The organism is Nocardia sp. NPDC004068 (assembly GCF_042874315.1).
GTDB lineage: Bacteria > Actinomycetota > Actinomycetes > Mycobacteriales > Mycobacteriaceae > Nocardia.
Map to the genome: position 1 here is coordinate 464346 of NZ_JBIAMW010000004.1, position 113333 is coordinate 577678.

A 113333-nucleotide genomic window follows, 5' to 3' on the forward strand; every position below is an offset into this window, starting at 1 on the left:
CTTGGGCGAGCGACTTATTTCTGGCACGACACCGGCCCGACTTGTCTCGTGCCCCAGTGTGGACTGTGACGCGACACGGATCGGGCCGCCCGACAATGTGGTGCTCGCTGACGCTACCGGGACACGCGGCGGCCCTCGGTGGTCGCGCACCGCACGAGGTGCGCGCCGGCCCGGGACATCGCCGGGAAATCCTCGAGATCCGGCCCATCGGCCGGGTACACCGTCATGCGCTGGGTGTCCTCATCGATTCCGGCTCGTCGGAACTCCGTGTCGAACATGCTGCGCTCCTTGATGGTTGCGGTTCCGCCGGGTTCGGCGGAGCGATGCTCGTACTCCTCCTCGCATACCCCAGTGATCAGGCAGCAAACGGAACCCTCGATTAGTCCCTCCGACCCCGGGTAGAGCCACCGCAGGCCGATTTCGGAAGGAGTGGACATGGGTTTTCCCGAACAACAGCAGGAGGTGCCCGGCGTCCAGGGCGAGATGACCCCGGTACCCGACTGCGGTGAGCAGAGCTATCGGGGCGCGGGCAAACTCACGGGCAAGGCCGCGGTGATCACCGGCGCCGACAGCGGTATCGGCCGCGCCGTCGCCATCGCCTACGCCCGCGAGGGCGCCGACGTGCTCATCGCCTACCTGAACGAGCACGAGGACGCGAAACAGGTTGCGGCCCTTGTGGAACAGGCCGGACGCAAGGCCGTCCTGATGGCCGGGGACCTGGCCGACCCCGCGCACTGCCGCGCCGTCGTCGACCGCGCCGTCGAGGAGTTCGGCCGCATCGACATCCTGGTCAACAACGCCGCCTACCAGATGACCCACGAAACGCTGGACGAGATCAGCGACGACGAATGGGACTACACCTTCGATCTCAATATCGGCGCGATGTTCCGCCTGGTGAAGGCCGCCGTCCCGCATATGCGCCCCGGCGCCGCCATCATCGGCAGCTCCTCGGTCAACTCCGATATGCCCCGCCCCAACCTGGCCCCCTACGCCGCCACCAAGGCCGCCATCGCCAACTTCTGCGCCAGCCTCGCGCAACTCTTGGGCGACAAGGGAATCCGAGTCAACAGCGTGGCCCCGGGTCCCATCTGGACCCCCCTCATCCCGTCCACCATGCCCCCGGAGAAGGTGTCGTCCTTCGGCGACAACACGCCCCTCGGGCGAGCGGGGCAGCCTGCCGAACTGGCCCCGGTGTACGTGCTGCTCGCCTCCGATGAGGGGAGCTACATCTCGGGCGCGAGAGTGGCTGTGACGGGCGGGAATCCGATTCTGTAGCGACGTCCTCGGCTCCGGCGCTGGGCGCCGGAGCCGAGGAACAGGGGGAGGGGGGCCTCCGCGGAGCCGAGGAACAGGGGGAGGGGGGCCTCCGCGCCCCCGCCCCCATGTCCCTGGCCCGGCGCGCCAGCGCCGGGCCAGGGCCCCCGATTCACCTCAAGAGAACCGAGCCCAAACCCGGTGCTCCCCAAGCGCACTCAGCAGATCGTTGGCCGTGAGCTCCAGATCCTCGCCCACGAACACCCCGGGCCGATCGGGTCCGTAGCCGTGGCGCTTGAGCACCTCTTCCCCGGCCCCCGCGGCGGCCAGCGGCTTGCCGTGGCGGAACATCTCCGCTACCAGCAGGTCGACGCGTGAGTCCGCGGCGGTGCTGAGGAAGATGGCCCCGTCGAATTCGACCGAGCGCATCGTCGCGAAGCTGCGGTCGATGGGGATGCCGCTCTGGTGGTCGAGGCTGCCCGCGTGGGGCGCGACGACCATCGGGCTGATCTTGGCGCGTTGCAGGAGGCCGACCAGGTTCTCCAGCAGGGAGTGATCGACCTCGTCGTCGGTGATGACGGCGACCTTGCGGCCGTCGGGGGGGAACTCGCCGCGCAGCTGGGACAGGGCGGGGCTGGGCGGCAACTCGATCGTGGAGAACTCCGGCTGCGGGACCGGCAGGCCGAGCTGGGTGGCGACATAACCGGCCAGATCCGTGTCGACCTCGGCCAGCATCTGCACGCCGCGCTGCCGGATCGTCTCGTCGGCGCACTTGCCCAGCTCGAAGGAGAAGGCGTCGGCCAGATGCTGCTGCTCGATCGCCGTCAGGCTGCGATAGAACTGCCGGGGCTGAGAGTAGTGGTCGCGGAACGAGATCGGGGCGTCCGTCGCCGCCGTCGTACGCACCTTGACCGCGGGCGGCGTGATCGGCGTCGGCGATTCGACATAGGCCCGATCGGCGAACATCGCCGTGTACGGGCAGCCGCCGCCGACCGAGTTCGGCTTGTACACATTGTTGCCCGGATGCACACCGGTCTGGTGGTACCCGTCGCGGAAGTTGTCGTTGATGGGGCTGTGCGGCCGATTGATCGGCAACTGCGTGAAGTTCGGCCCGCCCAGCCGGGTGAGCTGGGTGTCCAGGTAGGAGAACAACCGCCCCTGCAACAACGGATCGTCGCTCGGCTCGATGCCGGGCACGAAATGATCCGGGCAGAAGGCGATCTGCTCGGTCTCGGCGAAGAAGTTCACCGGATTCGCGTTGAGCTGCAACGTCCCGATGATCTGCACGGGCGCGAGCTCCTCGGGCACGATCTTGGTCGGATCGAGCAGATCGATGCCCTCGAAGGTCTGCTCCGGCGTGTCCGGGAAGACCTGCACCCCGAGATCCCACTCCGGGAACGCGCCCGCCTCGATCGCGTCGGCCAGATCGCGGCGATGGAAGTCCGGATCGAATCCGCCCGTCAGCTGCGTCTCCTCCCACAACAGGGAGTGCACGCCGAGGCGCGGCTTCCAGTGGAACTTCACCAGCGTGGTCGCGCCCTCGTCGTTGACCAGCCGGAAGGTGTGGATGCCGAAGCCCTCCATCATCCGGTACGAGCGCGGCAGCGCCCGGTCCGACATCGCCCAGAACGTGTGCATCGTCGCCTCGCGATGCAGCGTCACGAAGTCCCAGAACGTGTCGTGCGCCGACTGCGCCTGCGGGATCTCGCGATCCGGATGCGGCTTGCCCGCGTGGATGACGTCGGGGAACTTGATGGCCTCCTGGATGAAGAAGACCGGGATGTTGTTGCCGACGAGGTCGTAGACGCCCTCCTCGGTGTAGAACTTCGTCGCGAAACCACGAGTGTCGCGCACGGTGTCGGCCGACCCACGCGAACCCAGCACCGTCGAGAACCGCACGAACACCGGCGTCTCGGCATCGGCCTGGAGGAACTTGGCCCGGGTCAGCTTCGACGCCGCCCCGTTGGACCGGAACACGCCGTGCGCGCCGGTGCCGCGCGCGTGCACGACCCGTTCGGGAATGCGCTCGTGGTCGAAGTGGGTGATCTTCTCCCGGAAATGGAAGTCCTGCACCAGCAGCGGCCCGCGCGGGCCGGCCTTGAGGGCGTGATCGGTATCGCCCATGACCACGCCCTGCGAGGTGGTCAACGCCTCGCCGCGCGGTCCACGCGCGCCGGGCTCGGCGGTCACGAGTTCGCCGGTGGGACTGCGGTATTCGGGCTCGCGCTGATCGAGCGCGGGGCCCGGGGGCGGCACCGGCGAACCGGACTCGTCCGGCTTCGGCGGGCGCTGGGGCACCTCGGGCACTGGGGTGGTGTCGCTCATGGGTTTCCTCCGCACTTCTCGTCGGCTTCACGCAGGGGCTCGCGGGCGGGCTACCCGGCCGCGGCCGACCCAATCACGGGCGTGCGGTCGTCGACCGCACGCCCGGGCACCTCGAACTACGGATTCGCGACCACGCTCAGGCTGCGATCGAACGCCCGCGCGGTCGGCACGCTGCGCGCGCCCGCGGTCGAAAGACGCGGCGGCCGAGCGCAATCCATGGCCGCGTAGTACGCCGCCTCGTACCCCGCGCCGAGCTGATCCACCGAGAAGTGCTCGACCACGCGGCGGCGGCAGGCGATCGGATCCAGCTTGGCGGCCTCGGCCATGGCCGCGGGCAGCTCGGCCGGATCGTCACAGATGAAGCCCGTGACGCCGTCCTCGACGACCTCCGACACCGCGCCGCCGCGCAACGCCACCACGGGGGTGCCGCAGGCCATCGCCTCGATCATCACGATGCCGAACGGCTCCTCCCACCGGATGGGGAACAGCAGGCAGCGCGCCTGGGACAGCAGCAGCCGCTTGGCGACCGCGTCGGCCTCGCCGAAGACGACGTCCTTCGGGCCGAGCAGCGGCTGCACCGCGCGCCTGAAATACGATTTCTCCGCAGGCTCATTCATTTTGGCGGCCAACACGAGTGGCAAATCTGCGGCATGCGCCGCCTCCAATGCCAGATCGGGTCCCTTGTAGGGAGCGTAGCGGCCGAGGAAGAGTGCGAAATCCTGCTTTTCCTTCTGGAACGGCCATTCGCTCGGAAGCACCGCATTGTAAACGCGCCCAACCCAATTCAGGGCGGGCGCCAACGCACGCTGCCGATCGCTGATCGCCACGAGTTGGGACGAATCGTCGAGCGCGCGGTAATACGACTGCTCCTCGCCGTCGACGGGTCCGTGCACGGTGACCACGGTCGGGATGCCGAGCGCGTGGTACACGGGGGAGTTCAGCGGACCGGCGAAGGTGTGGTCGTGCACGACGTCGATGCGCTCGGTGGCCGCCAGCTCGGTGACGATCTTGCGTACCTTGAGAGCATTGAGTACCTCGGGGAACGGCTCGCCGAGCCGCTCGGCCAGGATCTTGTCCCAGACCCGGATGAATCGGGTTGCCGCGGTTCCGGATCGGCCCGCGCCGAGCAACGTGACTCGATGCCCGCGGGCGACCAGTGCGTCGACCAGTTGCGCCACCACGGCTTCCACGCCGCCGTATCCGGCGGGTGGAACCTCGAAATATGGTGGGGCCACCATGACGATATTCAGCGGCGCACCGGAATCCTGAATGTTGTAAATCAGGGAATCGGAACCGGACGGGGTACTGCTCATGGTACTGCCTCCTCAACGGTGTGAAGCTGCTACCAAGACAGGGCCTTCTTACGCGACACTCGCCCGCAGGATGTGATACCCAGCACAACTTCGGCTAACCCTCACACCATTGAATTCGGACATCCCCGACACCGATTCGGTAAATGGCTCAGCCCAGGCGTCGCACCGCGAGGACATTGTCGAGCAGTGTCGCGGGCCGCCCGTCCGGATCGGTCGTCGCCCGCTCGCGCGCCTCGCGGATCTCGGACCGCCACGCGGCCGCGTCCAGGTCCAGCGCCGCGTACACCTCGTCCGGGGTCGAGAAGCGCGTGTGCTCGTGCGCGTGCTTGGACCACGGCGGCGCCGCCCCGTGATCGACGACGAGCAGCAGCCCGCCGGGCACGAGCGTGTGCGCGGCCTTGCGCAGGATCTCGGCGCGCGGGAACTCCACCGGCGACTGGAAGAACTGCGCCGACACCAGGTCGAACTCCCCGTCGGGGAAGCTCGTCTCGAGATCGTGCCGCTCGGCCCGGATGCGCTCGGCCACTCCGTGTTCCGCGGCCGCCTTCCGTAGCCGGCCCAGCGCGACGTCGGTGATGTCGACCGCGGTGACCGCCCAGCCGCGCTCGGCCAGCCAGATCGCGTCGCCGCCCTCGCCGCAGCCGAGGTCCAAGGCCCGGCCCGGCGGCAGCTCGCCGACGATGGTGGTGAGCCAGGTGTTGGGCCGTCCGCTCCACACCTGGTCCCGCTCGTTGTACAGGTTGTCCCAGAACCGCTGGTCGCTCATGTCACCACCCTGAGCGATCGAAGGTCGGATCGACAACTTTCGTTGCCGAATCGGCAAAAGACTACGACGCCGGGTCGGCCCGCCGGGCGCGGGCGCGGCGCTTGCCCTCGTGCATGGCCTGCACCCGGGCGACCGGGATCGTATGCCCCTCCTCGACCAGATCGGCCGGAAGCGCTTGCGGCGCGGGCATTTCCGTGGCCCACGGATCGGCCTCGCCCAGCGCGGCGACGGCGGTGCGGACGGTGAACTCGCGCGGGGTGATCCGCTCCAGATCGTCCCAGGCCAGCGGGAACGACACCGTCGCGCCGGGCCGCACGCGCGGACTGTAGGCGGCCACCACGGTCGCGCCGCCCGCGCGGGTGGAGTCGAGGAAGACCTTGCCGCCCCGGTCCTCGCGAATGAACGCGGTCGTGGCGAGATCGGGATCGAGCCGTTCGGCGCGCGCGGCGACCGCCCGGGTGGCGGCGGCCGCGTCCTCGATCGAGGTGCCCGCGCGCACCGGGACGAAGACGTGCACGCCCTTGGAGCCGCTGGTCTTCACCGCGCCCGCGAGTCCGTCATCGGCCAGCGCGCGGCGGATGAGCTGCGCGGCCAGCACGGCCTGCCGGAACGGTTGTCCCTCGGGCGGATCGAGGTCGAGGACCAGATGCGTCGGCCCCTTGCTGTGATCGCCGAGCAGCAGGGTCGGGTGGTATTCGATGGCCCGCTGATTCCCGAACCACAGCAGCGTGCGCAGGTCGTCGCAGACCGCGTAGGTGACCTCGCGCCGCGAACTCTCCGCCCAGATCGTCATGCGCGGCACCCACTCCGGGGTGTATTTGGGCAGGTTCTTCTGCATGAACGGCTCCTGCCCCGGCCGCACCCGGACCACCGACAGCGGTCGCTCGCGCAGCTGCCGGACCAGCCGGTCGCCGACCGCCTCGAGGTAATCGATGAGATCGCGCTTGGTCGCGTCGGCGCCGTCGAACAGCGGCTTGTCCAGATTGGTCAGGTTCACTCCGGCGCGGACCTCGTCGCTGCTGCTCATGGCCTCACCCTGCCCGTCGCCGCTCGGCCGGTCAACCGTCCGACCGGCAGCGCGCTCACCGCGGCCGCGACGGCCACATTGGCGGCCAGCGCGATCAGCCCACCGTTGATGCCGTACAACGGATCCCGGCCCGCGGCGTGCAGTCCCAGCACGACCCCGGTCCCGACGACCAGCCCGGCCACCACGCCCGGCGCGGTCAGCCGCCGCCAGTACAGCCCGAGCAGCACCGCGGGCAGCAGCTGCGCCACCCCCTCGTAGGACAGCACCGACAGATTCACCAGCGCCTCCGGATAACTCACCGCCCCCAGCAACGCGATCGCGCCGACCACCAGGCACACCAGCTGCGAACGCCCGCGCTGCCGGGCGGCGCCGCTCGATCCGCCGCCGAGAATCGTTCGGCCCCACAGGGTTCCGATGGCGATGAGGAACACACTCATGGGCACGATCGCCGACAGCGCCCCCGCGATCCCGATCACCGCCACCAGCGGGGCGGGCAGCGAATCGGTCACCAGCTGATACAGCGCCAGATCGGAGTTGCTCAGCGCCGGGAAGACGAACAGCGCGGCCGCGCCGATCAGGATGGGCACCACCAGCAGCAGCTGGTACCACGGCAACAGGAACGAATTGCGCCGCAGCGCGGTCGGATTCGACGCGGAGAGATATCCGGCCACCGTGGTCGGGAAGATGCAGATCGTGACGACGTTCAGCAGAATCGTCGACACGTACCACGCCGCCCCGAAGGTTCCGCCGCCCGCGCCGGGGAAGGTCAACCATCGCGGCCGTTCCGTCACGAGACGATTCAACAGCGCCCCCGGACCGTCGAAGTAGTGCCAGGGCACCCACACCGCGAGGAACACCACCGACGCCACCGCGAGTCCGTCCTTGAGCACGCTCACCCACGCCGAGCCCCGCAGACCCGACGCCAGGATGAACGTCTCGGCCACGACGAACGACACCACCGCCGCGACCCGCAGATCGATCGCGCCGTAACTCATGGCGTGCACCACCACGCCCATGCCCTGAATCTGCAACTGCACGTACGGAACAAGGAACGCCGTGCACAACACCGCGACCACCACCCCGAGTGCCCGCGAACCGAACCGGTGCTCGGCGATGTCGGCGATCGACACCAGTCCGTGCCGGGCGCAGTAGGTCCACAGCAGCGGCGCCACGAAGTAGGCGACCACCAGGCCGGTGCTCAGATACGCGATCAGATAGAAGATCGGCACCCCGTACCGATACGACCACCCGGCCGCGCCGAGGAAGGAGAAGCTGGTGTAGGACTCGCCCGCCATGAGCAGCAGCACGAACAGCGTGCCCAGCCCGCGGCCCGAGATCGACCACTCCGTCAGCGATTTGGCGCGTCCCCGCCCGGACCACACGCCGATGGCGACCGTGGCGGCCATGGCGAGCGCGAACAGCGAGACGGCCACCGCCGCCCGCCCGCTCACGCGCGGTCCTCGGGCGCGTCGTCGACGGGCACGAATTCCGGTGCGCCGCTTCGGTAGGCGGGATCGAAGCGCGCCACGAAGGCGATCAGCGGCCCGGTCAGCGCGGTGACGACGAGCAGGTAGAACACCAGGAACGGGATGCCGAACACGCGCGGCTCGATGCGGTCGGCGACCACCGGCGCGAGGCAGTAGGCCAGGCCGGGCAGCACCAGCAACCACAGCACGGGGCCGCGTCGGCGCAACGGAATCGCCGGTGCGCGAAGGTCGTCCGGCCCTGCGGGATCGGCCATGGATGTCCCTTCATGATCGCGTCGCTTCTTCTGGTCACCTTCGCCGATCCGGGCCCGCACCGCCAGCCGGTAGGGGTGTGTCGGGGGCTGGTTGTCCCTTTGGTCCGGATTGCTGACAAGGAACCGACGGGTCGGCTTCGCGTAGGGTTGCCTGACCGTAACCGGCTGTTCAGGAAGCTGTGAGCTACGGCACAGATGTCCGATTCATCCTTTTTGTGAATGGAGACGACTTTTCGACGTGCCGATTTCCGATTCGCCCGAAATGTCTTTTACTCGCCCGAAAGTAGCCCGAATGGATGGAGTGCCCGATAGCTACACAATACCTGTCGCGCTTCCGTATGCACATTTCAAGATCATGTAAACGAAGATCAAAAGTCTTGGCACGGAATGGCATCCGCATGTGTAAGCTGACGATCAATCACGAACCCACTACGAGGTGGGGTGACGGGCGAGGACGGTGTCGTAGTGGACGTCGACAGACTCCGAATGCGCCGAGTCGCGGTAATCGCGACCGCGCTCGGTGTACTGGCTCTGATGATTACCGGCGCATTGGATCGGGTGCTGCTGGGCGTATTCATCTGTGCCGGACTCGGTTTGGGCTGGCTCAACGCGCGGCTCACCTGGAAGTCCATCACCAATGTCATTCGGTCGGAAACGGCGAGCAAACAGGCCCTGATGGCCTCGACCGCCGTGCGCCTGCTCGGCCTGACCGTGATCGCCATCGTGGTGGCCCTGCTGACGCGGCCCAACGGGATCGGAATCTTCTTCGGGCTGGCCCTCTTCCAGGTCGTCGTGGTCCTCCACACCGTGGTCCCCGAATGGAAAGGGCTGCGCCAGACATCATGAACACCGCGTTCCTGCTCGCCGAGGAGGCCGAGCCGAAGATCAAGGTCGGCCACCACGCGGTGGCTCACCTGTGGGGCATGACCTTCAACGTCGACACCATCGTGTCCACGGTCGTCGCGGCGGTGATCGTCATCGCGCTGGCCGTATTCGTCCGGATCAAGATCACCTCCGGCGTGCCCAACGGGGTACAGCTGTTCTTCGAGACGGTGACGATCCAGATGCGCGATCAGGTCGAGGCGGCCATCGGGCTGCGGGTGGCGCCGTTCGCGCTGCCGCTGGCGGTCACGCTGTTCACCTTCATCCTGCTGTCGAACTGGCTGTCGGTGCTGCCGATGCAGTACGGCGACGGCGAGCTGATCGCCCCGCCCGCCTCCGACGTCAACTTCGTCTACGCCCTGGCGCTGTTCGTGTTCCTGTTCTATCAGGGCGCGGGCATCGCGCGGCGCGGTCCGCTGACCCATGCCAAGCAGTTGTTGAAGGGCCACACCGGCTGGGGTCCGATGGTGTTCATCAACATCATCGAGGAAATCGCCAAGCCGTTGTCGTTGTCGCTGCGATTGTTCGGCAATATGTTCGCCGGTGGCGTCATGATCTCGGTGATCGCGTTGTTCCCGTTCTGGATCAGCTGGGGTCCCAACGCCATCTGGAAGTTGTTCGACCTTTTCGTCGGCGCGATCCAGGCGTTCATCTTCTCGCTTCTGACCGTGCTCTACTTCAGTCAATCCATGTCGCTGGAGCACGAAAACCACTGACCGACTCTTCATTCGAAGAGAAAACGTTCGAGAACAGGAATGAAACATGGCAGATCCAGCGATTGTCCAGGGCGCACTGATCGGCGGCGGCCTCATCATGGCCGGCGGCGCGATCGGCGCGGGCATCGGTGACGGCATCGCGGGTTCGGCGTTGATCAACGGCGTCACCCGCCAGCCCGAGGCGGAGGGCCGCCTGCGCGGCAACTTCTTCCTGACCGTGGGTCTGGTCGAGGCCGCGTACTTCATCAACCTGGCGTTCATGGCGCTGTTCGTGTTCGCGACACCAGGAGCGTAGAGCTCATGGCCCAGCGAACGGATGTCATGGCCGAGGGGAACTTCCTCATCCCCAACGGCACCTTCTTCGCCGAGTTGTTGATCTTCCTGATCGTGCTCGGGGTCATCTGGTTCTTCGTCGTTCCGCCGATCCGCAAGGTGCTGGCCGAACGGGAGGCGCGGGTCGAGGCGACCACGGCGAACAACAAGGAAGCGAAGGAGACGTTCGCCGAGGCCGAAGCCCGCTATCAATCGGGACTCGAGAAGGCCCGCGCCGAAGCCGCCGAGATTCGCAATCAGGCGCGCGCCGAGGGCCGGGCCATTCTCGAACAACTCCGGTCCGAGGCCCAGGAGGAGGCCGACCGGATCGTCGCCGAATCCGCCGCGCAGCTGCGGGCGGAGGCCGACCAGGTGTCGGCGGAGTTGCGGCAAGAGGTCGAACCGCTGGCCGAATCGCTGGCGCAGCGCGTTTCCGGTGTCAACGGCCAGCGCGCCGGAAGCAGCGCCGGGCGGCAGAGGGGACAAGCGTCGTCATGAATCACACCGTCGGCATCGTCGCCGCGGGGCCGTACCAGATCACCTTCGACTGGCCGGTCTTCTTCAGTCAGCTGTTCGCGTTCGCGGTGATCGTCTTCGCGATCTGGAAATGGGTTGTGCCCATTGTGAAACGGCTGATGGTCCGCAACCAGGAGGCCATCCGCAAGCAGCTCGAGGAGAGCGACCAGGCGACCCAGCGACTGACCGACGCCAAGGCGGCCTACGACAACGCCATGGCCGAGGCGCAGAGCGAACTCGAGCGGATGCGGGTGGACGCCCGCGCGGACGCCGAACACATCATCGCGCAGATGCGCGAGGCCGCGGCCACCGAGGTCGAGCGCGTCCGCAAGCAGGGCCGCGACCAGATCCTGCAACTGCGCCGCCAGCTCATCCGCGATCTGCAGACCGACCTCACCGCGGCCATGCTGGACCGCACCGAGGAGAAGGTCCGCGTCAAGATCGACAACCCCGAGGCCCGGTCCGAGAGCATCGAGCGTTTCCTCGAGGAGCTCGAGATTTTGGCCAACGGCGAACACGCCGTCCGTCGCCAGCCGCAGTCCCGCTGGAACTGATTCGTTGTGCACGGCTCGGGCCGTGAGCACCGCGAGGCGAATACCCTCGAAGTATGACCCGAGCCGCGCTGAATCTCACCGACCAGCTCGACGCCATGCGTGCCGATCTCGGCGAGCTCTACCGCGATCTGCACGCCCATCCCGAACTCGCCTTCGCCGAACATCGCACGTCGGCCGAAATCGTCCGTCGCGCAACGGCTCTCGGCTACGAGGTGACCGCCGACGTCGGCCGCACGGGCGTCGTCGCCCGGCTCGCCAACGGCCCCGGCCCGACCGTGCTGCTGCGCGCCGATATGGACGCCCTGCCCGTCCGGGAGCAGACCGGCCTGCCCTACGCCTCCACCGCCACCGACCCCGAGACCGGCGGCCCGGTCATGCACGCGTGCGGTCACGACATGCACGTGACCTGTCTGCTCGGCGCGCTGCGCGTGTTGGCGGGCGCGCGGCAGTCCTGGTCGGGCACGATCGTCGCCGTCTTCCAGCCCGCCGAGGAGAACGGCAGGGGCGCCGAGGCCATGATCGCCGACGGCCTGTTCACCCGCTTCGGCAAGCCCGACGTGGTCCTGGCCCAACACGTCGGCCCGTTCCCGTACGGCATGGTGGCCCTGCACCCCGGCCCCGCCCTGGCCGCCACCGACGCCCTGCGAATCACGTTGCACGGCAAGGGCGGTCACGGCTCCCGCCCCGAAACCGCGGTCGACCCGGTGGTGATGGCCGCGGCGACGGTCCTGCGCCTGCAAACCATCGTCTCCCGCGAGATCAGCGGCACCGACACCGCCGTCGTCACCGTCGGCGCCGTCCACGCGGGCACCGCCCACAACATCATCCCCGACCGAGCCGAACTCCAACTCAACATCCGCACCTTCACCCCCACCGTCCGCACCCGCGTCCTCGCCGCCGTAGACCGCATCGTCCGCGCCGAATCCGCCGCCTCGGCCGCCCCCCGCGACCCCGACATCGCCCCCATCGACACCTTCCCCGTCCTGGTCAACGACGAATCCGCCGTCGACCGCACCGCCACCGCCCTCCGCGCGGCCCTCGGCCACGACAAGGTCGTAGACCCCGGCCCCCTCACCGGCAGCGAAGACTGCGGCCTCCTCGCCACCGAATCCCAATCCCCCCTCTGCTATTGGTTCTTCGGCGGGGTGGACCCCCAACACTTCCTGAACGCCCTCTCCGCGGGCACGGTAGAACAGGACATCCCGTCCAACCACTCTCCCCATTTCGCGCCGGAGCCGGAACCGACGATCGATACGGGGGTACGGGCAATGGTGACGGCGGCGTTGGAGTGGCTGGATTGAGCCCGCGGCCCGATCCGCTCAGCCGTAGTTCTTCACCGTAGCGAGCAGTCGATCCATGTGCCGGTAGAGGTCGACGACATTGCCGATGTCGTGCCGTTCGCCGTCCTTGCCGTTCTCGAATGTGGTGATGAATTTGATGCTCTTGCCGTTGAGGTGAAGGCGCACAATCGGTTTGCGGTTGTTGTCGTCGAGCAGGACCGCGAAGTACGCCTTCGCGTCGCGATAGCACACGCGCGCCGGATCGATCTCCTTGGCGAGGATCGCGCGCACGATATTGAAGCCGTCGAGTTCCTCCTCGGTGGTGACGACTCCGTCGTCGGTGACCGGCTTCGGCTCGAGTGCGCGTGCCGGGTCGGCCGCCGGGGCCTCGGAGGGAGCGGCGATGACCGCGCCGGTGTTGTCGCCCAGCGCGGTGTTCAGCCGGTCACTGACCTGATCCGCGATGAACTGCGCCGCGGCCTTGGACACCAGCGGCCGGAACTGGTCCACGATCCGCTGGGTCGCCTTGCCCTCGTAGACGCGGCTGACGAAGTATCGGATCCAATCCTCGGACGGGGTCTTGATCTCCTGGGTCAGCAGCCGCTTGATCTGCCCGATGTACTTCAGCTCCTCCGCCGCGCTGACGATCGAGTCGAGATCGAACGACTCCTTGGACAGCTTGGCCACCTCGGGTACGAGAACGTTGTCCATATCGAGGATGTCGAACACCAGGAACGGTTTCGAGTCCATGATGTTGGGCCGGTCACCGTCGGTAAAGACTTGGTACTCAAGGCCATTGGTGAGGATCGCGATCCGAGCCGACGTGACCGCGAAGTACCGGAAGAGCTGCGAGGCGTGATTGATATTGAGCGGCTCGCCGATCTTCTTGCACTCGATCAGAATCTGGATCGCGCCGTCCCGCAGGATCGCGTAGTCGATCTTCTCGCCCTTCTTGGTGCCCACATCCGAGACGAATTCGGGCACCACCTCGGCCGGATCGAAGACGTCGTAGCCGAGAACCTGGGCGATGAACGGCATGACGAGTGCGTTCTTGGTCGCCTCTTCGGTGCTGACCGCGGATTGCGCGGACCGGAGCTTCGCGGCGATGGTGTTGATGCGGTCGAGAGTGTTGGCCATGGTTTTCTTTCTCGGGTAATCGGTGAAAAGTGTTATGCGAGAGGTAATTTCGGGACACGGAGCGCCAGATCGTCCCATTCGGACGCGGAATGCCCTGTCGCCGAACGCGTATCGATGATCACGTCTACGGCCGCCCATCCGGCGCGAATCAGCGCGGGCAACTGGAGATGCCGGATCGTCGCCGGATGCAGCACGCCGCGTCGACTGCGCACGGCGAGCAATCGTGCCGTCGTCTTCCCTGCCGCGGACGCGGCGACCAGCGCGTGCGCCGCCAACAACAGCTCGTTCTGTTTGCGTTGCCAGGGAAGTGTCAGGAGGGCGAAAGTGTTTGACTCCCTGATGCTTTCGGCGCAGACATGCGTTCGAACGACGAGTTCGGTGACGACGGTCGAGAAGGTGGGAGCGACCGTCGCGCTGCGCAAATTCCACCCCTCACCCGCCCGCATGCCGGAGTAGGCGTGCAGGGCGAACTGCCGCGCCGTCTCGTTGCCGCTCTCGTAGAGCAGCGACATTCCCGGGATCGGAAGGCTCATCGGCGTGAGGAAATCCGCGGCGAGGTGCCGCATGAGCCGCAGCCCCGCGTCCGGCCAGTCCTCCACCTGCTCGAATCGATTGTCGACCCGCTCATCGATCCGTCGACCGTTCTCGTAGCGCACGCCCTGGAACTGACCGTCCATGATCTGCCGCAGGGTGGTGAAGGTCCTAAGCAGATCGTGCCCACCGGATTTGACGCGGTGCGCGCGACCGCCGAATCCCGGACCCATGTAGTCGATGGGCAGGCGCTTACCGGCTCGCTCCCAGCCGCGCACGCGCTCTGTTTCCGTGAGACGCCGCAGGCGAGTGCCGGTGCTCCGGTCGACGGCCGTGTCGAACCAGACGCAGAGCGCGCCGATGAGGCCCGCGACCCCCACGGCCGCGAAATCCCCGGTCGTCCACGACCGCCGGTGACGTTCACGCCAGGCGTGGAGTTCGTCGCGTTGTTCGTCGGTCAGGGCGGCGTCGAGATCCACTTCCGTCCAACCGAATCGGTCGCGAAGTTGGTCGTTGAACGCGGTGATCTCCGGGTAGGTCAGGGGCCGTTCCGCGACGGGCAACTGCTGAGGTCGAGGCTCGTCCGACAGGGCGTCGTCCATTGCCTCGTCGATCGCGGCCAGACAGCGCGCGAGAGAGTCGAGGTTCCGCTCGAAGTCGTCGGTCATTCGACGGCCATGGCGGGTATGCGATCCAGCACGACGTTCACCGCCGCGCGTTCGTGACGAACGGTCTCCAATTCCGAACGCAAACTGTTCAATTCGTCGTCGCTTCGCATGAGGTCGGACCGTAGCTGTGCCACTCGCGCCCGGAGCGCGTTGTTCTCCTCCCGCAACGTCCGATTGTGCTCCTCGAGTCCGACAATGCGTGCGGACAACAGATTCGCCTTCTTGGCGAGTTCGTCGGCGGCGGTGTGCAGACTCGACACGACGCGGCGCATCTTCTGGTCCCGGTCCTCGGATTGCAGGAGGACCGCGCGGGCGAGCAGATCGATCTTCACCGCGTCCATGGCGATATTCCCGCTGCCGAGGCGGCTGTATCGGAAACCGGCTCCCGCGGCCCCCGCCGCCGTCAGCCCGCCGACTCCGGTCACGAGCATGGTGCCGCCAGCGATTCCGAAACCGCCCGCGGCGAGTGAACCCCCGCCGAGCATGGCGAGCCCCGCGGAGGTGGCCGCCGCCCCGCTGAGCCCGAGTGTGCCGCCGATGGCCGCACCCACCGCCGGGGCGGCCATTCCCCCGGTGAGGACTCCCGCCCCCAGGCCCACCGCGGTCACCGCGGCGACCCGACCCCATCGAATGGATCTGCGCCGCAATTGTTTCAGGACGATATCGAATTCCCGTTCCAGCATGGCGAGATCCGCCGCGTCCGCGCCACCGAGATCTCGCGTGGCCGCGGCGAGTTCGTCTTTTCGAATCTTCGCCACCCACTTGGCGCCGTCCGGCCAGGGATCGAACACCATGAGTTCGATCAGTACCGTCACCGCACGGGCACGGTCGTCCACGAAAGCGGCACGGCGCGCGGCCGATTCGATGATGCCGTCGGCATCCGACGACACGTCTCCTGTCGGTCCCGCCATTTCCGCGAGGAATCGCCCCGTGGCGGAGACGAACTGCTCGAAGAACGGTGCCTTCGCCGCGACCGATTTCGCATTGCCGTCCGCGTCGATATCCCGCCGCATCATCCGCACCTGCAAACAACGCAAGGCCGCGATATCGAGCGGAGACGATTCCGCTGGCTCGTCGATCACTGGTCCCCTTCCGATGGCAACGCCGAGACGGAAGGACAGCCGAGATCCCCACGACCCCAAAAAACTGCATACCAACACATTCCGCTCGGCAGCGGGCTGCCTCGGCCACCCACCCGCCGAAGTCATCAGCACCCATATCGGGTTGCGCGGGGAAAAGTTACGGGGCGCTCGGGACCGGAGTTCAGGGCATCGGCGGACAACGGCTTGTCCTAACCGCCTCCGACCGGCCGTCTGGCGAGGTGTGCTCGCTCGGGAAGGGGGAGCTTACGGCAGCACGACCAGTTTCCCTCGGGTATGTCCGGACCGGCTGGCGTCCAAGGCTTTTCCGACCTCCGGGAGGATGAACGTCCTGCTCACCTCCACCCGCAGCGCGCCTCGCTTCGCCAGGTCCGCCAATTCGGTGAGTTTGGCGCCGTTCGGCCGGACCCAAATGTAATGGCCGCCTTCCTTTTCCACCGTATCGTCGGTGGTGGAGGTGTGGCGGCCTCCCTCTGCGAGGATCGCGCGGGTGACGTCCAGTTGGCCGCCTACGAAGTCCGCTACCGTGGTGACCCCATCCGGAGTCAACTCCCGAATCCGCTCGACCTCACCCTCCCCATACGCCACCGGCTCCGCGCCCAACTCACGCAGGAAGTCGTGATTGCGTTCGGAGGCTGTGCCGATCACCCGGGCGCCTCGGTCGCGCCCGATCTGGACCGCCAGGCTGCCCACCCCGCCGGAGGCGCCGTAGACGACGAGGGTGTCGCCGGGGGCGACGTTCATGCGGTCGAGGCAGCGTTGTGCCGTCATTCCGGCCAGGGGTAGGCCGCCTGCCTGGGCCCAGTCGAGTTCGGCCGGTTTGCGGGCGACGTGGTCGGCGGCGACGGCCACGAATTCGGCGAAGGTGCCCGCGTGGACGACGTCCTTGCGGGCGTAGGCCATGACCTCGTCGCCGACCGTGAATTCGGGGGTGTCCGGGCCGAGGGCGACGACCTCGCCCGCGACGTCCCAGCCGGGGATGACCGGGAAGACGGCCTTCAGCATCGGTTCCAGGTAGCCGGCCATGACCTTCCAGTCGACCGGGTTGACGCCCGCGGCCCGGACCCGGATCAGTACCTCGCCCGGACCCAACTTGGGGTCGGCGACCTCGGTCACGCGCAGGGGCGCGTTGTCGGTGGCGAAGGAGTCGTAGGTGGCGGCGCGCATCGGATCAGCCTCCTCGGTCGGGTTCCGGTCGAGGAGGCGATTCCCGATTCACCGGCTTCCATTCACCAGCGATACGCCTGGTACACGAACTGCCGCAGGCGGCTGAACATCGGCAGCACCCGGGACGGGAAGATCTGCGGGACGACGATCGCGCTGACCCCGGTCGACGGGTCGACCAGGAAGTTCGCGCTGCCCGCCGACAGCCACGAATACTCCCCGGCCCGGGTGAGCACATGACTCTGCCCGGGCGACTTCATCACCAGGAAACCGAGCCCGAATCCGGCCGCGGGCATGGCGTCGGTGATGGCCGGAACGCCGAGCAGACTCGGGAACGACCCCAGCACCGCGTCGCCGGGCAGATGATTCGTCCGCATGGACTCGACGGTCATCGGCGAGATCAGCTGATCCGACCCGATCCGCCCGTCGTTGGCGAGCAGCCCGAGGAACTTCGTGTAGTCCTCCGCGGTCGTGTACAGCCCGCCGCCGCCGGACAACAGGATCGGATCCTCGGTCGGGTAGGCGCTCATCGGCGCGACCAGCTCGATGCCGTCCGGGCCGGGCGTGTACATGGCGGCGTAGCGGTCCTTCGCGCTCGCGGGCACGTGAAAGGCCGTGTCCCGCAACCCCAATGGCTCGAACAACGTCTCGCGCAGGAATTCGCCGAACGACTTGCCCGACACCACCTCGATCACCCGGCCGAGCACATCCGTACTCAACCCGTAGTTCCACCCCGTCCCGGGCTGGAACCGCAACGGCAACTCGGCCCAGTGATCCACCGCCTCGGCCAGCCCCACGCCCTCCGGCGACCCCCACCCGTAACCGGCCTCGATGTAGAGGTGGTCGACGGGATGGGTGTGATGGAATCCGTACCCCAGCCCGGAGGTGTGGGTCAGCAGATGCCAGATCCGCACCGGCTCCACCAGCCCCTCGGTCACCGGATCGACCACCCAGCCGTCCCGGTAGACGCGCGAGCGCGCGAACGACGGAATGTATTCCGCCACCGGATCATTGAGCCCGACGAGCCCCTGCTCGACGAGCGTCATGAACGCGACCGAGGTGATCGGCTTGGACAGCGAGAACGATTTGAAGATGCTGTCGGTCCGCATCGGCCGCCCCTCGGCGACATTCGCCAGCCCGCCGCTCGAGGTGTACTCGATCTCGCCGTGCCGGGCCACGATCGCGGTCCAGCCGGGGATCCTGCTCGTCGACACCAGCCGCCCGAAGTAATTATCCAGCGCGGCAAGACTTTTCACATCCAGATGCATGGTCATTCCTTCTCGCTCACCCGAGCTGCCGGACGTCGCGGCGGGACAGTTTGCCGCCCAGGATGTAGGGGAGTGCGTCGAGATATCGCACCTCGCGCGGAACCTTGTGCGGCGCCAGCGCTTTCGCGGCCGCGGCGAGCAGCCGACGTTCCAGTTCCAGCTCCGACACCGCGTCGTCGGCACGCACCACGTAGGCGCGCAGCCGCCGCTCGCCGTCGGGCCCGCCGACCGTGCACACCGCCGCCTCCCGCACGGCGGGCGACTCCAGCAGCACCGACTCCACCTCGGCCGGGTACACGTCGCGCCCGGCCACGGTCTCGACATCGTCCGCGCGCCCGAACAATTGGAGGTACCCGTCGTCGTCGAGCCGCGCGATATCGCCGGTGGCGTACCACTGCCCGGCGAGCCGCACCGGCGGCACCGACGCGTCCTTCGCGCCGAGCGAGATCGTGGGTCCGAGCACCTCGAGGCTGCCGATCTCCCCGGCGTCGATCGGTTGCCCGGACTGCCGATCGACCACCCGCACGGCGTAGGGGCCGATCACCCGCCCGACCTTCTGCGGCCGGTAGTCGGCCCCGGCGTTCACCGCGACCGCGTGCCCGATCTCCGTGGTGCCGAAGATGCCGGTCAGACTCGATCCGAGCAGGGCGAGCAGGTTGTTCTCCACCGCGGTGTTGAGCACCTCGCCCGCGGTCACCGCGATCCGCAGCCGTTTGAGCGCGTCGGCCCCCGGCTCGCGCAGCAGGGTCGCGAAGTAGCTCGGAATCGCGTAGAACACGTCCACCGAATGCCGTTCGATCAGCCGCAGGGCCTCGGCGGGCACCAGCCGGGAGTCGGTCCCGTTGAGGACGGTCGACGCGCCGCGCAGCAGCGGGAAGAAGACCGCGTTGCCGAGCCCGTAGGCGAGGTAGGTGCCCGACGCCGACAGGCAGACCTCGCCCCGGGCGATGCCCAGCGCGTTGCCGACGCCGTTGTCGAAGTGCCGGATGTCGCCGTGCGTGTGCGTCACCAGTTTCGCGGGACCCGTTGTGCCGGAGGTGAATACGGAGAATGCGGGAGTGTCGTCGGTGACCGCGGCGATCTCGGTGTCGGCCCGTTCCCCGGCCAGCTGCTCCGGCCACAGCGCGACGCAGCCGTCCGGCACCTCGAATTCGCGGTGGCGCACCACCACCGACGCGCCGGAGCGCAGCGTGCCGTCGGCCAGTTGCTCGGTCGTCGCGTTCCCGTTGAGCGGCACCGCGATCGCGCCGATCCGCAGGGTCGCGAGGAACACCGTGACCAGATCGATGGTCTCGGGCAGGATCAGGCACACCCGGTCACCCGCACCGATCCCGTACCCGCGCAGTGCGTGGGCGGCGCGGGCCGTCCGTTCGAACAGGTCCGCGTAGCTGTGGTCCCGCTCGGCGGTCCGATAGGCCGGGCTCGAAAGCCAGCCTCCCGCAACGGCTCTGGTCTCTATCTCGGCAACGAAATTGGAACTGGCAGACACGATGACACCTTCTCGTTCACTATCTCGGTGACTTCCCGCCGTGCAGGAACAGCGCGGCGAGCAGGCCGACCAGCCCGGCGACGAGCGGCAGGAACATGCTCTGCGCCATGGCGGTCGCGAAATCGGTTCGCAATCCGGGGATTTCGGAGGGCAGGACGGCCGGGCCGGAGGTGGCGGTCCGGGCCGCGGATTCGGACAGGTGATGGGCGAGATTCGTCTGGACCAGCGCGCTCATGGCGGCCGCGCCGAGCACCGCGCCGGTCTGGCGCAGCGTGTTGAACACCCCGGAGGCCGCGCCCATCAGATCCGGCGACAGCTCACGCATGGAGTAGGTGGCCAGCGGGGCGAGCACGAACGCGCCGCCGAGACCGAACACGCCGAAGCCCAACGAGACGAACAGGATCGAGCGATCCGCGTGCAGCGCGTACTGGAGGATCGCGGTGCCGATCGCGGCCACCAGGAAACCCGACACCGCGACGTAGCGCGGGACCGCCCGGCCCACGATGCGCGACACCAGCGGGGCCAGCACCACCATGATCGCCGCCATGGTCACCGTCGTGAACGCCGTCTCCATGGTGTTCAGCCCCGCGACCCGCTGCAGGTAGTACATGATCGGGATGACCTGGGAGTTCATCACCACCGCCATGGCCGCGATGCCCAGCACGCCGAGGGAGAAGTTCAGGCTCCGGAACAGCCGCAGCGGAATCAGCGGCTCGATCCGAATCCTGTTCTGCCAGAACACGAACGCGCCCAGCGCCGCGAGTCCGGCGACGAGCATCGCCCACACCCGGCCGTCCCAGTGCAGGCTCTCGCCCTGCTGGAGGGCGAAGATGAGCAGGAACACCCCGGCCCCGCTGAGCACGACGCCCAGCACGTCGAAGCGGCGGCTGTGCGTCTCCAGCTCCGGGATGAACCGGAAAGCCATTGCGAGACCGATGATTCCGACCGGCACGTTGATCAGGAAGATCCAGTGCCAGCTCACCGTGCTCACCAGCAGCCCGCCCAGCAGCGGCCCGGCGACCGTCGCGATCCCCGACACCGCGCCCCACGCGGCCATCGCCGAATGCCGCCGATCCGCGGTGAACACCCGGTTGATCACCGCGAGGGTCTGCGGCGTGATCAGCGCCGCGCCCACGCCCTGCACGACCCGCGCCGCGATCAGCACGCCGACCGTGGTCGACAGGCCGCAGGCGACGCTGGCCAGGGTGAACACCACCATGCCCGCGACGTACACGGTCTTGGCCCCGATCCGGTCGCCCAGCCGCGCCGCGAACAGCAGCGGCACCGAGTACGCGAGGAGATACGCGCTGGTCACCCAGATGACCGCGTTGATCGAGGTGTGCAGTTGGGTCTGGATCGCGGGCTGGACGACGACCATGATCGTCGTATCCACCTGGATCATGAAGAATCCGACGCAGACCGTCCACAGCGCGGCCCACGGTCGCGAATTCACCGTCTCGACGGCATCCGGTGGTATTCGCCTCTCGTCCACCAGCCGCGATTGATTGCCGACCACCTCGAACCCCTCCTTGGAATGCCATTCATGGGAATGCACCGAGTGACGCCGTCCGGACAGCGAAAGAAATGCGCGCGAGATACCGACAGAACCGGCCCGTGCGACACCTGCTATGCTAATCGAACAGTTTGATGACTGTCAAACTATTGGAGGTGTCCGAACATGCCGAATGTGTCGAACGTATTGCCCGAACCGGCGCTCGACGAGCTGGAAATGGTCCAGATCCTCGCGGCGCTGGCCGATCCCGCCCGGCTGACCCTGGCGAAGTACCTCTACGCCACGAGCCAGCCGGTCGAGTGCGGGGTAGCGGGCAAAACGGTCGATCTGCGCCCGGCGACGCTGTCACATCATTGGCGCATCCTCCGGGAGGCGGGGCTCACCCGGACCTTCGTCGAGGGCCGCTGCCGCCTCCTCGAACTGCGCCGCGCCGACCTGGACCGTCGGTTCCCCGGCCTGCTCGACGCGGTCCTGGGCCAGTGAACGGTTCCCGTACGGACCAGGAGCCTGCGCGGTCATATCGTCAGGGTCAGGGCCGCGGTGGCGTAGGCCGTGATGACCTGGCAGGTCTGGCCCGGGTTCAGGCGGGGATCGCAGCTGGACCGGTAGCGGCCGGTGAGCAGGTGTTCCTCGGTCACGTTCAGGCCGATGCACTCGGTCACCGCGGCGGGGGAGGTCTCGAGGTGCAGTCCGCCCGGCGCGATGCCGAGCGTGGTCAGCGTCTCCACGAATCCGACGACCTCGCCGACCGCGTCGTCGACCCGGCGCGTCTTCACCCCGGCGGCGGTGGCGAAGGTGTTGCCGTGCATGGGATCGCACACCCACGCCACCGGATGCCCGCCGTCGCGCACCGCCTCGGCCAATTCCGGAAGCCGTTCCCGGACATGCGCGTTGCCGAGCCGGAAAATGAGCGTCAGCCGCCCGGGTGTGCGATGCGGATCGAGCAATTCGCACAATTTCCGGAGGTCGTCGCCCGGCATCGACGGACCCACTTTCAACCCGATCGGATTGTCGACCGCCGCGAGCATGGCGATATGACTGGAATCGAGCCCTCTGGTCCGTTCCCCGACCCACGGGAAATGGGTGGAGGTGAGCGTTTGCGTGCCGTCGGCATTTCCGCGGATCTGCGGCACCTCGTAATCCAGCACGAGGGCCTCGTGGCTGGACCACGGACCGTAGCCGTCGCCGGCGCGGCGGGCCGCGAGATGACGGTGCGCGGCGCGGCTGAAGTCGTGCACGCGCAGCATCCGGGTGGGTTCGTGCGCGCGTTCGGCGTGCGACGGTCCGTGCCCGTTCACGAGATCGCCTCGGTACGAAGGCAATTCGCTGCCGCCGACCCGCTCGGTGGGACTGCTGCGCGGCTTGGCGAACTGTCCGGCGAACCGGCCGATCCGCACCACCGGGCGGTCGGTGAGATCGCTGAAGTTCGCGCTCATCCGGGTGAGGAAGTCGGTCTTCGCCGCGAAATCGGCGTCGCTGGATTCGGCCAGCATCTCGGCGCAGTCGCCGACCTGCAGGATCTGCGCCCGCCCGGCCGCCACCTCGGCGAGCCGATCGTGCAGCGCGCGGACCTCCTCGGCCGCGACCAGTGGCGCGGCCCGATCCAGATACGCACGCACCGGGGCGATATCGGCGTGATCGGCCCAGTCGGGCTGTTGCAGCGCGATACCGTCGAGGCCCCACATCGAGCCGGGAATCGCCGCGCTCACGACGGCGATCCCTCGTCGAGCGGGATGAGCGCCTCGATCTCCACCAGCAGGTCGTCGCGGCAGACGTCGACATTGAGGTAGCGGGCGGTGGCCGCGCCGCCGACGGCGTCGGTCACGATGTCCCGCACGACCTCCAGATCCGCGGCGTGCTTGACGTACACCTTGAGCTGGCGCAGATCGGACAGGCTGTGTCCGCTCAGCCCGTAGTCGGCCAGATTCTCTTGTCCCACAAGGTATTCGATGTTCTCGAGCACGGTGCGGGTCTGCTTGCGGATGTCGCCGGGGTGGACGGTCGCGTGCCCGAGGATGCTCGCGGTGCCGGAGACGAACAGCTGCCGCGGCGTCGTCTCGTCCGCGTCGCGCAGGACCGTGGCGCGGGCGAAATTCGGTGACTTGGGCCCGTATTCGCGCGGGTACTCGTAGGCGGGCAGCTGCCGTCCGTTCTCGATGTGCCGGGGCCGCTGCGTGCGCGCGGCGAGCAGCGCGATCGAGATGCCGCGGCCGCGGGTGCCGATTCCCGTTGCGGCGGGGATCTTTCCGAGGCCGTCCTGGTACAGCTTGAACGCCTCGGCACGTCCGGCCACGAAGTCGCGGTAGATCTCCATCCCGGCCGCGTTGGCGTCGACGATGCCGCCGACGAAGTTCCAGACGCGAAAGATGCTGGGGTAGTTGAGGTTCGCGATGAGTTTGAACGCCGAACGATAGGCGCGGTTGGTGGCCTCGGCGTATTCGTCGAGTTCCGGGATTTGCACGGCGGCGAACAGGTACTCGTCGGTGTGGGCGTAGACGAGGTCCTCGTAGCGCCCGGCGGTGACGGGAGCGTCGACCGCCCAGGTCTCGGTGAACTCGTCGAAGCCCGGCGAGCTCATCGGTATGCGCAGCACGGGTGTGCCGCCCTCGGATATGTCCAGCGCCGAGGTCGTGCCGAATTCGATCCGAGCGAGTGTGAAAGCATCATTCGATACCCGATCGACAGGGTCGAATGTGGACCAAAGTCGTGCGGTGGGTGCCACCGACATCGAACCCTCCCCGTATATCAATAAGTGGTTCCTCGCGTCGACGAATGGATTATTCGACGCAAATCGAACTGTACCGGAGCTGGACGGGCGTGCAACCGCTGCGGAAATTGTGGGGCGGGTCACAGCGGGGTTTTCCCGCGCTTTCCGGGGAAAGTCGGCTACCGTCCGGGTCGAGCGGATAGGCGAACATCATCGCAGGTAGACATGGTTCCTCTCGGATGTGGTCTCGGTCGAACGCCTGCCCGTGATAGTTACTTCCACCCTTGTGATTACGCTGAATATAACTTCCAGCAGCCTCCCGTAACTACTCGCCCGAGTGGTTCGAGATCGCCTCCCGGACGGCCTCCCGTGGAACTACCCGATCGAGTAGTGGGCATTTCCCGCGCTCTTGGTCTAATTTCGGAAAAAGGCCGTTCGGTCGATCGTGGAATAGATCCGTGCAATCGAGGAGGCTCCCGTGAACGAAGCAGTCGCCACCACCGATATCCGCGACGAGGAGATTCTGGACTTCCATCGCGGCGGGAAACTCGTGGTCGCCCCGACCGCGCCGCTGCTCGATTCCCGGACCCTCTCGGTCTCCTACACCCCCGGCGTCGCCCGCGTCAGCACCGCGATCGCCGACCGGCCCGAACTGGTCGACGAGTACACCTGGGCGGGCCGCCTGATCGCCGTGGTCACCGACGGCACCGCGGTGCTCGGGCTCGGCGATGTGGGCCCGCGCGCGGCGCTTCCGGTCATGGAGGGGAAGGCCGGGATCTTCCGCGCGTTCGCCGAACTCAACGCGGTGCCGATCGTCCTGGACACCACCGATGTCGACGAGATCGTGCACCTGCTGACGCGGCTGCGGCCGTCGTTCGGGGCCGTCAGCCTCGAAGACGTCTCGGCGCCACGGTGTTTCGAGCTGGAACGCCGCCTGATCGACACCCTCGGCTGCCCGGTCATGCACGACGACCAGCACGGCACCGCCATCGTGACGCTCGCCGGGCTGCGCGGCGCGGCCACCCTGCTGAACGCCGACCTGACGCGGATGCGGGTGGTGATCGCGGGCGCGGGCGCGGCCGGGGTGGCGTGCGCGCGGCTGCTGCTGGCGGCCGGGGTCGGCGACATCACCCTCGTCGACTCCCGCGGCATCATCCACTCCGAGCGGACGGATCTGAACCCGGTCAAGGCGGAACTGGCCCGCCACACCAACATTCGCGGACTGCGCGGCGGCATCGCCCAGGCGCTGCCCGGCGCGAACGTCCTGATCGGCGTGTCCTCCTCGCGGGTCCCGGAGGAACTGGTCGCCAGCATGGCGGCCGACGCGGTGATCTTCGCGCTGTCCAATCCGGAACCCGAGATCGACCCCGCGATCGCCGGCCGGCACGCGGCGATCGTCGGCACCGGCCGCAGCGACCATCCGAACCAGATCAACAACATCCTCGCCTCCCCGGGCATCTTCCGCGGCGCCCTCGACGCCGGTGCGACCCACATCACCGAGGCCATGAAACTGGCCGCCACCGAGGCCATCGCGGCCATCGCGGCCGAGGACCTCGCACCGGATCGGGTGGTGCCGAGCGCGCTGGATCCCCGGGTCACCCCGGCGGTAGCGGCGGCGGTCGCGGCGGCCGCGCGGGGTTAGGTCGCGCGCCGGTACAGGTGGTGTACGAGTTCGATACGGGACGAGACCCCGAGCTTGCGGAAGATCGCGCGCAGGTGATAGTTCACCGTGTGCGGGGAGACGTAGATCCGTTTGGCCACTTGCCGATTCGTCAGTCCGGCGCCGACGAGTTCGGCGATCGCGCGCTCGGTGTCGGTGAGCAGATGCCAGCCGGAGTCCGCGTCCGGCGCGAGCGCGGCGGGCTCGGGCCGGGGCGGCGCCGACGTCGAATCCAGTTCGGCCAGATGACGTTCCGCGCAGGCACGGGCCCACGGATCGATGTGCCCGGCGATGGCCGCGCCGAGCGCCACGGGGTCCCGGTCGAGCAGGCCGCGCGCGTGCTGGGCCGCGACCGCCGGTTGCGGGTACTCGGGATTGTCCGCGGCGAGCCGTTCGGCCGCGGCCACCGCCCGCTCCGCGAGCCCGTCGTCCCCGGTGAGCTGCGCCAAGCGCACGAAGAACGCCGCCGCGCCGGGCTCCTGCACCAGCAGCGCGGGGGTGCTCTCCAGCCCGCGGGCCGCGTCGGTGAGGAATTCGGCCGCGGCGCCCGCGCCCGACCGGGCGTGGATCACCAGCAGCTCCACCCAGTCGTACTGCGGGGATCGGAAAAGTGTTCGGCCCGTGGCCAATTCGGCTCGACAACGGCGAACGTGCCCGGCCGCCGCGTCGGCGTCGCCGGATCGCAAGGCCACCAGCGCCGACACCGTATGGGTCAGCGGAACCAGCAGGGGAGTGCCCAGTTCGGTGGCGATGTCGAGGGCGACGCGGGCCTCGTCGCGGGCCTCGGCGAGGCGGCCCGCCTGCACGAGCATGCGCGAGCGGACGGTGGCGACCGCCGACAGATGCGCGCCGAGCTGCAACCGGTCGATGTGCTCGGCCGCCTCCGCGATCAGCGCCTCGGTCTCGTCGAACCGGCGCAGTTCCCCGAGTTTGGTGGCCAGCGCCAATTTGGGCCAGGCATAGGGCAGATCGGGATCGACGCCGCGCGCCGCGGCCCGGCCCCAGCGCAGCCCCTCGCGCAGTTCACCGTGCGCCCACCGCTCGTTGGACAGTACGGTGGCGGCGACGACGGCGTGCGGATCCTTGCCGACCAGGCCGCGTCGCCCGAGCACGGCCTGCGCGCGGGTGCGGGCCCGGTCCGGATCGAGCATGTACTGGCCGAACAGCAGCGCGGCCCCGGAGACGGCGGCCGTGTGCGCGCTCGGGGGTTCGGCGGCGGTGAGCACCCGTTCGGCCTCGCGCACGCCCTCGGCCGCCCGGCCGGCCATCACCAGCACATCGCTGAGCAGACAACGCAATTCGACGACCAGGTCCTCCGGCAGCGACCGTTCCAGGGTCGAGCGGGCGAGGGTGATCGCGGCGTCCAGCCGTCCGGCGGCCACCAGATTGCGCACGGCCGCCACGGCGTGGGCGTTGCGATCGAGTTCGGCGCGCCCGGTCCGGGGTACGGGCGTCCTGCGGTCGGCGTGCCGGGGGGAGCGCTCGCGAATGCGGCGGGCGTCGTCGAGCAGGGTCACCCGCGCCGCGACGGGCAGCAGCCGCTCGAGCGCGCGCGGCACGATCTCGTTGGGGAAGGCCAGCCGGTCGTCGTCGGAGACGAGCAGTTCCGCGGCGAGCGCCTCGGTGAGCGCGGGCAGCACGCCGACGGTGGTCTCGTCGAGCAGTTCCAGGGCTTCGGCGAGTTCGAAGGAGGGGCCGAGCACCGCGCCCGCGCGCAACAGCTGACGGCATTTCTCGGAATGCTCACGCAGCCACGCCCGCACGGTCGCGAGGACCCGCTCCGGCAAGGCGGCCGAGCGCAAAGCCACACGGCCACCGCGTATTTCGAGGTGTCCCTCCGCGCGCAGCCCCGCCGCGAGATCCACGATCAGGCGGGGATTGCCGTTGGCGGCGGCGAGGTACGCCGACAGCTCGTCCTCGGGCGTCGCCCCGAGCACATCGGCGGCGACCAGCGCGGCCGCCGCGTCGTCGAGCGGCCGCAGCGGTACGCGGATGATCCGGTCGTAGGCGTCGGCCCGTACCACGGGGCCGTAGCCGCTGGTGGGCGGCGGGTGGACCTCCAACACCGCCGACAGCGCGACATACCCGCCCGCCGTCTCGGCGGCCCACGCCGTCGAACCCAGCAGCAGCGCCGCGGAATCCACATCGTCGGTGCCCAGCACGATCGGCCGCGCCGGATTCGCCCGCGCGAGCGCCAGCCCCTCGTGCAGCAACCGGCTCTTACCCATTCCGCGTGCCCCGTCGATCACGAGCACCCGCCCGAAATCCCCACTGGCCTCGGCCAGGAATTCGCGTATCTTCTCGATCTCCGCCGCGCGGCCGTGCAGCCGATCGGGCCCACGGCGAGCCCCCCAGTCCTCCAACGCTGCCCCCTTCGTGCGGTCCGGCAGGCTCGTTTCCGTCTCCTGGCCCACAGCACTCGGGAACCAGGAAGAGTGGCGAGCCACGATGCCTGCCCGGTAGTCCGCCGTAGCGGACATTTCGCCCCGGGCGGACTCTATCATCGGACGGGTGGGTCGGCCAGTCGAATGCCTTTGTGCCAGTGGCCATTCGGTGACACGGCGCCCGGGAGAGTAGGGGCGGACAATTGTTCGATATCCATCGAAGTATCGTGTATGATCGTGATGTCATCAGCACTCGTGACGGTGCGGGTAGCCGAGGGTCTCGTCGCCGGGCGAGCCGACGGAGGCGTTGTCTCCTTCCTCGGAATACCCTATGCCGCAGCCCCTTTCGGCCCCCGCCGCTTCCAGCCGCCCCAGCCCCCATCCGCCTGGGACGGCACCCGCGAAGCCTTCGCCTACGGCCCCGCCGCCCCCCAGCCCGCGACGTTGCCCTTCGTCGGCGCGGCGGCACCCCGGGCCGTCACCTGGGGCACGGACTGCTTGACCCTGAACATCCGAACGCCCGACATCGGCGCGGTGGGCCTACCGGTGATGGTCTACGTGCACGGCGGCGGGTACGTCTGCGGGACGAGCGCGGACCCACGCACCGACGGAACGGCCTTCGCCCGCGACGGTGTGGTGTTCGTGAGCCTGAACTACCGGCTGGGCGTGGACGGTTTCCTGCCGCTGCCCGGGGTACCGACGAATCTCGGTCTGCGCGACCAGCTTTTCGCGTTGCGGTGGGTGCGGGAGAACATCGCCGGGTTCGGTGGGGATCCGGACAATGTCACGGTGTTCGGGAATTCGGCGGGGGCGGGAGTTTGGGGGCTTATGCGGGATCTTCCGCGGCGGCGGGATTGTTTCGCCGGATGATTCTCCAGAGCGGCCCGTTCGGGCTGGTGTCGGATGCTGACTTGGCGGCGTCGTTGATCTCGGGGATCACGCGCGAGCTGGGCGATGAGCCCGCGCGTCTTCCGTTGAGGGAGCTGTGCACTCGCCACCTGGCATTGAACGAGAGCTTCCGGGATACCGATCGCTGGGGGCCGACGAGTTATTTCTTCACGCCCTATATGCCTACGGTCGACGGGGACATCGTGCCGACGGCCGAAGCCCGGGGACGCATCCCTTCGTCGATCGACGTCCTGCTCGGAACCACTCGCGAAGAATCCCGGCTGTTCCTCCTCCCCAACAATGTCCTCGCCGAAGCCGGCCCCGAACAAGTCCGCCTGGCCGGGGAGGCTTACTCCCTTCCCCTCCCCGATGCCCTCCCGCCCGCCGACCAACTGGCGACGATCATCACCGACGGCCTTTTCCGCCGACCCGCCGTCGACTTGGCTCGCGCTCACTCCGATGCCGGTGGACGAACTTTCTCCTACGACTTCGCTTGGCGGGCAGACGATTTGGTGGGCGCGACTCACACGCTGGAGTTGCCGTTCCTGTTCGATCGGCTGGGGGCGGAGGACGCGCGGGGGCTGGTGGGGGCGAATCCGCCGCGGGAGTTGTCGCGGGTTATGCGGAAGGCGTGGATCGATTTCGCGACGACGGGGGATCCGGGGTGGGGGCGGTATGAGGGTGGGGAGCGGTCGACGATGGTGTTCGATTCGGACTACTGAACGAATCGTACCCCTGGATGGTGCGAGCATCCGGATGGCATGATCATCCGAGAAGGCGAGTGGCCGAGGCGGGTCGGCGTGGCCGCTGTCTTGCTGTCGGATGGGTGAGGGATGGGGATGAGATGGCGGCGAACGAAGTCGGAATGCGATTGCTGCGGTTCTGGCGGGCACTCGAGATGTTCGGCCCCCAGGACGTACCCGATCTCGACGACGCACCCGCTCGGCGACGTTCTCCGGCCGACTCGATCGTCTTGGACCTGGCGGAGACTCAGGATGCCCCGTGGGAAGCCGATCATTGGCTACAGCGGCGAACTCCCTTGGCAGAGGGCAAGATTTGGCAGTTCACCGTGTACGGGGGACTGTATGGCACCGATACGGTTCGCGATCGACTGGTGGCTGCGTTCGGCCCCGACGACAAGGAACCGGACGGACGTCGTGCCGGTACCACAGCGATGTTCGCCTTCACGCTGGACGCGCAGGGTTCCCTGGTCGCGGGTTCGCCGGTCCTGTCGGCTTGTGCGTGGGCGATGAGTCGACTGCGGCAGCCGGGCCCGAAAGACCCGAAGTGGCTGAACGGCTTCTCCGACGATGCTCGCGCGTTCGCCGCGGCCTTGGACCAACTGGCGCCGCCCCGCCCGGAGGAGAAGGGTGCGCCCCGGTCGGTACTCGGCCGAACCGCCGCCGCGGCCAAGGGGCGCGCTCGGCCCGCTGCTGTGGACGCGGTGGCGAAAGGGGCGGGAACGGCCGCCGGCGCGGCGGCGATCGCGGGCGCGACCGCGCTCGGCGGCCCTGTCCTGGGCGGTATAGCGGGAGCGCTCGCCAGTACCTTCGTCGAGAAGATGCTCGCGTACAAACCTCCCGCCGCGGGATCTCCCGAGCCGGGCAACGAGACCGAGAACGCGTTCAGATTCACTGCGCGGAGCCTGCACGAACTGGTGAAGGACCTGAGTGGCGGACTGGACATCGCAGAGTCGCTCGGCGTCTCAGGTGTGCGGGTGAAATGTGTCCAGGTATCCGCCCGCTACGCGGACGAGGCAAATGACCAAGGGTTCCTCAACAGTTACATCGCCGAGGACTTGGCCAGAATCGAGAACGCGTTACGCGAGGACAACGTAGGGCCCGCGTTGCGCGCCTACCTGGCCGATGTCATCGATGTCGGCACGCGCGTCGACGTGAGGTCCCGGCCCGACGTGGTGGTCGCGGGCGTCGCACCGACTTCGATTCCGGGCGGTCGGTGGCCCACCGACCTGCGAAAGCCCTTGGTGCTCAGTCAGCAGTTCGCTGTGAACAGTATTCTGGCCGAACGCAACGGCGCCGCAGCGGTTTTCGCGGTGAACGGCCCGCCCGGGACCGGCAAGACCACGATGCTGCGTGATCTCCTCGCCGCCTTGGTGGTCGAACGCGCGCGGTGTCTGGCCACCCTCGACAACCCGCAGGCAGCCTTCACGGACCGACTGGACAAGGTCCAATACGGCGAAAGCGAAAACAACAGCTGGTCCGTCCATGGTCTGCGGTACGACATCACGGGATACGAGATCGTGCTCGCGACCGCCAGCAACAATGCCGCCGCCAACGTCACCGCGGAGATTCCCGCTGTCTCAGCGGTAGCCGAGGCCGGGGACGAGGCTCTTGCGGCGGACTACTTCACGGAACTCGCCTCCCGCGTTCTCGGCGCGAAGGCGTGGGGACTGGTCGCGGCGGTGCTCGGCAACATGTCGAATCGCAGGCAGTTCGTAGGGAGATTCTGGTACGGAAACGAGCCTCGGGAAGGTGGGAATCGCCAATCCCGTCCGCTCGATGGCGAGCCCGGTCAATCTCCCGCCGATGAACACGGCATGCTCCGGACGCTTGGTCGTGCCGTCAACGGCGAAATGTCCGTGCCCGAGTGGGGGGTGGCGGTACGCGCGTTCAACAAGGCCGCCGACGAGCTGCGGACATTGGTCTCGGAACGGCAGCGGATCTGTGACTCGATAGTCGAGCTGGATCGTCTGAACGCTGGATTGGATGCCGCGGCACAGGACATCGAAAATGCCGATGCTTCCCAAAAGTACTGGCGGGCAAAGCATTCCGAAGTCGAGGCGGAGGCGGAACGCGCCGAGCGTGAACTCGGCGACGTGAACAAGGAGATAGCAGAACACAATTCGAACCGACCGGGATTCTGGGTCTCGTTGTCGACCTGGTTCCGTGCCGGACGTGAGTGGAACGAGGAGAGCAAGCGGCTCACAGCTCGACGGAAACTGATTCGAACCGAGTTGGAGACGAGTCGGAGGTCGGTGTTCGACTGCGCGACCGAGTGGGCGAAGGCGGCCGACGAGGGCCGCCGCTGTGTCGAGGTGCACAAGGAACTTGTCGCGGTCAGGCAGTCGATGCAGGACGTCATCGACGCGGCCCGCAAGCGATGGCCCGACACAGTGCCGATCCGAACAGATACCGCGGACGACGAGCGGCTTCAATTGCTTGCCCCCTGGGCAGACGAGCAGTTCACCGCGGCAAGGAATCGGTTGTTCCTCGAAGCGCTGCGTCTCCACAAGGCTTTCCTTCTCAACGCCGCGCCTCGCGTCCGCGGAAATCTGGGAGCGGCTATGACGCTGATCAGTGGTCAGGTTCGAAACAAGCCCTCGGCTGCCGCATTGGCGGCGGCTTGGCAGACGGTGTTTCTCGTCGTTCCGATGGTGTCCACGACTTTCGCCTCGCTGCCTCGACTCTTCGACACGCTCGGCCGGGAAGCGCTCGGCTGGCTTTTCATCGACGAGGCGGGACAGGCCACGCCACAGCAGGCGGTCGGCGGTCTGTGGCGCACTCGTCGTGCGGTGATCGTCGGGGACCCACAGCAATTGGAGCCCATCGTCACATTGCCGGTGCGCGCCCAGCAGAAACTGCTCGAGCACTACGACGTGGACCGCAGCTGGCTGCCCGACTCCACATCGGCCCAGCGCGCCGCCGATCGCCTCGCCCGGTACGGCACCACTCTGTCCGACCCGGACAGCGAGTTCCGGGCTTGGGTCGGTACACCGTTGCGTGTCCACCGCCGTTGCGATCGGCCGATGTTCGAGGTGTCCAATCGCATCGCGTACGGCGGCGATCTCATGGTGTACGGGACACCGTCGCGGCCGCCTTTCGTTGGTGACAACACCTGGTTCGATGTTCGCTCGGAACGAGCGGACGGGAACTGGGTGCACGCCGAAGGTGAGCAACTACGACAACTGCTCGACCAGTTGGTCAACGGAATGGGTCTGGAGGGGAAGCAGATTCGTATCATCAGCCCCTTCCGAGATGTCGTTCGCGGTGCGCAGAAAATTGCCCGACAGGTGGTGGATTCGTCGTTTGCCAAATCGAACGTGGGCACTGTCCACACCGTCCAGGGCCAGGAGTCCGACGTCGTGATCCTCGTTCTCGGCACTCCGCGTGCCAAGGGTGGCGCCCGCCGATGGGCGGCAAGCAAACCGAACCTGCTGAATGTCGGCGTATCGCGTGCCAAGCGGCGTTTCTACGTGATCGGCGACTACGAGCTGTGGACCGAACAACAGTACTTCAATGCGCTCGGGGCGGCTCTTCGCCGATCGATGACGGGTTTCTGACTCGCTCGTGTCATGACGCTGCCCCTCGGCTTGCCGACGATCGAAGTTGGCCTGAGGATCGAAACTGACGACCGACTGTATGTTGGTGGCCGGTCATTCGGTGCGGTGCATCATGTCCACCTTCGTGCCGGTGACTAGGCTGTGGCGGAATTCGCCGTCGAAATCGTCGCGAGGAATGCGCCGATCTCACGCGCGAACTCCACCTGTGCCTTCGGGATCAGACCTTGAAGCGCGAAACTGCCGTGTATCAGGCCCCGTAACCGGTGCGTTCGGGCTGGCACGCCAGCGGCACGAACGGCCTCGCCGTAGGCCTCGCCCTCATCACGGAGCAGATCGCATTCTGCCGTGATGACCAGTGTCGGCGGAAGACCTGCCAACGACTTCGCCCGGATCGGACTCACCCGCGGATCGGCGTGCTTGGCGGCGTCGCCGCCGAGGTAGTAGTCGAACATGGTGATCGCGTCCGACTGCAGCAGAATCGGTCCTCGGGCGAACTCGGTTTTCGAGGGCGTGGCCGCTTCGTAGTCGATCGTCGGCTCCAGCAGGATCTGACCGGCGATGCTCGGTCCTGCCTCGTCCCGAATCCGGAGCGCGGTGACCGCGGCGAGGTTCGCGCCCGAACTCTCGCCGGCGAGAATGATCCGGCGCGGATCGCCGCCGTACCGAGCGATGTTCTCGGCAACCCAGAGAGTGGCTTCGTAGGCGTCGTTCGGTGCGGCCGGGAACGGGCTCTCGGGTGCCAGCCGGTATTGGGGCGCCACCCCGACCACGTCGAGGTTGTGCACCAACTGCCGCAGCGGGCTGTCGATCGAGTCGATATCGCCGCTGACGAAGCCGCCGCCGAAGAAGAACACCAGCACCGGGCGATCGGTCGCGCCGCCCTTCGCGATGATCCGGACCGCGAGTTCTCCACTCTCGTTCGGGTAGGTGGTGTTCACGACCTCCAGCCCGGCGGGCGATTCCAGTGCGGCGATCGGGGTCAGCTTGGCGGATTCGGCTCGATAGTCCTCGATGTCGAGGTCCGCGAGCGGCGGCCGCTCGCCGGCGGCCGCCAGTTGCTGGAGGAATCCGGCCGCGGCGGGATCGAGGCGTTCCATGATGTTGTCGGACATAACTGTTCGTCCTTCTCTGGTCGTTGTCTTCGCGTATTCGCCGGGCGCTCAGCTGACGACCAGGTCCTCGCCGAGGAACGGTCGGACCACGGCGGCCTTCGGGTTCTTCTCGAACACGTCGGTGCCCTCGTATTTCTCGACCAGGTCCACGCCGGTACGACGCGGGTCCCGCAGGTACTCCCACGTCAGATAGGCGTTGATCGGAATGACAGCGCTCGAGCGCTTGCCGTTGAAGTAGTACGAGTAGTTCTCCGATCGCCAGATGCGCCAGCAGCCCCGGGCTTCCATCTCGTCTTCGGCCTCGGCGTAGCGCCGGTAGGCGTCGTAGGTCGTCTCGATCGCACGACCTCGACCGAGGATGAGCTCGGAGATGTTGTTGACCGCGAAGCACACCTGCAACTCGATGAAGTCCAGCTGGCCGATTCCGTTGATCGCGGCGGGGTTCGGCCCGAGCACGTTCCAGAAGTTCGGCATGTCCGGGTACATGGTGCCGCAGGCGTACGCGCGCGGACCGTCCTCGTCCCAGATGTCCTCGATCCGGGTGCCGTTCTTGCCGACCATGTTCAGCCGGCTCACGAACACTTCGACATCGAAACCGGTGGCCAGCACGACGAGGTCGAACTCGTGCCGGGATCCGTCGTTCGATTCGATGCCGGTCGGGGTGAAGGTCTTGATGCCTGAGGTCACCAAACTGCACTGACCGTTGGCCAAGACATCGAGCACGCTGTCCTCGCCGTCGACGGTGAGCGGGCGGGAGGAGAACGGCGGATTCTTCGGCTTCATCGCCTCCAAGATCTCCGGCCGATGCCCGAGCTTGTGCTCGAGCATGCTGATCGCGTAGTCGTGGAACACCTGGTTGCCCGGGTTCACGGCCACCGGATGGTCGAAGTTCGGGTCCACCTCGGTCAGGTGGGCAATCGCCGGTCCTGTCCGGAAGGCGTCCTGAAATCGGTTGAACGCGCGCAGCGCCGGAATGTAGGTCTCCAGCCAGAGATAGTCCTTGTCGTACTTGTCCAGGTAGTTCGGAATGGGGATCATCCAGCTCGGTGTGCGCTGGAACAGGGTGACGTGCTCGGCGGTCTTCGAGAGCACGGGAATGATCTGGTAGCCCGACGCGCCACTACCGATCACGGCCACGCGCTTTCCGGTCGGGTCGTACTCGTCGGGCCATTCCGCAGTGTGAATGATGTCGCCCTGGAACGATTCCATGCCGGGAAAATCTGGTTTCTTGGGGAAGTGGAGGCCGCCCGGACTCGCGATGACCGCGTTCACCACTCGTTCCCGCATGCCGTCCGGAGTCCGGAGCCGGACACGCCAGACCTTTTCGGTATCGTCCCAGCGCATACCGGTGACCTCGGTGGCGACCTCAAGGTTGCCCCGGAGGTCGTAGGTATCGACGATCCACTGCATGTATTCGAGATTCTGTTCGCGCGTGCCGAAGTAATTCTCGTGCACGTACTCCCGGGTGAACGAGTGGCTGTACTCGACGCTCGGGGTGTCGACGCGTGCGCCCGGGTACTTGTTCAGCCACCAGGTGCCACCGATGTCGGCATGCTTCTCCACCTGGGTGTAGTTGATGCCGGCTCGCTTGAGCTGGACCGCGGCCGCGAGACCACCCATCCCGGCGCCGATCACCAGGACTTCGAACGAGGCGAGTTGCTCTTCGGTGGGTGTCTCGCGCCAGTGCACGCCACGCGCGTCCAGGTCGAGCACCATCTTGTCCCGCCAATAGTCGTAGTGGCGGATCACCTCGTCGCTGCCCGTCAAGGCCATCATCGATTCGGGCAGACGATCCACATCGACTTCGATCGACGGCTCACCGGTATCCCGGACGTTCCGCACGTACTCGACGAGCTGTTCGCGAACCCACGCGACGTCCTCCTCGCGGGCGATGGCGTCTTCGGGAAAGAATCCGCTCATGCGCTTTTCCAGCGGGAGGTCCAGGAGTCGTCGATCGCCGGTGACGTTGTACAGGAAGGCCCTGATCACCATCGCGTCGAAGTGGTTGACGGCATTGACGATCTGCTCATCGGAGATGTCTGTCGTCGGCCGTTCCTCGGAAATGGCAGTCATTTCTTCCACCTGTCATCGTATTTCGGGCGCACTTCAGCCACGAATGCGCTGAATCGCAGATTCTTCAACCGGCGCGTCAGGACGACTTCTGTGTTTTCGTCGCTCCGCGCCAGGGCGTGACGAGCAGGGTGCCCGGTTCCTTCTGCTATCCGTCGAGGGCTTGCAATCTCCTCGCCTGAACGGAAATACTAATGACGCCACGTGATGTAGACCACATCCAGATGTCTGAACTTTCCCGGCGGAATTGACCGTTTGGCGAGTGCTGATGGAGGAACCGGAGGATGCGCATGCCCGATGAGGCGACCCCGACCGAGTCGGCGCACGACCTCGTGAGCAGGATCGCCGACGAACTGGTGCCCCGTGCCGACGAGTTCGGATCCATGGTGGCGACCGCGCTCGCCGCCGATTTCGAGGAGATCGACGGATTTCGGATACGCGACGTCGCCGTCGCCATGTGCCAGTCGAACGCGCGGCGATTCCTGACCGATCTGGCTCGATCCGGTCCGAACACGATCGACGACGCCGACGAACGGCACGACTTGATCCGCGAACTGTACCGCCGGTCGGTCCCGCAACAGCTGCTGTTCCGGGTGTACCGCGACAGCGTCGGCCATGCCATCTCGGCATGGTCCAAGGAACTGGCCCGGCGCGAGGTTCCCACCGCCATGGCGCTTGCGGCGGTCGACATCTACCTGGCCGCGGTCCTCCGTCTGCTGGGATCGCTGGATTCGGAGATCGCCGATGACTACGAAAGTGAGCGGATCCGGGTTGCCAGCGAATGGTCGCTGGCCCGGCTCGAGGTCGTTCGCGGGCTACTCGCCGACGATAAGGCAGACATCGCCGCGGCGAGTAACCGCCTGGGATATCGGTTGTCCGGACGGCATGTGGCAGCTGTCCTGGCCGACGCGGGCGAGGACGGCGACAGCGGGTCGAGGCTCGAACGGGCGGTCGAAGAGCTTCAGAAAGACGCCGGATCAATCCTGACCGTTCGCGTCGACCTGCGCACCGTGTGGTGCTGGATGCCGGAGCTGTCATGCGACGAGATCGAGTCGATCGAGGACGTGAAGATCGGCGTCGGACTGGCGGGCGAGGGAATGGCCGGCTTCCGGCGCAGCCACTGGGAGGCACTCGAGGCACTGCGGGTCGCCGAGCTGATGCCGAGCGGTGCGCCGTCCGCGATCTGTTTCCGAGAGGCGGAGATCGTCGCACTGTGCACCACCGACCCCGAACGGGCACGCGACTTCATCCGACACCAGCTCGGTCCGCTCGTGGAGGACACGGAGGCCGCTCGCCGGATGCGCGGGACACTCGCCGCGTTCTACGCCAAGGACTGCAACTACCGTGCTACCGCTGCCGAACTCAACCTTCATCACAACACTGTGCGCTACCGGATAGATCAGATCGAAGAACTCCTCGGCGGACAGTTGATGGAGGAGAAGCTCGCCAAACATCTCGCCCTGCGCCTGTTCCAGGTGTTCGGCACGGAGGGACTCAACAAGCGGTAGCTCGCCATCTGGTCGACCGCGACACCGCAACGATCCCCGCACACGCCGTCGGGGCCCCTGTCAGCGGGAAACGCTGGCAGGGGCCCCGACGGAACCGGTTCGGATTGAACTTATTCGGTGGAGCTAAGGGGAATCGAACCCCTGACCTTCTCGATGCGAACGAGACGCGCTACCAACTGCGCTATAGCCCCGGGCGGCTCGTTGCCGAGCCACGGGGGAGAACTTTAGCAGGTGGGTCCGGGGGATGCCGAATCGGCTGGTCAGGGGGTGGTTGGGGTGGATACAGTGGTGTATCGAGATGGGTAGGCAGTGGGCTGGAGGTCCTGGTGGCCGGGTATGACGTCGTCGTTCGTGGGGGAGTCGTGTACGACGGGACCGGGGGCGCGCCGGTTCGGGCGGATGTCGGGATCGCGGCCGGGAGGGTTGCGGCGGTCGGGGTCGGGCTGGCGGAGGGGGAGCGGATCGTGGACGCCGCGGGGAAGTGGGTGTTGCCGGGGCTGATCGATGTGCACACCCACTACGACGCCGAGGTGTTGTTCGCGCCGGGGTTGGGGGAGTCGGCTCGGCACGGGGTGACGTCGGTGGTCATCGGGAACTGTTCGCTGTCGACCGTGTATGCCGATGCCGAGGATTGCGCGGACATGTTCGCGCGGGTGGAGGCGTTGCCGTGGGATGTGGTGCATTCGGCGGTGAAGGAGCATCGGGAGTGGGTGGATCCGGAGAGCTATGTGGCGGCGCTCGAGGCGAAGCCGCTGGGGGTGAATGTGGCGGCGTTCCTGGGGCATTCGGATATCCGGGCGGCGACGATGGGGATCGCGCGCGCCTCGGACGACCGGGCGCGGCCGACTCGGGGCGAGCTGCGGCAGATGACCCGGATGCTCACCGACGCGTTGGACGCGGGGTTCGTGGGGTTGTCGACGATCCGCAGTTCGTTCTCGAAGCTGGAGGGCAAGCGGTATCCGGGGCGGCGGTTGCCGTCGACGTACGCGTCGTGGTCGGAGTACCGGGCGCTCAATGATGTTCTGCGGCAACGGAAACGGATCCACCAGAGCACGCCTAATCTGACCGCCCGGCTCGAGCTGGCGCACTTCTTCCTCCAGAGCGCCGCGCGCGGGCACGGCCGGCCGCTGAAGACCACGCTGATCTCCGCCGCCGACATCAAGGCCGACCGCACCGTGGTGCGGCTCGCGACAACCGTTGCGGCACTGGTCAATCGGGCGCTGGGGGCCGAGTTCCGCTGGCAGCATCTGCCGGTGCCGTTCGAGGTGTACGCCGACGGAATCGATCTGGTCGTCTTCGAGGAGTTCGGTTCCGGCGTCGCGGCGTTGAACATCCGAGACCTGTTGCGCCGCCACGAGTTTCTGAACGACCCGGAGTTCCGCCGCGCGTTCCGCAAGGATATGGGCAAGCGGTTCGGTTCCCGCGTCTGGCATCGCGACCTGGACGACGCCGAGATCGTCGCCTGCCCGGACGCGTCGGTGGTCGGTCGCTCCTTCGGCGAGATCGCCCGGGAGCGCGGCATTCTCGCGCCCGACGCGCTGCTGGATCTGGTGGCCGAACACGGTTCGGCGCTGCGCTGGCGGACCACGATCGCCAACGACCGCGACGCCGAACTGAACCGGCTGGCGAATTCGCCGCAGGTGCAGATGGGCTTCGCCGATTCCGGCGCGCATCTGCGCAATATGGCCTTCTACAACATGGGCATCCGTTTCCTCGAGCGCGTCCGGCGCGACGGCGTCATGCCCGTCGAACGTGCGGTGCACCGGCTCACCGGCGAACTCGCCCAGTGGTACGGGATGGATACGGGACGTATCGCGCCCGGCGCCCGCGCCGACGTCACGGTCGTCGACCCGGCGGGCTTCGACGGCTCGAGCGCGGCCTACCACGAGGCCCCCATGCCGGGCGCGAGCGGCGTGCGGCGGATGGTCAATCGCAGCGACGCGGCCGTGGCGGCGACCATCGTCAACGGCGCCCTCGTCTACGAAAATGGTTCGTTCGCACCGGGTTTCGGCACCACCCTGCGCGCGGGCCGCTTCCTGCGGGCGATCGAGTGACTACAGCCCGGCCGCGGCCTTGGCGCGGGTCAGCACCTCCTCGATCATGGCCGGGGTCAGGCGGCCGGTGAAGGTGTTCTGCTGACTCACGTGATAGCAGCCGAACAGCTCCAGCGGCTCCCGGTCCGCCCGCGCGGGCGGCAGCGAATAGTGCACGCCGTGACCGAATTTGGGCCGGGGCCGCGGCACCGCCCAGCCCGCGCGGGCCACCATGGGCAGCAGCGCCTGCCAGCCGAACGCGCCGAGGGTGACCACGGCGCGCACGGTCGGCGCGAGCAGTCCGAGTTCGGTGACGAGCCAGCGGCCGCAGGTGTCGCGTTCGTCGGGGGTGGGCTTGTTGTCCGGCGGCGCGCAGTGCACGGGTGCGGTGACGCGGGTGCCGAGCAGCCGCAGCCCGTCGTCGGCGCTCACCGCGATCGGCTGATTGGCCAGCCCGACCGCGTGCATCGCGGCGAACAGCACGTCGCCGCTGCGATCGCCGGTGAACATGCGCCCGGTCCGGTTCCCGCCGTGGGCGGCGGGCGCCAAACCCACCAGCAGCAGCCGGGCGTCGTCGGGTCCGAGGCCGGGTACCGGCCGCCCCCAATAGGTCTGATCACGGAACGCCGCGCGCTTCTCCCGGGCCACGCGCTCGCGCCAGGCGACCAGGCGCGGGCAGGCGCGGCAGTCGACGAGGTCGGCGTCCATCGCGGCGAGCGTGCGGTAGGCGCCGGGTGCCGGTTCCGCGGTCATCGGACTCCTTCGGTCGATCCGGGCGGTTCCCTGTCGAGTCTGCACGCCGCGCGTGCACATCGATACGCCGCGTGTATCGATAGCCCAAGGTTTGCAATCTTGCGTTCGCAGCGGCCTCCGGGTCGTGCGCAATACGCCCGTACGGGGCGGCCGTGTCACCGATGTCTCACGGCGGGGGTTGATAGCATGACCTTCCTGGCGAACCGGTACGGGGTCGATTCGAGAGAGTTTTCTTCCATGCAGTTTGAGATCGTCGAGCGGGACGAGACGTGGGTGGCCGGGCTGCCGGTGCGAAGCCCCAAGCGCGCGCTCGGGGAACTGCGCGACCACGACCTGGAGGCCGCGTGGGCCGCGGTGCTGCATCAGGAACTCGGCGGCCCGCTCGCCTCGGCCTACACCGACTACTCGCCGGAACTCAACACCTACAACACCCAGATCGTCGGCTACGAGTGCAAGACCTTCGGTGACGTCACCCGCGGGCACATCGTCTCGCGGCTGCCCGGCGGCACCTACGCGCGCTTCTCCTCGGTCGGGAACTTCCCGCGGATCATGACCGACCTGTGGACCCAGATCGCCTTCGCCGAGGAACACCACCAGATAAAACGCACGTACACAGGCGATTTCGAGTGTTATCCGCACGCCTACAAGATCGACCTCTTCCTGGCGGTCGAGCACCGATGACCTACTCGATCGTGGTCCGCGACGAGGCGATCTACGGCGGCCTGGTGGTGCCGCGCGTGCGCCCGAGTTTCAAGGTCAGCAACAGCGAGCTGATCGAATTCCTGCGCGACCGGTTGCGCGATCGGGACACCGTGGCGCGGCCGTTGTACACCGTGTACGTGCCCGATCCCGCGGGTAATTACAACGTGTTGGTGAGCTACGACTACCCCGCGCCGGACGCGGTCCCCGTGGGGGACGTCCTGGTTCGGGTGCCCAAGGGCGTCTACGCCTGCTTCGAACCGAACGGTGACTACCACGATCCGGTCGAGGACGTCTGGGCTCAGGTCGACGACGCGACCGCCTCCGCCGAGATCTCGCGGGCGTACCGAGAAGAGATCGAGATCTGGCGTGGAACCGACCGCGTCGAGCTGTTCATCTCGATCCTCGTGTAGATAGCTGTTGGATAACCAAGCAAGTACCAACTGGTCTTCCTGTTATCTTGAGCGTGGAACATCCCGGATCTGACCTGGTGAAATTTCGTTCCTCCCACCCAGGTATCGGGAGATTTGCCGGACATCTGGTCAATTCCGGTCGGATGACGGATACTGCCTAGGCGACCACATCCGACATGCGGCCCGATGGACCGTGTTGGGAGGGGTCCGGTCAGTCGCGCGACAGCGCGCAGCAACGGAGTAGGAACTGTATGACTGTCGAAGCGGTCGCGGTCGGCCTGTCAGTCTCCCCCGTCGCGGGGACACGGCGTTTCCTGGATCGACAATCCGGATGCACCTTCTGGCTCAATACCCCCGGACAACGCCCGGACCTGTGGGAGCAATACCTCGACGGAGCGTTGCGCACGTATCGGCACTACGACGTGGAAAGCGTTCTGGAGTACGACCAGATCCGTGATGGTCGGTCGTCTTCCCTGTTTTTCACCGCGTTGAATACCGCCGGTGAAGTGGTAGCTGGGGTCCGAATGAGGGGACCCTTCGCTATCCCGGACGACATCGATGTCCTGCTCGAATGGCGCGGGCGCACCGGCGAATCCGAGCTTCGCGAACTCGTTGCTGCTCGACTGAAGTTCGGTGTGGTGGAAGTGCGGGGCGGATGGGTCGACCGCGCCGCCGCCGACCGCCGCGCGCTGGGCGACGCGATGTCGCGCTGCCTGGCCTACGCACCGCTACTGCACGGCGTGCGTTTCGGATTCGGCACGGCCGCGACGTTCACCGCCGCGCGCTATCGGCCGACGGGCGGCGTCATCGCCCCGGTGATTCCCGGCATCCCCTATCCCGACACGCGCTATTCGACAGTACCGGTCTGGTGGGACTCGCGACGATACCGTGCACTGGTCGAGGACACCGTCCATTCCGTGATGACGACGGAGCTGCGGGAACTGGGCATCACGACCAACAGAGGCGGGCGCAGCCGCCGCAAGTCCGGGTGCGAACGGGAGGTCCTGCGCTCACATGTCCGATGATCACGAAGCCGAAAAACAGTACCGCCCATTGATTCTCGATCGGTCCAATCCGGCCGACGCGCACCGGCTCGAGGTGTTGCGGGCCGATCCGATCATCGAATTCACCGATCTCCGGGAAAAGATCACGGCCGAATTCGCCGCTGTCACAAGGGAATCCCGCCCCCGTATCGATCCGGCCTCGGAGCGCTGGATCTACTACCCGTGGCGGCGCAGCGTCCTGGCGCTGCCCGGCGAACACGTCTTCCGCCGGGTGCGGCTGAACCGCAACCGCAACAAGCTGACCGAGGCCGAGCAGCAGCGCCTGGCCCAACAGACGATCGGTGTAATCGGACAGAGCGTTGGTCACGCCGTAGCGATCACGCTCGCCCTTGAGGGCAGCTGCGGGCGGCTGCGGCTGGCCGACTTCGACACGATCGAGCTGTCCAATCTGAACCGGGTCTCGGCCAGCGTGCTCGACATCGGCGTGAACAAGGCCGTCGTCGCCGCCCGGCGGATCGCGGAACTCGATCCGTATCTGCCCGTCGAGGTGTTCGACACCGGGGTGGACGAGTGGACGACCGACCGGTTCATCGGCGGGTTGTCGGTGCTCGTGGAGGAATGCGATTCGCTGGATTTGAAGGTCACCGTGCGGGAGGCGGCCCGCGCACGGGGTATCCCCGTGGTGATGCACACCAGTGACCGCGGGCTGCTCGACGTCGAGCGCTTCGACGAGGAACCGGATCGGCCGTTGTTCCACGGCCTGCTGCGCGGCCTGCGCGCGGCCGATCTGCGCGGCCTCACCACGCGGGAGAAATCCCCGTACGTGGTCCGATTACTCGGCGCGCGTGAGGTTTCCGCGCGGATGGCGGCCAGCATGGTCGAGGTGGGCGAAACCCTCACCGGCTGGCCACAATTGGGAAGTGACGTGATGATGGGCGGTGCGAGCGTGGCCGCCGCGGTGCGCCGCATCGGGCTCGATGTCCCGCTGCGTTCCGGGCGCGGCCGCATGGATCCGGATCTGGCCCTGGACGAGCTGGCGCAACCGGAGCCGCACGCGCTGCACGAACCGCCCCCGCCGGGCGGGGAGATCACCCTGCCGGAGAGCCCGCTGGCCCGGATCGCGCAGTGCGCCGCGCGGGCCCCCTCGGGCGGCAACGTCCAGCCGTGGTCGGTGCGCACCGCCGCCGACGAGGTGCGCATCGTGCTCGATCCGGACAAGACCTCACCGCTGGACGTCGGCCTGCGCGGCAGCGCGGTGGCCGTGGGCGCCGCGCTCTACAACGCGCGCGCGGCCGCGGCGGCGCACGGCCTGCTCGGGGAGCATCGGCTCGTCGCGGGCGCGGGCGACGAACCCCTGACCGCGATCCTGCGGCTGGGCGCCGGGAACGACGTGGCGGTCGCCGCGGACTACGCCCCGGCGCTGGTCCGCGAGACCAACCGACGGTTGGGTACGGGAAAACCACTGACCCGGCCGGTGCTCGAGGCGCTCACCGCCGCCGCGCAGGTCGAGGGGGCGAGCCTGCGGCTGGTCTCCGGCCCCGACGGGCTCACGGCGGCCGCGCGGCTGCTCGGCGAATCGGATCGGGTGCGCTATCTGACCCCCGCGCTGCACGAGTCGATGTTCTCCGAACTGCGCTGGCCGGACGAGGACCCGAGCACCGGCATCGACGTGTGGAGCCTCGAGCTGGCGCCGGACGAGGAGGCCGCGCTCGAGGTCGGCCGCCGCGCGGACATCATGGCCGAACTGCGCGCCTGGCACGCCGGGACCGCGCTCGGCAAATACACCAGCGACCGGGTGCTGTCGAGTTCGGCCGTCGTGGCGGTCACCTTCCCGGAACGGGACGCCGACCTGCGCGGGTACGCCCGCGCGGGCATGGCCGTGGAGCGATTGTGGATTCGCGCGCAGCGGCTGGGGCTGGCCGTTCAGCCCATCTCTCCCGTGTTTCTCTATGCCCGACGCTCCGAGGACTTCGCCGGGCTTTCGCCATCGTTCGCCGATACACTAGCGTCACTTCAGGGCCGGTTCCTGGACCTCCTGGGAGTGCCTGAGCATGAGACCATTGCGTTGGTGCTTCGCCTGAGCTACGCGACAGCAGCTTCAGTCCGTAGCCGGCGGCGTCCTATTTCGGGCGCGGCGACTCGTAGTTAGCGTGATCGGAGACAAGGTGCCTCGGCGGACGCTCGATTCACTGGTGACTCAGGTCGCCGCAGAGCTCATGGGTGTCGACGCCACGGCCATGGTCGCGGCGACCGAACGCGTGCTGGCCCTGCTCGTCGAGTACTTCGACGTCGACTTCAGCTATCTGCGACATACCGATCGCGATCGCCGCGCCACCGTCCTGGTCGCCGAATGGCCGCCCCGGCCCGACGTGCCGGATCCGGATCCGCTGGCGGTGGTGTACTTCGAGCACGCCGACTCGGTGTTCAAGGCCCTCGAACACGCCACCGAACCGTTCCTGGTCACCCCGCACGACATGGACTATCAGGACACGATCCGCAAGGCGTCCGGACTGCCGGGCGTCACCTCGGCCGCGGTGCCGCTGCTCTCGCGCGGCGAGTCGACCGGCGTGCTCGGCTTCATCAAGATCGGCAAGCGGGAGTGGAGCACCCGCGAACTCAATGTGCTCCAGGCCATCGCCTCGCTGTTCGCGCAGCTCCAGGCCCGCGTCGAGGCCGAGGAGCGGCTGCGCTACATCGCCATGCACGACGATCTGACCGGGCTGGCCAACCGGCGTTCGCTGCTCGAGCACATGGAGGACCGGTTGCGGCCGGGCCATCCCGGGCCGGTGGCGACCTTCTTCCTGGACCTGGATCGGCTCAAGGCGCTCAACGACTTCCTCGGCCACACCGCGGGCGACAACTTCATCCAGGCGCTGTCCACTCGGCTGCGCGAACATCTCGATCCCACCGACATGATCGCGCGCCTCGGCGGCGACGAATTCGTCATCGTGCCCGCCAAGCCGATGGACGCGGTCGCCGCGGAATTCGAGGCCAACCGGCTGCAACAGGTGATCTCGCGCCGGGTCACCGTCGGCGGGGAGACCGTCAGCCGGGGCGCGAGTGTGGGCGTGGCCGTGGGCATTCCGGGGGAGACCACGGTCGCCGACGTGCTGCGCCGCGCCGATCACGCCCTGCTGTCGGCCAAATCGGGCGGCGGCAACGGGGTGGCGGTGTTCACCGACGCCATGCGCGCGCAGTTCGAACTCCAGGACGACGTCGAGCTGAACCTGCGCGGCGCGGTGGCCGACGGCTCGCTGATCCTGCACTATCAGCCCGAGGTGGATCTGCGGACCGGGCGGATCGTCGCGCTCGAGGCGCTGGTGCGCTGGCAGCATCCGACGCGCGGGCTGCTGCCGCCGGGCGCGTTCGTGGGCGTGGCCGAGGCGACCAATCTCGCGGGTGAACTGGGGCGATGGGTGATCCGCAACGCCTGTAAGCAGTTCGCCGAATGGCGGGGCAAGGGGCTGGCGGCGAACGTCGTCATCCGGATCAATGTGTCGCCGGTGCAGCTGGTCAGCCTCGACTTCGTCGAATCGGTTGAGGACGTCCTGCGCGAATACGGGATCGACGGCAGTTCGGTATGCCTGGAGATCACCGAACACGTGGTCGTCCAGGATCTGGCCCGTACCCAGGTGACGCTGCGCGGGCTCAAGCGGATGGGCGTGCAGATCGCCATCGACGACTTCGGCACCGGCTACAGCTCGCTGTCGCATCTGAAGGCCCTCCCGGTCGACGCGGTGAAGATCGACCGCGGCTTCGTGCAGCGCCTCGGCGTCAGCACCGACGATCTCGCCATCGTGAAATCCATTGTGGGACTTGCCGGTTCGTTCGGACTGGGCGTGGTGGGCGAGGGCGTGGAGACCGCCGTCGCCGCCCGCACCCTGGTCGGCCTCGGCTGCTACCGCGCCCAGGGCTTCCTCATCGCCCGGCCGATTCCCGCCGACGAGGTGGCCGTGCACCTCGCCGCCGGGCGCATCCCGCTGGATCTGGAACTCCCCCGCGTCTCCCGCGTGCCCAAGCCCTGACCCTGCCGGTTACCCGAGGCTTCCGCGCCTGTTCAACTCGCGTTGTCCCAGGGGGACCGGTCCGCGGGAACGATCGGGCAGTGCGCATAGTTCAGCTGGCGAACTTCTACGGTCCGCGGTCTGGGGGACTTCGCACCGCACTGCATCATCTGGGGGCCGGGTACACGGCGTGCGGCCACGAGGTCGTCCTGATCGTGCCCGGGGCGCGGCGGTCGGAGGAGATCCTGCCCAGCGGCGTCGTGCGAATCACGGTGCCCGCCTTGCCGATTCCGTGGACAGGCGGCTACCGCGCGGCGGACCCGCGCCGCGTCGCCGATGTCCTCGCCGGCCTGCGGCCGGACGCGCTCGAGGTCTCGGACCGACTGACCTTGCGCGGCTTCGGCCGCTGGGCCCGACAGCGCGACATCGCCGGGGTGATGATCTCGCACGAGCGGCTGGACCGGCTGCTCGGCCAGGTACTGCCCGGCCCCATGGCCCGCCGCGCCGCCGACGTCGCGAACCGACGCACCGCCGCCAGCTACGACTATGTGGTCTGCACAACCGAATTCGCGCGGGAGGAGTTCCAGCGCATCGACGCGCCGAACGTCGCGCTCGTGCCGCTGGGGGTGGATCTGGAGATGTTCAGCCCTGCGCGCCACGACGGTCGGCTGCGGTCCGAACTGGGCGGGGAGTATCCGCTACTGGTTCACTGCGGGCGGTTGTCGGTGGAGAAGCGGGTGGATCGGAGTATCGAGGCTGTCGACGCGCTGCGGCGTGAGGGGCTGGACGCGCGGCTCGTGGTGGTTGGCGACGGGCCTAGGCGAGAGTCGTTGCAGCGCTTGGCCCGTGGGCTGGCGCCGTTGCGTGACGGGCGTCCGGCTGTGCATTTCACAGGGTTCGTCGATGACCGGACGCGGGTGGCGACCCTGCTCGCCAGTGCGGACGTTTCCCTGGCACCCGGCCCGCACGAAACTTTCGGACTGGCCGCACTGGAGGCCCTTGCCGCAGGTACGCCGGTGGTCGCCAGCCGCTCGTCTGCCCTGGCCGATATCGTCACGGCTGACTGCGGCGCGGTCGCGGCCAACCATCCCTCGGCTTTCGCCCACGCCGTGACCGACGTGCTGGCTCGGCCGTTGTCGCAGCGTCGGCGAGCGGCCCGTACCCGGGCTGAGCAGTTCCCGTGGCGGGCCGCTGTCAACCGGATGTTGCGGGTTTTCTCCGGCCGCTGATCTGTCGACTCGTAACAGACTAATTCTCGGCTGGCGGCTATACGAGATCATCGATGTCGATGTACTCGGCCCATCCCGGACTGATCCAGCTGCCCATCTTCCGATAAAGTCGCAGACGTTCTCGATCCCGTTCGACATCGGGCGCAATGCCGTCGAACCAAGCGGTCACCGACGGGCTGATCTTCTCGGCTATCTCATCCTCAGAGACAAACCAGACCGGCGGGTCGGGTTGGCTGAGATCAGCGCCGTCGATGACGTAATACTGATATGCCTGGTGCTCCACCAGCACGAGCATGCCGACACTATCGGTCATCGTATTATCCAACCGAGCGAGCTGCGCGATCGCACCCCTTTTGTCGCTCTCATCGATGACCTCTACACCGAACGAACTTCCCCGCAACCAGCCCAGCCGTTTGATCCCGATCATCCGCATGACTTCACGCACGGCAGCCGGTATCACGGTGACACCCTGCCGCGCGGCCCAATCCTCGATCTGCTCGTCCGAAGCACCAGCCATCGATCCCGGCTTCACTCCCGCCGCGATCACGCGTTCGACAGTCGCCCGGACAGTCGCCGCGGCGGCTTGCTCACTATTGATCATCGGACCAGTGTTCCACCCTGGTTGACCAACTTCGCTACTCATTAGCGACACCTCCGCAGTCAAAGGCGATGTTTCGCCCGATACTCTTCCCATGTGGGCCTGTCCGAACGCGGTTCGGTGTCGCTGACATCGCGCGTCTCGAACTCTGCGATAATATAACTTCGGTTTATAACAAGAAATGCCTCCCGCCGAGTCCGCTCGAACTCTTCTGCGGTGTGGTATCTCCGTCCGTCGATCACAAAGCCGATAACCCAGTCGTCATCGTCCTGTTTGACAAGTCCGAAACAAATCTTACGTTTACTATCGAGATTTTCAGTCTCCGCTGTCAATTCAGGATCGCCTCTTGCTTTCGGGTGACTGCTTCGGCAAACATTCGCTCGATTCTGCCCTTGCAACTTGAGAGTTAGTTTAACGAGAAGTTATAGACGGTATTGCGGTTCAAGTCAGCGGCCATGGACGCTCTGCGAGTAGTAATAAGTTTCATTTCGTACGTCTACGGAATCCGGTGTTCTCTAGCCGAACAGCTAAAGGGATAACCCGTTCTGGCGGATTTCGGGATAGCTGACCTGTACCGACGTGCTGGCTTGCCCGCTGTCGGAGCGTCGACACGCCGCCCGTACCCGAGCCGAGCAGTTCCCTTGTCGCGGGTGGCTGTCACTCGCATTGGCCCCGTCTTCTCCGAGCCGCCGACGGCGGGCTGAACTTTAGGTGCTACTCCTTGATCCCGTAGACCACCAGGCGCTGACTCCTAGCCGAAACAAATTCTCGGCTCGGCTGCGGCTATTCGAGATCATCGATGTCGATGTACTCGGCCCATCCCGGGCTGATCCAGCTGCCCAACGTACGATCGAGCCGCAGACGTGCTCGATCCTGTTCGACATCGGGTGCGATGCTGTCGAACCAATCAGTTACCGAAGGGCTGATCTTTTCGGCTATCTCATCCTCATCGATAAACCAGACCGGCGGGTCAGGCAAACCGAGATCAGCGCCGTCGATGACGTAATACTGATAGCCTTGGTGCTCCGCCAACACGAGCATGCCAGCGCTATCGGTCATAGTGTTCTCGAGCCGGGAGAGCAGGGCGATTGCGCGCCTTTTGTCGCTGTCTTCGATGACCTTTACACCGAACGCACTCCCGCGGAACCAGCCCAAGCGTTTGATCCCGATCATCCGCATGACTTCCCGCACGGCAGCCGGTATCACGGTGACACCCTGTCGCGCGGCCCAATCTTCTATCTGCTCGTCCGAAGCGCCAGCCATCGATCCCGGCTTCACTCCCGCCGCGATCACCCGTTCGACAGTCGCCCGGACGGTCGCCGCAGCGGCTTGCTCACTTGTGTTCATCGGGTCGATTATCTCACCTTGCTGGGGAACCGCCTCCGGAAAGTCGCGACCGCGCGCAGGCTGCGGTCAACGGGATGTTGCCGATTTTCTCCGGCCGCTGATCTGAGCTAGTATCCTCAGATCACAGTTTGTGCCGGTCTCGATACTCCTCCCAAGAAGGTAGACCGAGGTTCGGCCGCGCGCCTTCAGATATGTCGCTGGTCTCGAACTCGGCAATAATACGATGGTCACTCATTGCGCAATAAACCTCCTGCTTGACTCGTTCGAACTCCTCGGTATTTTCGTACCGTCGGCCGTCCACAGCGAAGGCTGCGATCCACTCGTCTTCCTTGCGCTTCACCCGCACCAAACAGACTTTCCGCTGGGACATATTCTCACCTCTCATTTTTGCCATTTATCCTGCTGCATCAGCATCAAGCCCTCGACACGCTCTCCGCGTCGACCTGCAAAGGTGTACGGTGCACGACGACTCAAGGCAAAGGCTTCGAGAAATCCCATGGGACACGGGGTGATCGGCCATGTACCTTCGAGAAGGTACGTCTATACGCCTCCAGATCGTCTATGCGGCCAAGCTCGAGCAAGCAATCCCAATACTGCCGGATAGCATTTAGTATTTCATCATTAGATAGGGTCCAGGGTGGGTCGCCTGGGTTATACAGATTATCCAGTGAGGCGCCTTTGGTAGTAATAACGGCATGCCAAGCATTACCGGAGTGCTCATACGGATCGGATCTGAAGCCTTCCCTGAGGCATGTGATGCAATCGACCAGAGTGACGATCTCATCTACTGACGCTTGAATATCCTGATACAGCCAAGCGGCGGCCAGTGACAGGTTCCTATGCTTGGAAGACAGTTGTCGAATGTTGCCATCCACAATGGTGAAGAGTCTATCGGCAATCAACTTACTTCAATTCTCTGTGTCCGACGCTTGTACGATCAGGTGCTCGATATGGGGAATGGCCTCCGCTTCCCTGATCTCATAAACGCGAGGATTTTGTCTCGTCTCTTCGATATCACGAAGCCGAGGAGTTGGCTTCCATTTCAGGCCGGTGGTGATTTCCTCGTCGACCAACTCATGACTGGTCTTATCGGTATGTCGTCTTACCAACGTCGGTGTGTCCCCTGACGTATCGTCCCCGCCCATTGGGGGGAGGGCGTAATACGACGGCTCGCCGCTCGTGTGCAAGATGTCATAGGCATCGAGAGCGACGGGCGAGGTTACCAGAAAGGGCTTACTTCGCAGATTCGACTCGAAGCTACCTTGTGAGATCGAGATACCTTCCAAATCTATGAAAACCTCCAGCCAGTATCCGCCGCCGCGTTCGAACATTATCAGCATGGGTTCATAGGGGTCGGGAAGGTCGGGAAGGCTGACCTCCGTCGAATGCGACAGCGCGGCCCAGCGGACGATCGAACAGCAGGGGGATTTCATCCAGTAGCTCACGGCCCCGGACGCCAAGTATTGTTCCAGGTCTCGTTCGACGTCGGCGCTCAGTTGAAAATTCGGCGTGACAAAGCTCGCGATATCCGAGAATGGCCATTCAGCCGAGCCGTAAGCGTCTGCCCACAGCGCCGATCTCCTCAGATGTTCACGCATCAAGCGGGCTCGGGAGTAGGCGTGGACTTCCGCCGCATCGGTATTCGTCCACTCTACTGCGCGGAGGCGTGTGAGTACTTCGAAGGGTGAACCCATGGCCATTGGAAATTCACTCCCATCTCTCTGGACTCTCGATCATCTGCCACGGGTGCGACGCGCCCCACCCTGGCTCCCGCGGTGCCCCGCACACCGAACATCTCACCGCGCACTGCTCCGGCTTTCGAACCCCCGGCCGAGCGAACCCGTATGCTCCACCACAGCAGACAACCGAGCACACACAGCATCGAGGAACGGCGTGCGCGATCGCTTGAAGTCCGTCAGCGGCAAGAAAACCCTGATCACCGGCGCGGCCAGTGGGATCGGGCGGGCTACCGCGCTCGCGGCGGCGCGGGCGGGGGCCGAGGTGGTGCTCACCGATGTGGATGCGGAGGGGTTGGCGGGGACGGTGGAGGCCGTCGAGCGCGAAGGGGGGAAGGTGCTGTACTCGCGGGCGCTCGACATCAGTGACTACGACGCCGTGCGGGCCTTCGGGGACGAGGTGCACGATCGGCACGGGAGTCTCGATGTCGTGATGAATGTGGCGGGGGTGTCGGCGTGGGGGACCGTCGAGAATCTCGAGCATCGGCAGTGGCGGCGGATGATCGATATCAATCTGATGGGGCCGATCCATGTCATCGAGACGTTCGTGCCGCCGATGGTGCGGGCGGGGCGCGGTGGGGCGCTGGTGAACGTGTCCTCGGCGGCGGGGTTGCTCGCCTTCCCGTGGCACGCGGCCTACAGCGCGAGCAAGTTCGGGCTGCGCGGGCTGTCGGAGGTGCTGCGGTTCGATCTCGAGCGGCACGGGATCAGCGTACGGCTGGTGGTGCCGGGAGCGGTGAACACGCATCTCGTGCAGACCGTCGAGATCGCCGGGGTCGATCGCGAGGATCCGCGAATTCAGCGGTACACCAAGATGTTTCAGAAGCATGCCGCCTCGCCGGAGAAGGTCGCCCAGCAGATCCTGCGGGGAATCGAGCGCAACAGCTTCCTGGTGCACACCTCGTTCGAGGTACGGTTCGGGTACTGGTGGGCGCGCAAGTTCGCCTGGCCGTACGAGTTCGTCATGCGCCGCGCCAACGACCGGTTCGACTCGTTCCTACGCTGACTCCGGTTCGGTGCAGCCCTCGATTCCCTTGGCGCAGTTGAGGTTCACGTCCAGCACGCGCGCGCCCGGCCCCTCGTCGCCGAGTTTGTCGTGCCAGTTGGCGATGCGGCAGGACGCCAGCGACAGGCAGCCGCAGCCGATGCATCCGGTCAGGCTGTCGCGCAGGCGGACCAGCTGTTCGATGCGCTGATCGAGGTCGGCGCGCCATACCGTCGAAAGTCGTTCCCAATCCTTACGATTGGGGGTGCGGCCCTCCGGCAGCGTGTCCAGCGCCTTGCGAATCTCGCTGAGCGGGATGCCGACTCGCTGCGAGATGCGGATGAACGCCACCCGCCGCAGCGTCTCGCGCGAGTACCGCCGCTGATTACCGCTCGTGCGCCGACTGGTGATCAGCCCTTCGCGTTCGTAGAAATGCAGCGCGGACACCGCGACTCCGCTACGTTCGGACAGCTGTCCGGGGGTGAGCTCCTTGGCCTGCCAGGTCGTGTGCTGCATAGCTGAACGATACTTCAGGTTAGGTCAAGTTTACGACCGTTCGGAAGAAGTGCCCCGCCCCCTGCACCCGCGTGGCCCAGCGAGATCCGTCGAAGTGGCCCACCCCCCGCACCCGCGCGGCCCAGCGAGATCCGTAGAACTGCCCCACCGCCCACACCCGCGCCGCCCAGCGAATTCCGTGCCAATGCGGCCGGTGGCGGTTACGGTCGAACTCATGGAAGCAGAGGCGGTGCCGTCGGCGCGACCGTTTTCCGTGACAAGCGAAGTCGGGACGCTGCGGACGGTGCTGTTGCACCGGCCGGGGGACGAATTGCGGCGGCTTACCCCGCGCAACAACGATCAGCTCCTCTTCGACGGCATTCCCTGGGTCGAGCGCGCGCAGCAGGAACACGACGTGTTCGCCGACGTGCTGCGCGGGCGCGGCGTCGAGGTGCTGCTCCTGCGCGATCTGCTGGCCGAGACCCTGGCCGTGAGTCGTCCGGGCCGCAGCATGGGCATCACCGCGGCGGTCGACGCCCGCCGGGTCGGGCACGCGCTGGCCGAGGACCTCAAGGCGTATCTGCGCGGCGTCCCGCCCGAGGATCTGGCGCATGTGCTCATGGCGGGCATGACCTTCGACGAGCTGCCGTTCGGGCCTGACGCGACCTCGCTGGTGCGCCGGATGCATCACGGCACCGATTTCGTGATCGATCCGCTGCCCAATCTGCTGTTCACTCGTGACTCGTCGTTCTGGGTGGGACCGAAGGTGGCGATCACCTCCCTGGCGCTGCCCGCGCGGGCGCGTGAGACCTCGCTCACCGATCTGGTCTACGCCTTCCATCCCCGCTTCCTCGGCGTGCGGCGCGCCTACGAATCGCACACCGCCCCGATGGAGGGCGGCGACGTACTGCTGCTCGCCCCGGGCGTGGTGGCGATCGGCGTCGGTGAGCGGACCTCACCGGCGGGCGCGGAAGCGTTGGCGCGCAGCCTGTTCGAGGACAATCTCGCCCACACCGTGCTCGTGGTGCCGATCGCGCAGAACCGCGCCACCATGCATCTGGACACCGTCTGCACGATGGTCGACACCGACGCCGTCGTCATGTACCCGGCGGTCCAGGATTCGTTGCGCGCCTTCACGATTCGCAAGGAGGGCGCGGACGGGGTGAGCATGAGCGGACCCGATCCGTTCCTGCCCGCCGCCGCGGACGCGATGGGCATCGGCAAGCTGCGCGTCATCGCCACCGGACTCGACGGCGTCACCGCCGAACGGGAACAGTGGGACGACGGCAACAACACCCTCGCGCTCGCCCCCGGCGTGGTCGTCGCCTACGAACGCAACGAGAACACCAACGCGCGCCTGGCGGACGCGGGCATCGAGGTCCTCACCATTCCCGGTTCCGAGCTGGGTTCCGGCCGCGGCGGCCCGCGCTGTCTGTCCTGCCCCCTCGCCCGCGACGAGGTGTGAGGCCATGCTGGAGATCCCGGTCGACCACCATTCGACGGTCCCGCCGTACGAACAACTGCGGCAGGGCATCGTGGCCCGGGTTCGCTCCGGCGAACTGACCGCGGGCACCAAGATCCCCACGGTCCGCGCCCTCGCCGCGCAACTCGGCCTGGCGCCCAATACCGTCGCCCGCGCCTACCGCGAACTCGAACAGGACGGCGTTCTCGAAACCCGCGGCCGCCTGGGCTCGTTCATCGCCTCGTCCGGCGATCCCACCCGCGACGCCGCCGGGCGCGCGGCCACCGACTACGTGGCGATCATCCGCCGCCTCGGCCTGGACGACGAGGCCGCGCTGCGGTACGTGCGGGCGGCGCTGCACGAGTAGCGCTCACTTCCAGCTCGGCAACCACAGGTGGTCGTGCCAGTTGCCCGGCGTGATGGGCAGCGCGGTGAGGATCGGCCACAGCCAGATGAAATTGGCGACGACCAGCCCGAGATACAGACACACCAGAAGCAGGCTCAGACTGCGATGTTCGGTGACGAGCAGCCAGCGTTGTCCGTACGGGCCGCGCGTGTACGGGGCGGGCCCGAGGATGTCGCCGAGGACGAGGGCCAGGCCCATCACGAGGAACGGCGCCATGGGGACGGCGTAGAAGAAGTACATCTGCCGGTCGAGGGTGGCGAACCACGGGAGCAGTCCGGCCCCGTACCCGACCAGTACCGAGGCGTAGCGCCAGTCGGCGCGGGTCGCGGTGCGCCACAGCGCCCAGGCGAGCATCGGCAGGGCGAGCCACCAGATCGCGGGGGTGCCGATGAGCATGACGGCCTTGACGCAGACGCTCTGGCCGCAGCCGGTCACCCCGTTGTCGGCGTAGTAGTACAGCATGGGCCGCAGGCTCATCGGCCACGACCACGGCTTGGACTCCCACGGGTGGTGGTTCCCGGCCGAATTGGTCAGTCCCTCATGGAAACTCAGCGATTCACCCTGGTTGTGCCACAGCGAGCGCAACGCGTCCGGCACCCACGACCACGTCCCGCCGGCGCCGATCGGATTCTTCCCGGCGTACGGATTGCCTACGGAATAGCGGTCGTATCCGGTCTCGCTGGCGAACCACATCGAATAGCTGCCCAGGTACACCAGCACCGGGATCAGCACCAGGGCGTAGAGCGCGGGGCCGATATCGCGGACCGCGGTGCCGAGTAGCGGCCGCCGCACCCCGTAGGCGCGCCGCGCGGCCAGATCGAACCCGACCGACAGCAGCCCGAAGAACGCGATGAAGTAGAGCCCGGACCACTTGGTGCCCAACGACAATCCGAGCAGCAGCCCCGCCCCGAATCGCCACCACCGCACCCCGAGCCGCGGCCCGAACGCCGTGAGTCCCACGCGCCCTTGGGCATCCGCGCGGGCGAGCCGCTCGCGCATGTGGTCCCTGTCCACGATCAGACAGCCGAACGCCGCCGTCACGAACAACGTCTGGAAAATGTCCAGCATGCCGATGCGCGAGGCCACGAAGGTCGCCCCGTCGCAGATCAGTAGCAGTCCCGCGATCGCCCCGATGAGGGTGGAGCGGGTCAGCCGCCGCGTGATCCGCACGACCAGCAGCACCAGCAGGCATCCCGACAGCGCCGCGGTGAACCGCCACCCCCAGCTCGTGTAGCCGAAGACGGCCTCGCCGAGCGCGATCATCTGCTTGCCGACCGGTGGATGCACCACCAGCCCGAACGCCGGATTGTCCTCCACCCCACCGCCGGTGACCATCTGCCACGCCTGCGGCGCGTAATGCTTCTCGTCGAAGACCGGCGTACCCGCGTCGGTCGGATAGCCCAGCTCCAGAAACCGCGTCACCCCCGCGATCACGGTCAGGAACGCGGTGACCAGCCACCCCCGCATCCGATCCGTGGGCCCGAAATCGGGCGAGGGGCGCAGTGGCGCCGGACTCGACAAGGCCGGGCCCGCACCGATCGGCGGTCGCGCGTCGGTCAGCTGGGTCACGGCACGAGTCTATTGGCACCGGGGTCCCGTCCTTCGCTACCGTCCCTGCGAAGGAGATTCGGGGAAGGCATCCGAACCGAGACGGGAGTGGTGATGACCGATCAGCCGAGCGGGCGGTTGGTGCTCGCGGCGACGCCCATGGGGGATCCCGGTGACGCGTCGCGGCGGCTGCGGGAGGCGCTCGGCTCGGCCGAGGTGGTGGCCGCCGAGGACACCCGCCGCACGCGGGCGCTGGCCAAGGCCCTCGAGGTGGAGATCAGCGGGCGCGTGGTGAGCTTCTACGATCATGTGGAGACCGCGCGAATCCCGTTGCTGCTCAACGAGATCGAGTCCGGACACACCGTGCTGCTGGTGACCGACGCCGGGATGCCGTCGGTCAGCGATCCGGGCTACCGCATGGTCGCGGCCTGTGTGGAACGCGGCCTCCCGGTGACCTGCCTGCCCGGCCCGTCGGCCGTCACCACCGCACTGGCCCTGTCCGGATTGCCGGTGGAACGCTTCTGCTTCGACGGCTTCCCGCCCCGCAAATCCGGGCCCCGCAAACAATGGCTGCGCACCCTGATCCGCGAACCGCGCGCGGTGGTCTTCTTCGAGGCCCCGCACCGCCTGGCCGACTCCCTCACCGACGCCGTCGAGATCCTCGGCCCCGACCGCCGCGCCGCCGTCTGCCGCGAACTGACCAAGACCTACGAGGAGGTCGTCCGCGGCACCCTCGCCGAACTCGCCGCCTGGGCCACCGAGCACGCCCGCGGCGAGATCACCGTGGTGATCGAAGGCGCCCAACCCCTTTCGGCCGACCCCGCCGACCTGGTCGACGAAGTGGAGGCCCTGGTCACCGAGGGCATCCGCCTCAAGGAAGCTTGCGCCGAAATAGCCGCCGCCACCGGCGCCTCCCGCCGTGAACTCTACGACGCGGTCCTCGCCGCCCGCGCCCACGAGTAGGCCCGTCGATCCTCGAGGACCGGGGCCGGGGCGCGGAGCTCGTCGAGCCCCGTCAGTCCTTGGGCTCCACGTACTTCGGGAACACCGGCTCCGGCGCGGGCAGGGACAACCCCGCCTCGATCGGCGTCCCGATATCGGCGAACGTTCGCCCGGTCTGCCCCAGCTGGTCGAGGATGCGTCCCGCCGACCCGGGAATGACCGGCTGCACCAGAATCGAGACGATGCGCAGCACCTCGACCGTCACGTACAGGACCGTGGCCTCGCGGGCGATGTCCTCCGGCGTGCCGGATTTGGCCAGCGCCCAAGGCTGTTGGGCGGAGAAGTAGCGGTTCGTCTCGCCCAGCGTCAGCCAGATCGCCTCCAACGCCAGATGCATCTGCTGCTGGTCGAATTCGGCGCGGCAGCGGTCGAGCAGGCCGGTGGCGCGATCGAGCAGTTCGCGGTCGGCGTCGGTGAACTCGCCGGGAGTCGGTACGGCCGAACCGAAGTCGCGCGCGACCATCTTCAGGCTGCGCTGCACGAGGTTGCCGTACTCGTTGGCCAGATCGGTGTTGATGCGGCCGACGATGGCGTCGTGGCTGTAGGAGCCGTCCTGCCCGTAGGAGATCTCGCGCAGCAGGAAGAAGCGCACCGCGTCGAGCCCGTAGGCATCGACCAGATCCAGCGGGTCGACCACATTGCCGACCGACTTGGACATCTTCTCGCCCTTGTTGAACAGGAACCCGTGCACGAACACGCGTCTGGGCAGCTCGACCCCGGCCGACATGAGGAACGCGGGCCAGTACACGGTATGGAAGCGGGTGATGTCCTTGCCGATGATGTGCACATCCGCGGGCCAGAACTTCCGGAACGCGTCGGAATCGGTGTTCGGGAAGCCCACTCCGGTGAGGTAATTGGTGAGCGCGTCCACCCACACGTACATCACGTGCGCCGGATCGTCCGGCACCGGCACACCCCAGTCGAAGGTGGTGCGCGAGATGGACAGATCCTTCAGCCCGGCCTTCACATAGCTGACGATCTCGTTGCGCCGCGTGCCCGGCAGGATGAAATCGGGCCGCCGCTCGTACAGTTCGAGCAGCCGGTCCTGGTACTTCGACAGCCGGAAGAAGTAGTTCGACTCCTCGGTCCACTCCACCGGGGTGCGCGTCTCGGTGGCGATGCGGGTGCCGTCGTCGAGGACGGTCGTCTCCTCCTCGGTGTAGAACGCCTCGTCGCGCACCGAGTACCAGCCGGAGTAGGTGTCGAGGTAGATGTCCCCGGCCGCGCGCATCCGCTCCCAGATCGCGACCGAGGAGACCTGATGGTCCTCGTCGGTGGTGCGGATGAACCGGTCGTAGGAGATGTCGAGGGTCTTGTCCATGGCCTCGAACACGTCGGAGTTGCGCGCGGCGTACTCCTCGACCGGGACGCCCGCGGCCTTCGCGGCCTGCTGCACCTTCTGGCCGTGCTCGTCGGTGCCGGTCATGAAGAACACGTCGAAGCCGTCCAGGCGCTTGAACCGCGCGAGGGCGTCCGCCGAGATGTACTCGTAGGCATGCCCGATGTGCGGCGCGCCGTTGGGATAGGCGATGGCCGTGGTGATGTAGAAGGCGGGGCGTCCGGCGTCAGTCATGGTGTTATTACTGTAGTCCGAGTGCCCCTGTCCGCTCGCGTCGATATCCCGGGTGACCATGCCTAGCAAACGTCCCGCGCCCGCCGCCCCCGAACCGCTGTCCCCGTTGGTGGACGCGCACACCCATCTGGACGCCTGCGGTGCCTCGGACGCGGAAACCGTTGCGGCCGTGGTGGATCGGGCCGCGGCGGTCGGCGTCGGCCGGGTGGTGACCGTCGCCGACGATCTGGATTCGGCCCGGTTCGCCGTGCGGGCCGCGCACTGGGATTCGCGCGTGTACGCGGCGGTCGCGCTGCATCCCACCCGCGCGAACGTCCTCGACGACGCCGCGAGGACCGAACTCGAGAAGCTGGCGGCGGACCCGCGCGTGGTCGCCGTCGGCGAGACCGGCCTGGACTACTACTGGCCCGGCAAACTCGACGGCTGCGCCGTGCCGCCCGAGCAGATCGAGGGCTTCCGCTGGCACATCGATCTGGCCAAACGGCTGGGCAAACCGCTCATGATCCACAACCGCGAGGCCGACCGCGACGTGCTGGCCGTGCTCGCGGAGGAGGGCGCGCCGGACACGGTGATCTTCCACTGCTTCTCCTCCGACGAGGCGATGGCCCGGGCCTGTGTCGAGGCGGGTTACCTCCTGAGTTTCTCCGGCACGGTCAGCTTCAAGAACGCGCGGGAGCTGCGCGCGGCGGCGAAACTCGTGCCCGCCGAGTCGATCCTGGTCGAGACCGACGCGCCCTACCTCACCCCGCACCCGTTCCGCGGCGCGCCCAACGAGTCCTACTGCCTGCCCTACACCGTGCGTGCCCTGGCCGAACTGCGCGAACAGGTGCCCGAGGAACTCGCGGAGATCACCACCGCCAATGCCGAACGCGTCTACGGCATCGGCGCGTCGGCAGTGTCCTGAATCACAGGGAGACCGTTCGGTGAGCGACCGGTGACCGGGCGCACTACCATAACGGCGTCGTAATCTGGCCACGGCCGCGTCATCCGGCCGTGATGTGGAAAACGCCTGTTCCACGACTCGTGGTTGTCAGGCCCTGACCCCGTCGTTATCGTATTGTGACCATGCCGGAGCCTCGGATGTCCGCTCTCCAGCGGATCAACTCCTCGCGCTCGCCGCTGCTGTACGCGGCGATCGCCGCCTTGCTGATCACGCTGATCCTCGGCGCGTCGATGGCGATCCTGCACCGCAAGACCGTCACGCTGGTCGTCGACGGGGAACAGCGGACGCTGACCACGATGTCGCTCAAGGTGGGCGGGGTGGTCAAGGCGGCGGGCTTCGTGCTGAAGGCCAAGGACGCGCTCTCGCCCGGCGCGGACGCCGCGGTGGTCGACGGCGGCACGATCACGCTGAACCGCGCCCGGCCGGTGTCGGTCACCTTCGACGGCAAGGTGCACGAGCTGTGGACCACCGGCTACACGGTCGCCGAGGCGCTGACCCAATTGCAGATCCCCACAGACGTTTTCGTCTCCCCGCCGCGCCCGACGCCGCTGCCGCTCGAGGGCGCGGCGCTGGCCATCACGAGCCCGCGCACGGTGTTGCTGACCGATGGCGCGCAGCCCGCGGAGATCGTGCGCATCGCCGCGCCGACCGTGGGCGAGTTGTTGCAGGGCCGCAATGCCGCACTGGTGAACCAGGATTCGGTCGATCCCGCGCCGGACACCAAGCTGACCATCGGCATGAAGATCACCGTCACCCGCAAACGGGTGGAGAACCGCGTCGAGCGCGTGCCGCTGGATCCGCCGGAGAACGTCATCGAGGATCCGACCATGAACATGAGCCGCACGGTGGTCGAGAATCCGGGCAAGGCGGGCGTGCAGGACGTGACGTTCGCCGTCTCCATCGTGAACGGCCAGGACGCGGACAAGGATCCGATCGCCAGCAAGATCATCGTCCCCGCCGAACCCAAGACGGTCCGCAAGGGCGCCAAGCCCGGCACCGAGGTCCCGCCCGTGCGCGACGGCGCGATCTGGGACGCCCTGGCCCGGTGCGAATCCAATGGCAACTGGGCGATCAACACGGGCAACGGGTATTACGGCGGCATCCAGTTCGACCAGAGCACCTGGGAACGGCAGGGCGGTCTGCGCTACGCGCCGCGCGCCGATATGGCGACCCGCGAGGAGCAGATCGCCATCGCCGAGGTGACGCGGGCGCGGCAGGGCTGGGGTGCCTGGCCCGCGTGCACGAGTCGACTGGGGATCGGGTGAGCCCTACATCAAGGCCCCGCCGTCGACCCGGATCTCCGAACCCGTGATGTAGCGGCCGTCGTCGGAGGCGACCATGGCGACCGCGGCGGCCACGTCCTCTGGCTCGCCGAACGCGCCGTTGTTCAGCCAGCCGGTGAGGCGGGACAGCAGGTTCCAGTCGGCGTCGTCGGGGGCGGAGAAGCTCTGGGTGAGGCCGGTCGCGATGCCGCCGGGGACGATGTTCACCGCCCGCAGGCCCTGCTTGGAGTACTCGAGGGCGATGGCCTTGGTCATGGCGTTCACGCCGCCCTTGGACGCGGCGTAGGCGGCCATGTACGGATGCGCGCCGTGCGCGGCGGTCGAGGAGAAGTTCACGATCACCGGGTGGCTCGACGCGAGCAGATGCGGGATCGTGGCCTGGACCATGAGGAATGTGCCGGTGAGATTGACCCCGATGATCTGATTCCACGACTCCAGCGACATCTCGTGGGTGTGCGCGGAGCGATGGATTCCGGCGGCGTTCACCAAAACGTCCAGCCCACCGAGGAATTCGACGGCCGCGGTGCTGCCCGAGCGGACCGATTCGGGATCGGACACGTCCAGCACCACGGTGTGCAGGCGGGAGCGGGAGTCCGCGGCGGCGTTCTCGACGGTTTCCTTCAGTCCCGCCTCGGACACGTCCACGCCGACCAGCGTCGCGCCCTCGTCGAGCAACCGGTGGACGACCGCCCGGCCGATGCCCGAACCCGCGCCGGTGACGAGCACCCGTCGTCCGTCGAATCTACGCTGCATTGCGCTCGTCCTAACTCTCTGCGGGACCTTCTGGCGACACACCGAAACTAGAACGTGTATCAGTTGGCGTCAATGTGTACTCTCATTCCGATCGGTCTGGTCTGCCCGTCCTCATGGAAAGTGGTGCTGGATGCGGTTTTTCGGGGTTCCCGGGCGGGTGGCGGCGGCATTGGCGGCCGGGGTGACGGTGCTCGCGGGCGCGACCCCGGCGACGAGCGCGGGCCCGGCGCCCGGTACCCCGATCGCGGTCGTCGCGCGGCCTCCCGGGTGGCGCGATATGCCCGGCACCGGATCGGCGCTCGAGTACTGGACGACCGGCTCGGACGGTTCGGTGCTCCCCGCTACGGGCGCGGTACTGATTCCGTCCGGTCCCGTACCCGAGGGTGGGTGGCCCATCCTCGCCTTCGATCACGGTTCGCTGGGGCTCGGTCCCGGCTGCGGCGGACAGTCCGAGCCGGAGCGCGGGCCGTGGGTGGAGCAGCGGGTGCGGGAGGACGTCTTCCTGCGCGGATTCCTGACCAAGGGCTTCGCCGTCGTGGCCCCCGACTACCTGGGCTTGGGCCGGTTCGACACCGGGACGCATCCGTATCTGGAGTTGAAGACCGAGGCGAGCGCGACCGTGGACATGGTCGACGCGGCCCGGGCGGCGCATCCGGAGTTGGGGCGGCGGTGGGTGGTGCTGGGTGGGTCGCAGGGCGGGCAGGCGGCGTTGGGGACGGCGCGTTCGGCGCGAAAACTGGCTCCGGACTTGGATTTTCGCGGCAGCGTGGTGATCGACCCGGGGTCGGATATCGAGACGTTGTTGCCGATGGCCGGGCCGTGGGGGCCGGATCTGCCCAGTGTCTATGGGGACGCGCTGACGGCGTTCGTGGTGAGCGTGTTCGCCGGGTTGCGGGTCGCGCGGCCGGATATCGATATCGAGGGTTACCTCACGCCGCGCGGCCGTCGGATTCTCGATGCCGCCGACAAACGGTGCCTGGACGAGATCGCGGACATGGTGGCCGGTGTCGGGATCAGCGATCTGCTGGCCGAGCCGCTGGGAGACGAGCACTTCCGGGCGGTGATCGCCGACTACCTGGGCGTACCTACGAGCGGTTACGACCGCCCTATCCTGTTGTTGCTCAACGCTTTCGACACGACCGCGCCGTCCCCGTTGCACGCCGCGTTGGTGGCGCGGCTGGCGGCGGGCGGGGCGGATCAGCGAGTGGTGTGGGGCGCGGGTCGGCACATGCAGTTGAACGGGGAGATGCGAGCGGCACTGGACGACTTCCTCGATCGGGCGCGGGCCTCCTGAACCCCGCTTGATAGTTTGTCGACGTGTCCGAACCCGTCGCCGCCGCCCGTGGCCAGGCCGCTCTACTCGGTCCCGCCGAGGTCAGGGCGCTGGCGGAGCGATTCGGCGTGCGACCGACCAAGCAGCTCGGGCAGAACTTCGTGCACGACGCCAACACGGTGCGGCGCATTGTCGCGGCGGCCGGGGTGGGGCGTGAGGATGTGGTGCTCGAGGTGGGGCCGGGCCTCGGCTCGCTGACACTGGCGCTGCTGGACGTCGTGGATCGGGTCATCGCGGTGGAGATCGATCCGGTATTGGCTTCCCACCTGCCTCGGACAGTCGCCGATCGTGCGCCCGACCTCACCGACCGCCTGGACGTCGTCGAGGCTGACGCCCTTCGAGTGTCCGCCACCGACCTTCCCGGTACTCCCACCGCGTTGGTGGCCAATCTGCCCTACAACGTGGCGGTTCCGGTTCTTCTGCATCTGCTGGCCGAAATCCCTTCCATCAGAACGGCTCTGGTGATGGTGCAAGCGGAGGTGGCGGAACGTCTTGCCGCCGAACCGGGTTCGCGGGTGTATGGTGTGCCCAGCGTGAAGGCGGGCTATTTCGGCACCGTCCGCCGCGCCGGATCGGTTGGCCGCCAGGTCTTCTGGCCAGTTCCCCAGGTCGAATCGGGCTTGGTCCGCATCGATCGCTACCCGACTCCGCCGTGGCCCCAGGACGCCGCGCATCGCCAGCGGGTCTTCAGCGTCATAGACGCCGCATTCGCCCAGCGCCGCAAGACTCTTCGAGCGGCCCTCGGTTCGTGGGCGGGTAGCGCGGCCGAAGCCGAATCGCGGCTTCGGGCGGCGGGGATCGATCCGGCTGCCCGGGGGGAGACATTGACGACGGGTGAGTACGTCGAGCTGGCCTCTCGATCTTCCGCACTGTAGTCGCTATTCCTCGGTCTCCTGCTGGACCTGTTCCCTAATCTTTTGCGAGGGCTTATGTTTCGGGATGCGTTGTGGCCAGAGCGCCACGGCCAGGAACACCACCAATGGGATGCCGATCGCGATGACCAGGCCGATGTGCCAATCGAACGGCGTCACGACGCCTCCCCGGTCACCTCGTTGTCGTAGTCCTCTTCGACGGGTTCGAGCGCGGGAAACGTGGACATGCCCCTGCGGCCGTACAACTCCAACCAGACCCCTGTGACGTGGTCCTCGTCGCCGTAGTCGTAGATCTCGAGTACGCCGCCGTCGAACTCCAAAAGCCTCGTTCGCCTCAGACTGTCCATCTCGATCCCTACTCGATCGTGCGTCGAATCTCAAGCTACGAAGCGGAAGCCAGGCTGGTCCACGATCGTGCACAACCGTGCAGCAGCACATGATTTTCCGTGCACAGCTGTGACTGCCGAGCCACAATCAGAAGTGCTGGTACGACTTCGGTACACGATTCAACGGAGGTAACTGCGATGAAAGCCGCGTTTCTCGGCAGGTGCGGAAGCACCGGCGGAAACTGTCCAAGCCTGCTGTCCCACAGTGTCGAGTACCTGGTTCAGGCATGGAAGACCGAAACCCCCGGCACTGTCGAGCTTCCCCACAAGTTGCTCGGATTCCTCGAACCGGACACCTTCATTGGCGCCCTCCTCACGGATACCGGCCGTGGCACGTTTCTGCTGACCGGCAGGCCGGTCACGGACACCGAGACGCTCGCACAGCTCGACATAGCGGACGATGAAACAGTTATCGCCGTACCGAAGTTCACGAGGGAGTTCTATGGAACTGCTGCGCGGCAATCCGTGGCCTGATCTGTTCGAGGAGTGCCGCCGAGAGGCATTTCACCTCGAAGTCAGAGATGCTTACGCGGTGCCCGACGAGTCCGAGCCTTTCCGTAAGTTTCTCGACGGAGAACCGGACGATTACGTGTGGTTCGAGCCGTGGCTACAACTGGTGAAAGACACCACCGCTCGGGGCGTAGCAGTCACGCGGGTACGTGTCGTCACTGTCCCGCACACGGACTACACCCGATTCTCTCTGGCGGTAACCGGATTGAACGCAGGTGCTGGAGAAGACATCCGGTACTTGCCACGGCACGACGCCGGAGACGTGCCAGCAGATGATTTTTGGCTGTTGGACGACAACCGGGTGGTGTTCAACCTCGTAGACGAGAACGGACGTGCCGCAGACGGCGCGGCGCTGACCACGGATACCGGGATTGTCGAACACTGCCGACAGATCAAACAACAGTTGTGGTCGCTTGCCACCCCTTACCGCGAGTACATCGTTCGGTGACAGACCCTCTCGACCAGCAACGCGAATCTCTCGGGGCTAGGCTCCGAGAGATTCGCTTTACCGCTGGCCTGTCGGGTGCCGCATTGGCGCGGCTGAACCAGTGGCATCCGAGCAAGGTATCGAAGATCGAGTACGGCAAAATACTTCCGTCGCTGGACGAAATTGCCGCCTACTGCCGCGACTGTAACGCGCCGGACCAGCTAGCGGACCTAACAGCCACCCGCCGAAATATCGACACTGCCAATTTGGAGTGGCAGAAGGTGCTGGGCACCGGCACCAAGCGGAGACAAAGCGCGTTCATCAAAGCGGAAGCCGAAGCGCGGATACTACGCGGATACGAACCCGTCGTTGTTCCCGGACTCTTGCAGACAGCGGAATACGCGGCTGGAATCCTCCGAAAAGTCATCGATTTTCAGCAGGTGCCTAACGACTTGGACGAAGGGGTATCGGCCCGGATCGAGCGGCAACGCGTCTTATATCAGCGAAACCACCTGTTTCACTTCATCATTGCAGAACAAGCGTTGTACACCACCGTTGGCGATGACCAGACAATGGTCGGCCAAATGGACCGGCTACTTGCCGCACAAGGTATGCCTCGCGTGACACTCGGCATCGTTCCTGCCTCGGCGCCGTTCGAGATGACGACAACAGCGTTCGTCATGTTCGATACCAAAGTGGTCTTTGTGGAAGCGGTGACGGCAGAATTGACGATTACGCAACCACGGGAGATCAAGATCTATCATCGAACCTTCGATAAGCTCGCTGCCCAATCCGTAACCGGGGAAGCCGCCCGCGCCTTGATCCGGAAAGCGTTGAAAACCCGATCCGAACAGCCGGCTGAGTGACTTAACCCGCCGGTTCTTCCTCATTCTGAATCGGCGGGTAAAGTCAGAGGGCGGACATGGATATTTTTCGAACGCCAGGGCTCCCGATGGGGATTTTCCGCCCGTGCTCGCAACCAGTCCAGCTGACCGGCGAAGTAGTCGTAGGCGGGAAAGTCGTTGTCGTAGACGAATATCGGTGATTCGGTACCTCGGCGCCCGGGTGCGTACGCCGCGATGCGGATGGCGTTGTCGATCTTCTCGACCGCGAAAGAGATCGGGAAATCGAACGTCCAGATGGACCAGTTGGGGTGTGCCGAGGCGGCTTCCCGCAATGGGATCAATCCCTCGCGGATGTATCGTTCGGGATTTTCCATGGCCGCTTCGGCGGGCTCGACTCGGTACCGATCGCGACGGGATTCGCACCATGGGTCCATCACGTAGATGGTTATCGCTACGCCGCGACTCGCGGCTTGCCCCAGAAGATCGAGAGTGCCGTCCCGGGCGTAGGCATTGCGAGTGAGTCCGAAGACGGTGATTTCGCGCTCGGCATCGACGATTCGACTCCTGAGGTCGTGATCGGATTCGCGGGATGTGTAGGGAAAGAACGCGATCAGGCCGGGAAGGGCGGTGCCGGGCGTCGAAGCGGAATGGTCGACTCCGAAGCCGAGTCGGTCGGGTCTCGTGCGGTAGACCCGGCACAGATAGTCGATACGTTCCGGCGACGGCGTCCGGTCGCCGTGCTCCCATCGGCAGATCGTTTCATCGGCGAGACCCACGGGGGCTAATGAATCCGCCTCGTACAGTTCGTCGATCAACTTCGACAGCTGTCGACGCGACCAACCCCGTGCCAGTCGCTGCGCTTCGAGCGCCGTCATCTCGGGCACTCGATCGACGATCCGGGCGGCGACTTCGAACGGATGTAGGCCCGCGCGTACACCTTCGGCGCGCTCGTCGGCAACAATCCGATCGATTTCTCGCCGTCGGTCGGCGTTCGCGGCCACCATGGTATTGACGTTAGCCGTCAACTGCTATGACGGGCAAGAGCATTCACTGTCGAACGCCTGTCGAGAGATGCTTGAAATGACCGCGCGATGCTGCACATCTCAGCGTTTATTCGGACATACCGTATGAGAGCCCGCCTGTCATCAGGGTTTTGATACGGCACGTCCACCCATGTGTCGCGAAATCCGAACGGTTCGAAGGCTATCGGAGGACCCCTATGAACAGGATCTGTCAATCATCCGGGGCGCAACGCGGCGCATCCCACCACTCCACAGCGAACGAATGGGAGGCAAGCTGGGACCTCGAGCAACACCAGGTCACGATTGTCTCCGTCCGCGATATCGACAGCGGTGCGATGCTGTTGTCCTTCGATCCCGGCACTCGACCGGATCTTGCCGCGGCACGGGAGCGATGGCCGCGATTCGAGGCCCTGTGGGATGCGGTGCGGCACGACTTCTGGGCACACTTCTGTCAGCCTCCGCCGAGTTCCGTGGAGGTTCGCTGCCTGCGCGGCAGGTGACGATGATCGGTGAGAGGCCAATTCGAATGCGAACAGCTACTTGAAGGAAGGGGTGAATTCTCGATGGGTGCAGTAGGTTCCACGCTCGCGCGGCGAGCGCTCGGCCGACAATTGCATGTGTTGCGAAAGAAGGCGGGTTTCAGTCAGGGGCAGGCGGCGGGCGTTTTGGGCGTCTCGACACAGACGATGGGGCGGTTGGAAGAGGGGGTCGCGGCGCGGGCGACCGATCTGTATATGAACGCGCTGTGTGACAAGTACAAAGTGACCGACGAGAAGCGGAGGATGATCCTGCATCTCGCGAAGGAGGTTAGAACCATCAAGCGGAACGGTGGCGGCTGGTGGCGCGCGGATGCCGATCGGGAGCCGGACGCGTTCGATCCGCGTGCGGTCTTGGAGGACACCGCCGTTCGGCTGACGGCGTGGGGGACCATGCTCCTGCCCAATATCGTTCGCACGGTCGACTACTGCCGCGCTGTCGTCTGGACGGAGTCGCCGAATTTGCCGAGCGACCAGGTCGAGCTTCGTGTTGATGATGCGATGAGACAACGACGACGTCTCGACGACGACTCCTTCACCGCGCGAATCTTTTTGTCCGAGGCGGCGATTCGCGAGGAGTTGGGTGGTCCCGGTGTCATGGCCGAGCAGCGCCGACATCTGGCCGAACTCGGACGGAGGCCCAATGTCTCGGTGCGTATCGTTCCGTTCAACTGCCGCAACCACATCGGAGCACTGGTGAATCCGTTCTCGCTCATGGAGTTTCCGATGTTGCCGCAGTCGAAGCTCACCGAGTTGCCGGTCGTCTACCTGGAGGAATACGTGGGAGACCTCTACCTCGAGCGGTCCGAAGAGGTCGACCGCTACAAAGCGGTGACCACCGAGCTGCACCGAGTCGCACTGGACGAGGACGACTCCAGGAAACTGATCACCCGGTCGTGAACCACAGCAGTACGGCAACCCAGCCGCACCCCTTATCGGGCCTCGCACACCTTGCAGGGGGTGCGGATCCGAATAAAGGGTGCGGCTGGGTTGGTGGGCCTGGGGTCAGTGGAAGGCCCTGAGGCGGAGGCTGTTGCTCACCACGAAGACGCTGGACAGCGCCATGGCCGCGCCGGCGAGCATTGGGTTGAGCAGGCCCAGGGCCGCCAGGGGGATCGCGGCCACGTTGTAGCCGAAGGCCCAGAAGAGGTTGCCCTTGATGGTGCGGAGGGTGGCTCGGGACAAGCGGATTGCCGTGGCTACCGTGCGGAGGTCGCCGCGGACCAGGGTGATGTCTCCGGCCTCGATGGCGACGTCGGTGCCGGTGCCCATGGCGAGGCCGAGGTCCGCCTGAGCCAAGGCCGCAGCGTCGTTGACGCCGTCGCCGACCATGGCGACCACTCGGCCTTGGTCCTGCAAGCGTTTGACCTCGTCGAGCTTGTCGCTGGGCAGGACCTCGGCGATCACCTCGTCGATCCCGACCTGGGCGGCGACGGTCCGCGCGGCGGCCTTGTTGTCCCCGGTCAACAGCACCGGAGTCAGGCCCAGAGCCCGCATGTCGGCGATGGCCTCGGCGCTGGTGGGCTTCACCGCGTCGGCGATCACCAGCACGCCACGAGCCGCACCGTCCCAGGCGACCACGATGGCGGTCTTACCGGCGGCCTCGGCCTCGGACTTGGCTTGCGCCAAGGCGTCCGGGATCGTGATCGCCCAATCCTCCAGCAGCTCGGTGCGACCGATGACCACGGCCCGCTCACGCACGAGACCCTGCACACCTTTACCGCCGTGAGACACGAACTGCTGCACCGGCTCCGGCGTAATTCCCCGCTCGCGAGCGCCCGCAACCACGGCCCGAGCCACCGGATGCTCCGACCCGTGCTCCACCGCCGCCGCGACCGCGAGCAGCTCCCCGGCATCCACACCCGAATCCGGAACCACCTGCGCCAGACTCATTTTCCCGGTCGTCACCGTCCCGGTCTTGTCCAACACCACGGTATCGATCCGCCGCGTCGACTCCAACACCTGCGGCCCCTTGATCAGAATCCCCAGCTGCGCCCCACGCCCGGTCCCCACCAGAAGCGCTGTCGGCGTGGCCAATCCGAGCGCACACGGGCAGGCGATGATCAACACCGCCACCGCCGCGCCGAACGCCGCCGCCACCGAGATTCCGGTCCCCAGCCAGAACCCCAGCGTCGCAACGGAAATCGCGATCACGATCGGCACGAACACCCCGGCCACCCGGTCGGCCAGCCGCTGCACCTGGGCCTTGCCGTTCTGCGCCTGCTCCACCAGCTTCGCCATCTGCGCCAGCTGGGTGTCCGAGCCGATCCGGGTGGCGCGGACCGTCAGCACCCCACCGGCGTTGAACGTCGCGCCCACGACCTCATCGCCGGGACCGACCTCCACCGGCACGGACTCGCCGGTGAGCATGCTCATATCGATCGCCGAATTGCCCTCCAGGACAACGCCGTCGGTGGCAACCTTCTCCCCGGGTCGCACCAGGAACCGCTCGCCGACCCGCAGGCTGTCGACCGGCACCCGCACCTCGCCCCCGTCCCGCAGCACCGCGACGTCCTTGGCGCCCAACTCGAGCAGCGCGCGCAGCGCGGAACCGGCCCGCTCCTTGGCGCGGGTCTCGAAGTACCGGCCCGCGAGGATGAACACGATCACCCCGGCCGCGACCTCGAGGTAGATGTCCGACGCGGCCCCGCCCCGCTCGACCGCGAAGCTGAAACCGTGTGTCATCCCCGGCATTCCGGCGTCACCGAAGAACAGCGCGTACACCGACCAGGCGTAGGCCGCCAGCGTGCCCAGCGAGATCAGCGTGTCCATGGTGGCCGTCGCGTGCCGCGCGTTCACCCACGCCGCCCGATGGAACGCCGCGCCGCCCCAGAAGACCACCGGCGTGGCGAGGGTGAGCGAAAGCCATTGCCAGTTGCGGAATTGCAGCGCCGGAACCATCGCCAGCACGATCACCGGCACCGCCAGCGCGAGGCTGATCAGCAACCGTTGCCGCAGCAGCTGCGCCGGGGACGCGGCGGTCGTCGGCGCGGGCGCGTCCTCGTGCAGGTGCGCCGTGTACCCGGCGTCGACGACCTTCTCGATGAGATCCGCGGGCGTGACCGTCGCCGGGAAGTCGACCCGCGCCTTCTCCGTCGCGTAGTTGACCGTCGCGGTGACGCCGTCGATCCGGTTGAGCTTCTTCTCGATTCGGGCCGCGCACGAGGCGCAGGTCATCCCGCCGATATCGAGTTCGACCGAGCGTTCGTTCGTGGGCGCGCTCACTGATGACCTCCTTCGTGATGGTCGTGACCGCCGGAAGTCGCTGCGCCGCCGGAGCTTTCGACGGCGAACTCCGCGGTGTGCACCGCGCCGCCGTGCGAGAAGTCCAGGTACAGCCGGTAGGTCCCGGCGCTGGGAGCCTGGGCGTGGAAGGCGACCCGCGGGCCCGCGGGGGTCGCGCCGATCTCGCCCTCGGGATGTACGTGCAGGTACGCCAGATCACTGCCGCGCAGGGCGACCAGGTGCGCGTACGCGCCCAGATAGGGCTCGAGATCGGTCACCGGTGTGCCGTCGCGGGTGACGGTGAATGTCAATTCGCTTCCGGCCGTGGACAATTCGCCGTTCAGGGTGACGCGGTAACCATCCACCTGGGCGGTGTTCGAGGGCGCGGGCAGCGGCCGCGGCGTGCTCGTTCCGGCGACGGTCAGGGTGCGGCTGAGCACCAGCTCGCCCGGTCCGGCGGCGGGGGAGAAGTCGGCGAAGACGCGGTAGGCGCCGGGTTCGGCCCACTTCCAGTCCAGCGACCAGGTGCCGTCGGCGGCGAGCCGCGGATGCACGTGGCGGTATTCGGCCGTGTCGGAGCGCACCACGATGAGGTGCAGTTGCTTCTCGTGCAGCGTGGTGAACGCGGTGACCGGCGCGGCGTCGGGCCCGGTGATCCGGAAACTCAGCGTCCCCGGGCGATTCGTCTCGGTGGGGGCCGAGAGTTCGTCGAGGGTGTAGCCCGCCTCGGTGGTGCGCAATCCGGTGTTCATCGCCTCGCCTGCCTGCGTCGAATGAGAATCGTCGTGCCCGGGGGCCGCCCCGGTCCGGTCGCCCACCAGGGCGCCGAGACCGAGCGCGGCCGCGAACAGCACGACCAGCCCGCCGCCGAACGCGGCGAACCGGAGTCTGTCGGTCATGAATTCGCCACCTCGTAGCCCGCCTCGTCGACGGCGGCGGCGACCGCGTCGTCGGAGATCGGCGTGGCGGATTCGACCCGGACCGCGCCGGTGGCCAGATCGACCTCGACCGCGGTGACGCCGTCGATCCTACCGATCTCCTTCTGCACCGATGCCACGCAGTGTCCGCAGGTCATGCCGGTGACGGTGTAGGTGCTGGTGGCCATGAGCATCTCCTCGTTCTCGGTTTCGATACGGTGAGGGGGTATCTCACCGCTACCGATGAAGATACCCCCGGGGGGTAGTTGAGGCAAGTGGCCGCCGCACGGGGGCGGGGTCCGCATTACGCTTGGGGCTCGTGCTCTCAGTTGTGCCCAGTCCCGTGGTCGTGCGGGCCCCGTCCAAGGTGAATCTGCACCTGGGGGTGGGTGAGGTGCGCGCGGACGGATATCACGAGCTGACCACGGTTTTCCAGGCCCTCTCGCTCGGCGACGACCTGGAGATCTCCCCGGCGGCCTCGCTCGCGGTGCGCGTCGTCGGCGAGGGCGCCGCCGAGGTGCCGACCGACCGGACCAATCTGGTGTGGCAGGCCGCGGTGCGGCTGGCGCATCTGGGCGGCCGGGCGCCGCTGGTGGAGTTCGCGATCCGCAAGGGCATTCCGGTCGCGGGCGGGATGGCCGGGGGGAGCGCCGACGCGGCCGCGGCGCTGGTCGGTCTGAACGAGCTGTGGGATCTGGGGTTGAGCCGGGACGAGCTGGCGGTCATCGGCGCGGAATTGGGCAGTGACGTGCCCTTCGCTCTCTACGGCGGTACCGCGCTGGGTCGTGGTCGCGGGGAGAAATTGCTTCCGGTGTTGTCCCGCAAGGCTTTTCACTGGGTGCTGGCCCTCGCCAAGGGGGGCCTGTCCACTCCCGCGGTCTTCCGCGAGCTGGACCGGCTCCGCGAACAGGGCAACCCGCCGCGCCTCGGCGAACCCCAGGAACTGCTCCAAGCCCTCGCCTCTGGTGATCCGCACCAGCTGGCCCCCCTGCTCGGCAACGACCTCCAAGCGGCGGCGTTGTCGCTGAAACCGGAGCTCCGCCGCACCCTGCGCGCGGGGGTGGAGGCGGGCGCCCTCGCCGGAATCGTGTCCGGCTCGGGCCCCACCTGTGCCTTCCTGTGCGCCGACGAATCCACCGCCGTCGCCGTCTCGGCCGAACTGTCCGGCGCGGGCGTGTGCCGCAGCGTCCGCACGGCCTCGGGCCCGGTGCCCGGTGCCCGGGTGGTCGGCGACGCGCCGCACCACGCCTGACGGTCAGCCGACGATATCCGCGATCCGATCGACCTGACCGGGATCCGTACCGTAGCAGTAGAGGATCAGTTCATCGGCCCCGAGATCGGCGAATTGGGCGATGGCCGAGCGTATTCCGGCGGCCGAGGTGATCATCGCGTCGACCATGGAATCGGCTCGCCCGCTGAACTCGTAATAGGCGCGCATGGCCGAAGCCGCTTGGGCCACAACCGAATCGGGACCGATGGCAGCATTCATCTGGGCGACGACGCGCGGTGCGCCGGGCCGCCCGTGCTCGCGCCAGGAACGCCGCGCCGTCTCGATGAGCCCTTCGGCCCAGGAAGGCGGTGCGGCACAGAGGAATCCACCACCCCATCGCCCCACGCGTTCGAGCGCGGCGGGTTGGAAGCCGCCGAACAAGAGTTCGGGGCCTAGGTCGGGGGTGTGCCGGGGTGACGAGGTGCCGCCGTACGGCGCGATCGTCGAGCGGCGCTCGCCGGGCGACGGGCCGATCGGTCCGCACGTGTCGCTGTACGGCGCACCGGCCCACAGCTTTCGCATCAAGCCGAGTTGCTCGTCCAACCGCCGCCCCCGCGTCCGCAGTTCGGTCCCCGACGCCTCGTGGTCATCGGCCCGACCGCCGACCCCCACTCCGAGGATCAGACGGCCGCCGGAGAGCCGATGCAGCGTGGCGGCCTGCTTGGCGAGCAGAGCGGTGTCGCGCAGCGGAGCCAGCAGGACCTCGGTCTGGAGGTTCACCCGGGTCGTGATCCCCGCCAGCGCGGCGAGGGTGATCAGCGGTTCGGGATTGTCGTAGACCAGCCGGTCGAGCAGCCCGAGCGTGCTGAAGGGGCCCGCGTCGGCGCGACGCGCCCATTCGGGGAGAATGGTGGGGTCGGCAATGGGGAGGCCGAGGCCGATACGCAAGGGAAATCCTTACGTGAAGTGGGTAGGGCAACGCTCGCCGCCCACTCCTGACCTCGCTCGAGGCCGGGTTCCCGCTCTGCGGCAGGACTTCTGGGGAACACCCGTCGGATTGCCGCAACCATAGGACGGGCCTGCGCGCCTTGGCAAGTCGCGACCCCCAGTACCCTGGCCGATGCACGAAACCGACGACACCGAGGACCCATGGCGAACCTGATCAATCTCGAACAAGTCCACAAGAGCTTCGGCGTGCAGCCGTTGCTGGACGACGTCTCGCTCGGCGTGCAGGAGGGCGAGCGGATCGGGGTCGTGGGACTCAACGGCGGCGGTAAGACGACGCTGCTGGAGGTGCTGACCGGGATCGAGGAGCCCGACAGCGGCCGGGTCAGCCGGGTGAACGGCCTGCGCATGGCCGTGGTCACCCAGCGCGGCGTGCTGCCCGAGGGCGCGACGGTCGGCGAGGTGGTGCTGGCCGGGCTGGCCGAGGACGCCCGCACCGACGGCATCGCCGAACACGAGTGGGCGGCCGATCCCCGTATCCGTTCCGTACTCGAGGGCATCGGCATCGCCGACCTGGGGATGGACGCGAGCGTGACCAACCTCTCCGGAGGCGAACGCCGCCGCGTCGCGCTGGCCGCGGCCCTGGTCCGCGAACTCGATCTGCTCGTCCTCGACGAACCCACCAACCACCTCGACGTCGAGGGCGTGCAGTGGCTGGCCGAACATCTGCTCTCCCGCCGCAGCGCCCTGGTCGTCGTCACCCACGACCGCTGGTTCCTCGACACCGTCGCCACCCGGACCTGGGAGGTCGTGGGCGGCAGGGTCGAGAGCTACGAGGGCGGCTACAACGACTGGATCTTCGCCCGCGCCGAACGCTCCCGCCAGGCCGACGCCAGCGAGGCCCGCCGCCGCAACCTCGCCCGCAAGGAATTGGCCTGGCTGCGCAGGGGACCGCAGGCCCGCACCTCCAAACCCCGCTACCGCGTCGAGGCGGCCGAGGCCCTCATCGCCGATGTCCCGCCCCCGCGCGACACCGTGCAGCTGGCGTCGTTCGCGCGAAAGCGGCTGGGCCGGGTGGTGATCGAGCTCGAGGACGTCACCCTCACCACCCCCGACGATCGCGAACTCGTCCACGACCTCACCTGGCGGCTGGCCCCCGGCGAACGCGCGGGTCTGGTTGGCGTGAACGGCTCCGGCAAGACCACCCTGCTGCGCGCCCTGGCGGGGGACGCGCCGCTGGCCGCGGGCAAGCGGATCCAGGGCCAGACCGTCCGGATCGGCTGGCTCCGGCAGGAACTCGACGATCTGCCCACGAATATGCGTGTGCTGGAAGCGGTCTCGGATGTCGCCGAGCGAACGACGCTGGGCGACAAGGAGATATCGGCGGGGCAGCTCGCCGAACGGCTCGGCTTCACCCCGGCCAAACAGCGCACCCCCGTCGGCGACCTGTCCGGCGGCGAACGCCGCCGCCTGCAACTGACCCGCATCCTCATGAGCGAGCCCAATGTGCTGCTGCTCGACGAGCCCACCAACGACCTCGACATCGACACCCTGCAACAACTCGAGGATCTGCTCGACGGCTGGCCCGGCACCCTCGTGGTGATCAGCCACGACCGCTACCTCATCGAGCGCATCTGCGACAGCACCTGGGCGCTGTTCGGCGACGGGAAACTCACCAATCTGCCCGGCGGCATCGAGGAGTACCTGCGCCGCCGCGCCGCCCTCGCCGAGGCCCCGCGTCGCGCCCAGGCCGCCGCCGCGAGCGCGCCCGCGACCGATTCGGTCACCTACCGCGCGGCCCGCAAGGAACTGTCCAAACTCGAACGCGCCCTGGAGAAACTCACCGAACGCGAGGAGCGCCTGCACCAAGCCCTCGCCGAGGCGGCCACTGAACCCGACCGCCTGGTCTCGCTCGGCGCGGAGCTCAAACAGGTTCAGGCCGAGAAGGATTCGACCGAGGAGCGCTGGCTCGAACTCGCCGAACAGGTCGGCTGACTACAGCGCCTGATCCAGCGGCGGCACCGGCAGGCAGGCGCGCACGAAATGCGCGCCGAAGCCGGTGAGCGCGATGCTGCGATAGAACACCTTGGTCCCGAACCCGCTGCGCTTGAGCAACTTCCGCACCTCCGGCTGCGACTCCAGCAGCTGGTAGCGGGTCGGGTTGTCCAGCGCGTCGGGGGACCGGTCGGCCAGCCCGAGCCGTCGCAGATTGGTCAGGTAGGCGTCGCAGCGTTCGGGGAAGCGGACGGCGGCGTCCTCGCCGATCATGGTGAGGCCCATGCCCGTTCGCTCCGTGCGCCCGAGCCGCACCTCCAGCGCGGGTTGCGCGCCGTCGAGATACAGGTGCCGCAGGATGCGCGCCTCGTCGGGCGCGAGTTCGGCGAGGATGCGCGCGAAGGCGGGATGATCGTCGTCGACGGCGTGCACATCGGCCGAGCGGCGCAGCAGTTCGGCCCCCCGCTCGCGCAGGGCCTGCGCACCGGGAACCGCGCCGGCGGGATCGGGGCGGGGGATGCCGAGCGCGCGCCGCACCGAATCCCGTACCTGCTCACCGGCATCCGAGAGCACCTCGCGCGTCGGCCGACCGGCCATACTGCCGCGCACCACCGTGCCGGTGACGCCGAGGGCGGTGCCCAGACCCCACGCGGTCGCATCCGTCACCGCCGATACCGCCACCCAGACGACGCCCGTCGCGGTGCGCACCGGACCGACGGAGCGCGGGGCGACCTCCGCCGCGGCCCGGGGCACGAGTTCGGTGGAATACTCGGGACCTTCGTCGTCGTCCGAGTGGTTCACCACGGCCATGGGGCTACTCCTGTTCCGAAGATCAGGATATGAGCGTAACCGGCCAGCAGGCCCAACACGCCGCCATGGACGAACAAGAGCCATTCATCCTGTTTTATCGCCGCGCGCAACATATCCACGAAGTCCGGCGGCGACAGCGCGGCCATCTGTTTGGCGATGTACTGACTGACCGACTTGCTCTGCTGCGCGTTGAACGCCGGATCGGCGAAGGCGACCGGCGCGAGATTCTTGGCCTCGTCGGCGAATCGGGTCCGCAGGTGCTCGTAGTCGTTGCGGCCGATCACGAATTTCAGTGCGCCCCGGGCGGGTCCGAGCGCGCGGTCGGTGGCCGGGCGCAGCGTGTCCTCGAGCACCTGCATGGTCCGGTCCGAGCGCGGGCCGTTGAGCAGTTCGTCGCCGACGTTGGCGATCGTGATGATCTGGTTGGCCACCAGATCCGCGTAGCCCTCGGTGATCTCGGGCTGCCGCTTGATCAGCAGGCCCTGCCGCCACGGGCACCACCATTTCGGATAGGCGGGGGCGAAGATCAGATTCAGGCCGATCCAGTTGACCACCCAGCCGATGATCACGCCGCCGACGGGCAGCACGATCAGCGGGTGCGGGTACAGGTGCAGGATGAACACCAGGATCACGCCCATGGGCGCGCCGAAGTAGAAGCCGAAGTTCTGCATGAACCGCAGCTCCTTCGCGCCCAGCACCTGGAACACCATGTTCAGCAGCTGCGGGCGGGACTGGAAGTAGCGGATCACCATCTGCTTGACGTCGAGCAGTTGCTCGATGTTGTTGCCCAGCTCCTCGGTGAGTTCGCGCAGGATGTCGGGCAGCTGGTCGCGCACCCGATCGTGCACGACCTCACGCACCTGCGCGGGCAGGTTGAACCACAGCTGTGGATGCTCGCGGATCGCGATCTCCTCGACGATGTCGCGGATCTGGTCCTGCGCGATCGCGGTCAGGTGTTCGGCCAGCGCGTCGGGTTCGAGCTCGCGATAGAAGTCGGCGACGCTGCCCAGTTTGGACAGGCCCTTGTCCACGGCGATCGAGGCCATCTTGTCCGCGCGGGAGGGCACGATGCCCTGCCAGCCCGCCCGGCCGTCCCACTGCAACAGCGGCAGCACCTGCACGCGCTTGGGGAGATAGGGGAACAGCCACCGCAGCCCGGGCAGATGCACCCCGTGGAAACGCAGCGGCTTGAACAACATCAAGACGCCGGTCCAGTTGGTTATGTAACCGATCACACCGGTGAACAGGGGAATGGTGATCAGCTCGAGCCACCAGGTCGGCGCCACATCGAACACACTCTCCAGCACGACACCCTCCTGCCGACCCCAATACCGGTGACCGCCGCCACACCGGCACCTCAACGTACCCCGTCGGCACGCTGGACCTTACTGTGGATTCAGGAAACCGGTCCAATTCTGGCGAGGGAACTGGTTCACCGGGGTCGAGGGTGGAAGACTTCGGCCGTAACGACGAATTTCGGAGAAGCACGTGGCAGACGACAGGACCGGCCGGGAAGTGGTCCGACCCGGGTCCCGTGCCGTGGAACGCAGCTCGGATGTGGAGAAGCGGCAGATCAGCAACGAGGCCCGCCTCATTCGGGGGGTGTTCCGGGCCGCCGGGCTCGCGGCGGGGACGGCCGTCCGGGGCGGGCAGTGGGCCGTCGGCACCACCTACGAGGTCGGCAAGCAGATCACCCAGGCCGCGCTCGACGGGGAGTCCTCGGCGGAGATCGCCGATCGGGCGGGGACCGCGTTGCAGTCGGTGGCCCGCAATATCCTCGGCGTGACCGAGGGTTCGGTGCGGGAGATCGTCAGCTACGTGCCGACCTCCTCGTCGTCCGGCAACGGGCAGCCGCAGCAGGCCGCCATCACCGCGGGCTACGTCCGTTCGGGCACGCTCGCGGATCTGCGCCGCCGCGGGGACGCGCTGCTGGCCCGGTCGGCGGACGTGTACTTCACCGAGGACGTGCATCCGGCCTACGACCGCATCCTCGATCAGCTCGCCCCCGACGAGGCCCGCATCCTGCGGTTCATGGCGTTGAACGGGCCGCAGCCGTCGGTGGACGTGCGCACCAACCGGCCGCTGGGCATCGGGTCCGAACTCGTCGCCGGGGATCTGACCTCGGTGCCCGAACAGGCCGGGGTGCGCTACCCCGACCGCGCCCGGCTCTACCTGATCAACCTCAACCGCCTCGGTTTGCTGGTCACCTCCGACGATCCGGTGGTGCTGAGCCGGTACATGGTCCTCGAGGTCCAGCCCAATGTGGAGAGCGCTCTGAAGAAGGCCGGGCGGGCCCCCAAGATCGTGCGAAAGAGCTTGCGGCTCACCGAGTTCGGTGAGGACTTCTGCCGGACCTGCTTCACGATCAACGGGGGGTAGGGGAGGGCGTGCGAGATCGCGATCCGATACAGATTTCGCGATCCGTGCGAATCTTCGGCATCCGGTGGGATTGTTGAAGTATGGACTCCGACGCCGTCTCCGCGATCAATCGGCTGAAGTTCCGATATCTTCGCGCCCTCGACACCAAGTCCTGGGACGACTTCGCCGACACCATGATCCCGGAGGCGACGGCGACCTACAGCGAGTACCTGCAATTCGAATCGCGCGACGCGTTCCTGGCGTTCATGCGCAACACCCTCGGGCCGCACGTCATCACCGAGCATCGCTGCGATCATCCGGAGATCGACGTCGACGGCGACACCGCGACGGGGACCTGGTATCTGGCCGACACCGTGCTCATCCCGGGCCACAACATGCTGCTGCGCGGGGCGGCGTTCTACTCCGACCGGTACGTCCGTTGTCAGGACGGTCGCTGGCGCATCGCGCACACCGGCTACGAGCGCACCTACGAGGTGGTGCTGTCGCTGTCGGATCTGCCCAGCCTGCGGCTCACCTCGAGCCGGTGGGGGATGCTCGGTCAGGAGGCCGGGGTGCGGCCCGAACCCGACGGCAGCGGCCCGGATTCCGCCGAGACCATGGGCTAGTCGGCCGCGGCCACCAGCGGTTCCAGGGTCAGCTCCGACATCTCCTTCTGGATGTACTGCAACCGCCACTTGTCGCTGAACAGCGCGAGGATCGCGCCGTCGGTGCGGGTGAACACCTCCACCCCGCGCTGGCGGTCCAGTTCCGGCGCGGACGCGGCGTCGGTGCGCCGGGCCACCTGGTAGGGCAGGAAGTCCAGCTGGGTCTCCACCCCGAACTCGGCCTGCATGCGCGCGGTGACCACCTCGAACTGCATCGGGCCGACCGCGGCCAGTACCGGCGAGGCGTCGCCGCGGGTGTCGTTGCGCAGCACCTGCACCACGCCCTCGGAGTCCAGCTGATCGATGGCCTTGCGGAACTGCTTGTACTTGCCCGCACTGCGCGCCCGCAGGGTCGCGAAGTGCTCGGGGGCGAAGGACGGGATGGGCGGGAACTCGACCTTCTTGTCCACGTAGAGCGTGTGGCCGGGCGCGAGCGCGGTCGCGTTCACCAGGCCGACCACGTCACCCGGATAGGCCGTGTCCACGGTCGACCGTTCCCGGCCGAACACCGTGAGCGCGTACTTCGTCGCGAACGGCCGCCCGGTCTGCGCGTGCGTGACGACCATGCCGCGCTCGAACTCCCCGGACACGATCCGGATGAACGCCAACCGGTCCCGGTGCGCGGCGTCCATTCCGGCCTGCACCTTGAACACCACCGCCGAGAACGGCTCGACCGGTTCGCGCGGGTGGCCCTGCACGTCCAGCCGCGGGCCGGGCGCGGGCGCGAGCGAGACGAGCGTCTCCAGCAGCTGCCGCACGCCGAAGTTCAGCATGGCCGAGGCGTAGATGACCGGTGAGGTCTGCCCGGCGAGGAACAGCTCCTCGTCGTGGTCCTGGCCCGTCGCCGAGAGCAGTTCGCTCTCCTCGGCCGCGGTGGTCCACGCCTCGCCCTCGCGCTCGGCCGCCTGCTCGGGGGTGTAGGACTCCTCCGGGGCGATGGTCGCGCCGCCCGCGGTGCGCGTGAAGTGGATGTATTCCGTTGCGGCGCCGTCGGTTCCGCGCCGCAGCAGGCCGCGGAAGTCACCGGCGATGCCGACCGGCAGGAACAGCGGGGTCGGGGTGAGGCCGATGCGTTCGCTGATCTCGTCGAGCAGTTCCAGCGGCGCGCGGCCGGGCCGGTCCCACTTGTTGATCACGGTGATGACGGGGATGCCGCGGTGGCGGCACACCTGGAACAGCTTGAGCGTCTGCGGTTCCAGGCCCTTGGCGGCGTCGATGAGCATGACCGCGGCGTCGACGGCGGTCAGCACGCGGTAGGTGTCCTCGGAGAAGTCCGAGTGGCCCGGGGTGTCGACGAGGTTGATCACGCAGTCGCCGTAGTCGAACTGCAACGCGGTCGAACTCACCGAGATGCCGCGCGCCTTCTCCATCTCCATCCAGTCCGAGACCGTCGAACGCCGCCCGGCCTTGCCGTGGATCGCGCCCGCCTCGGAGATCACCTTGGCGTGCAGGGCGAGCGCCTCGGTCAGCGTGGACTTACCGGCGTCGGGATGGGAGATGACCGCGAACGTGCGCCGCCGCGCGACCTCCTCGGCCAGCCGCCCGGGCGTGGTGGTGGCGGAAGGGGAATTCACGGGGAGCGGCTCCTTTTTCGCGGGTCGGCAACCGTTCCAGGGTACTGGACGGGGCGATTCAGTTGCGGTCGAGGTGGCGGGCGACGGTCGTGCGGACCAGCGTCTCGGTGTCGGTGCCCGGGGCGATGAGTTCGATGCTGCGATTGGCGACGAGGGTGGCGATGCCGTGCAGGTTGGCCCACAGTTCCAGGGCCGTCTCGCGCGGGCGGTCCGGGTCGCAGGCGGCGATCAGGTCGATCCAGTCGCGGTAGAGGGGCAGGGTGCGGGCGCGCAGGTTCTCGCCGGAGCCCTCGAGCAGGTCGTGGCGGAACATGAGGGTGAACATCTCCGGGCGGCGCGCGGCGAAGCGGAGGTAGGTGCGGGCCAGGTGGTCGACCCGGGTGCGCGGGTCGGGGTCGGCGTGGGTCGCGAATTCGGTTCGCAGATCGGCGAATCCGCGGGCGGCCACGGCGGCGAGCAGGGCGCGGTGGGTGGGGAAGTGGCGGCGGGGGGCGCCGTGGGAGACGCCCGCCTCGCGCGCGATCGCTCGCAGGCCGAGTTCGGCCGCGCCGACCTCCTCCAGGAGGTCGACTCCGGCGTTCACCAGACGTTCCCGCAGGGAGCGCTCGTCCATGGCGGTCATTCTCGCGCGCGGCTGTAGACATTGTCTACGAGGGTGTAGTAGACATTGTCTACGCGAGCTTTCGAAGGGGCTTCCATGTGGTACTGGTTGTTGAAGTACGTCCTGCTCGGCCCGTTGCTGCGGCTGCTCGGGAGGCCGAAAGTCATTGGTCTGCACCATGTTCCGAATGAGGGGCCGGTGATCGTGGCCGCCAATCACCTGGCCGCGATCGATTCGCTGTACCTCGCGCTGGTTCTCCCGAGGCGCATCACGTTCATCGCCAAGCAGGAGTACTTCACCGCGACGGGCCTGCGCGGCCGCGTCGAACGCTGGGTCATGACCGCCACCGGCCAGGTCCGCGTCGACCGCACCGGCGGTTCGGCCGCCGCCGATGCCCTCGACGCCGCCGCCCGCATCCTCGAATCCGGCGGCATCTGGGGCATCCACCCCGAGGGCACCCGCTCCCCGGACGGCCGCACCTACCGCGGCCGCACCGGCGTCATCCGCGTCGCCATGCGCACCGGCGCCCCCGTCGTCCCGGTCGCCCTCACCGGCACCGACCGCGTCAACCCCCGCAACCGCCGCCTCCTCCGCTTCGCCCGAGTCCGAATCGAATTCGCCCCACCCCGCCACTTCCTCCCCACCACCCCCGAAGCCGTCCGAACCGCCACCGACACCCTCATGCGCGACCTCGCCACCCGCTCGGGAAACCACTACGTGGACCAGTACGCCACCACCTTCCGATAGCCCGGCGTCCCCCTCCCCGCGCCCCGACGTCCCCTCCCATGCCCCGGCGTCCCCTCCTCGGTCCCGGCCGTCCGCTCTCGTGGTCCCGGCCGTCCGCTCTCGTGGTCCTGGGCGTCCGCTCTCGTGGTCCTGGGCGTCCGCTCTCGTGGTCCTGGGCGTCCGCTCTCGTTGGTCCGGGCCGTCCGCTCTCGTTGGTCTCCGGGGCGTCCGCTCTCCTTGGTCCGGGGCATTCGCTCTCGTTGGTCCCCGGCGTCCGTCCTCCTTAGGTCCCCGGCGCCCGCCTTCCTTTGTCCCCGGCGTGCCCCCTCTCCATGTCCCCGGCACGCTCTTCGCCGGGGCGGGGCGGCGATTCGGGGCAACTGGACGTGCGTGTTATTCTCTTCGGGTTGTCTCGGCGAGGGTGAGGCACTTCGGTGCGCACCGTGATCGACGCGGCTCGGCTTCCGGCCGTCGTCGCCGTCTTCGCCCGACGAGCAGACCCATTGCCAGGGCAGTCCCTGGCCACTGTTGCAGACCGCCCGGAAAGCCGTAGGAGTTATCTGTCATGTCCGACGTCAGCGTCCTCGAAGCCGCCGTTCGCACCGAGTTCGGTAAGGGTGCCGCGCGCCGCACCCGCCGTGACGGCAATGTGCCCGCCGTGCTGTACGGCCACGGCGAGGCCCCCAAGCATCTGTCGGTCAACGCCCAGGCGTTCGCCGCGATCCTGCGCGAACACGGCGCCAACGCCGTGCTGAACCTCGAGATCGAGGGCAAGAAGCAGCTGGCCCTGACCAAGTCGGTGGTCGTGCACCCGATCCGTCGCTACATCGAGCACGCCGACCTGCTGATCGTGCGCCGCGGCGAGAAGGTCACCGCCGACGTGCCGGTCGCCCTGACCGGTGAGGCCGCCGCGGGCACCCTGGTCACCCAGGACACCACCACCCTGTCGGTGGAGGCCGAGGCCCTCAACATCCCCGAGCAGATCGAGGTCTCCATCGAGGGCGTCGAGGCCGGCACCCAGATCCTCGCGGGCCAGATCGCGCTGCCCAAGGGCATCACCCTGGCGGTCGACGCCGAGACCCTGATCGTGAACATCATCGAGGCCCCGGCCGCCGAGGAGGGCGAGTCCGCCGAGGGCGAGGCCGAGGCCGAGAGCGCCGAATAATCCCGAAGGCCAACGGTTTTCGATGACATCGTCGGAGGCTGGGCCCGCGCTCGTCGTCGGACTGGGCAACCCCGGTCCCGAATACGAGCGCACCCGGCACAATGTCGGTTTCCTGGTCGCCGACGTGCTCGCCGAGCGCGTCGGCGGCCGGTTCACCGTGCACAAGAAGTCGGGCGCCGACCTGCTCGAGGCCCGGCTCGACGGGCGCAAGGTGCTGCTGGCCAAACCGCGCTCGTTCATGAACGTCTCGGGCCGCCCCGTCGCGGCGCTGGCCCGCTTCTTCTCCGTGCCGCCCACCGAGGTGATCGTCGTCCACGACGAACTCGACCTGCCCTTCGGCACGATCCGCCTCAAGCGCGGCGGTGGCGAGGGCGGCCACAACGGATTGCGTTCGGTCTCCAGCTCGTTGACGACCAAGGACTACCTGCGCGTCCGCTTCGGCATCGGCCGTCCCCCCGGCCGCCAGGACCCCGCCGACTTCGTCCTCAAACCCTTCTCGAGTCCCGAGCGCAAGGAACTCCCGGTCATCGTCGAACAGGCCGCCGACGCGGTCGAACTGCTGCTGCGCGTCGACCTGGAGACCGCTCAGAACCAATTGCACTGAGCCCGAATCGTCCTGGGCCACAAGCCGTGCGGAGCGGGGCGAGCGGGAGCGTGGGCTGGTCCCGCTCGACCCCGCCGCATCGTTATACGGTGGGGATCGCGAACCGGTTCATTCGCGAGTTGCGAGGAGGACGCATGGCGAACCCGTCGGACATCAACGATCGCGTCGCCCTGGTGACGGGCGGCTCCCGCGGCATCGGCCGGGCGATCGCCGTGGCGCTCGCCGACGCGGGCGCGGTGGTGGCGGTGAACTATCGATCCCGCGCGGACGCGGCCGAACAGGTGGTCGCCGAGATTCGCGAACGAGGCGGCACGGCCACGGCTTTCGCGGGCGACGTCTCCATCCCCGACCAGGCCCGCGATCTCATCGATCGGGTGCGCGCCGCGCTCGGCCCGATCGGCGTGCTGGTCAACAATGCGGGTATCGGCCCGGTCGTCGAACTCGACGACCTCACCGAGGACATCTTCGACGAAACCCTGCGCACCAACCTGACCTCCGCGTTCGTCTGCACCCAGGCGGTGCTCGCCGATATGCGGGCCGCGGGATGGGGCCGGATCGTCAACCTGTCCTCCGCCGCCGCGCGCGGACCCGGTGTCGTCGGCGTGCACTACAACGCGTCCAAGGCCGGACTCGAGGGCCTGACCCGGGGCTACGCCGCCCGCCTGGCCCGCGACGGCATCACCGTGAACGCGGTCGCTCCCGGACCCGTCGACACCGATATGGCCGAGCCGCTGAAACGCTCCGGCGTCGCCGATCGAATCCCGGTGGGGCGCATGGGAACCGCCGACGAGATCGCCGCCGCCGTGCACGCGGTGGTCACCAACGGATTCATCAGCGGCCAGACGATCTCGGTCAACGGCGGCACCCTCTACGCCTGACCGGCCAGCCGCGCCACGGCGTCGACGAACCGGTCGAGTTCCTCGATCGTCACGAAGCAGTGCGGCGAGGCGCGCACCACCGAATCCAGGCCGCGCGCCGACATGTCCAGCAGCGTCGACCCGCGATGGCTCACCGTGACCGTGATGTCCTGTGCCGCAAGGCGATCGCGCACCTCGACCGGCGCCAGTCCCGCGACGGTGAACGACACGATCCCATTGTGCCGCGTCCCGAGGTCGCGCACGGTGACCCCCGGAATCCCCGGCAGCTCCGCGCGGAGATGCGCGGCGTTCGCCGCGACGGTCGCGTAGACCTGCTCCGGCCCCGCGTCCAGCAGATACCGCACCGCCGCGCCCAGCCCGAGCCGGGCCGCCACATCGCACTCCCAGAACTCGAAGCGCGTGGCCCCCGCGGCGAGCCGATACTCCTCGGGCCCCACCCATTCGGCGCTGTGCAGATCCAGCCGCCCCGGTTCCATGGCGGCCGCCAATTCCGGTCGCACGTACAGGAATCCGGTGCCGCGCGGCCCGCGCAACCATTTGCGCCCGGTCGCGGACAGCGCGTCGACACCGAATTCGACCACATCGAGGGGGACCTGTCCCGCCGACTGGCACGCGTCCAGCAACACCAGCGCACCCGCCTTGTGGGCGATGTCGACCACCTCGCCGACCGGATTCAGCAGCCCGCCGTTGGTGGGCGCGTGCACCAGCGACACCAGCCGCACCCGCTCGTCCACCATCGCGGCGAACGCGTCGAGGTCGATCTGCCCGGACTCGTCGCCCGGGATAGCCTCGACCGTCGCACCCGTGGCGCGGGCGCGTTGAAGTGCGGCGATGGCATTGCTGGCGTAGTCGGAGCCGGATACCAGGATCCGATCGCCGGGCCGCAACGGCACCGAGTAGAAGAAATCCGCCCACGATCGAGAGGCGCTGTCGCTCAGGGCGATACCGGCCGGATCGGCGTTGATCAATGCCCCGATCGCGGACTTCACCGCCGCCAGGTCGTCGAGCCGCTCGTTCGCCGCGCGGTAGCCACCGACCTCGGCCTCCCGGCGCAGATGCGCGATGACCGTATCGAGCACGATCCGGGGCGGCAGCGACGATCCGGCGCTGTCGAGGAAGATCGGCGCGGCGCGGGTCGCGTCGGTGTAGGCGGGGATGTCGGCGCGCAGGCGAGTCTGATCGAGCACGTCCTCGACCTTAGAAGACCGCGTGGAACCGGTGCCGGAAATTTCTCCGGAGCCTTGTTCAGCTGCGGTTTTCCCGCGGGCTTGCCCTATTTGTCACGGATTCGCCAGAAATCTTGTCGGTAGCCGCCGCTACGCTTGGTCGGTCGGCTGGAGATCGCCTTCGGAGGTTGGCATGGCAGTGACGGCGGTGCGAGCGCCCTCGGACGCGGGTTCGGGTTTCTCGTCGCGGGCGGCGGCGGAAGCCTACGTCGGCGGTGTCTGCTTCAAGCAGGGCCCACCCGCGCTCATCGGCGCCGAACTCGAGTGGCTCACCGCGCGGGACGAGCCGTCGGCGCCTGGATCGCGTCCCAGCCTCGGGGGGCTGGCCGACGCACTCGGGCCGCACGCGCCGCGGTCCATCGCCCCCGAATCCCCGGCGCTGCCATTGCCCGGGGGCAGCCGGGTCACGATCGAACCCGGTGGCCAGATCGAACTTTCCAGCGCCCCGTTCGACGACGCCGTCGAATTGTGCGAGCGCCTGCGGGACGACACCCGCCTGCTGGAGCGTCTGCTCCGCTCCCGATCCGTCCGAATCCATTCCGCCGCGGCCGATTCCGAGCGCCCGGCCGACCGGCTGTTGCAACTGCCCCGGTACCGGGCCATGGAACGGGCCTTCGCCGGTATCGGCCCGTTCGGCAAACTCATGATGTGCAATACGGCCGCGACGCAGGTCAGCGTCGACGCCGGGGCCGACCCCACCGAGATCGCGGCCCGCTGGACCGCGCTCAACGCCGTGGGCCCCGCGCTGGTGGCGGCCTTCGCCTGTTCCCCCGTCCTGCACGGTGCGCCCGTGGGCAACTGGGCCTCCCAGCGCATGCGAACCTGGTTGCGGCTGGACCACATTCGCAGCCGACCGCCCGTGCGGCACTGGTCGGACCCTATCGCCGAGTACGCGCGGTGGGTGCTGGACGTGCCGCTGCTGTGCGTGCGTCAGGACGACGGCGCGGTCGACTGGGCCGCCCCGCCCGGCGCGACCTTCGCCGACTGGTTGTGCGGCGCGCTCGACGACGAGGTCGGCCGCCGGCCCGACGCCGCCGATCTCGACTACCACCTGACCACGGTCTTCCCGCCGGTCCGCGCGTCCGGGTACTTCGAGGTCCGCTACATCGACGCCCAGCCCGGCGACGGCTGGACGGTCCCCATCCACGTCATCGACGCCCTGCTGTGCACGCCCGCCGTGGTGGCCGAGGCCACGAGGCTGGCCGAACCGGTCGCGGACCGCTGGCTGGAGGCCGCCCGCTGCGGCCTGGCCGACCCCGAGATCCGTTCGGCGGCAGTGCGATTGCTGACACTGGCGACCGACAACGCGCGCTCGGCGGCGGCCCGGGACCAACTGGCCGCGGCGGTGCGCCGATGTCGCGACGGCCGCATGCCCACCGAGGAAGACAGCGATCGATTCGGAGCGAGTTCATGACCACCCATCTCACCGGCGCCGACCGTGCCGAGACCGAGCGCCTGCGCGAGAAGATCGCGCGCACCCTCACCCGATCCCGCGCCCGCACCGCGGCCCTGACCGACTGCGTCGACGAGGCCGAACTCGTGGCGCAGCACTCCCGGCTGATGAGCCCGCTGGTCTGGGACCTCGCGCACATCGGCAATCAGGAGGAGCTGTGGTTGGTGCGCGACGTCGGCGGGCGCGAACCGGTGCGCGCCGACATCGACCACCTCTACGACGCCTTCCAGCATCCGCGCGCCGACCGGCCCGCCCTGCCGCTGCTCGATCCCGCGGAGGCCCGCGGCTATGTCGGCTCGGTGCGGGACAAGGTGTGGGATGTGCTGGCGGACAATCGATTACGCGGCGCCCGCCTCATCGACGGCGGCTTCGCCTTCGGCATGATCGCCCAGCACGAGCAGCAGCACGACGAGACCATGCTCGCCACCCATCAGTTGCGCACCGGGAAGTCGGTCCTGACCGCGTCCCCGGCCCCGTCCGCCGCGGTGCCGGTGACGGGCGAAATCATCGTTCCCGCAGGCGAATTCACCATGGGCACCTCCACCGATCCCTGGGCGCTGGACAACGAGCGGCCCGCCCATCCGGTGTTCGTGCCCGGCTTCGCCATCGACGCGGCCCCGGTGACCAACGCGCAATACATCGAGTTCATCGAGGACGGCGGCTACGAGCGACCCGAGCTGTGGTCCGAACGCGGCTGGGCGCATCGCACCGAGGCGGGCCTCGTCGCGCCGCAGTTCTGGGAGCGCGATGGCGACGGACGCTGGTGGCGCAGGGTTTTCGGCACCATGCGGCTGGTCCGCCCGCAGCAGCCGGTGGTGCACGTCTGCTGGTTCGAGGCCGAGGCGTACGCGCGATGGGCCCGGAAGCGGCTGCCGACCGAGGCGGAGTGGGAGAAGGCCGCCCGCTTCGATCCGGCCACCGGACGGTCCCGCGACTATCCGTGGGGCGACGCCGAACCCGACGAGCGGACCGCCAATCTGGGCCAGCGGCACCTGGAACCGGCCGACGTCGGCGCGTATCCGCTCGGCGCGTCGCCGCTCGGGGTGCATCAGCTCATCGGCGACGTGTGGGAGTGGACGTCCTCGGGCTTCGACCCGTATCCCGGCTTCGAGGCGTTCCCGTACCGCGAGTACTCCGAGGTCTTCTTCGGCGGCGACTACAAGGTCCTGCGCGGCGGCTCCTTCGGCACCGATCAGGTCGCCTGCCGTGGCACCTTCCGCAACTGGGACCACCCCATCCGCCGCCAGATCTTCTCCGGCTTCCGCCTCGCCCGCGACCTGACCCCCGCCGAACGCTGATGTGCCGACACCTCGGCTACCTCGGCCCGCCGACTCCCGTGGGCGACCTGCTCACCCGGGGCGACCATTCGCTGCGCACCCAGGCGTGGGCGCCCCGCGACATGCGCGGCGGCGGCACCATCAACGCCGACGGCTTCGGCGTCGCGTGGTGGGCGCCCGCGCCGGGTCGCGAGACCGAGAACATCGGCGCCCGCGCCCACGGTGGCCCGCTCGACGGTCGCGGCTCGGGTGGCGCCCCCACCTCCGCCGCCGGTTCGGTCACCACGCGGTACCGCAACCCCGCCCCCATCTGGTCGGATCCGGCCGTGGACGAGGTACTGCCGCAACTGAATTCGCACGCCGTCCTGGCCGCCGTCCGCTCGGCCACCGTCGGCATGCCCGTCGAACGCACCGCCTGCGCGCCGTTCACCCACGGCCGCTGGGCCTTCAGCCACAACGGCGTCATCCAGGACTGGCAGGCCACGCTCACCGCCGTCGCCGCCCGGTTCGACGCCCCGCCGCTGATCGAAGCCGAATCCCGCACCGATTCCGCCACGTTCTGGGTCATCCTGCGCGGCCTGCTGGACCGCGAGGCCGACCGCAACGTCGCCGAGCCCGCACCCGCCGCCCGCACCCACTCCGCCCCCGATGTCCGCGCCCACTCCGCCCCCGGCGCTCGGGCTGAGTCCGCCCGCGATGACCGCGCCGGGTCCGCCCGCGATGTCCCGGGCGACATCGGTGCGACGGGAAACGTTGAGGTCTTGTCGCCGAGCCCGGCGCGACAGCCGGATCGCGTCGCGGCGATCCTGCGCGAGGCGGCGCTCGCTGTCCTCGTCCACGCCCCGAACGCCCGCCTCAACCTGCTGCTCGGCGACGGCGAAACCCTCTGGGCCACAACCGTTCACCACGCGCTGTCGGTCCTGGTCACCGAGGAGATCGCGGTGATCGCCTCCGAACCCTACGACGACGACCCGCGCTGGCGGGCGATTCCCGACCGGCGGCTGGTGACGGCCCGGCCGGGGACGCTGACCGTCGCACCGCTCGATCCCGATGAATCCGAAAGGCCGACTTCATGACCGCTCCGACGCTGGAGATCCACCTCACCGACGACGACCTGACCGCCGCCCTCCGGTCGGATGCCCGCGCGGGGCTCACCGCCAGCCCGAAGACCCTGCCGCCCAAGTGGTTCTACGACGCGCGCGGCAGCGAACTGTTCGAGGCCATCACCCAGCTGCCCGAGTACTACCCGACCCGCACCGAACGCGCCCTGCTGGAACAGGTCGTCGGCGAGATCGCCCGCATCGCCCGGGCCGAGGTGCTGGTCGAACTCGGCTCCGGCTCGGCCGCCAAGACCCGCCTGCTCCTCGACGCGCTGAGCGCCGCCGGACCGCTGAAAACCTATGTCCCGCAGGACGTCTCGGAATCCGCCCTGCGCGGCGCGGCCGCCGAGGTCGCGGCCGAATTCCCGGGCCTCGCGGTGCACGGCGTGGTCAGCGACTTCACCGACACCCTGCACAACCTCCCGCGCGGCGGCCGCCGCATGATCGCCTTCCTCGGCGGCACCATCGGCAACTTCGCGCCCGCCGAACGCGCCGAATTCCTCACCGCCATCGCGCAGGTCCTCGAGCCGGGCGAACAACTGCTGCTGGGCGCGGGCCTTGTCATCGACCCGTCGGTGCTTGTCCCCGCCTACGACGACGCGGCCGGGGTGACCGCGGAGTTCAACCGCAACGTCCTCTATGTCCTGAACTCCCGGCTGCGCGCCGACTTCGATCCGGAGGCGTTCCGCCACACAGCGATCTGGGACGCGGCGAACGAGTGGATCGAGATGCGCCTCGAGGCGACGCGCGATATGACCGTCGCCGTCGCCGATCTCGATCTGACCGTGGAGTTCGCCGCGGGCGAGCAGATGCGCACGGAGATCTCCGCCAAATTCCGCGTCGACGGTCTCACCGCCGAACTCGACCGCGCCGGATTCACCACCGAACACGCCTGGACCGACCCGCTACAGCGTTTCGCGCTGGTGCTCGCCGAACGACGCTGAGCGGCGGTCAGGTCCCGACGACCGCGCCGAGCCACTCCACGAGCGGCCGCAGCGTCTCCCACGACTGCTGGATCTCCTTCGCGGCACGCGGGGTTTCGAGCCAATCGGGTGCGCCGAAATCCTTGCTGACCCGCAGCGACTTGTGCCGCAGCAGGTCGATCCGCGGGTGGTCGGCGGCGAAGCCCTTGGGCCGGGTCTTCAACCGCTCGCCGCCGATCGTGAATCCGACGGCGGCGAGCCCGGCGAGGATCTGCTCGAGCTCGGGGCCGCGCACCTCGTCATCGATCGTCGTGCGCAGCCGCGCGAGCTGTTCGGGTGTGGGCGAATACAATCCGCCCGCCACGAGCAGCCCCGGCGCGCCGATCTGCACGTACCACCCGGTGCCGGGCGCGATCCGCACGACCGCGCCCTGATGATTCTTGTAGGGCCGCTTGTCGGCGGCGAACCGCACGTCCCGATAGGGCCGGAAGATCCGGGGCTCGCCGAAGTCCGCCTCCAGCTCCGCGCACAGCGCGACCATCGGCTCGCGTACCGCCGTGTCGTAGACATGCTTGTGCGCGGTCCAGAACGCCTTCGAGTTGTCGGCCTCGAGATCCTCGTAGAAGTCGAGGCCGGCGAGGGGGAACCCGGTGAAGCCCATCGATCCCGAGGTCAGGCGTTCCCGTTGAAAAGCCCGGTGACCGAGCCGTTCTCGAAGACCTCGCGGATCGTGCGCGCCAGCAGCGGCGCGATCGACAGCACGGTCAGGCTCGGGAACTTCTTGTCCTCGGTGATCGGCAGCGTGTTGGTCACGATGACCTCCTTCGCGCCGCACGCGGCCAGCCGCTCGGCCGCCGGGGCGGACAGCACGCCGTGAGTGGCGGCGATGACCACGTCGCCCGCACCCGCCTCGCGCAGCACGCGCACGGCCTCGGCGATGGTGCCGCCGGTGTCGATCATGTCGTCGATCAGGATGCAGGTGCGGCCGTCGACGTCACCGACCGGGCGATGCGATTTGACCTGGTTGGGCACCAGCGGATCGCGGGTCTTGTGGATGAACGCCACCGGCGCGCCGCCGAGCGCGTCGGCCCACTTCTCGGCGACCTTCACGCGGCCCGCGTCGGGGGAGACGACCGTGATGTGGTCGAGGGTGTAGTGCGTGCGCACGTATTCCGACAGCTGGATCAGCGCGTGCATGTGATCGACCGGGCCGTCGAAGAAGCCCTGGATCTGATCGGTGTGCAGGTCGACGGTGATGATGCGGTCGGCGCCCGCGGTCTTGAGCATGTCGGCGATCAGGCGGGCGGAGATGGGCTCGCGGCCGCGGTGCTTCTTGTCCTGCCGGGCGTAGGGGTAGAACGGCAGCACCGCGGTGATCCGCTTGGCCGAACCGCGCTTGAGCGCGTCGATCATGATCAGCTGTTCCATCACCCACTGGTTCAGCGGGGCCGGAAAGCTTTGCAGCACAAAGGCGTCCGAGCCGCGCACCGACTCCTCGAACCGGACGAAGATCTCGCCGTTGGCGAAGTCGCGAGCCGTTTGCGGGGTGATGGAGACGTCCAGCTCTTTCGCGACCTGCTCGGCCAGCTCGGGATGGGCGCGCCCCGAGAACAGCATCAGGTTCTTCTGGTTATCCGTCGAGAACGCGGTCACTCTCTGTCGCCATCCTTTTGCTCGGTTGCCTGACTCGCGTGCGGGTCGGCCGCTGTCGCCGCCGCTGCCGCCTGCGCCGCAGCGGTACCCGCTCGGTTCCGCTGCACCCAGCCCTCAATATTGCGCTGTGCTCCACCCGACACGGCGAGCGCCCCGGGCGGAACGTTTCTACGCAGCACAGTACCCGCCCCGGTATAGGCGCCGTCACCCACCGTGACCGGGGCGACGAACATGTTGTCGCTCCCGGTGCGCACATGGGAACCGATCACCGTGTGATGCTTGTTCACCCCGTCGTAGTTCACGAAGACACTGGACGCGCCGATGTTGCTGTACTCGCCGATCGTCGCGTCGCCGACGTAGCTCAGATGCGGCACCTTCGAGTGTGCGCCGATGCTCGCGTTCTTGGTCTCGACGAATGCCCCGAGCTTGCCCGATTCGCCGACGAGCGTGCCCGGCCGCAGGTAGGCGAAGGGTCCGATGGTCGCGCCGGGTCCGATGGTCGCCCCCTCGCCGTGCGTGCGGACCACCTTCGCGCCGTCGCCGACGACCACATCGGTGAGCGTGCTGTCCGGGCCGACCTCCGCGTCCTCGCCGATGACGGTCGCGCCCAGCAACTGCACGCCCGGCCGCAGCACGGCGTCGCGGCCGATGCGCACCCCGGCGTCGACCCATGTGCTCGCGGGATCGATGACGGTGACGCCCGCGCGCATGTGGCGCTCGAGGATGTAGCGGTTGAGGGTGCGCGCGGCCGCGGCCATCTGCACGCGGTCGTTCACGCCGGTCACCTTGTTGGCGTCGACCAGTCGCGCGCCGTGCACGGGATGGCCCGCCTCGCGCGCGAGTTTGAGCACATCGGTCAGATACAGCTCGTGCTGGGCGTTGGCGGTGGTGAGCCGCCCGATCATGGTGCGCAGCACGGTCACGTCGAAAACGTAGACGCCCGAATTGACTTCGTTGATGGCGGCCTGTTCCGGTGTGGCGTCGGCGTGTTCGACGATCTCGAGCACATGCCCCTCGGCGTCGCGCACGATGCGGCCGTAACCGTTGGGGTCCTCGGGCACGAACGTCAGCACCGTCACCGCCGACCGCTCGCGATAGCTGCGATGGTCGGCCAGCAGCGCCGAGAGCGTGTGGCCGTCGAGCAGCGGGACGTCGGCGGAGGTGACGAGCAGGTCGCCGGTGAAGTCCTCCGGCACCGCCGACAGCGCGCACTGAACGGCGTGTCCGGTGCCGAGCTGCTCCTCCTGCACGGCCGCGGTGATCTCGCGACGCAGTTCGGCCGCAACGGAATTCATCGCCGCGCCCACCTGATCCCGATCGTGTCCGATCACGGTGATGAGGTACGCGGGGTCGATCTCGTTCGCCGCATGCAGCGCGTGCGCGAGCATGCTGCGGCCGGCGAGTGCATGCAACACCTTGGGGGTCTTGGACCGCATTCGGGTTCCGGCACCGGCGGCGAGAACGACGACGGCGGTCTGCTGTGGCATGGATCTCCCTCGGCTGCCTGTCATCGTGCTGGTGGGGCTGTCGTGGTCGGGCTGATCGGACGCGGACACACGATATACGCCTGCGCCCCCGAGCTCCGCCGCCAGGACTCGAACCTGGACTAACTGAACCAAAATCAGTGGTGCTGCCATTACACTACGGCGGATTGCCACACCGGCGGATCGCTCGGATCCGTCGCTGCGCCACGGCACGCGGAATGATCCTCGCACGCCGAGGCCCAAACGTCGAACCGCTTCTCCGTTTTCCGGTGCCCGTGTCGATAGGGTACAGACGGTTGGAAGAATCATCGCAGGTGATCGGGAGGCGAAGGGCGGGTGCATCGATGACGTCGGGAGAGGTGGGCCGCACGGCGCGCCAGCGCATGACGGGAACCCAACGGCGTCAGCAGTTGATCGAGATCGGCCGGGCGCTGTTCGCCGAACGCGGTTACGACGCGACGTCCATCGAGGAGATCGCCCAACGCGCGCAGGTGTCCAAACCCGTTGTGTACGAACACTTCGGCGGTAAGGAGGGGCTCTACGCCGTGGTGGTCGACCGGGAGATGTCGACGCTGCTGAACATGATCACGTCCTCGCTCACCCGCAACCGTTCCCGGGTGCGGCTCGAACAGGTGGCACTGGCGTTGCTGACCTATATGGAGGAGCGCACCGACGGTTTCCGAATCCTCATGCGCGACCAACCGGTCTCGGCCGCGGAGGGCACCTACTCGAGTCTGCTCAACGAGGCGGTCAATCAGGTCGCGCACATCCTCGCCGGGGATTTCGAACGCCGCGGCTTCGACACCAGTCTCGCGACGCTCTACGCGCAGGCGCTGGTCGGCATGGTGGCGACGGCCGCGACGTGGTGGCTCGACGAGCGCAGCCCCTCCAAGGAGGTGGTCGCCGCGCACCTGGTCAACCTGTGCTGGAACGGGCTGACCCATCTCGAGGCCGACCCCCAACTGGCCTCGCAGTGGCCGCACGGAACCACTACCTGAGGGGTGCTCGAACCGTACCGGGGGTAATGGGGGTGGAACTGGACAGTTAACCCAAAATTTGCGACGGAGGCTGGTCTGAATGCTCGATTCCACTGCCGCGGGCCGGTCGGGTGGTACGGTTCACCCATCCTTCCAGTGCTGTTCGAGCTGTGATGTCGGTCAACTTCGGGATGTCGGTCTACTTCAGGATGGCTGGTTTGATGACAGGCGGATCTGATGGCTAGGCAAGCGCGTGCGGAGATCACCCGCGATTCCGTCCTCGCCGGCGCGGCCGATGTCTTTCTGCGGTTGGGCTACGCGAACGCGAGCCTGAGCGAGATCATCGCGCAGTCCAATGTGACCAAGGGCGCCTTGTACTTTCACTTCGGCTCCAAGGAGGAGCTGGCCCGCGCGGTGGTCGACCAGGGCAACGAACGACTGGTCAGCGCGTGCCAGGGCTTCTTCGACCCGCGGGTGCCCGCGCTCGAGGCGTGTATCGGAATCACCTACGTGGTGGCCGATCTGACCATGAACGACCCGATGGTCGGCGCGATGCTCAAACTCACCCACCAGATCGGCGACTACCGCGGCGCCACCGGCGAGAACATCGCCAAGACCTGGGGCGAAACGCACCGATTACTCGCCGAACGCGCCATCGCCCAGGGCGACCTCAAGCCCGAACTCGACCCCGAGACCATCGGCCTGCTCCTCCAGGAGATGACCGCGGGCGTCCACATCACCGCCGTCGGCACCGACTCCATCGACCAGATGGCCCTCCGCATGGAACGCGTCTGGTACTTCCTGCTCCCCTCCATCGTCCCGGAGGAGAAGGTCGCCTACTTCCGCGAATTCGCGGCCCGCAGGCTCCGCCGCTACGTGCCGTGATTTTGGCCTTCGCTTCGCTTCGGCCGCGAACGGTCGCTCGTCGGGCTCGCTCCGGTTTCTGTCGGCCCGGCCGACTAGACTCGCTTGGTCATCGGAATTCCCGAAGCGCCCAGGAGTGCCTTCATGCCCACCCGTCCGCCTCTTGCTGGACTGGCCGCGGTGGCCGCCGCCGACGCCGCGTTGGCGCAGGTCACCGGACTGATCGGCCGCTCGTCGGCGCAGTTGGTGGCGCCCGCGGCGGTGCGGCCGTTCGTGGCCGCGACGGTCGCGGCGCAGCGACCCCTACTCGTGGTGACCGCGACGGGGCGGGAGGCCGATGATCTGACCGTCGAGCTGACCGAGATGCTCGGCGACACCGTCGCGCTGTTCCCCTCCTGGGAGACGCTGCCGCACGAGCGGCTCTCGCCGGGCGCGGACACCGTGGGCCGCCGCCTCGAGGTGCTGCGCAGGCTCGCCCACTCCGACGATCCGGTCCACGCCGAACCGCTGCGCGTCGTGGTGACCACGGTCCGCTCGCTCATGCAGCCCATGGCCGCGGGCCTCGGCGATATCGCGCCGATCCTGCTGAAGGTCGGCGTCGAACACGACTTCGACGAATTGGTCACGCGCCTGGTCGAATTCGCCTACGAACGCGTCGACATGGTCGGCAAGCGCGGCGAATTCGCCGTCCGCGGCGGCATTCTCGACCTCTTCCCGCCGACCGCCGATCATCCGGTGCGCGTGGAGTTCTGGGGCGACGAGATCACCGAACTGCGCCCGTTCTCCGTCGCCGATCAGCGTTCGCTCCCCGACGTGGACGTGGATGTCGTTGTGGCGCAACCCTGCCGGGAGCTGCTGCTCACCGAGGAGCTGCGGCTGCGCGCGGCCGAGGTCGCCGCCGAGAACCCGGCCGACGCCGCCCTGGTCGAGATGCTCGAGAAGCTCGCCCAGGGCATCCCCGTGGTCGGCATGGAGGCCCTGCTCCCGGTGCTGCGTCCGGGACAGCTCCAACTCCTGACCGAGGTGCTCCCCGACGGCACCCACATCCTGCTCTGCGATCCGGAGAAGATCCGTACCCGCGCCGCCGATCTGGTCCGCACGGGTCAGGAGTTCCTGGAGGCGTCGTGGACCGCGGCGTCCTTCGGCGGCGCGGCGCCGCTGGGCGCGCACAACCTGGACCTGGCCGCGTCGGCCTACCGCACCCTCGACCAGATCCACTCCGGCGCGGACGCGCGCGGCCTGCCGTGGTGGACGCTGAGCCCGCTGGCCGCCGACGATCCGGCCGAGGTCGTGCTGCCGGTGCTCGCCGCCCCCGTCGCGCGCGGCTCCGACGAACTGGTGGCGACGATCTTCGCCTCGCTGCGCGCGCACGTCACGACCGGCGGCCGCGCGGTCATCGTGGTCGCCGGGCACGGCACGGCGCAGCGTTTCCTGGAACGACTCGCCGACGCGGAAGTGCCCGCCGCGCACCTGGATCCGGGTGCGGAGCCCACCCCCGGCCTGGTCGGCGTGCTGTGCGGTTCGCTGCACGACGGCATCGTCTTCGACGACGCGAAACTGGTCGTCGTCGCCGAATCCGATCTCACCGGCAACCGCGTCACCGCACCCGCCGACGGCAAGAAGCTGCCCGCCCGCCGCCGCAATCAGGTAGACCCGCTGGCCCTGTCGGCCGGGGATCTGGTCGTGCACGATCAGCACGGCATCGGCCGCTTCGTGGAGATGATCGAACGCACGGTCGGCGGCGCGCGCCGCGAGTACCTCGTCATCGAGTACGCGCCCGGCAAGCGCGGCCAGCCCGGCGACCGCCTCTACGTCCCGATGGACGCCCTCGACCAGCTCTCCCGCTACGTCGGCGGCGAGATGCCGAGCCTGTCCAAACTCGGCGGCTCGGACTGGGCCAATACGAAACGCAAGGCGCGCAAGGCCGTTCGCGAGATCGCCACCGAACTCGTACAGCTCTACGCCGCGCGGCAGGCCGCCCCCGGCCACGCCTTCGCCGCCGACACGCCGTGGCAGCAGGAGATGGAGGACGCGTTCGCGTTCACCGAGACCATCGATCAGCTCACCGCCATCTCCGAGGTCAAGGCCGATATGGAGAAGGCCGTCCCGATGGACCGGGTCATCTGCGGCGACGTCGGGTACGGGAAGACCGAGATCGCGGTACGGGCCGCGTTCAAGGCCGTGCAGGACGGCAAACAGGTGGCGGTCCTGGTCCCCACGACATTGCTGGCGCAACAGCATCTCCAGACGTTCACCGAACGCATGGCCGGCTTCCCGGTCACGATCAAGGGCCTGTCCCGCTTCACCGACACGGGGGAGTCGCGAGAGGTGTTGGAGGGCATGGCCTCCGGCGAGGTCGACATCGTGGTGGGCACCCATCGCCTGCTCCAGACCGGGGTGCGCTGGAAGGATCTGGGCCTGGTCGTCATCGACGAGGAGCAGCGGTTCGGCGTCGAGCACAAGGAGCACATCAAGTCGCTGCGCACCCACGTCGATGTGCTGACCATGTCCGCCACGCCGATTCCGCGCACCCTGGAGATGAGCCTGGCGGGCATCCGGGAGATGTCGACCATCCTCACCCCGCCCGAGGAACGCCATCCGGTGCTCACCTATGTCGGCGCGTACAACGACAAGCAGGTCGCCGCGGCCGTGCGGCGTGAGCTGTTGCGCGACGGCCAGGTGTTCTACGTGCACAACCGCGTCTCCTCGATCGACAAGGCCGCCAAGCGAATTCGCGATCTCGTGCCCGAGGCGCGGGTGGCGGTCGCACACGGTCAGATGAACGAGGACACGCTCGAGAAGACCGTGCAGGGTTTCTGGGAGCGCGAGTTCGACGTGCTGGTGTGCACGACGATCATCGAGACCGGCCTGGACATCTCCAACGCCAACACGCTGATCGTGGAGCGCGCCGACGCCCTCGGCCTGTCCCAGCTGCACCAGTTGCGCGGGCGGGTCGGCCGCAGCCGCGAGCGCGGATACGCCTACTTCCTGTTCCCGCCGGAGAAGCCGCTCACCGAGACCGCCTACGACCGGCTCGCGACGATCTCGCAGAACTCGGATCTGGGTGCGGGTATGGCGGTGGCCATGAAGGATCTCGAAATCCGCGGCGCCGGAAACGTTCTCGGCGCCGAGCAGTCCGGCCATGTCGCGGGCGTCGGCTTCGACCTGTACGTCCGCCTGGTCGGCGAGGCGGTGGAGGCGTACCGCGCCGCCGCCGACGGCCGCCCGATCAAGACCGACGAGGAGCCCAAGGAGGTGCGGATCGACCTCCCCGTCGACGCGCACATCCCGCCGGACTACATCACCAGCGACCGACTGCGCCTCGAGGCGTACCGCAAACTGGCCGCGGCACAGGATGATTCGGCGCTCGCCGGGGTGGTGGAGGAACTGGTCGACCGGTACGGACAGTTGCCCGTCGAGGTCGGCCGCCTGGTGTCGGTCGCCAAACTCCGCCTGCTGTGCCGTGAGTACGAGATCACCGAGGTCGGCGTCACCGGCAGCACCCTCAAGATCTCGCCGATGCACCTGCCCGATTCCAAGCAGCTGCGGCTGAAGCGGCTGTACCCCACGGCGACCTACCGCCCGACGACCGGCATCGTGCAACTCGCCTTGCCGCGCGTCGAGGACAGCGTCGGCGCAGGGCGCATCCGCGACGTCCAACTCCTCCAGTACGTCGCCGACCTGCTGCTGGCCCTCGACGGAAAACCCCAGGGCACAGTCGATCTCCGCGTCGCCACGGAGGTTTCGGCCGCCCGATGAGCACCCCCTCCGACGACGCCCCCGCCCTGACCGAAGCCGTCGAACTCATGGACCGCCTCTGGCGCTTCGGCGGCTGGGAGGTCACCCAGACCCACGACTCCCTGCGCCCCTACCTGCTCGAGGAAACCTACGAACTCCTCGACGCCATCGGCGAGAACGACCCCGAAACCATCAAGGAGGAACTGGGCGACCTCCTCCTCCAGGTCCTCTTCCACGCCCGAATAGCCCAAGCCGCAGGCACTTTCACCCTCGACGACGTAGCCAAAACCCTCGTCACCAAACTCCTCCACCGCAGCCCCCACCTCCAAGACACCCCCCTCCCACCCGACGCCCCCCGCTCCGAGAAGATCGCGGCCCAGGAAAAGGCCTGGGAGGAACGCAAATCCACCGAAAAATCCCGCCGCTCCTGCCTCGACGGCATAGCCCTGGCCCAACCCGCCCTCGCCCTCGCCGAAAAAATCCGCACCCGAGCCCTCAAAGCCGGCCTCCCCGAGGATCTGATCCCCCCACCCCTCCGCACAGTCGACCTCGGCCTCCCTGAAAGCGCCGAAGAACGCCTCCGCAAGGCCACCCTCACCTTCGCCACCCAAATCCGCCAAGCCGAAGACACCGCCGAATCATCCCGAGGCCACCGCCTCCCCCTAACCCCCGAGGACTGGCACACCTACTGGCCCCACTGACCCCAGGCACGGCAACACAGCCGCACCCTTTATTCGGATCCGCACCCGTTGTAGAGCCCTGGAAGGGGTGCGGATTCGAATAAAGGGTGCGGCTCGTGCTGCCGAACCTGGGGGTGTCAGTCTTCGGAGAGGTAGCGTTCGACGGACGCTACCTTCGAGGTGATCGCGTTGGTTACGCCGGGGCGGATGTCGGCCTTGATGACCAGGCTGGCGCGGGGTGCGGTTGCGAGGACGGCGTCGGTGGCTTGTTTGATGACGGCCATGACCTCGTCCCATTCGCCCTCGATGGTGGTGAACATGGCGTTGGTCTCGTTGGGGAGGCCGCTGGCGCGGACCACGCGGACGGCCTCGGCGACCGCGCGGCCGACGTCCTCGCCGGTGCCGAGGGGGCTGACCGAGAAGGCTGCGATCATGGGTTAATTGTCGGCCTCGGCGATGCCGCGCAGGGTCGCGACACGCGCCTCGAGGTAGCGCAGTTCGGATTCGTCGAGGACGGTGCGCTGGATTCCGGTGAGGACGGCGAAGGCGGACTGGCGGTGGTCGTCGATCACCGCGACGTCGATGGCGACCCCGACATAGTCGTCGGCGCCGGGCAGCGGGTCGGCGATGACGTTCGCGGTGCCGCGCGCGCACAGCGCGACATTGCCGCCGCCGAGGATCAGCAGCGCCACCTCGGGACGTTCCCGCAGGCGCGCCAGGGAACCGCGATCGGACTTGAGGCTCAACAGGATTCGGCGATCGCCCGCGCGGACCGGCCACGAGACCGGAATCGCGTGCGGCGCGGGATCGGTGGTGACCAGTACCGCGATCGTGTCCAGCGGCCACTCCGGTAAGGCATCCAGTTCGGGATGTTCGGTCGAGGGTTCGTGACGTTCCCGGGCTCCGGCTGTCATCTTCGTCACCTCACGGTCGGCTCACGCGGCGGGCTGGACCACGCGTGCTTGCAGTGTAAACCGTTGTGCCGCAAACGGGTCCGCTTGCCGGTACGTAAGGTGCGCCTAACTCAGGCCCGCGCGAGATCCGCGATGGCCAGTCGACCCGCCCATTCGCGGGCCTGGTCCTGCGGCCGGATCGGGCTCGACGCGTCGTGCCGCGCGTGTTCACCGACCTGGGTCGCGCCGAGCGCGGTGAAGCGCTCCGCGCAGATCTCCCCGCCCCGGTTGAAGGTGTCGTCGTACACCGAGTCGCCGAGCCCGAACACCGCGAAGCGCAGGCCCGACAGGTCCGGCAGCCGGTCGTCGAGTTGGGCGAAGAACGGCTCCGCGCCGGTGGGCAGATCCCCGCTGCCGTAGGTGGAGCAGACGAGCACGTGGAAATCGTTCACGTCGAGATCGTCGACATCGAGATCGGCCATATCGCACACGACGGCCTCGTGCGCCCGCCCGAGCACGTCCGCGATCGCGTCCGCGGTCCTCTCCGCGGTGCCCATCTCGGTCCCGAACAGAATCACAACCCGCACCGCCACTCCCTCTCCGCGAATTCTCGGCTACACCCCCTCGGCACCCGGTCGGCGGGTTCCGCGAGGAGAAAGTAAGCATACCCTAACCTGTAGTATGGATAAGGCCCACCCGAGACCGACCGTTCGGCCTGTTCGCGTTACGGCTGGGAAAACACCGTGAGAGCTGCGACTCCATGCATTGACGAACCGGCCCTTCGGGTTGCATCATTCGTAACAGTTCCCCGTACATCCGGGGACGTGCGAGTAACCGGCCGATGACCGCCCGGTGAAGCGAGTCGGACACCGCTTCCAGGTGGAGACAACGCGAAAGCAGCATCCAGCACGCGACGCGTCCGCGCGTCCAGCCGCGAGTGAGGTGAGAGCTATGGGATTCCGGTCTTGTCGGCATCGGCTGTGGGCGGCTTTCCCGAACAGTCTCACCGCGCGGCTGTTGTAGCGCGCGAGCCGTGTGAGAGCCCTTCGTCGATCGGCGAAGGGCATCGGAGTGTGGATCCCGGGATCGATCGGGTCGGCTGACCCGAGCCCGACGGCATTCGAACGCACTTTTCGGCGTCCCGCGTAGGGACGCAAGCGAACGCACGCCCATCGCGTGCGGATTTCTGGGTGGTTAGACCCCCGGCCACAGGGTAGGGCCGAGGGTCCGGAGTGAGGTAGGAGGCGGCGATGACGGAATTCAAGGCGGGGGTGGCCAACCTGGCGGTGTCGACCGCGGTGGTCGACGACCTGCGGTACCTGCGCGCCGAGCTGACGGCGGCCGACGTGCCGTTCCTGCTCGTCCGCGATTCCGATCATCGGCTGGTGCTCGCCGTGGACTCGGCGCACCGGACCGCGCTGCGGCGGGTGCTGGGCGCGGCGATGGTCGCGGGATTCTCGTGTAACGAGTTGCGCCCCAACGTGTTCCGGCTCGGTCGCGATCACGACCCGGCCCACCATGTGGAGCTCGAGCTGTGGGACCACCACGGCGACACCGTCGAATGCCCGCGCCCGAATGCCTTGACGCGCAACGTGTTCGACGCCGCCGACGTCGAGCAGACGACGGTGCTGCTGTTCGACACCGGCTGGCCCACGCTGGACGGTATGTTCGCCCCGCATCCCACCGATGTGGACTTCGACATCGATATCGTCTTCTCCTGGGTCGACGGCACCGATCCCGAATTCCGTGCCCGCCGTGCGGGAATGCTCGCGCAGGTGGTGGTCGGCGAGGGTGACGACGCGGACGCGCGGATCCGCCAGATCCACGAGCTGAAGTACGCGCTGCGCTCGATCCACAAGAACGCGCCGTGGATTCGCCGCATCTTCATCGCGACCGATTCGCGGGTGCCGGAATGGCTGGCCGACGATCCGAAGGTCACCGTCGTGCGCGCGGTGGACCACTTCTCGGATCTCAGCGGGCTGCCGGTGTTCAATTCCCATGCGGTGGAATGCCAGTTGCAGCACATCGAGGGACTGTCGGAGCATTTCCTCTACTCCAACGACGACATGTTCTTCGCGCGCCCGGTGCGGCCGTCGATGTTCTTCACCCCCGCGGGCATCAGCCGGTTCATCGAGGCGGACACCCGCATCGGTCCCGGCGCGAACACCGAGCGGCGCAGCGGTTTCGAGAACGCCGCGCGGGTCAATCGGCGGCTGCTGCGGGAGCGGTTCGGGCACGTCATCACCCGGCACCTCGAGCACACGCCGGTTCCGTTGCGGCGCAGCGTATTGCACGAGATGGAGCGCGAGTTCGCCGCCGACTTCGCCCGCACCCGGGCGAGCCGGTTCCGCGCGGCCACCGACATCTCGGTGACCAATTCGCTCTATCACTACTACGCGCTGCTGACCGGTCGCGCCGTCCCGCAGGAGGCCGCCCGGGTCCGCTACGTCGACACCACCAGCCACACCGGCCTGGCGCTGCTCGACGGCCTCGCCGCCCGCCGGGACGTGGACTTCTTCTGCCTCAACGACGGCAGCTTCCCGGAAGTGGCCGAGGCCGAACGGGTTCGGGTGGTGTCGGAGTTCCTCCAGACCTACTTCCCCGAGCCCGCGCCCTGGGAGAAATCGGTCACCGAGGACCCGCTGGCCGCCTTCGAGCCGGGCGCGGCCTGAGTCTCAGCAGACCGCTTCGCCGTCCGACTCCGACTCGGCCGCACGCCGATTCAGCACGTGCGGGATCTTGCCCGCGGGCATGATCACGATCCCCGCCCGCTCGAGCCGGTCCGCCGCCTCCTCGGGCGTCGCCGGTTGCCCGACGGTCGGCCCGTGGTCGATCGGCACCACCGAGTGGACCACGGTGTCGGGGTAGACGTGCACGTAGTTGAAGCTCTGCGCCCCGTCCCGCCCGCGCTGGCCGCCCTCGGACACCGCGAGATCCTGGCTGTAGCAGGCCGACGACGCCACCGACACCGGGATGCCGGCGAACGTCGCGGTCGTGGAGAAGTGCAGGTGCCCGGCGAGGATGCTGCGCACGTCGGTGCCGTCCAGGACGTCGGCCAGTCGCCGCTGATCGCGCAACTCGACGGTGGTGGCGAGGTCCTGGATGCACGGCACCGGCGGGTGGTGCATGGCCAGGATCGTGCCGAAGGGCGCGGGCTCGGCGAGAACCGAACGCAGCCAGGCCAATTGGTCGTCGGAGATCTCGCCGTAGTGGTGGCCGGGCACGGTCGTGTCCAGCACGACGACGCGCAGGCCGTCGAAGACGTGCACGCGGTCGAGCGGTTCGGCCGAACCGTCCTCGTCGAGCAGCCGCTCGCGCAGCGCGGCCCGGCTGTCGTGGTTCCCCGTCACCCACACCACCGGCGCGTCCAGCCGCCGCGCGAACGGTTCCACCAGATCGCGCAGCTTGGCGTAGGCGTCGGGTTCGCCGTGATCGGTGAGATCGCCGGTGAACACGATCGCGGTCGGGCTGATGCGACTGGCCTCGGCGCGATCGAGCAGTTGGCGCAGTCGACGTTCGGCGTCGACCGCGCCGTACAGCTCGCCGTCGGCGATCAGATGGGTGTCGCTGAAGTGGAACAGAACATGGTCCGGTCGCGGGTACTCCGCGACTCTGCTGACGTGCACCGGACTTCCTCCCGGCAGGGTGCTCCATTGGCATCGGGCTTCGAGGCGCCAGCTTAGCGAAGCCCGTCTACTCCAAGTTCCCCGTCCACGGTGACGACATGCTTACGCCACAGTGAGGATTCCGTGTCAACTCGTGCCGGGCAGGCTATCGGCCAGCACGCGCGGTTCGGCCCGCTCGCGGCGGGTCAGCAGGGTGAAATACCGACGCAGCATCAGCCCGGCGGTAGCCGCCAGCCCGGCCGTCAGCCCCCACCACACCCCGGCGGCCTCGAGCCCGAGCGGGAACGCCAGCAGCAGCGCTGTGGGCAATCCCACAAGCCAGTAGCCGACCAGCGACAGCCGGAATCCGGCCCGGGTGTCGGCGACCCCGCGCAGCAGGCCGTTGCCGATGTTCTGCGCGGCGTCGAAGAACTGCAGGACGATCGCGATCAGCAACAGCACGTGCGCAAGATGGACGGTCTCCTCGCCCTTGCCGCCGATCTGCCCGACCGTCAACACCAGATCCGGCACGGCCGCATACGCCACGCCCACCACCGCCGACACGATCGCCGCCTGCCGCAGCGCCAGCCACGCCAGCCCGCGCGCGTGCCGGAACTCCTCGCGCGCCACGGCCTTGCTCACCAGGATCGACGCCCCGTGCGAGAGCCCGACCGCGACCTGGAACACGATGTAGACCAGCTGATACACGACGTTGTGAGCGGCCAGCGCGGCCGGTCCGAACGTGCCCATCACCAGCGCCAGCACCGAGAACATCCCGGCCTCGGACCCGTAGGTGAGCGCGATCGGCGTCCCCAACCGCAGCTCGGCCAGCACGGTCCGCCCGTGCACCGGCCACATCCGGATGGGCAGTGTCGCACCGAGTTCCGCGTCGTGGCGCACCATCGCCCAGAACACCGCGAAGGTGATCAGGAAGACCAGCGAGGTCGCCACGCCGATGCCGGTGAGTCCGAGCGCGGGCAGCCCGGCCCAGCCGTGCATGAAGCCCAGCGCGAGAACCAGATTCAGCCCCACCGAGGCGAGCGTCACCAGCAGCAGCGCCTGCGGCCGCTGCATTCCGACGCTGTACTGCCGCAGCACCTGGAACCACAGGCAGGGCAGCAGACCCGGCGCGAGCGCGACCATCATCGGCCGCGCCTCGGCCAGCACGCTCGCGTCCTGCCAGAGCCAGCGCAGCGCCCAGCCCAAGCCGATCAGCACCAGCCCGCCGAGCAGCCCGGCGACCGTCGCGATCAGGAAACTGGACCGGACCACATCGCGAATCTCGGTGTCGGCGTTGGTGTTCCGCTTCTCCGCGGCGCTCACCACGGTCGCCACCTGATTGCCGGTCGCGGTGATCAGCCCGACGCACATGGTGCGGATCTGGTTGAACAACGTCAACGCGAGACCGCCCGCCGCGACCTGACCGATCCCCAGCGACCCCATCAGCGCGATATTCGTCGTCGACACCGCGACCTGCGCGAGCTGGGTCATGGCGATCGGCGTCGCCAGCGCCGTCAACTGCCGCCCATCGGAACGAACGGTCACGACACCGCCACCAGATCTCGGCGGGCCGGGGAGTAGCGATCCAGCAATTCCAGCACCTCGTGTTCGGCGGATTCGTCGAGCAGGTCGCGCTCGGCCATCCAGTCGTCGTCGAAGACCGTATCCAAATACTTCTCACCGCCGTCGCACACGATCGACACGATCGTCGAACCCGGCGGGAACTCCTCGAGCCGGGTCAGCGCGGCGTGCACCGACCCGCCCGCGGATCCGCCGAGCATCAGGCCGAGTTTGCGCGCGACCGCGCGGGCGGCGGCGAAGGCGGCCACATCGGTGACCTTCAGGCCCTCGTCGAGCAGCGAATAGTCCACGGCCGTACCGACGGTCGCGCCCGGCGGGGTGCCGGTGCCCGACTGCCAGTACGGTCCGCCCTCGCCGCCGAAGGCGATCGAGCCGACCGGCTCCACGCCGATCACCCGCGCCGCGCAACCCAGTTCGCGCAGCCGCCGCGCGGTGCCGAACAGCGAGCCCCCGGTGCCGACCGCCGACAGCAGGATGTCGACGCGCCCGAGGTCGGCCAGCAACTCCTCGGCGACCGCGTAGTAGCCGAGCGCGTTGGCGTCGTTGTTGTGCTGTTCGGTGAAGTACGCGTCGGGCCGGGCGGCGGCCAGCGCCTCGGCGAGATCCTCTCGCGCCGAGGTGGCCAGGCTGTCGTCGCCGTCGGCGGCGACGTAGACGAGTTCGGCTCCCATGGCTTTCATCGCGCGCAACTTGTCCCTGCAGGCGTGGTGGTCGACCACCGCGGTGAAGCGATACCCACGTTCGGCCGCCACCACCGCCAGGCCCAGTCCGGTGTTGCCGGACGTGGACTCGATGATATGCCCGCCATCGCGCAGCAAACCGCGCCGCTCCGCGTCGAGCACCATTTCGCGCGCCATCCGGATCTTGGCCGCCCCGGTCGGATTGAACTGCTCGAGTTTGAGCAGTAAGCGGGTGCCGGTCGCGGTGGTGGCGAGCTCGAACAGCGGGGTGTTGCCGATCAGGTCCGTCACTCGGGTGACGAGCGGCATGCGTCTCTCCTCGGGTGGGCTGGGTGGGGTGGGTCGCCGGTCATCCGGCGTCGAGCGTCCAGCGGAACCGCTCCCCGGGTGCGTCGTGCAGCACCACCTTCGGCGGGATCGGCAGCTGGTGGAAGGCGGATTCGTTCGAATCCATCTGGTATCCGGCGGTATTCGGGTAGACGAGCAGGTCGCCGGGCGCGGCGGCCCGGGGCAGCGGGATGCGCCGCCAGCTGAGCATGTCGGATTCCAGGCAGCTGGCCGCGCCGACGCAGGCGGGGGTCACGGTCCCGGAGCCCGGGGGCCACAGCACCGGATCGGGCAGGTACTCGCTGGCGAACCACTGTTCGGACAGGCTCAGGCTGGTGCCGTCGACGGTCAGCAGCTGATACGGATGTCCGTGCGCGGTACGGGTTTTCGCGCCGCGCACCGTGAAGACGGTACTGCCCGCGCGGTCCAGCAGCGCCCGGCCCGGTTCGATGGCCAGCCGAATGCCGTTGTCCCGCAGCCGGTTCGCGAGGTCGCGGTGGGCGAGCACGGCGGCGAGCATGGCCGGGCCCGGGGCGGGGCAGTGGTACGGGTAGTAGTCGTCGAACCGCTTGCCCGCGTGGAACCAGTGCGGGCCCGCGTGATCGGCGAAGGCCCGCCAGTGTTCGGCGGGCACGTAGTCGACGGCGAAACCGCCCCCGATGGAGACGGTTCCGCCCGGATGGCCGAGTGCCCGGGCGGCGCGGCAGCGCTCCACCAGCGCCGCCGCCAGCTCGGCCCGGGCGATGGGATCGTAACCGGACAGATGGAAACTGAAGCCCTCGAGGCGGACCGAACCCAGGGGGGTGTGTCGCAGCGCGGTGTCGAGTTCGGCCTCGGTCATCCCGAATCGGCTCGTCGAATCGGGCGGCAGCACGCGCAGCAGCGCCCGCGCCGGAACCCTCAGGGCCACCAGTCGTTCCAGCTCACCGGGCTCGTCGATCGCGATGAGCGCGCCGTGCCGGGCCGAGAGCCACAGCAGCTCATCGGCTTTCGCGGGGCCGGTGACCATGAGCTCGTCGCCCCGCACCCCCTGCGCCAGCGCCGCGCGCAACTCCCCGGCGCTGGCCACATCCGCCCCGGCACCGTGCTCGGCGCAGGCGCGCGCGACGCAGGCCGCCTTGTTGGCCTTCTTGCCGTAGTAGATCGCGCCGTCGACCCCGGCCCGCTCGAACACCTCCCGGAACCCGGCGATATTGCGCCCGACCCGCGCGGGGTACATGACGTGGAACGGGCCGCCGACCGCGAAGGCGATGTCGCCCAACAGGTTCGGATCGGCCAGCAGGCGCCGTTCCCAGTCGTCCCGGTGCGCGGGCAGGGGCGCCGCCGCGATCGGTGAGGCGGCGGGGCTCAATCCCACAGGGGCACCTCCGTTCCGCGGCCCTCGGCGATGGCCCGTTCGGCGAGGGCGTGGGCGACGGCGACATCGGTGAGCACGAGGCCGCTGTTGTAGACGAAGATCCGCTCGGCGTCGCCGCGACGGCCGACCGCGCGGCGGGCGAGGATCGCGGGCAGTTCGGCGTCGACGGCGCGCAGCGTCCCGTCCGGCCCGGCCATATCGGTGCCGGTGACCGCCATCTGCTCGGCGCTGGTCGCGATCACCCGATCGGCGTCGTGCAATGCCGACGGCGCGAGCCCGTACCCGACCAGTACCGCCACCGAACCCGGTGCCAGATCGGCGGATTCGAGCGCGACCCGGGTGCCCGGCCCGGCCGTCGCGAGCACCACATCGGCCTCCCGGGCCGCCGCGCGCGGATCGGCGACCGTGCGCAGTTCCAGGTGCGGGCGGTAGGCCGCCAACTGGTCGTGCACCGCCTTCAGGCCCTCCTCGTGCGTGCCGTACACCATCAGCCGATCCAGCTGCGGATTCGCCGCCAGCAGGTACGGCAGCGCGTTGCGGCCCTGGGTGCCGGTGCCGATGAGCAGCACCGAACGCGCGTCGCCGCGGGCGGTCTCGCGGACCAGCAGCGCCGACGCCGCCGGGGTGCGCAACGCGCCGACGCGCGCGCAGTCCATCATCGCGATCGGCACGCCGGTGGTGTCGTCGTAGAGCGTGATGGTCGTGAAATACCGCTTGGTGCTGCGATCGTGGCTCGGATCGAACTTGTAGGAGGTCTTCATCGCCACCACCCGGCGGCGGCCGTCGCGGCCGAGCATGGCGTAGGCCACCGACCAGCCGTCCGGATGGGCGACGCTGAGCTTGCGTGGATTGTCCGACTCGCCCGCGGCGAGGGCCAGATACGCGTCTTCGACGGCGCGCACCACCTCACCCGGGGTGATCGGGACATCGGCCAGATCACTGCGGCTGAGGATCCGCAGCGCTGTGGACTTGGTACTCACGGGCTTCCTCGTTCACTCTCGATTCGAACGGCGTGACCGTCCGTTGCCCGTAACCACTTTCGCCCGACTCGTCGGGAACGCGGCGGCGGGGCAACCGGATGTTGACTCGCTTGAGCCAGCGGTCGGTCCCGTCGTATCGCGGGGTGAACGGCACCCGGCCGTGCACCACCACGTCGTTGTCCACCAATAGCAGCTCGCCCGGGCGCAGCACGGCCGTGCGGCACACCCGCTCCAGCTCCGCGCCGAGATGCGCGTAGGCGCAACGGTATTCGTCGTCGGCCTCGTCGAGCGGGGTGTAGGCGGGGTCGTAGCGCAACGTCGGCGACGCGTCGTCGCCGCCGAGGGTGGCCACCGGAGTACTCGGGTAGCGGTGGAAGTCGGCGCCGTAGGAGACGTCGGGCAGGATCGGCAGCATCGGCTCGCGCAGGCGGCGGCGCTGTCGATCGTCGAGCGCGACCTCGCGCACCGACGACACCGTGGTGCCCACCGCGTCCGGATTGCGCAGGCAGCCCAGCATGAGCAGATGCGCGCGGCGGGGGTGGAAGGCGTCCTCGGTGTGCGGACACAGCAGGGTGGTGCTGCTCGCCCCGGACTGCTCGTGCTCGTGGCCCGGGGAGGGGACGATGTTGTTGACCAGGCGCCCGTCCTGCTGACCCGCCCAGCCGAACGGCTCACCCGCGGATCGGGCCAGCAGCAGCATGGCCAGATCCAGTTCGAACGACGCGTGCCGGTGCCGCGGCTCCCCGCTCCAGGCGGCGGCCTGTCGCCAATCCCGCGGTGTGGGACCGAGTTCCGCCTCGCGCACCGGCAGGCCCGACACGACCGCCGCGCCCGCGGACGTCCGCGGCGCGCGCACGGCCGCGCGCACCGTCGCGGGCAATTCGGCCGCGCCCGCATCGATCAGTTCGACGAGTCTCGGATCGGTGAGCGCCGCGGCGTCGCGGGCGGACCATCCCGGCATGGTGTCGATTGTCGCCGCGATGGCCGCGGCCGTGGCGCGAATCGCCGCGCCCGCCGCGGCGGGTAACTCCCGGCGCTCGACGTCGTCGGTGGGGTGGAACTCGGGTGTATGACGTTCGCGGAGAACGTTTTTCACCAGGCAATCCCTTCTTCGCAACGGTGAGAGAGGCAGGCGGGTGAAGACTCGGTGCGAAAGTAGCCCTTCCAACAAGCTAAAGCAAGGCTTACCTAAGTGTGGCATGAAAGATCGGTCGCGCATAGACGTGCGCCCGCACCATATCGCAGACTCATTAGGTTAGCCTTTGCTGTCCGCTGTTCTCGCCACCAGGAGGGGGCCACCGCGATGACGACCGTGACCCGTCGCCAGATCTTGTCCGCCGGAGTCGGATTCGGCGCCGCGCTGGCGCTCGCCGCCTGCGGCCGCGGCTCCGGCGACACCGGCACCCTGCGCGTCGGCGCGCTCGGCAAGATCTCTGCGCTGCAACAGGATCCGCACGCCAACCTCAGCAACGACAGCGACTTCCTGATCGCCGCACTGGTTTACGACGCGCTGACCGTCCCCGGCGCGAACCCGACCGTCCAGCCTCGTCTGGCGTCGTCCTGGTCCGCCGACCCCGAGCAGCGGCGCTGGACGTTCACCATCGCCGAGCACGCCACCTTCCACGACGGCACGAAGGTCACCGCCGACGACGTGGTGTGGTCGCTGCGGCGACTGCGCGAGCAGGGCGGCGAATCCAAGGTTCCCGTGGCGCGCCCGGAGGACATCACCGCCGACGGGCCGGACCGCGTGGTGCTCGCCGCGGCCGCGCCCAACAGCCAGATACCTTTGCTGGTGCGGCTCATGACGTTCACGGTCAAGCAGGGGACCACCGATTTCACCGGGGCGGTCGGCAGCGGTCCGTTCCGGCTCGAGTCCTATCGGCAGGGCAACGCGCGCCTGGTCCGCCACGACGGCTGGCACGGGCCGAAACCGCGCCTGGACGCCATCGAGGTCACCATGTTCGACAGCGTCGACGCGCTCGCGAACGCCGCGCTGGGCGGGCAGATCGATCTGGCCTCGAACGTCGGCGCGATCGCGGGACGCACCGCGGCCGGGCGCGGCGATCTCCAGGTGATCCGGCGGCCCGACGACACGGCCGTGGCGATCGCCATGCGCACCGCCGACGGGCCGTTCGCCGATCCCCGGGTGCGCACCGCGCTGCGGCTGGCCGCCGACCGCGAAGCCCTGGTGACACAGGCGTTCTCGGGTTTCGGTCGGGTCGCCGACGATGTGCTGGGCACCGGCGATCCGCAGTACGCGCGGGACCTGCCCCGGCGCGCCCGCGACCTCGACCGGGCGCGGGCACTGCTGGCCGAGGCGCGGTTCGACACCGGCGCGTCCTATCCGCTGGTGACCAAGGAGGAGGCGCCCGGGGAGGCGGAATCGGCCAAGCTGTTCGCCGCGCAGGCCCGCGACATCGGCGTGAAACTCGATGTGGTGGTGCAGGATTCGGGCACCTTCTACGATCGCACCTGGTTGC

Annotated in this window: 103 protein-coding genes and 2 tRNA genes (1 of these 105 only partly in view); 51 read left to right on the forward strand and 54 right to left on the reverse strand. The window is 67.9% G+C overall.

The window, feature by feature from the left end; genetic code table 11:
- Positions 1 to 113: 113 nt before the first annotated feature.
- Positions 114 to 278, reverse strand: coding sequence for a hypothetical protein (locus ACFYTQ_RS12775; protein ID WP_387359944.1), 165 nt, complete (start codon positions 276 to 278; stop codon positions 114 to 116).
- Positions 279 to 435: 157 nt separating this feature from the next.
- On the opposite strand from ACFYTQ_RS12775, the gene ACFYTQ_RS12780 reads away from it, so the two are divergent.
- The gene (locus ACFYTQ_RS12780; protein WP_387359947.1) at positions 436 to 1275 is read left to right on the forward strand and encodes a glucose 1-dehydrogenase; all 840 of its coding nucleotides are present in this window, start codon (positions 436 to 438) and stop codon (positions 1273 to 1275) included.
- A gap of 156 nt (positions 1276 to 1431) precedes the next feature.
- On the opposite strand, the gene ACFYTQ_RS12785 is transcribed toward ACFYTQ_RS12780, so the two are convergent.
- The 6 genes from ACFYTQ_RS12785 to ACFYTQ_RS12810 all read right to left on the reverse strand — a co-directional run bounded on the left by ACFYTQ_RS12785 (position 1432) and on the right by ACFYTQ_RS12810 (position 8426).
- Entirely contained in the window at positions 1432 to 3579 is a 2148-nt protein-coding gene (locus ACFYTQ_RS12785) for a catalase (protein WP_387359949.1), read from the reverse strand.
- Between the two features lie 116 nt (positions 3580 to 3695).
- Entirely contained in the window at positions 3696 to 4892 is a 1197-nt protein-coding gene (locus tag ACFYTQ_RS12790; protein ID WP_387359951.1) for a glycosyltransferase family 4 protein, read from the reverse strand.
- 148 nt (positions 4893 to 5040) lie between these two features.
- Positions 5041 to 5658, reverse strand: a complete 618-nt coding sequence (locus tag ACFYTQ_RS12795) for a class I SAM-dependent methyltransferase (RefSeq protein ID WP_387359953.1) — start codon at positions 5656 to 5658, stop codon at positions 5041 to 5043.
- Between the two features lie 61 nt (positions 5659 to 5719).
- Positions 5720 to 6685 (reverse strand): non-homologous end-joining DNA ligase, encoded by a 966-nt coding sequence (gene ligD, locus ACFYTQ_RS12800; protein ID WP_387359955.1) that lies wholly within the window; start codon positions 6683 to 6685, stop codon positions 5720 to 5722.
- Positions 6682 to 8136 carry a sodium:solute symporter gene (locus ACFYTQ_RS12805; protein WP_387359957.1) on the reverse strand — a complete coding sequence of 485 codons (1455 nt, stop codon included), beginning with the start codon at positions 8134 to 8136 and terminating at the stop codon, positions 6682 to 6684. Before ACFYTQ_RS12805 ends, ligD begins: the two co-directional genes overlap by 4 nt.
- Positions 8133 to 8426 carry a hypothetical protein gene (locus ACFYTQ_RS12810; RefSeq protein ID WP_387359959.1) on the reverse strand — a complete coding sequence of 98 codons (294 nt, stop codon included), beginning with the start codon at positions 8424 to 8426 and terminating at the stop codon, positions 8133 to 8135. Before ACFYTQ_RS12810 ends, ACFYTQ_RS12805 begins: the two co-directional genes overlap by 4 nt.
- Positions 8427 to 8960: 534 nt before the next feature.
- On the opposite strand from ACFYTQ_RS12810, the gene ACFYTQ_RS12815 reads away from it, so the two are divergent.
- Genes ACFYTQ_RS12815 through ACFYTQ_RS12840 form a run of 6 tightly spaced genes read left to right on the forward strand, consistent with a single transcriptional unit; the run spans position 8961 to position 12707 of the window.
- The gene (locus tag ACFYTQ_RS12815; RefSeq protein WP_387359961.1) at positions 8961 to 9272 is read left to right on the forward strand and encodes a hypothetical protein; all 312 of its coding nucleotides are present in this window, start codon (positions 8961 to 8963) and stop codon (positions 9270 to 9272) included.
- Positions 9269 to 10024 (forward strand): F0F1 ATP synthase subunit A, encoded by a 756-nt coding sequence (atpB, locus tag ACFYTQ_RS12820; protein WP_387359963.1) that lies wholly within the window; start codon positions 9269 to 9271, stop codon positions 10022 to 10024. Before ACFYTQ_RS12815 ends, atpB begins: the two co-directional genes overlap by 4 nt.
- Positions 10025 to 10070: 46 nt before the next feature.
- Positions 10071 to 10319: a F0F1 ATP synthase subunit C gene (locus ACFYTQ_RS12825; RefSeq protein ID WP_387359965.1), complete on the forward strand. Its 249-nt coding sequence runs from the start codon at positions 10071 to 10073 to the stop codon at positions 10317 to 10319.
- A gap of 5 nt (positions 10320 to 10324) precedes the next feature.
- Positions 10325 to 10834: a F0F1 ATP synthase subunit B gene (locus ACFYTQ_RS12830; protein WP_387359969.1), complete on the forward strand. Its 510-nt coding sequence runs from the start codon at positions 10325 to 10327 to the stop codon at positions 10832 to 10834.
- On the forward strand, positions 10831 to 11406 hold the full coding sequence (locus ACFYTQ_RS12835; RefSeq protein ID WP_387359971.1) for a hypothetical protein: 576 nt from the start codon (positions 10831 to 10833) through the stop codon (positions 11404 to 11406). The genes ACFYTQ_RS12830 and ACFYTQ_RS12835 overlap by 4 nt, the downstream gene beginning before the upstream one ends.
- A 53-nt stretch (positions 11407 to 11459) precedes the next feature.
- A complete protein-coding gene (locus ACFYTQ_RS12840; RefSeq protein WP_387359973.1) occupies positions 11460 to 12707 on the forward strand; it encodes an amidohydrolase in 1248 nt (415 codons plus the stop codon).
- A gap of 18 nt (positions 12708 to 12725) precedes the next feature.
- Here ACFYTQ_RS12840 and ACFYTQ_RS12845 read toward each other — a convergent pair whose 3' ends face one another.
- From ACFYTQ_RS12845 to ACFYTQ_RS12875, 7 genes are all read right to left on the reverse strand, one after another.
- Complete coding sequence (locus tag ACFYTQ_RS12845) at positions 12726 to 13823, reverse strand: type I restriction endonuclease (RefSeq protein WP_387359975.1); 1098 nt, start codon at positions 13821 to 13823, stop codon at positions 12726 to 12728.
- Positions 13824 to 13855: 32 nt separating this feature from the next.
- Positions 13856 to 15022 carry a hypothetical protein gene (locus tag ACFYTQ_RS12850; RefSeq protein ID WP_387359977.1) on the reverse strand — a complete coding sequence of 389 codons (1167 nt, stop codon included), beginning with the start codon at positions 15020 to 15022 and terminating at the stop codon, positions 13856 to 13858.
- Positions 15019 to 16104, reverse strand: a complete 1086-nt coding sequence (locus tag ACFYTQ_RS12855) for a hypothetical protein (RefSeq protein WP_387359979.1) — start codon at positions 16102 to 16104, stop codon at positions 15019 to 15021. Before ACFYTQ_RS12855 ends, ACFYTQ_RS12850 begins: the two co-directional genes overlap by 4 nt.
- A 264-nt stretch (positions 16105 to 16368) precedes the next feature.
- On the reverse strand, positions 16369 to 17289 hold the full coding sequence (locus ACFYTQ_RS12860) for an NADP-dependent oxidoreductase (protein WP_387359981.1): 921 nt from the start codon (positions 17287 to 17289) through the stop codon (positions 16369 to 16371).
- A gap of 62 nt (positions 17290 to 17351) precedes the next feature.
- Entirely contained in the window at positions 17352 to 18560 is a 1209-nt protein-coding gene (locus ACFYTQ_RS12865) for a serine hydrolase domain-containing protein (RefSeq protein WP_387359983.1), read from the reverse strand.
- Positions 18561 to 18570: 10 nt separating this feature from the next.
- Complete coding sequence (locus ACFYTQ_RS12870) at positions 18571 to 20043, reverse strand: AMP-binding protein (protein WP_387359985.1); 1473 nt, start codon at positions 20041 to 20043, stop codon at positions 18571 to 18573.
- A gap of 19 nt (positions 20044 to 20062) precedes the next feature.
- A complete protein-coding gene (locus tag ACFYTQ_RS12875; RefSeq protein ID WP_387359987.1) occupies positions 20063 to 21598 on the reverse strand; it encodes an MFS transporter in 1536 nt (511 codons plus the stop codon).
- A 123-nt stretch (positions 21599 to 21721) separates the two neighbouring features.
- Between ACFYTQ_RS12875 and ACFYTQ_RS12880 the strand changes: the two genes are divergently transcribed.
- The gene (locus tag ACFYTQ_RS12880) at positions 21722 to 22039 is read left to right on the forward strand and encodes an ArsR/SmtB family transcription factor (protein WP_387359989.1); all 318 of its coding nucleotides are present in this window, start codon (positions 21722 to 21724) and stop codon (positions 22037 to 22039) included.
- Between the two features lie 32 nt (positions 22040 to 22071).
- Here ACFYTQ_RS12880 and ACFYTQ_RS12885 read toward each other — a convergent pair whose 3' ends face one another.
- Together ACFYTQ_RS12885 and ACFYTQ_RS12890 are read right to left on the reverse strand one after the other, a co-directional pair.
- Positions 22072 to 23265, reverse strand: coding sequence for a 3-deoxy-7-phosphoheptulonate synthase (locus tag ACFYTQ_RS12885; protein ID WP_387359991.1), 1194 nt, complete (start codon positions 23263 to 23265; stop codon positions 22072 to 22074).
- Complete coding sequence (locus ACFYTQ_RS12890; RefSeq protein ID WP_387359994.1) at positions 23262 to 24284, reverse strand: FkbO/Hyg5 family chorismatase; 1023 nt, start codon at positions 24282 to 24284, stop codon at positions 23262 to 23264. Before ACFYTQ_RS12890 ends, ACFYTQ_RS12885 begins: the two co-directional genes overlap by 4 nt.
- 457 nt (positions 24285 to 24741) lie before the next feature.
- Between ACFYTQ_RS12890 and ACFYTQ_RS12895 the strand changes: the two genes are divergently transcribed.
- Positions 24742 to 25905 carry an NADP-dependent malic enzyme gene (locus ACFYTQ_RS12895; protein WP_387359996.1) on the forward strand — a complete coding sequence of 388 codons (1164 nt, stop codon included), beginning with the start codon at positions 24742 to 24744 and terminating at the stop codon, positions 25903 to 25905.
- Here the strand turns inward: ACFYTQ_RS12895 and ACFYTQ_RS12900 are convergent.
- Entirely contained in the window at positions 25902 to 28286 is a 2385-nt protein-coding gene (locus ACFYTQ_RS12900) for a LuxR C-terminal-related transcriptional regulator (protein ID WP_387359998.1), read from the reverse strand. The genes ACFYTQ_RS12895 and ACFYTQ_RS12900 overlap by 4 nt on opposite strands.
- Before the next feature lie 261 nt (positions 28287 to 28547).
- Here ACFYTQ_RS12900 and ACFYTQ_RS12905 point away from each other — a divergent pair, with 261 nt between their 5' ends.
- From ACFYTQ_RS12905 to ACFYTQ_RS12915, 3 genes are all read left to right on the forward strand, one after another.
- The gene (locus ACFYTQ_RS12905; RefSeq protein ID WP_387360198.1) at positions 28548 to 29177 is read left to right on the forward strand and encodes a carboxylesterase family protein; all 630 of its coding nucleotides are present in this window, start codon (positions 28548 to 28550) and stop codon (positions 29175 to 29177) included.
- A complete protein-coding gene (locus tag ACFYTQ_RS12910) occupies positions 29174 to 29917 on the forward strand; it encodes a carboxylesterase family protein (protein WP_387360000.1) in 744 nt (247 codons plus the stop codon). The genes ACFYTQ_RS12905 and ACFYTQ_RS12910 overlap by 4 nt, the downstream gene beginning before the upstream one ends.
- Before the next feature lie 122 nt (positions 29918 to 30039).
- Complete coding sequence (locus ACFYTQ_RS12915) at positions 30040 to 33495, forward strand: DEAD/DEAH box helicase (protein WP_387360002.1); 3456 nt, start codon at positions 30040 to 30042, stop codon at positions 33493 to 33495.
- 134 nt (positions 33496 to 33629) lie between these two features.
- On the opposite strand, the gene ACFYTQ_RS12920 is transcribed toward ACFYTQ_RS12915, so the two are convergent.
- Positions 33630 to 34607 carry an alpha/beta hydrolase gene (locus ACFYTQ_RS12920; RefSeq protein WP_387360004.1) on the reverse strand — a complete coding sequence of 326 codons (978 nt, stop codon included), beginning with the start codon at positions 34605 to 34607 and terminating at the stop codon, positions 33630 to 33632.
- Between the two features lie 48 nt (positions 34608 to 34655).
- Positions 34656 to 36323, reverse strand: coding sequence for a flavin-containing monooxygenase (locus ACFYTQ_RS12925; protein ID WP_387360006.1), 1668 nt, complete (start codon positions 36321 to 36323; stop codon positions 34656 to 34658).
- A gap of 21 nt (positions 36324 to 36344) precedes the next feature.
- Here ACFYTQ_RS12925 and ACFYTQ_RS12930 point away from each other — a divergent pair, with 21 nt between their 5' ends.
- The gene (locus ACFYTQ_RS12930) at positions 36345 to 36800 is read left to right on the forward strand and encodes a hypothetical protein (protein WP_387360008.1); all 456 of its coding nucleotides are present in this window, start codon (positions 36345 to 36347) and stop codon (positions 36798 to 36800) included.
- 263 nt (positions 36801 to 37063) lie between these two features.
- Entirely contained in the window at positions 37064 to 38185 is a 1122-nt protein-coding gene (locus ACFYTQ_RS12935) for a PucR family transcriptional regulator (RefSeq protein ID WP_387360010.1), read from the forward strand.
- 118 nt (positions 38186 to 38303) lie between these two features.
- Here ACFYTQ_RS12935 and ACFYTQ_RS12940 read toward each other — a convergent pair.
- Positions 38304 to 38376: transfer RNA gene (locus ACFYTQ_RS12940), tRNA-Ala, on the reverse strand.
- A gap of 135 nt (positions 38377 to 38511) precedes the next feature.
- Between ACFYTQ_RS12940 and ACFYTQ_RS12945 the strand changes: the two genes are divergently transcribed.
- Positions 38512 to 40239, forward strand: coding sequence for an amidohydrolase family protein (locus tag ACFYTQ_RS12945; RefSeq protein ID WP_387360012.1), 1728 nt, complete (start codon positions 38512 to 38514; stop codon positions 40237 to 40239).
- Here ACFYTQ_RS12945 and ACFYTQ_RS12950 read toward each other — a convergent pair whose 3' ends face one another.
- Positions 40240 to 40971, reverse strand: a complete 732-nt coding sequence (locus ACFYTQ_RS12950; RefSeq protein ID WP_387360013.1) for a uracil-DNA glycosylase — start codon at positions 40969 to 40971, stop codon at positions 40240 to 40242.
- Between the two features lie 237 nt (positions 40972 to 41208).
- Between ACFYTQ_RS12950 and ACFYTQ_RS12955 the strand changes: the two genes are divergently transcribed.
- The 6 genes from ACFYTQ_RS12955 to ACFYTQ_RS12980 all read left to right on the forward strand — a co-directional run bounded on the left by ACFYTQ_RS12955 (position 41209) and on the right by ACFYTQ_RS12980 (position 48320).
- A complete protein-coding gene (locus tag ACFYTQ_RS12955) occupies positions 41209 to 41652 on the forward strand; it encodes a GyrI-like domain-containing protein (RefSeq protein WP_387360015.1) in 444 nt (147 codons plus the stop codon).
- A complete protein-coding gene (locus ACFYTQ_RS12960) occupies positions 41649 to 42083 on the forward strand; it encodes an effector binding domain-containing protein (RefSeq protein ID WP_387360017.1) in 435 nt (144 codons plus the stop codon). The genes ACFYTQ_RS12955 and ACFYTQ_RS12960 overlap by 4 nt, the downstream gene beginning before the upstream one ends.
- 251 nt (positions 42084 to 42334) lie before the next feature.
- Positions 42335 to 43108, forward strand: a complete 774-nt coding sequence (locus tag ACFYTQ_RS12965) for a hypothetical protein (RefSeq protein WP_387360019.1) — start codon at positions 42335 to 42337, stop codon at positions 43106 to 43108.
- Positions 43098 to 45236 carry an Rv1355c family protein gene (locus ACFYTQ_RS12970; protein ID WP_387360021.1) on the forward strand — a complete coding sequence of 713 codons (2139 nt, stop codon included), beginning with the start codon at positions 43098 to 43100 and terminating at the stop codon, positions 45234 to 45236. The genes ACFYTQ_RS12965 and ACFYTQ_RS12970 overlap by 11 nt, the downstream gene beginning before the upstream one ends.
- Positions 45237 to 45279: 43 nt before the next feature.
- Positions 45280 to 47112 carry a putative bifunctional diguanylate cyclase/phosphodiesterase gene (locus tag ACFYTQ_RS12975; RefSeq protein WP_387360024.1) on the forward strand — a complete coding sequence of 611 codons (1833 nt, stop codon included), beginning with the start codon at positions 45280 to 45282 and terminating at the stop codon, positions 47110 to 47112.
- A gap of 80 nt (positions 47113 to 47192) precedes the next feature.
- The gene (locus tag ACFYTQ_RS12980) at positions 47193 to 48320 is read left to right on the forward strand and encodes a glycosyltransferase (RefSeq protein WP_387360026.1); all 1128 of its coding nucleotides are present in this window, start codon (positions 47193 to 47195) and stop codon (positions 48318 to 48320) included.
- A 37-nt stretch (positions 48321 to 48357) separates the two neighbouring features.
- On the opposite strand, the gene ACFYTQ_RS12985 is transcribed toward ACFYTQ_RS12980, so the two are convergent.
- The 4 genes from ACFYTQ_RS12985 to ACFYTQ_RS13000 all read right to left on the reverse strand — a co-directional run bounded on the left by ACFYTQ_RS12985 (position 48358) and on the right by ACFYTQ_RS13000 (position 51863).
- Positions 48358 to 48921, reverse strand: a complete 564-nt coding sequence (locus ACFYTQ_RS12985) for a hypothetical protein (protein WP_387360028.1) — start codon at positions 48919 to 48921, stop codon at positions 48358 to 48360.
- A 780-nt stretch (positions 48922 to 49701) separates the two neighbouring features.
- Entirely contained in the window at positions 49702 to 50265 is a 564-nt protein-coding gene (locus ACFYTQ_RS12990) for an SMI1/KNR4 family protein (RefSeq protein WP_387360030.1), read from the reverse strand.
- Positions 50266 to 50386: 121 nt separating this feature from the next.
- Complete coding sequence (locus ACFYTQ_RS12995) at positions 50387 to 50635, reverse strand: hypothetical protein (RefSeq protein WP_387360033.1); 249 nt, start codon at positions 50633 to 50635, stop codon at positions 50387 to 50389.
- Between the two features lie 538 nt (positions 50636 to 51173).
- A complete protein-coding gene (locus ACFYTQ_RS13000; protein WP_387360035.1) occupies positions 51174 to 51863 on the reverse strand; it encodes a hypothetical protein in 690 nt (229 codons plus the stop codon).
- 295 nt (positions 51864 to 52158) lie between these two features.
- Here ACFYTQ_RS13000 and ACFYTQ_RS13005 point away from each other — a divergent pair, with 295 nt between their 5' ends.
- Positions 52159 to 53007 carry an SDR family oxidoreductase gene (locus ACFYTQ_RS13005; protein ID WP_387360037.1) on the forward strand — a complete coding sequence of 283 codons (849 nt, stop codon included), beginning with the start codon at positions 52159 to 52161 and terminating at the stop codon, positions 53005 to 53007.
- Here ACFYTQ_RS13005 and soxR read toward each other — a convergent pair.
- Positions 52999 to 53502: a redox-sensitive transcriptional activator SoxR gene (gene soxR, locus ACFYTQ_RS13010; RefSeq protein WP_387360039.1), complete on the reverse strand. Its 504-nt coding sequence runs from the start codon at positions 53500 to 53502 to the stop codon at positions 52999 to 53001. The two genes, ACFYTQ_RS13005 and soxR, sit on opposite strands and share 9 nt — an antisense overlap.
- A gap of 214 nt (positions 53503 to 53716) precedes the next feature.
- Here soxR and arcA point away from each other — a divergent pair, with 214 nt between their 5' ends.
- Positions 53717 to 54946, forward strand: coding sequence for an arginine deiminase (arcA, locus tag ACFYTQ_RS13015; protein WP_387360041.1), 1230 nt, complete (start codon positions 53717 to 53719; stop codon positions 54944 to 54946).
- A gap of 4 nt (positions 54947 to 54950) precedes the next feature.
- The gene (locus tag ACFYTQ_RS13020) at positions 54951 to 55310 is read left to right on the forward strand and encodes a GntR family transcriptional regulator (protein WP_387360043.1); all 360 of its coding nucleotides are present in this window, start codon (positions 54951 to 54953) and stop codon (positions 55308 to 55310) included.
- 3 nt (positions 55311 to 55313) lie between these two features.
- On the opposite strand, the gene ACFYTQ_RS13025 is transcribed toward ACFYTQ_RS13020, so the two are convergent.
- On the reverse strand, positions 55314 to 56918 hold the full coding sequence (locus tag ACFYTQ_RS13025; protein WP_387360045.1) for a dolichyl-phosphate-mannose--protein mannosyltransferase: 1605 nt from the start codon (positions 56916 to 56918) through the stop codon (positions 55314 to 55316).
- 93 nt (positions 56919 to 57011) lie between these two features.
- Between ACFYTQ_RS13025 and rsmI the strand changes: the two genes are divergently transcribed.
- Positions 57012 to 57860, forward strand: coding sequence for a 16S rRNA (cytidine(1402)-2'-O)-methyltransferase (rsmI, locus tag ACFYTQ_RS13030; RefSeq protein ID WP_387360047.1), 849 nt, complete (start codon positions 57012 to 57014; stop codon positions 57858 to 57860).
- Between the two features lie 52 nt (positions 57861 to 57912).
- Here rsmI and metG read toward each other — a convergent pair whose 3' ends face one another.
- Entirely contained in the window at positions 57913 to 59532 is a 1620-nt protein-coding gene (gene metG, locus ACFYTQ_RS13035; protein ID WP_387360049.1) for a methionine--tRNA ligase, read from the reverse strand.
- Here metG and ACFYTQ_RS13040 point away from each other — a divergent pair.
- Together ACFYTQ_RS13040 and ACFYTQ_RS13045 are read left to right on the forward strand one after the other, a co-directional pair.
- Entirely contained in the window at positions 59531 to 60376 is an 846-nt protein-coding gene (locus tag ACFYTQ_RS13040) for a TatD family hydrolase (RefSeq protein ID WP_387360051.1), read from the forward strand. The two genes, metG and ACFYTQ_RS13040, sit on opposite strands and share 2 nt — an antisense overlap.
- Positions 60377 to 60552: 176 nt before the next feature.
- The gene (locus tag ACFYTQ_RS13045; RefSeq protein ID WP_387360053.1) at positions 60553 to 61680 is read left to right on the forward strand and encodes a transglycosylase family protein; all 1128 of its coding nucleotides are present in this window, start codon (positions 60553 to 60555) and stop codon (positions 61678 to 61680) included.
- Positions 61681 to 61683: 3 nt separating this feature from the next.
- On the opposite strand, the gene ACFYTQ_RS13050 is transcribed toward ACFYTQ_RS13045, so the two are convergent.
- Positions 61684 to 62451, reverse strand: coding sequence for an SDR family NAD(P)-dependent oxidoreductase (locus ACFYTQ_RS13050; protein WP_387360056.1), 768 nt, complete (start codon positions 62449 to 62451; stop codon positions 61684 to 61686).
- A 130-nt stretch (positions 62452 to 62581) separates the two neighbouring features.
- Between ACFYTQ_RS13050 and ACFYTQ_RS13055 the strand changes: the two genes are divergently transcribed.
- Positions 62582 to 63745: a lipase family protein gene (locus ACFYTQ_RS13055; RefSeq protein WP_387360058.1), complete on the forward strand. Its 1164-nt coding sequence runs from the start codon at positions 62582 to 62584 to the stop codon at positions 63743 to 63745.
- A gap of 23 nt (positions 63746 to 63768) precedes the next feature.
- Positions 63769 to 64659: a 16S rRNA (adenine(1518)-N(6)/adenine(1519)-N(6))-dimethyltransferase RsmA gene (gene rsmA / locus ACFYTQ_RS13060; protein ID WP_387360060.1), complete on the forward strand. Its 891-nt coding sequence runs from the start codon at positions 63769 to 63771 to the stop codon at positions 64657 to 64659.
- A gap of 3 nt (positions 64660 to 64662) precedes the next feature.
- Here rsmA and ACFYTQ_RS13065 read toward each other — a convergent pair whose 3' ends face one another.
- Both ACFYTQ_RS13065 and ACFYTQ_RS13070 read right to left on the reverse strand, forming a co-directional pair.
- The gene (locus tag ACFYTQ_RS13065; protein WP_387360062.1) at positions 64663 to 64815 is read right to left on the reverse strand and encodes a hypothetical protein; all 153 of its coding nucleotides are present in this window, start codon (positions 64813 to 64815) and stop codon (positions 64663 to 64665) included.
- Complete coding sequence (locus ACFYTQ_RS13070; protein WP_387360064.1) at positions 64812 to 65003, reverse strand: hypothetical protein; 192 nt, start codon at positions 65001 to 65003, stop codon at positions 64812 to 64814. The genes ACFYTQ_RS13065 and ACFYTQ_RS13070 overlap by 4 nt, the downstream gene beginning before the upstream one ends.
- 177 nt (positions 65004 to 65180) lie before the next feature.
- Between ACFYTQ_RS13070 and ACFYTQ_RS13075 the strand changes: the two genes are divergently transcribed.
- The 3 genes from ACFYTQ_RS13075 to ACFYTQ_RS13085 are packed head-to-tail and all read left to right on the forward strand — an operon-like array spanning position 65181 to position 66845.
- Positions 65181 to 65516, forward strand: a complete 336-nt coding sequence (locus tag ACFYTQ_RS13075) for a hypothetical protein (RefSeq protein ID WP_387360066.1) — start codon at positions 65181 to 65183, stop codon at positions 65514 to 65516.
- Positions 65485 to 66000, forward strand: a complete 516-nt coding sequence (locus ACFYTQ_RS13080; RefSeq protein ID WP_387360068.1) for a DUF6879 family protein — start codon at positions 65485 to 65487, stop codon at positions 65998 to 66000. Before ACFYTQ_RS13075 ends, ACFYTQ_RS13080 begins: the two co-directional genes overlap by 32 nt.
- Positions 65997 to 66845, forward strand: a complete 849-nt coding sequence (locus ACFYTQ_RS13085) for a helix-turn-helix domain-containing protein (RefSeq protein WP_387360070.1) — start codon at positions 65997 to 65999, stop codon at positions 66843 to 66845. The genes ACFYTQ_RS13080 and ACFYTQ_RS13085 overlap by 4 nt, the downstream gene beginning before the upstream one ends.
- Before the next feature lie 20 nt (positions 66846 to 66865).
- Here ACFYTQ_RS13085 and ACFYTQ_RS13090 read toward each other — a convergent pair whose 3' ends face one another.
- Complete coding sequence (locus ACFYTQ_RS13090; protein WP_387360072.1) at positions 66866 to 67828, reverse strand: hypothetical protein; 963 nt, start codon at positions 67826 to 67828, stop codon at positions 66866 to 66868.
- A gap of 581 nt (positions 67829 to 68409) precedes the next feature.
- On the opposite strand from ACFYTQ_RS13090, the gene ACFYTQ_RS13095 reads away from it, so the two are divergent.
- Entirely contained in the window at positions 68410 to 69282 is an 873-nt protein-coding gene (locus tag ACFYTQ_RS13095) for a helix-turn-helix domain-containing protein (RefSeq protein ID WP_387360074.1), read from the forward strand.
- Between the two features lie 105 nt (positions 69283 to 69387).
- Here ACFYTQ_RS13095 and ACFYTQ_RS13100 read toward each other — a convergent pair whose 3' ends face one another.
- From ACFYTQ_RS13100 to ACFYTQ_RS13110, 3 genes are read right to left on the reverse strand one after another with little or no spacing between them, the layout of a single operon-like run.
- A complete protein-coding gene (locus ACFYTQ_RS13100; protein WP_387360076.1) occupies positions 69388 to 71607 on the reverse strand; it encodes a heavy metal translocating P-type ATPase in 2220 nt (739 codons plus the stop codon).
- Complete coding sequence (locus ACFYTQ_RS13105) at positions 71604 to 72506, reverse strand: hypothetical protein (protein ID WP_387360078.1); 903 nt, start codon at positions 72504 to 72506, stop codon at positions 71604 to 71606. Before ACFYTQ_RS13105 ends, ACFYTQ_RS13100 begins: the two co-directional genes overlap by 4 nt.
- Positions 72503 to 72712 carry a heavy-metal-associated domain-containing protein gene (locus ACFYTQ_RS13110; RefSeq protein ID WP_387360080.1) on the reverse strand — a complete coding sequence of 70 codons (210 nt, stop codon included), beginning with the start codon at positions 72710 to 72712 and terminating at the stop codon, positions 72503 to 72505. Before ACFYTQ_RS13110 ends, ACFYTQ_RS13105 begins: the two co-directional genes overlap by 4 nt.
- 131 nt (positions 72713 to 72843) lie before the next feature.
- On the opposite strand from ACFYTQ_RS13110, the gene ACFYTQ_RS13115 reads away from it, so the two are divergent.
- Positions 72844 to 73776, forward strand: a complete 933-nt coding sequence (locus tag ACFYTQ_RS13115; RefSeq protein WP_387360082.1) for a 4-(cytidine 5'-diphospho)-2-C-methyl-D-erythritol kinase — start codon at positions 72844 to 72846, stop codon at positions 73774 to 73776.
- Between the two features lie 3 nt (positions 73777 to 73779).
- Here ACFYTQ_RS13115 and ACFYTQ_RS13120 read toward each other — a convergent pair whose 3' ends face one another.
- Positions 73780 to 74682, reverse strand: a complete 903-nt coding sequence (locus ACFYTQ_RS13120; protein ID WP_387360084.1) for an LLM class flavin-dependent oxidoreductase — start codon at positions 74680 to 74682, stop codon at positions 73780 to 73782.
- Positions 74683 to 74883: 201 nt separating this feature from the next.
- On the opposite strand from ACFYTQ_RS13120, the gene ACFYTQ_RS13125 reads away from it, so the two are divergent.
- A complete protein-coding gene (locus ACFYTQ_RS13125; RefSeq protein WP_387360086.1) occupies positions 74884 to 76674 on the forward strand; it encodes an ABC-F family ATP-binding cassette domain-containing protein in 1791 nt (596 codons plus the stop codon).
- Here ACFYTQ_RS13125 and ACFYTQ_RS13130 read toward each other — a convergent pair whose 3' ends face one another.
- Together ACFYTQ_RS13130 and ACFYTQ_RS13135 are read right to left on the reverse strand one after the other, a co-directional pair.
- On the reverse strand, positions 76675 to 77484 hold the full coding sequence (locus tag ACFYTQ_RS13130; RefSeq protein WP_387360088.1) for an Abi-alpha family protein: 810 nt from the start codon (positions 77482 to 77484) through the stop codon (positions 76675 to 76677).
- Positions 77472 to 78791: a hypothetical protein gene (locus tag ACFYTQ_RS13135; protein ID WP_387360090.1), complete on the reverse strand. Its 1320-nt coding sequence runs from the start codon at positions 78789 to 78791 to the stop codon at positions 77472 to 77474. The genes ACFYTQ_RS13130 and ACFYTQ_RS13135 overlap by 13 nt, the downstream gene beginning before the upstream one ends.
- Positions 78792 to 78972: 181 nt before the next feature.
- Between ACFYTQ_RS13135 and ACFYTQ_RS13140 the strand changes: the two genes are divergently transcribed.
- Together ACFYTQ_RS13140 and ACFYTQ_RS13145 are read left to right on the forward strand one after the other, a co-directional pair.
- Entirely contained in the window at positions 78973 to 79863 is an 891-nt protein-coding gene (locus tag ACFYTQ_RS13140; RefSeq protein ID WP_387360092.1) for an Abi-alpha family protein, read from the forward strand.
- An 80-nt stretch (positions 79864 to 79943) separates the two neighbouring features.
- On the forward strand, positions 79944 to 80468 hold the full coding sequence (locus ACFYTQ_RS13145) for a nuclear transport factor 2 family protein (protein WP_387360094.1): 525 nt from the start codon (positions 79944 to 79946) through the stop codon (positions 80466 to 80468).
- Here ACFYTQ_RS13145 and ACFYTQ_RS13150 read toward each other — a convergent pair.
- Together ACFYTQ_RS13150 and ACFYTQ_RS13155 are read right to left on the reverse strand one after the other, a co-directional pair.
- Positions 80465 to 82081 (reverse strand): peptide chain release factor 3, encoded by a 1617-nt coding sequence (locus ACFYTQ_RS13150; RefSeq protein ID WP_387360096.1) that lies wholly within the window; start codon positions 82079 to 82081, stop codon positions 80465 to 80467. The genes ACFYTQ_RS13145 and ACFYTQ_RS13150 overlap by 4 nt on opposite strands.
- A 58-nt stretch (positions 82082 to 82139) precedes the next feature.
- Positions 82140 to 82694, reverse strand: a complete 555-nt coding sequence (locus tag ACFYTQ_RS13155) for a TetR/AcrR family transcriptional regulator (RefSeq protein WP_387360098.1) — start codon at positions 82692 to 82694, stop codon at positions 82140 to 82142.
- An 84-nt stretch (positions 82695 to 82778) separates the two neighbouring features.
- On the opposite strand from ACFYTQ_RS13155, the gene ACFYTQ_RS13160 reads away from it, so the two are divergent.
- The 4 genes from ACFYTQ_RS13160 to ACFYTQ_RS13175 all read left to right on the forward strand — a co-directional run bounded on the left by ACFYTQ_RS13160 (position 82779) and on the right by ACFYTQ_RS13175 (position 86055).
- The gene (locus ACFYTQ_RS13160; protein WP_387360100.1) at positions 82779 to 83429 is read left to right on the forward strand and encodes a lysophospholipid acyltransferase family protein; all 651 of its coding nucleotides are present in this window, start codon (positions 82779 to 82781) and stop codon (positions 83427 to 83429) included.
- Positions 83430 to 83973: 544 nt separating this feature from the next.
- Positions 83974 to 84573 carry a 50S ribosomal protein L25/general stress protein Ctc gene (locus ACFYTQ_RS13165; protein WP_387360102.1) on the forward strand — a complete coding sequence of 200 codons (600 nt, stop codon included), beginning with the start codon at positions 83974 to 83976 and terminating at the stop codon, positions 84571 to 84573.
- 22 nt (positions 84574 to 84595) lie between these two features.
- Positions 84596 to 85177, forward strand: a complete 582-nt coding sequence (gene pth, locus ACFYTQ_RS13170; protein ID WP_387360104.1) for an aminoacyl-tRNA hydrolase — start codon at positions 84596 to 84598, stop codon at positions 85175 to 85177.
- Positions 85178 to 85311: 134 nt separating this feature from the next.
- A complete protein-coding gene (locus tag ACFYTQ_RS13175) occupies positions 85312 to 86055 on the forward strand; it encodes an SDR family NAD(P)-dependent oxidoreductase (protein WP_387360106.1) in 744 nt (247 codons plus the stop codon).
- Here the strand turns inward: ACFYTQ_RS13175 and ACFYTQ_RS13180 are convergent.
- Positions 86046 to 87242, reverse strand: a complete 1197-nt coding sequence (locus ACFYTQ_RS13180) for an aminotransferase class V-fold PLP-dependent enzyme (protein ID WP_387360108.1) — start codon at positions 87240 to 87242, stop codon at positions 86046 to 86048. The genes ACFYTQ_RS13175 and ACFYTQ_RS13180 overlap by 10 nt on opposite strands.
- 172 nt (positions 87243 to 87414) lie before the next feature.
- Here ACFYTQ_RS13180 and egtA point away from each other — a divergent pair, with 172 nt between their 5' ends.
- From egtA to egtD, 4 genes are read left to right on the forward strand one after another with little or no spacing between them, the layout of a single operon-like run.
- Positions 87415 to 88695 (forward strand): ergothioneine biosynthesis glutamate--cysteine ligase EgtA, encoded by a 1281-nt coding sequence (egtA, locus tag ACFYTQ_RS13185; RefSeq protein ID WP_387360110.1) that lies wholly within the window; start codon positions 87415 to 87417, stop codon positions 88693 to 88695.
- Positions 88692 to 90032, forward strand: a complete 1341-nt coding sequence (egtB, locus tag ACFYTQ_RS13190; protein WP_387360112.1) for an ergothioneine biosynthesis protein EgtB — start codon at positions 88692 to 88694, stop codon at positions 90030 to 90032. Before egtA ends, egtB begins: the two co-directional genes overlap by 4 nt.
- Positions 90032 to 91087: an ergothioneine biosynthesis protein EgtC gene (locus tag ACFYTQ_RS13195; protein WP_387360114.1), complete on the forward strand. Its 1056-nt coding sequence runs from the start codon at positions 90032 to 90034 to the stop codon at positions 91085 to 91087. The genes egtB and ACFYTQ_RS13195 overlap by 1 nt, the downstream gene beginning before the upstream one ends.
- Positions 91084 to 92055, forward strand: coding sequence for an L-histidine N(alpha)-methyltransferase (egtD, locus tag ACFYTQ_RS13200; protein WP_387360116.1), 972 nt, complete (start codon positions 91084 to 91086; stop codon positions 92053 to 92055). The genes ACFYTQ_RS13195 and egtD overlap by 4 nt, the downstream gene beginning before the upstream one ends.
- Positions 92056 to 92062: 7 nt before the next feature.
- On the opposite strand, the gene ACFYTQ_RS13205 is transcribed toward egtD, so the two are convergent.
- The 4 genes from ACFYTQ_RS13205 to ACFYTQ_RS13220 form a co-directional block, all read right to left on the reverse strand.
- On the reverse strand, positions 92063 to 92695 hold the full coding sequence (locus tag ACFYTQ_RS13205) for a DUF2461 domain-containing protein (RefSeq protein ID WP_387360118.1): 633 nt from the start codon (positions 92693 to 92695) through the stop codon (positions 92063 to 92065).
- Positions 92696 to 92706: 11 nt separating this feature from the next.
- Entirely contained in the window at positions 92707 to 93687 is a 981-nt protein-coding gene (locus tag ACFYTQ_RS13210; RefSeq protein WP_387360120.1) for a ribose-phosphate diphosphokinase, read from the reverse strand.
- A complete protein-coding gene (gene glmU, locus ACFYTQ_RS13215) occupies positions 93684 to 95174 on the reverse strand; it encodes a bifunctional UDP-N-acetylglucosamine diphosphorylase/glucosamine-1-phosphate N-acetyltransferase GlmU (RefSeq protein ID WP_387360122.1) in 1491 nt (496 codons plus the stop codon). Before glmU ends, ACFYTQ_RS13210 begins: the two co-directional genes overlap by 4 nt.
- A 93-nt stretch (positions 95175 to 95267) precedes the next feature.
- Positions 95268 to 95338, reverse strand: a tRNA-Gln gene (locus ACFYTQ_RS13220).
- Between the two features lie 177 nt (positions 95339 to 95515).
- Between ACFYTQ_RS13220 and ACFYTQ_RS13225 the strand changes: the two genes are divergently transcribed.
- The 4 genes from ACFYTQ_RS13225 (at position 95516) to ACFYTQ_RS13240 (ending at position 101451) form a co-directional block, all read left to right on the forward strand.
- The gene (locus tag ACFYTQ_RS13225) at positions 95516 to 96169 is read left to right on the forward strand and encodes a TetR/AcrR family transcriptional regulator (protein ID WP_387360124.1); all 654 of its coding nucleotides are present in this window, start codon (positions 95516 to 95518) and stop codon (positions 96167 to 96169) included.
- 216 nt (positions 96170 to 96385) lie between these two features.
- A complete protein-coding gene (locus tag ACFYTQ_RS13230) occupies positions 96386 to 97033 on the forward strand; it encodes a TetR family transcriptional regulator (RefSeq protein WP_387360126.1) in 648 nt (215 codons plus the stop codon).
- A 123-nt stretch (positions 97034 to 97156) separates the two neighbouring features.
- The gene (mfd, locus tag ACFYTQ_RS13235; RefSeq protein WP_387360128.1) at positions 97157 to 100771 is read left to right on the forward strand and encodes a transcription-repair coupling factor; all 3615 of its coding nucleotides are present in this window, start codon (positions 97157 to 97159) and stop codon (positions 100769 to 100771) included.
- Complete coding sequence (locus tag ACFYTQ_RS13240) at positions 100768 to 101451, forward strand: MazG family protein (RefSeq protein ID WP_387360130.1); 684 nt, start codon at positions 100768 to 100770, stop codon at positions 101449 to 101451. The genes mfd and ACFYTQ_RS13240 overlap by 4 nt, the downstream gene beginning before the upstream one ends.
- Positions 101452 to 101567: 116 nt before the next feature.
- Here ACFYTQ_RS13240 and ACFYTQ_RS13245 read toward each other — a convergent pair whose 3' ends face one another.
- The 3 genes from ACFYTQ_RS13245 to ACFYTQ_RS13255 form a co-directional block, all read right to left on the reverse strand.
- Positions 101568 to 101864 carry an MTH1187 family thiamine-binding protein gene (locus ACFYTQ_RS13245; RefSeq protein WP_387360133.1) on the reverse strand — a complete coding sequence of 99 codons (297 nt, stop codon included), beginning with the start codon at positions 101862 to 101864 and terminating at the stop codon, positions 101568 to 101570.
- Positions 101865 to 101867: 3 nt separating this feature from the next.
- The gene (locus tag ACFYTQ_RS13250) at positions 101868 to 102344 is read right to left on the reverse strand and encodes a hypothetical protein (RefSeq protein ID WP_387360136.1); all 477 of its coding nucleotides are present in this window, start codon (positions 102342 to 102344) and stop codon (positions 101868 to 101870) included.
- Positions 102345 to 102454: 110 nt separating this feature from the next.
- A complete protein-coding gene (locus ACFYTQ_RS13255; RefSeq protein ID WP_387360138.1) occupies positions 102455 to 102910 on the reverse strand; it encodes a flavodoxin domain-containing protein in 456 nt (151 codons plus the stop codon).
- 663 nt (positions 102911 to 103573) lie between these two features.
- Between ACFYTQ_RS13255 and ACFYTQ_RS13260 the strand changes: the two genes are divergently transcribed.
- Positions 103574 to 104995 (forward strand): stealth family protein, encoded by a 1422-nt coding sequence (locus tag ACFYTQ_RS13260; protein ID WP_387360140.1) that lies wholly within the window; start codon positions 103574 to 103576, stop codon positions 104993 to 104995.
- A gap of 3 nt (positions 104996 to 104998) precedes the next feature.
- On the opposite strand, the gene ACFYTQ_RS13265 is transcribed toward ACFYTQ_RS13260, so the two are convergent.
- From ACFYTQ_RS13265 to ACFYTQ_RS13290, 6 genes are all read right to left on the reverse strand, one after another.
- A complete protein-coding gene (locus ACFYTQ_RS13265; protein WP_387360142.1) occupies positions 104999 to 105949 on the reverse strand; it encodes a phosphodiesterase in 951 nt (316 codons plus the stop codon).
- A gap of 126 nt (positions 105950 to 106075) precedes the next feature.
- Positions 106076 to 107419, reverse strand: a complete 1344-nt coding sequence (locus tag ACFYTQ_RS13270) for an MATE family efflux transporter (RefSeq protein ID WP_387360200.1) — start codon at positions 107417 to 107419, stop codon at positions 106076 to 106078.
- 50 nt (positions 107420 to 107469) lie between these two features.
- A complete protein-coding gene (locus tag ACFYTQ_RS13275; protein ID WP_387360144.1) occupies positions 107470 to 108498 on the reverse strand; it encodes a PLP-dependent cysteine synthase family protein in 1029 nt (342 codons plus the stop codon).
- A 40-nt stretch (positions 108499 to 108538) separates the two neighbouring features.
- The gene (locus ACFYTQ_RS13280; RefSeq protein ID WP_387360146.1) at positions 108539 to 109873 is read right to left on the reverse strand and encodes a Y4yA family PLP-dependent enzyme; all 1335 of its coding nucleotides are present in this window, start codon (positions 109871 to 109873) and stop codon (positions 108539 to 108541) included.
- Positions 109864 to 110826, reverse strand: coding sequence for an ornithine cyclodeaminase family protein (locus ACFYTQ_RS13285; RefSeq protein WP_387360202.1), 963 nt, complete (start codon positions 110824 to 110826; stop codon positions 109864 to 109866). Before ACFYTQ_RS13285 ends, ACFYTQ_RS13280 begins: the two co-directional genes overlap by 10 nt.
- Positions 110810 to 111949 carry a TauD/TfdA family dioxygenase gene (locus ACFYTQ_RS13290; protein WP_387360148.1) on the reverse strand — a complete coding sequence of 380 codons (1140 nt, stop codon included), beginning with the start codon at positions 111947 to 111949 and terminating at the stop codon, positions 110810 to 110812. The genes ACFYTQ_RS13285 and ACFYTQ_RS13290 overlap by 17 nt, the downstream gene beginning before the upstream one ends.
- Positions 111950 to 112156: 207 nt before the next feature.
- Here ACFYTQ_RS13290 and ACFYTQ_RS13295 point away from each other — a divergent pair, with 207 nt between their 5' ends.
- Positions 112157 to 113333: the 5' portion of an ABC transporter substrate-binding protein gene (locus ACFYTQ_RS13295; protein WP_387360150.1), read on the forward strand. 326 nt of this gene lie beyond the right edge of the window; the window shows 1177 of its 1503 coding nt (coding positions 1-1177); its start codon is at positions 112157 to 112159; the stop codon falls past the right edge of the window.

Coding starts and splice junctions, on each gene's coding strand:
- metG (WP_387360049.1), bottom strand. CDS start 59,532: ATGGTCACCCGGGATATCGACGCGAGCGGACAGGGGCACTCGGACTAC.
- ACFYTQ_RS12780 (WP_387359947.1), top strand. CDS start 436: ATGGGTTTTCCCGAACAACAGCAGGAGGTGCCCGGCGTCCAGGGCGAG.
- ACFYTQ_RS12960 (WP_387360017.1), top strand. CDS start 41,649: ATGACCTACTCGATCGTGGTCCGCGACGAGGCGATCTACGGCGGCCTG.
- ACFYTQ_RS13260 (WP_387360140.1), top strand. CDS start 103,574: ATGACGGAATTCAAGGCGGGGGTGGCCAACCTGGCGGTGTCGACCGCG.
- ACFYTQ_RS12865 (WP_387359983.1), bottom strand. CDS start 18,560: ATGACCATGCATCTGGATGTGAAAAGTCTTGCCGCGCTGGATAATTAC.
- ACFYTQ_RS12880 (WP_387359989.1), top strand. CDS start 21,722: ATGCCGAATGTGTCGAACGTATTGCCCGAACCGGCGCTCGACGAGCTG.
- ACFYTQ_RS12905 (WP_387360198.1), top strand. CDS start 28,548: ATGTCATCAGCACTCGTGACGGTGCGGGTAGCCGAGGGTCTCGTCGCC.
- ACFYTQ_RS13095 (WP_387360074.1), top strand. CDS start 68,410: ATGGGTGCAGTAGGTTCCACGCTCGCGCGGCGAGCGCTCGGCCGACAA.
- ACFYTQ_RS13105 (WP_387360078.1), bottom strand. CDS start 72,506: ATGACCGACAGACTCCGGTTCGCCGCGTTCGGCGGCGGGCTGGTCGTG.
- ACFYTQ_RS13145 (WP_387360094.1), top strand. CDS start 79,944: ATGGACTCCGACGCCGTCTCCGCGATCAATCGGCTGAAGTTCCGATAT.
- ACFYTQ_RS13195 (WP_387360114.1), top strand. CDS start 90,032: ATGTGCCGACACCTCGGCTACCTCGGCCCGCCGACTCCCGTGGGCGAC.
- atpB (WP_387359963.1), top strand. CDS start 9,269: ATGAACACCGCGTTCCTGCTCGCCGAGGAGGCCGAGCCGAAGATCAAG.
- ACFYTQ_RS12985 (WP_387360028.1), bottom strand. CDS start 48,921: ATGATCAATAGTGAGCAAGCCGCCGCGGCGACTGTCCGGGCGACTGTC.
- ACFYTQ_RS12920 (WP_387360004.1), bottom strand. CDS start 34,607: ATGTCCGACAACATCATGGAACGCCTCGATCCCGCCGCGGCCGGATTC.
- ACFYTQ_RS13090 (WP_387360072.1), bottom strand. CDS start 67,828: ATGGTGGCCGCGAACGCCGACCGACGGCGAGAAATCGATCGGATTGTT.
- arcA (WP_387360041.1), top strand. CDS start 53,717: ATGGAAGCAGAGGCGGTGCCGTCGGCGCGACCGTTTTCCGTGACAAGC.
- ACFYTQ_RS13250 (WP_387360136.1), bottom strand. CDS start 102,344: ATGACAGCCGGAGCCCGGGAACGTCACGAACCCTCGACCGAACATCCC.
- ACFYTQ_RS12970 (WP_387360021.1), top strand. CDS start 43,098: ATGTCCGATGATCACGAAGCCGAAAAACAGTACCGCCCATTGATTCTC.
- ACFYTQ_RS13275 (WP_387360144.1), bottom strand. CDS start 108,498: ATGCCGCTCGTCACCCGAGTGACGGACCTGATCGGCAACACCCCGCTG.
- ACFYTQ_RS12775 (WP_387359944.1), bottom strand. CDS start 278: ATGTTCGACACGGAGTTCCGACGAGCCGGAATCGATGAGGACACCCAG.
- ACFYTQ_RS13165 (WP_387360102.1), top strand. CDS start 83,974: ATGTCCGACGTCAGCGTCCTCGAAGCCGCCGTTCGCACCGAGTTCGGT.
- ACFYTQ_RS12955 (WP_387360015.1), top strand. CDS start 41,209: ATGCAGTTTGAGATCGTCGAGCGGGACGAGACGTGGGTGGCCGGGCTG.
- ligD (WP_387359955.1), bottom strand. CDS start 6,685: ATGAGCAGCAGCGACGAGGTCCGCGCCGGAGTGAACCTGACCAATCTG.
- ACFYTQ_RS13075 (WP_387360066.1), top strand. CDS start 65,181: ATGAAAGCCGCGTTTCTCGGCAGGTGCGGAAGCACCGGCGGAAACTGT.
- ACFYTQ_RS13130 (WP_387360088.1), bottom strand. CDS start 77,484: ATGGCCGTGGTGAACCACTCGGACGACGACGAAGGTCCCGAGTATTCC.
- mfd (WP_387360128.1), top strand. CDS start 97,157: ATGCCCACCCGTCCGCCTCTTGCTGGACTGGCCGCGGTGGCCGCCGCC.
- ACFYTQ_RS13225 (WP_387360124.1), top strand. CDS start 95,516: ATGACGTCGGGAGAGGTGGGCCGCACGGCGCGCCAGCGCATGACGGGA.
- ACFYTQ_RS12995 (WP_387360033.1), bottom strand. CDS start 50,635: ATGTCCCAGCGGAAAGTCTGTTTGGTGCGGGTGAAGCGCAAGGAAGAC.
- ACFYTQ_RS12915 (WP_387360002.1), top strand. CDS start 30,040: ATGGCGGCGAACGAAGTCGGAATGCGATTGCTGCGGTTCTGGCGGGCA.
- rsmI (WP_387360047.1), top strand. CDS start 57,012: ATGACCGATCAGCCGAGCGGGCGGTTGGTGCTCGCGGCGACGCCCATG.
- ACFYTQ_RS12990 (WP_387360030.1), bottom strand. CDS start 50,265: ATGAACACAAGTGAGCAAGCCGCTGCGGCGACCGTCCGGGCGACTGTC.
- ACFYTQ_RS13055 (WP_387360058.1), top strand. CDS start 62,582: ATGCGGTTTTTCGGGGTTCCCGGGCGGGTGGCGGCGGCATTGGCGGCC.
- ACFYTQ_RS12860 (WP_387359981.1), bottom strand. CDS start 17,289: ATGCGCGCCGCCACCTACGACTCCTTCGCCACCGACAACGCGCCCCTG.
- ACFYTQ_RS12790 (WP_387359951.1), bottom strand. CDS start 4,892: ATGAGCAGTACCCCGTCCGGTTCCGATTCCCTGATTTACAACATTCAG.
- ACFYTQ_RS13000 (WP_387360035.1), bottom strand. CDS start 51,863: ATGCGTGAACATCTGAGGAGATCGGCGCTGTGGGCAGACGCTTACGGC.
- ACFYTQ_RS12965 (WP_387360019.1), top strand. CDS start 42,335: ATGACTGTCGAAGCGGTCGCGGTCGGCCTGTCAGTCTCCCCCGTCGCG.
- ACFYTQ_RS12890 (WP_387359994.1), bottom strand. CDS start 24,284: ATGTCGGTGGCACCCACCGCACGACTTTGGTCCACATTCGACCCTGTC.
- ACFYTQ_RS12835 (WP_387359971.1), top strand. CDS start 10,831: ATGAATCACACCGTCGGCATCGTCGCCGCGGGGCCGTACCAGATCACC.
- egtD (WP_387360116.1), top strand. CDS start 91,084: ATGACCGCTCCGACGCTGGAGATCCACCTCACCGACGACGACCTGACC.
- ACFYTQ_RS13160 (WP_387360100.1), top strand. CDS start 82,779: ATGTGGTACTGGTTGTTGAAGTACGTCCTGCTCGGCCCGTTGCTGCGG.
- ACFYTQ_RS13020 (WP_387360043.1), top strand. CDS start 54,951: ATGCTGGAGATCCCGGTCGACCACCATTCGACGGTCCCGCCGTACGAA.
- soxR (WP_387360039.1), bottom strand. CDS start 53,502: ATGCAGCACACGACCTGGCAGGCCAAGGAGCTCACCCCCGGACAGCTG.
- ACFYTQ_RS13175 (WP_387360106.1), top strand. CDS start 85,312: ATGGCGAACCCGTCGGACATCAACGATCGCGTCGCCCTGGTGACGGGC.
- ACFYTQ_RS13230 (WP_387360126.1), top strand. CDS start 96,386: ATGGCTAGGCAAGCGCGTGCGGAGATCACCCGCGATTCCGTCCTCGCC.
- ACFYTQ_RS13155 (WP_387360098.1), bottom strand. CDS start 82,694: ATGGACGAGCGCTCCCTGCGGGAACGTCTGGTGAACGCCGGAGTCGAC.
- egtB (WP_387360112.1), top strand. CDS start 88,692: ATGACCACCCATCTCACCGGCGCCGACCGTGCCGAGACCGAGCGCCTG.
- ACFYTQ_RS13110 (WP_387360080.1), bottom strand. CDS start 72,712: ATGGCCACCAGCACCTACACCGTCACCGGCATGACCTGCGGACACTGC.
- ACFYTQ_RS13245 (WP_387360133.1), bottom strand. CDS start 101,864: ATGATCGCAGCCTTCTCGGTCAGCCCCCTCGGCACCGGCGAGGACGTC.
- glmU (WP_387360122.1), bottom strand. CDS start 95,174: ATGCCACAGCAGACCGCCGTCGTCGTTCTCGCCGCCGGTGCCGGAACC.
- ACFYTQ_RS12815 (WP_387359961.1), top strand. CDS start 8,961: ATGATTACCGGCGCATTGGATCGGGTGCTGCTGGGCGTATTCATCTGT.
- ACFYTQ_RS13080 (WP_387360068.1), top strand. CDS start 65,485: ATGGAACTGCTGCGCGGCAATCCGTGGCCTGATCTGTTCGAGGAGTGC.
- ACFYTQ_RS12795 (WP_387359953.1), bottom strand. CDS start 5,658: ATGAGCGACCAGCGGTTCTGGGACAACCTGTACAACGAGCGGGACCAG.
- ACFYTQ_RS12910 (WP_387360000.1), top strand. CDS start 29,174: ATGATTCTCCAGAGCGGCCCGTTCGGGCTGGTGTCGGATGCTGACTTG.
- ACFYTQ_RS12925 (WP_387360006.1), bottom strand. CDS start 36,323: ATGGTGCTCGACCTGGACGCGCGTGGCGTGCACTGGCGCGAGACACCC.
- pth (WP_387360104.1), top strand. CDS start 84,596: ATGACATCGTCGGAGGCTGGGCCCGCGCTCGTCGTCGGACTGGGCAAC.
- ACFYTQ_RS13050 (WP_387360056.1), bottom strand. CDS start 62,451: ATGCAGCGTAGATTCGACGGACGACGGGTGCTCGTCACCGGCGCGGGT.
- ACFYTQ_RS12845 (WP_387359975.1), bottom strand. CDS start 13,823: ATGGCCAACACTCTCGACCGCATCAACACCATCGCCGCGAAGCTCCGG.
- ACFYTQ_RS13270 (WP_387360200.1), bottom strand. CDS start 107,419: ATGACCCAGCTCGCGCAGGTCGCGGTGTCGACGACGAATATCGCGCTG.
- ACFYTQ_RS12850 (WP_387359977.1), bottom strand. CDS start 15,022: ATGACCGACGACTTCGAGCGGAACCTCGACTCTCTCGCGCGCTGTCTG.
- ACFYTQ_RS13045 (WP_387360053.1), top strand. CDS start 60,553: ATGTCCGCTCTCCAGCGGATCAACTCCTCGCGCTCGCCGCTGCTGTAC.
- ACFYTQ_RS12810 (WP_387359959.1), bottom strand. CDS start 8,426: ATGGCCGATCCCGCAGGGCCGGACGACCTTCGCGCACCGGCGATTCCG.
- ACFYTQ_RS13040 (WP_387360051.1), top strand. CDS start 59,531: ATGCCTAGCAAACGTCCCGCGCCCGCCGCCCCCGAACCGCTGTCCCCG.
- ACFYTQ_RS12825 (WP_387359965.1), top strand. CDS start 10,071: ATGGCAGATCCAGCGATTGTCCAGGGCGCACTGATCGGCGGCGGCCTC.
- ACFYTQ_RS12950 (WP_387360013.1), bottom strand. CDS start 40,971: ATGACCGCGGAACCGGCACCCGGCGCCTACCGCACGCTCGCCGCGATG.
- ACFYTQ_RS13125 (WP_387360086.1), top strand. CDS start 74,884: ATGGCGAACCTGATCAATCTCGAACAAGTCCACAAGAGCTTCGGCGTG.
- ACFYTQ_RS12830 (WP_387359969.1), top strand. CDS start 10,325: ATGGCCCAGCGAACGGATGTCATGGCCGAGGGGAACTTCCTCATCCCC.
- egtA (WP_387360110.1), top strand. CDS start 87,415: ATGGCAGTGACGGCGGTGCGAGCGCCCTCGGACGCGGGTTCGGGTTTC.
- ACFYTQ_RS12785 (WP_387359949.1), bottom strand. CDS start 3,579: ATGAGCGACACCACCCCAGTGCCCGAGGTGCCCCAGCGCCCGCCGAAG.
- ACFYTQ_RS13205 (WP_387360118.1), bottom strand. CDS start 92,695: ATGGGCTTCACCGGGTTCCCCCTCGCCGGCCTCGACTTCTACGAGGAT.
- ACFYTQ_RS12840 (WP_387359973.1), top strand. CDS start 11,460: ATGACCCGAGCCGCGCTGAATCTCACCGACCAGCTCGACGCCATGCGT.
- ACFYTQ_RS13070 (WP_387360064.1), bottom strand. CDS start 65,003: ATGGACAGTCTGAGGCGAACGAGGCTTTTGGAGTTCGACGGCGGCGTA.
- ACFYTQ_RS13240 (WP_387360130.1), top strand. CDS start 100,768: ATGAGCACCCCCTCCGACGACGCCCCCGCCCTGACCGAAGCCGTCGAA.